The organism is uncultured Maribacter sp. (assembly GCF_963974015.1).
GTDB lineage: Bacteria > Bacteroidota > Bacteroidia > Flavobacteriales > Flavobacteriaceae > Maribacter.
The window spans coordinates 115343-230685 of record NZ_CAXBBZ010000003.1 but is presented as its reverse complement, the minus strand read 5'-3'; the positions used below and the strand labels follow the sequence as shown (position 1 = coordinate 230685).

Annotated in this window: 114 protein-coding genes, 1 pseudogene and 1 riboswitch (2 of these 116 running past the window's edge); of the genes and pseudogenes, 56 read left to right on the top strand and 59 right to left on the bottom strand. The window is 36.8% G+C overall.

All coding sequences use genetic code 11. From position 1 onward, the window contains the following. On the bottom strand, window positions 1-252 hold the 5' end (the start) of the coding sequence (locus tag AACZ41_RS08335) for an aminotransferase class I/II-fold pyridoxal phosphate-dependent enzyme (RefSeq protein ID WP_339627941.1). The gene continues 2151 nt to the left of window position 1, outside the view; the window shows 252 of its 2403 coding nt (coding positions 1-252); the start codon lies at window positions 250-252; its stop codon lies off the left edge, out of view. A gap of 201 nt (window positions 253-453) precedes the next feature. On the opposite strand from AACZ41_RS08335, the gene AACZ41_RS08330 reads away from it, so the two are divergent. The 5 genes from AACZ41_RS08330 to AACZ41_RS08310 all read left to right on the top strand — a co-directional run bounded on the left by AACZ41_RS08330 (window position 454) and on the right by AACZ41_RS08310 (window position 3776). Further along, the gene (locus AACZ41_RS08330) at window positions 454-870 is read left to right on the top strand and encodes a hypothetical protein (RefSeq protein WP_339627940.1); all 417 of its coding nucleotides are present in this window, start codon (window positions 454-456) and stop codon (window positions 868-870) included. A gap of 10 nt (window positions 871-880) precedes the next feature. After that, window positions 881-1807: a helix-turn-helix domain-containing protein gene (locus AACZ41_RS08325; protein WP_339627938.1), complete on the top strand. Its 927-nt coding sequence runs from the start codon at window positions 881-883 to the stop codon at window positions 1805-1807. 90 nt (window positions 1808-1897) lie between these two features. Beyond that, window positions 1898-2344, top strand: coding sequence for a MauE/DoxX family redox-associated membrane protein (locus AACZ41_RS08320; protein WP_339627937.1), 447 nt, complete (start codon window positions 1898-1900; stop codon window positions 2342-2344). Next, on the top strand, window positions 2341-3399 hold the full coding sequence (locus tag AACZ41_RS08315; RefSeq protein ID WP_339627936.1) for a hypothetical protein: 1059 nt from the start codon (window positions 2341-2343) through the stop codon (window positions 3397-3399). The genes AACZ41_RS08320 and AACZ41_RS08315 overlap by 4 nt, the downstream gene beginning before the upstream one ends. A 113-nt stretch (window positions 3400-3512) precedes the next feature. Further along, a complete protein-coding gene (locus tag AACZ41_RS08310) occupies window positions 3513-3776 on the top strand; it encodes a DUF6520 family protein (protein ID WP_339627935.1) in 264 nt (87 codons plus the stop codon). Window positions 3777-3831: 55 nt separating this feature from the next. On the opposite strand, the gene AACZ41_RS08305 is transcribed toward AACZ41_RS08310, so the two are convergent. From AACZ41_RS08305 to AACZ41_RS08295, 3 genes are all read right to left on the bottom strand, one after another. After that, entirely contained in the window at window positions 3832-6144 is a 2313-nt protein-coding gene (locus tag AACZ41_RS08305; protein ID WP_339627934.1) for a zinc-dependent metalloprotease, read from the bottom strand. Beyond that, window positions 6131-7459 carry a RagB/SusD family nutrient uptake outer membrane protein gene (locus tag AACZ41_RS08300; protein ID WP_339627977.1) on the bottom strand — a complete coding sequence of 443 codons (1329 nt, stop codon included), beginning with the start codon at window positions 7457-7459 and terminating at the stop codon, window positions 6131-6133. Before AACZ41_RS08300 ends, AACZ41_RS08305 begins: the two co-directional genes overlap by 14 nt. Window positions 7460-7549: 90 nt before the next feature. Continuing rightward, window positions 7550-10603 (bottom strand): SusC/RagA family TonB-linked outer membrane protein, encoded by a 3054-nt coding sequence (locus AACZ41_RS08295; protein WP_339627933.1) that lies wholly within the window; start codon window positions 10601-10603, stop codon window positions 7550-7552. A gap of 770 nt (window positions 10604-11373) precedes the next feature. On the opposite strand from AACZ41_RS08295, the gene AACZ41_RS08290 reads away from it, so the two are divergent. The 6 genes from AACZ41_RS08290 to AACZ41_RS08265 all read left to right on the top strand — a co-directional run bounded on the left by AACZ41_RS08290 (window position 11374) and on the right by AACZ41_RS08265 (window position 15750). Then, window positions 11374-11679 carry a helix-turn-helix domain-containing protein gene (locus AACZ41_RS08290; RefSeq protein WP_339627932.1) on the top strand — a complete coding sequence of 102 codons (306 nt, stop codon included), beginning with the start codon at window positions 11374-11376 and terminating at the stop codon, window positions 11677-11679. Window positions 11680-11994: 315 nt separating this feature from the next. Further along, the gene (locus AACZ41_RS08285; protein WP_339627931.1) at window positions 11995-12717 is read left to right on the top strand and encodes a GNAT family N-acetyltransferase; all 723 of its coding nucleotides are present in this window, start codon (window positions 11995-11997) and stop codon (window positions 12715-12717) included. Window positions 12718-13085: 368 nt separating this feature from the next. Beyond that, window positions 13086-13394 (top strand): hypothetical protein, encoded by a 309-nt coding sequence (locus tag AACZ41_RS08280; RefSeq protein ID WP_339627930.1) that lies wholly within the window; start codon window positions 13086-13088, stop codon window positions 13392-13394. 996 nt (window positions 13395-14390) lie between these two features. Further along, window positions 14391-14786: a hypothetical protein gene (locus AACZ41_RS08275; RefSeq protein ID WP_339627928.1), complete on the top strand. Its 396-nt coding sequence runs from the start codon at window positions 14391-14393 to the stop codon at window positions 14784-14786. A gap of 22 nt (window positions 14787-14808) precedes the next feature. Further along, a riboswitch (SAM-I-IV-variant riboswitch) is annotated at window positions 14809-14902 on the top strand. Between the two features lie 95 nt (window positions 14903-14997). Then, window positions 14998-15393 carry a hypothetical protein gene (locus AACZ41_RS08270; protein ID WP_339627927.1) on the top strand — a complete coding sequence of 132 codons (396 nt, stop codon included), beginning with the start codon at window positions 14998-15000 and terminating at the stop codon, window positions 15391-15393. Between the two features lie 114 nt (window positions 15394-15507). Continuing rightward, on the top strand, window positions 15508-15750 hold the full coding sequence (locus AACZ41_RS08265) for a hypothetical protein (RefSeq protein ID WP_339627926.1): 243 nt from the start codon (window positions 15508-15510) through the stop codon (window positions 15748-15750). 607 nt (window positions 15751-16357) lie between these two features. Here AACZ41_RS08265 and AACZ41_RS08260 read toward each other — a convergent pair. Beyond that, window positions 16358-18382: a thiol-activated cytolysin family protein gene (locus tag AACZ41_RS08260; RefSeq protein ID WP_339627925.1), complete on the bottom strand. Its 2025-nt coding sequence runs from the start codon at window positions 18380-18382 to the stop codon at window positions 16358-16360. Window positions 18383-18712: 330 nt separating this feature from the next. Here AACZ41_RS08260 and AACZ41_RS08255 point away from each other — a divergent pair, with 330 nt between their 5' ends. After that, window positions 18713-20584, top strand: coding sequence for a LuxR C-terminal-related transcriptional regulator (locus tag AACZ41_RS08255; RefSeq protein ID WP_339627924.1), 1872 nt, complete (start codon window positions 18713-18715; stop codon window positions 20582-20584). A gap of 1373 nt (window positions 20585-21957) precedes the next feature. On the opposite strand, the gene AACZ41_RS08250 is transcribed toward AACZ41_RS08255, so the two are convergent. The 3 genes from AACZ41_RS08250 to AACZ41_RS08240 all read right to left on the bottom strand — a co-directional run bounded on the left by AACZ41_RS08250 (window position 21958) and on the right by AACZ41_RS08240 (window position 24754). Then, window positions 21958-23268: an erythromycin esterase family protein gene (locus AACZ41_RS08250; protein ID WP_339627923.1), complete on the bottom strand. Its 1311-nt coding sequence runs from the start codon at window positions 23266-23268 to the stop codon at window positions 21958-21960. A 289-nt stretch (window positions 23269-23557) separates the two neighbouring features. Further along, window positions 23558-23731 carry a hypothetical protein gene (locus AACZ41_RS08245; protein WP_339627922.1) on the bottom strand — a complete coding sequence of 58 codons (174 nt, stop codon included), beginning with the start codon at window positions 23729-23731 and terminating at the stop codon, window positions 23558-23560. 354 nt (window positions 23732-24085) lie between these two features. Next, a complete protein-coding gene (locus AACZ41_RS08240) occupies window positions 24086-24754 on the bottom strand; it encodes a BON domain-containing protein (RefSeq protein ID WP_339627921.1) in 669 nt (222 codons plus the stop codon). Window positions 24755-25489: 735 nt separating this feature from the next. Here AACZ41_RS08240 and AACZ41_RS08235 point away from each other — a divergent pair. The 4 genes from AACZ41_RS08235 to AACZ41_RS08220 all read left to right on the top strand — a co-directional run bounded on the left by AACZ41_RS08235 (window position 25490) and on the right by AACZ41_RS08220 (window position 29624). Continuing rightward, entirely contained in the window at window positions 25490-25939 is a 450-nt protein-coding gene (locus AACZ41_RS08235; RefSeq protein ID WP_339627920.1) for a pyridoxamine 5'-phosphate oxidase family protein, read from the top strand. 626 nt (window positions 25940-26565) lie between these two features. Then, complete coding sequence (locus AACZ41_RS08230; RefSeq protein WP_339627918.1) at window positions 26566-27048, top strand: hypothetical protein; 483 nt, start codon at window positions 26566-26568, stop codon at window positions 27046-27048. A 244-nt stretch (window positions 27049-27292) separates the two neighbouring features. Beyond that, window positions 27293-28798, top strand: a complete 1506-nt coding sequence (locus AACZ41_RS08225; RefSeq protein WP_339627917.1) for a Do family serine endopeptidase — start codon at window positions 27293-27295, stop codon at window positions 28796-28798. Between the two features lie 343 nt (window positions 28799-29141). Continuing rightward, on the top strand, window positions 29142-29624 hold the full coding sequence (locus AACZ41_RS08220) for a DinB family protein (protein ID WP_339627916.1): 483 nt from the start codon (window positions 29142-29144) through the stop codon (window positions 29622-29624). A 487-nt stretch (window positions 29625-30111) separates the two neighbouring features. Here AACZ41_RS08220 and AACZ41_RS08215 read toward each other — a convergent pair whose 3' ends face one another. The 8 genes from AACZ41_RS08215 to AACZ41_RS08180 all read right to left on the bottom strand — a co-directional run bounded on the left by AACZ41_RS08215 (window position 30112) and on the right by AACZ41_RS08180 (window position 36629). Continuing rightward, complete coding sequence (locus tag AACZ41_RS08215; RefSeq protein ID WP_339627915.1) at window positions 30112-30321, bottom strand: hypothetical protein; 210 nt, start codon at window positions 30319-30321, stop codon at window positions 30112-30114. 40 nt (window positions 30322-30361) lie between these two features. Beyond that, a complete protein-coding gene (locus AACZ41_RS08210) occupies window positions 30362-31579 on the bottom strand; it encodes an ABC transporter permease (RefSeq protein WP_339627914.1) in 1218 nt (405 codons plus the stop codon). A 12-nt stretch (window positions 31580-31591) separates the two neighbouring features. Further along, window positions 31592-32341, bottom strand: a complete 750-nt coding sequence (locus AACZ41_RS08205) for an ABC transporter ATP-binding protein (RefSeq protein ID WP_339627913.1) — start codon at window positions 32339-32341, stop codon at window positions 31592-31594. A gap of 2 nt (window positions 32342-32343) precedes the next feature. Next, window positions 32344-33564 (bottom strand): efflux RND transporter periplasmic adaptor subunit, encoded by a 1221-nt coding sequence (locus AACZ41_RS08200; RefSeq protein ID WP_339627912.1) that lies wholly within the window; start codon window positions 33562-33564, stop codon window positions 32344-32346. 289 nt (window positions 33565-33853) lie between these two features. After that, window positions 33854-34306, bottom strand: coding sequence for a hypothetical protein (locus tag AACZ41_RS08195; RefSeq protein WP_339627911.1), 453 nt, complete (start codon window positions 34304-34306; stop codon window positions 33854-33856). 13 nt (window positions 34307-34319) lie between these two features. Then, window positions 34320-34565 (bottom strand): biotin/lipoyl-containing protein, encoded by a 246-nt coding sequence (locus tag AACZ41_RS08190; protein WP_339627910.1) that lies wholly within the window; start codon window positions 34563-34565, stop codon window positions 34320-34322. 4 nt (window positions 34566-34569) lie between these two features. Beyond that, window positions 34570-35637: an alpha-ketoacid dehydrogenase subunit beta gene (locus AACZ41_RS08185; RefSeq protein WP_339627909.1), complete on the bottom strand. Its 1068-nt coding sequence runs from the start codon at window positions 35635-35637 to the stop codon at window positions 34570-34572. 47 nt (window positions 35638-35684) lie between these two features. Then, window positions 35685-36629: a thiamine pyrophosphate-dependent dehydrogenase E1 component subunit alpha gene (locus tag AACZ41_RS08180; RefSeq protein WP_339627908.1), complete on the bottom strand. Its 945-nt coding sequence runs from the start codon at window positions 36627-36629 to the stop codon at window positions 35685-35687. Between the two features lie 165 nt (window positions 36630-36794). On the opposite strand from AACZ41_RS08180, the gene AACZ41_RS08175 reads away from it, so the two are divergent. After that, on the top strand, window positions 36795-37670 hold the full coding sequence (locus tag AACZ41_RS08175; protein WP_339627907.1) for a universal stress protein: 876 nt from the start codon (window positions 36795-36797) through the stop codon (window positions 37668-37670). Window positions 37671-38055: 385 nt separating this feature from the next. After that, a complete protein-coding gene (locus tag AACZ41_RS08170) occupies window positions 38056-38280 on the top strand; it encodes a hypothetical protein (protein WP_339627906.1) in 225 nt (74 codons plus the stop codon). A gap of 300 nt (window positions 38281-38580) precedes the next feature. Here AACZ41_RS08170 and AACZ41_RS08165 read toward each other — a convergent pair whose 3' ends face one another. Next, window positions 38581-39216 carry a hypothetical protein gene (locus tag AACZ41_RS08165; RefSeq protein WP_339627905.1) on the bottom strand — a complete coding sequence of 212 codons (636 nt, stop codon included), beginning with the start codon at window positions 39214-39216 and terminating at the stop codon, window positions 38581-38583. A gap of 1573 nt (window positions 39217-40789) precedes the next feature. Between AACZ41_RS08165 and AACZ41_RS08160 the strand changes: the two genes are divergently transcribed. From AACZ41_RS08160 to AACZ41_RS08145, 4 genes are all read left to right on the top strand, one after another. Next, window positions 40790-41044, top strand: a complete 255-nt coding sequence (locus AACZ41_RS08160) for a hypothetical protein (RefSeq protein WP_339627904.1) — start codon at window positions 40790-40792, stop codon at window positions 41042-41044. Window positions 41045-41165: 121 nt separating this feature from the next. After that, complete coding sequence (locus tag AACZ41_RS08155; protein WP_339627902.1) at window positions 41166-41675, top strand: nicotinate-nucleotide adenylyltransferase; 510 nt, start codon at window positions 41166-41168, stop codon at window positions 41673-41675. After that, window positions 41675-42088 (top strand): archease, encoded by a 414-nt coding sequence (locus tag AACZ41_RS08150; protein ID WP_339627901.1) that lies wholly within the window; start codon window positions 41675-41677, stop codon window positions 42086-42088. The genes AACZ41_RS08155 and AACZ41_RS08150 overlap by 1 nt, the downstream gene beginning before the upstream one ends. A gap of 7 nt (window positions 42089-42095) precedes the next feature. After that, window positions 42096-43544 carry an RtcB family protein gene (locus AACZ41_RS08145; protein WP_339627900.1) on the top strand — a complete coding sequence of 483 codons (1449 nt, stop codon included), beginning with the start codon at window positions 42096-42098 and terminating at the stop codon, window positions 43542-43544. On the opposite strand, the gene AACZ41_RS08140 is transcribed toward AACZ41_RS08145, so the two are convergent. After that, the gene (locus AACZ41_RS08140; RefSeq protein ID WP_339627899.1) at window positions 43541-44176 is read right to left on the bottom strand and encodes a phosphoribosyltransferase family protein; all 636 of its coding nucleotides are present in this window, start codon (window positions 44174-44176) and stop codon (window positions 43541-43543) included. The two genes, AACZ41_RS08145 and AACZ41_RS08140, sit on opposite strands and share 4 nt — an antisense overlap. Further along, window positions 44163-44837 (bottom strand): alpha/beta hydrolase, encoded by a 675-nt coding sequence (locus AACZ41_RS08135; protein WP_339627898.1) that lies wholly within the window; start codon window positions 44835-44837, stop codon window positions 44163-44165. Before AACZ41_RS08135 ends, AACZ41_RS08140 begins: the two co-directional genes overlap by 14 nt. A gap of 258 nt (window positions 44838-45095) precedes the next feature. On the opposite strand from AACZ41_RS08135, the gene AACZ41_RS08130 reads away from it, so the two are divergent. Then, window positions 45096-46121 carry a zinc-dependent alcohol dehydrogenase family protein gene (locus tag AACZ41_RS08130; RefSeq protein WP_339627897.1) on the top strand — a complete coding sequence of 342 codons (1026 nt, stop codon included), beginning with the start codon at window positions 45096-45098 and terminating at the stop codon, window positions 46119-46121. A gap of 273 nt (window positions 46122-46394) precedes the next feature. Here AACZ41_RS08130 and AACZ41_RS08125 read toward each other — a convergent pair whose 3' ends face one another. Beyond that, window positions 46395-46871, bottom strand: coding sequence for a c-type cytochrome (locus tag AACZ41_RS08125; RefSeq protein ID WP_339627896.1), 477 nt, complete (start codon window positions 46869-46871; stop codon window positions 46395-46397). A 642-nt stretch (window positions 46872-47513) separates the two neighbouring features. Between AACZ41_RS08125 and bglX the strand changes: the two genes are divergently transcribed. Next, on the top strand, window positions 47514-49787 hold the full coding sequence (bglX, locus tag AACZ41_RS08120; protein ID WP_339627895.1) for a beta-glucosidase BglX: 2274 nt from the start codon (window positions 47514-47516) through the stop codon (window positions 49785-49787). A gap of 188 nt (window positions 49788-49975) precedes the next feature. Here the strand turns inward: bglX and AACZ41_RS08115 are convergent, their stop codons facing one another. Beyond that, complete coding sequence (locus tag AACZ41_RS08115) at window positions 49976-50377, bottom strand: hypothetical protein (RefSeq protein ID WP_339627893.1); 402 nt, start codon at window positions 50375-50377, stop codon at window positions 49976-49978. Window positions 50378-50590: 213 nt separating this feature from the next. On the opposite strand from AACZ41_RS08115, the gene AACZ41_RS08110 reads away from it, so the two are divergent. The 3 genes from AACZ41_RS08110 (at window position 50591) to AACZ41_RS08100 (ending at window position 51588) form a co-directional block, all read left to right on the top strand. Beyond that, the gene (locus tag AACZ41_RS08110; protein ID WP_339627892.1) at window positions 50591-51040 is read left to right on the top strand and encodes a hypothetical protein; all 450 of its coding nucleotides are present in this window, start codon (window positions 50591-50593) and stop codon (window positions 51038-51040) included. An 11-nt stretch (window positions 51041-51051) separates the two neighbouring features. Next, window positions 51052-51198 carry a hypothetical protein gene (locus tag AACZ41_RS08105; protein ID WP_339627891.1) on the top strand — a complete coding sequence of 49 codons (147 nt, stop codon included), beginning with the start codon at window positions 51052-51054 and terminating at the stop codon, window positions 51196-51198. A gap of 186 nt (window positions 51199-51384) precedes the next feature. Further along, complete coding sequence (locus AACZ41_RS08100) at window positions 51385-51588, top strand: hypothetical protein (protein ID WP_339627889.1); 204 nt, start codon at window positions 51385-51387, stop codon at window positions 51586-51588. A gap of 26 nt (window positions 51589-51614) precedes the next feature. Here the strand turns inward: AACZ41_RS08100 and AACZ41_RS08095 are convergent, their stop codons facing one another. From AACZ41_RS08095 to ppsA, 13 genes are all read right to left on the bottom strand, one after another. Then, window positions 51615-52034, bottom strand: coding sequence for a hypothetical protein (locus tag AACZ41_RS08095; RefSeq protein WP_339627887.1), 420 nt, complete (start codon window positions 52032-52034; stop codon window positions 51615-51617). A gap of 140 nt (window positions 52035-52174) precedes the next feature. Then, a complete protein-coding gene (locus AACZ41_RS08090; RefSeq protein ID WP_339627886.1) occupies window positions 52175-53074 on the bottom strand; it encodes a mechanosensitive ion channel domain-containing protein in 900 nt (299 codons plus the stop codon). Window positions 53075-53087: 13 nt separating this feature from the next. Further along, on the bottom strand, window positions 53088-53351 hold the full coding sequence (locus AACZ41_RS08085) for a hypothetical protein (RefSeq protein WP_339627884.1): 264 nt from the start codon (window positions 53349-53351) through the stop codon (window positions 53088-53090). Between the two features lie 307 nt (window positions 53352-53658). After that, window positions 53659-53835 (bottom strand): hypothetical protein, encoded by a 177-nt coding sequence (locus tag AACZ41_RS08080; RefSeq protein WP_339627882.1) that lies wholly within the window; start codon window positions 53833-53835, stop codon window positions 53659-53661. A 254-nt stretch (window positions 53836-54089) separates the two neighbouring features. Continuing rightward, window positions 54090-55136 carry a class I fructose-bisphosphate aldolase gene (locus AACZ41_RS08075; protein ID WP_339627881.1) on the bottom strand — a complete coding sequence of 349 codons (1047 nt, stop codon included), beginning with the start codon at window positions 55134-55136 and terminating at the stop codon, window positions 54090-54092. Between the two features lie 152 nt (window positions 55137-55288). Then, a complete protein-coding gene (locus AACZ41_RS08070; RefSeq protein ID WP_339627880.1) occupies window positions 55289-55471 on the bottom strand; it encodes a hypothetical protein in 183 nt (60 codons plus the stop codon). 20 nt (window positions 55472-55491) lie between these two features. Next, window positions 55492-56181: a 2,3-bisphosphoglycerate-dependent phosphoglycerate mutase gene (locus AACZ41_RS08065; protein ID WP_339627879.1), complete on the bottom strand. Its 690-nt coding sequence runs from the start codon at window positions 56179-56181 to the stop codon at window positions 55492-55494. Between the two features lie 60 nt (window positions 56182-56241). Continuing rightward, window positions 56242-56628, bottom strand: a complete 387-nt coding sequence (locus AACZ41_RS08060; RefSeq protein ID WP_339627878.1) for an STAS/SEC14 domain-containing protein — start codon at window positions 56626-56628, stop codon at window positions 56242-56244. A gap of 43 nt (window positions 56629-56671) precedes the next feature. Then, a complete protein-coding gene (locus AACZ41_RS08055) occupies window positions 56672-57661 on the bottom strand; it encodes a 2-hydroxyacid dehydrogenase (protein WP_339627877.1) in 990 nt (329 codons plus the stop codon). Between the two features lie 548 nt (window positions 57662-58209). Next, complete coding sequence (locus AACZ41_RS08050; protein WP_339627876.1) at window positions 58210-58629, bottom strand: c-type cytochrome; 420 nt, start codon at window positions 58627-58629, stop codon at window positions 58210-58212. Between the two features lie 782 nt (window positions 58630-59411). Beyond that, on the bottom strand, window positions 59412-59537 hold the full coding sequence (locus AACZ41_RS08045; RefSeq protein WP_339627875.1) for a hypothetical protein: 126 nt from the start codon (window positions 59535-59537) through the stop codon (window positions 59412-59414). A 482-nt stretch (window positions 59538-60019) separates the two neighbouring features. Beyond that, the gene (locus tag AACZ41_RS08040) at window positions 60020-60487 is read right to left on the bottom strand and encodes an NUDIX domain-containing protein (protein ID WP_339627874.1); all 468 of its coding nucleotides are present in this window, start codon (window positions 60485-60487) and stop codon (window positions 60020-60022) included. Window positions 60488-60522: 35 nt separating this feature from the next. Then, window positions 60523-62931, bottom strand: a complete 2409-nt coding sequence (ppsA, locus tag AACZ41_RS08035; RefSeq protein ID WP_339627873.1) for a phosphoenolpyruvate synthase — start codon at window positions 62929-62931, stop codon at window positions 60523-60525. A 142-nt stretch (window positions 62932-63073) separates the two neighbouring features. Here ppsA and atpD point away from each other — a divergent pair, with 142 nt between their 5' ends. From atpD to AACZ41_RS07990, 9 genes are read left to right on the top strand one after another with little or no spacing between them, the layout of a single operon-like run. Next, window positions 63074-64546 carry a F0F1 ATP synthase subunit beta gene (gene atpD, locus AACZ41_RS08030; protein WP_339627872.1) on the top strand — a complete coding sequence of 491 codons (1473 nt, stop codon included), beginning with the start codon at window positions 63074-63076 and terminating at the stop codon, window positions 64544-64546. 6 nt (window positions 64547-64552) lie between these two features. Continuing rightward, window positions 64553-64945, top strand: coding sequence for a F0F1 ATP synthase subunit epsilon (locus tag AACZ41_RS08025; protein WP_339627870.1), 393 nt, complete (start codon window positions 64553-64555; stop codon window positions 64943-64945). A gap of 7 nt (window positions 64946-64952) precedes the next feature. Then, on the top strand, window positions 64953-65270 hold the full coding sequence (locus AACZ41_RS08020) for an AtpZ/AtpI family protein (RefSeq protein WP_339627869.1): 318 nt from the start codon (window positions 64953-64955) through the stop codon (window positions 65268-65270). Next, complete coding sequence (locus AACZ41_RS08015) at window positions 65263-65565, top strand: ATP synthase subunit I (RefSeq protein ID WP_339627868.1); 303 nt, start codon at window positions 65263-65265, stop codon at window positions 65563-65565. The genes AACZ41_RS08020 and AACZ41_RS08015 overlap by 8 nt, the downstream gene beginning before the upstream one ends. 1 nt (window position 65566) lies before the next feature. Then, window positions 65567-66268, top strand: coding sequence for a F0F1 ATP synthase subunit A (locus AACZ41_RS08010; protein WP_339627867.1), 702 nt, complete (start codon window positions 65567-65569; stop codon window positions 66266-66268). A gap of 12 nt (window positions 66269-66280) precedes the next feature. Then, window positions 66281-66550 (top strand): F0F1 ATP synthase subunit C, encoded by a 270-nt coding sequence (locus tag AACZ41_RS08005; RefSeq protein WP_339627866.1) that lies wholly within the window; start codon window positions 66281-66283, stop codon window positions 66548-66550. Window positions 66551-66558: 8 nt separating this feature from the next. Continuing rightward, complete coding sequence (locus AACZ41_RS08000; protein ID WP_339627864.1) at window positions 66559-67341, top strand: hypothetical protein; 783 nt, start codon at window positions 66559-66561, stop codon at window positions 67339-67341. A 1-nt stretch (window position 67342) separates the two neighbouring features. Further along, complete coding sequence (locus AACZ41_RS07995; RefSeq protein WP_339627863.1) at window positions 67343-68893, top strand: alternate F1F0 ATPase, F1 subunit alpha; 1551 nt, start codon at window positions 67343-67345, stop codon at window positions 68891-68893. Beyond that, a complete protein-coding gene (locus AACZ41_RS07990) occupies window positions 68893-69804 on the top strand; it encodes a F0F1 ATP synthase subunit gamma (protein WP_339627862.1) in 912 nt (303 codons plus the stop codon). The genes AACZ41_RS07995 and AACZ41_RS07990 overlap by 1 nt, the downstream gene beginning before the upstream one ends. A 37-nt stretch (window positions 69805-69841) precedes the next feature. Here the strand turns inward: AACZ41_RS07990 and AACZ41_RS07985 are convergent, their stop codons facing one another. From AACZ41_RS07985 to AACZ41_RS07960, 6 genes are all read right to left on the bottom strand, one after another. Then, window positions 69842-70294 carry a pyridoxamine 5'-phosphate oxidase family protein gene (locus AACZ41_RS07985; RefSeq protein WP_339627861.1) on the bottom strand — a complete coding sequence of 151 codons (453 nt, stop codon included), beginning with the start codon at window positions 70292-70294 and terminating at the stop codon, window positions 69842-69844. Window positions 70295-70432: 138 nt separating this feature from the next. Further along, window positions 70433-70885, bottom strand: coding sequence for a pyridoxamine 5'-phosphate oxidase family protein (locus AACZ41_RS07980; protein ID WP_339627860.1), 453 nt, complete (start codon window positions 70883-70885; stop codon window positions 70433-70435). A gap of 224 nt (window positions 70886-71109) precedes the next feature. Next, window positions 71110-73647: an alpha-glucan family phosphorylase gene (gene glgP / locus AACZ41_RS07975; protein ID WP_339627859.1), complete on the bottom strand. Its 2538-nt coding sequence runs from the start codon at window positions 73645-73647 to the stop codon at window positions 71110-71112. After that, window positions 73631-74875, bottom strand: a complete 1245-nt coding sequence (locus tag AACZ41_RS07970; RefSeq protein ID WP_339627858.1) for a glycoside hydrolase family 57 protein — start codon at window positions 74873-74875, stop codon at window positions 73631-73633. The genes glgP and AACZ41_RS07970 overlap by 17 nt, the downstream gene beginning before the upstream one ends. 12 nt (window positions 74876-74887) lie before the next feature. Next, window positions 74888-76093 carry a glycosyltransferase family 4 protein gene (locus tag AACZ41_RS07965; protein ID WP_339627857.1) on the bottom strand — a complete coding sequence of 402 codons (1206 nt, stop codon included), beginning with the start codon at window positions 76091-76093 and terminating at the stop codon, window positions 74888-74890. A gap of 439 nt (window positions 76094-76532) precedes the next feature. After that, window positions 76533-76832, bottom strand: coding sequence for a hypothetical protein (locus AACZ41_RS07960; RefSeq protein ID WP_339627856.1), 300 nt, complete (start codon window positions 76830-76832; stop codon window positions 76533-76535). A 129-nt stretch (window positions 76833-76961) separates the two neighbouring features. On the opposite strand from AACZ41_RS07960, the gene AACZ41_RS07955 reads away from it, so the two are divergent. Next, on the top strand, window positions 76962-77141 hold the full coding sequence (locus AACZ41_RS07955; protein ID WP_339627855.1) for a hypothetical protein: 180 nt from the start codon (window positions 76962-76964) through the stop codon (window positions 77139-77141). After that, window positions 77138-77380 carry an Hsp20/alpha crystallin family protein gene (locus AACZ41_RS07950; protein ID WP_339627854.1) on the top strand — a complete coding sequence of 81 codons (243 nt, stop codon included), beginning with the start codon at window positions 77138-77140 and terminating at the stop codon, window positions 77378-77380. The genes AACZ41_RS07955 and AACZ41_RS07950 overlap by 4 nt, the downstream gene beginning before the upstream one ends. Window positions 77381-77528: 148 nt before the next feature. Here AACZ41_RS07950 and AACZ41_RS07945 read toward each other — a convergent pair whose 3' ends face one another. From AACZ41_RS07945 to AACZ41_RS07920, 6 genes are all read right to left on the bottom strand, one after another. Further along, window positions 77529-77690, bottom strand: a complete 162-nt coding sequence (locus tag AACZ41_RS07945) for a hypothetical protein (protein ID WP_339627853.1) — start codon at window positions 77688-77690, stop codon at window positions 77529-77531. A gap of 136 nt (window positions 77691-77826) precedes the next feature. Next, window positions 77827-78546 (bottom strand): peroxiredoxin, encoded by a 720-nt coding sequence (locus AACZ41_RS07940; protein ID WP_339627852.1) that lies wholly within the window; start codon window positions 78544-78546, stop codon window positions 77827-77829. Between the two features lie 82 nt (window positions 78547-78628). After that, a complete protein-coding gene (locus AACZ41_RS07935; RefSeq protein WP_339627851.1) occupies window positions 78629-79462 on the bottom strand; it encodes a patatin-like phospholipase family protein in 834 nt (277 codons plus the stop codon). Window positions 79463-80126: 664 nt separating this feature from the next. Next, window positions 80127-81428, bottom strand: a complete 1302-nt coding sequence (locus AACZ41_RS07930) for an erythromycin esterase family protein (RefSeq protein ID WP_339627850.1) — start codon at window positions 81426-81428, stop codon at window positions 80127-80129. Window positions 81429-81449: 21 nt separating this feature from the next. Further along, a complete protein-coding gene (gene ligD / locus AACZ41_RS07925) occupies window positions 81450-82418 on the bottom strand; it encodes a non-homologous end-joining DNA ligase (RefSeq protein ID WP_339627849.1) in 969 nt (322 codons plus the stop codon). Next, window positions 82388-82678 carry a hypothetical protein gene (locus tag AACZ41_RS07920; protein WP_339627848.1) on the bottom strand — a complete coding sequence of 97 codons (291 nt, stop codon included), beginning with the start codon at window positions 82676-82678 and terminating at the stop codon, window positions 82388-82390. The genes ligD and AACZ41_RS07920 overlap by 31 nt, the downstream gene beginning before the upstream one ends. Before the next feature lie 513 nt (window positions 82679-83191). On the opposite strand from AACZ41_RS07920, the gene AACZ41_RS07915 reads away from it, so the two are divergent. From AACZ41_RS07915 to AACZ41_RS07900, 4 genes are read left to right on the top strand one after another with little or no spacing between them, the layout of a single operon-like run. Continuing rightward, window positions 83192-83497: a hypothetical protein gene (locus AACZ41_RS07915; protein ID WP_339627847.1), complete on the top strand. Its 306-nt coding sequence runs from the start codon at window positions 83192-83194 to the stop codon at window positions 83495-83497. A 29-nt stretch (window positions 83498-83526) separates the two neighbouring features. Continuing rightward, the gene (locus AACZ41_RS07910) at window positions 83527-83682 is read left to right on the top strand and encodes a hypothetical protein (RefSeq protein WP_339627846.1); all 156 of its coding nucleotides are present in this window, start codon (window positions 83527-83529) and stop codon (window positions 83680-83682) included. A 24-nt stretch (window positions 83683-83706) separates the two neighbouring features. Then, entirely contained in the window at window positions 83707-83871 is a 165-nt protein-coding gene (locus AACZ41_RS07905) for a hypothetical protein (RefSeq protein ID WP_339627845.1), read from the top strand. A gap of 5 nt (window positions 83872-83876) precedes the next feature. Then, on the top strand, window positions 83877-84242 hold the full coding sequence (locus tag AACZ41_RS07900) for an ArsC/Spx/MgsR family protein (RefSeq protein ID WP_339627844.1): 366 nt from the start codon (window positions 83877-83879) through the stop codon (window positions 84240-84242). A gap of 260 nt (window positions 84243-84502) precedes the next feature. Here the strand turns inward: AACZ41_RS07900 and AACZ41_RS07895 are convergent, their stop codons facing one another. The 3 genes from AACZ41_RS07895 to AACZ41_RS07885 all read right to left on the bottom strand — a co-directional run bounded on the left by AACZ41_RS07895 (window position 84503) and on the right by AACZ41_RS07885 (window position 86300). Beyond that, window positions 84503-84997 (bottom strand): hypothetical protein, encoded by a 495-nt coding sequence (locus tag AACZ41_RS07895; RefSeq protein WP_339627843.1) that lies wholly within the window; start codon window positions 84995-84997, stop codon window positions 84503-84505. Window positions 84998-85046: 49 nt separating this feature from the next. Then, the gene (locus AACZ41_RS07890) at window positions 85047-85556 is read right to left on the bottom strand and encodes a ferritin-like domain-containing protein (protein WP_339627842.1); all 510 of its coding nucleotides are present in this window, start codon (window positions 85554-85556) and stop codon (window positions 85047-85049) included. Window positions 85557-85766: 210 nt separating this feature from the next. Then, window positions 85767-86300 (bottom strand): hypothetical protein, encoded by a 534-nt coding sequence (locus AACZ41_RS07885; RefSeq protein ID WP_339627841.1) that lies wholly within the window; start codon window positions 86298-86300, stop codon window positions 85767-85769. A gap of 1166 nt (window positions 86301-87466) precedes the next feature. Between AACZ41_RS07885 and AACZ41_RS07880 the strand changes: the two genes are divergently transcribed. The 3 genes from AACZ41_RS07880 to AACZ41_RS07870 all read left to right on the top strand — a co-directional run bounded on the left by AACZ41_RS07880 (window position 87467) and on the right by AACZ41_RS07870 (window position 89967). Further along, window positions 87467-87664, top strand: coding sequence for a hypothetical protein (locus AACZ41_RS07880; RefSeq protein ID WP_339627840.1), 198 nt, complete (start codon window positions 87467-87469; stop codon window positions 87662-87664). Between the two features lie 45 nt (window positions 87665-87709). Then, on the top strand, window positions 87710-87874 hold the full coding sequence (locus tag AACZ41_RS07875) for a hypothetical protein (RefSeq protein WP_339627839.1): 165 nt from the start codon (window positions 87710-87712) through the stop codon (window positions 87872-87874). A gap of 158 nt (window positions 87875-88032) precedes the next feature. Further along, complete coding sequence (locus AACZ41_RS07870; RefSeq protein WP_339627837.1) at window positions 88033-89967, top strand: amylo-alpha-1,6-glucosidase; 1935 nt, start codon at window positions 88033-88035, stop codon at window positions 89965-89967. 180 nt (window positions 89968-90147) lie between these two features. Here AACZ41_RS07870 and AACZ41_RS07865 read toward each other — a convergent pair whose 3' ends face one another. Beyond that, window positions 90148-90546 carry a phosphoribosyltransferase family protein gene (locus tag AACZ41_RS07865; protein WP_339627836.1) on the bottom strand — a complete coding sequence of 133 codons (399 nt, stop codon included), beginning with the start codon at window positions 90544-90546 and terminating at the stop codon, window positions 90148-90150. A gap of 274 nt (window positions 90547-90820) precedes the next feature. Between AACZ41_RS07865 and AACZ41_RS07860 the strand changes: the two are divergent. The 5 genes and pseudogenes from AACZ41_RS07860 to AACZ41_RS07840 form a co-directional block, all read left to right on the top strand. After that, window positions 90821-90943 (top strand): annotated as a pseudogene (locus AACZ41_RS07860) (ATP-binding protein); the annotation flags it as partial. A gap of 977 nt (window positions 90944-91920) precedes the next feature. After that, the gene (locus AACZ41_RS07855; RefSeq protein WP_339627835.1) at window positions 91921-93000 is read left to right on the top strand and encodes an efflux RND transporter periplasmic adaptor subunit; all 1080 of its coding nucleotides are present in this window, start codon (window positions 91921-91923) and stop codon (window positions 92998-93000) included. Then, window positions 93000-96080, top strand: coding sequence for an efflux RND transporter permease subunit (locus AACZ41_RS07850; RefSeq protein ID WP_339627834.1), 3081 nt, complete (start codon window positions 93000-93002; stop codon window positions 96078-96080). Before AACZ41_RS07855 ends, AACZ41_RS07850 begins: the two co-directional genes overlap by 1 nt. Window position 96081: 1 nt before the next feature. Continuing rightward, complete coding sequence (locus AACZ41_RS07845; RefSeq protein ID WP_339627833.1) at window positions 96082-97386, top strand: TolC family protein; 1305 nt, start codon at window positions 96082-96084, stop codon at window positions 97384-97386. Window positions 97387-97666: 280 nt separating this feature from the next. Further along, window positions 97667-98812 carry a site-2 protease family protein gene (locus AACZ41_RS07840; protein ID WP_339627832.1) on the top strand — a complete coding sequence of 382 codons (1146 nt, stop codon included), beginning with the start codon at window positions 97667-97669 and terminating at the stop codon, window positions 98810-98812. Window positions 98813-98884: 72 nt separating this feature from the next. On the opposite strand, the gene AACZ41_RS07835 is transcribed toward AACZ41_RS07840, so the two are convergent. From AACZ41_RS07835 to AACZ41_RS07795, 9 genes are all read right to left on the bottom strand, one after another. Continuing rightward, on the bottom strand, window positions 98885-99703 hold the full coding sequence (locus AACZ41_RS07835; RefSeq protein WP_339627831.1) for a patatin-like phospholipase family protein: 819 nt from the start codon (window positions 99701-99703) through the stop codon (window positions 98885-98887). Between the two features lie 135 nt (window positions 99704-99838). Beyond that, complete coding sequence (locus AACZ41_RS07830) at window positions 99839-100096, bottom strand: DUF6327 family protein (protein WP_339627830.1); 258 nt, start codon at window positions 100094-100096, stop codon at window positions 99839-99841. 2 nt (window positions 100097-100098) lie between these two features. Then, window positions 100099-100443: a phage holin family protein gene (locus tag AACZ41_RS07825; protein ID WP_339627829.1), complete on the bottom strand. Its 345-nt coding sequence runs from the start codon at window positions 100441-100443 to the stop codon at window positions 100099-100101. 5 nt (window positions 100444-100448) lie between these two features. Further along, window positions 100449-100790: a YtxH domain-containing protein gene (locus tag AACZ41_RS07820; RefSeq protein WP_339627828.1), complete on the bottom strand. Its 342-nt coding sequence runs from the start codon at window positions 100788-100790 to the stop codon at window positions 100449-100451. A 197-nt stretch (window positions 100791-100987) separates the two neighbouring features. Continuing rightward, entirely contained in the window at window positions 100988-102172 is a 1185-nt protein-coding gene (locus tag AACZ41_RS07815) for an acetate kinase (RefSeq protein WP_339627827.1), read from the bottom strand. Between the two features lie 10 nt (window positions 102173-102182). Continuing rightward, a complete protein-coding gene (pta, locus tag AACZ41_RS07810) occupies window positions 102183-104276 on the bottom strand; it encodes a phosphate acetyltransferase (RefSeq protein ID WP_339627826.1) in 2094 nt (697 codons plus the stop codon). 208 nt (window positions 104277-104484) lie between these two features. Further along, window positions 104485-105462 carry an MlaD family protein gene (locus AACZ41_RS07805; protein ID WP_339627825.1) on the bottom strand — a complete coding sequence of 326 codons (978 nt, stop codon included), beginning with the start codon at window positions 105460-105462 and terminating at the stop codon, window positions 104485-104487. A gap of 4 nt (window positions 105463-105466) precedes the next feature. Then, the gene (locus tag AACZ41_RS07800; protein WP_339627824.1) at window positions 105467-106252 is read right to left on the bottom strand and encodes an ATP-binding cassette domain-containing protein; all 786 of its coding nucleotides are present in this window, start codon (window positions 106250-106252) and stop codon (window positions 105467-105469) included. 12 nt (window positions 106253-106264) lie between these two features. Beyond that, window positions 106265-107068: an ABC transporter permease gene (locus AACZ41_RS07795; RefSeq protein WP_339627823.1), complete on the bottom strand. Its 804-nt coding sequence runs from the start codon at window positions 107066-107068 to the stop codon at window positions 106265-106267. A gap of 122 nt (window positions 107069-107190) precedes the next feature. Between AACZ41_RS07795 and AACZ41_RS07790 the strand changes: the two genes are divergently transcribed. The 6 genes from AACZ41_RS07790 to AACZ41_RS07765 form a co-directional block, all read left to right on the top strand. Then, window positions 107191-107955: a TIGR00730 family Rossman fold protein gene (locus AACZ41_RS07790; RefSeq protein ID WP_339627822.1), complete on the top strand. Its 765-nt coding sequence runs from the start codon at window positions 107191-107193 to the stop codon at window positions 107953-107955. A gap of 171 nt (window positions 107956-108126) precedes the next feature. Continuing rightward, window positions 108127-109071: a L,D-transpeptidase gene (locus tag AACZ41_RS07785; protein ID WP_339627821.1), complete on the top strand. Its 945-nt coding sequence runs from the start codon at window positions 108127-108129 to the stop codon at window positions 109069-109071. A gap of 95 nt (window positions 109072-109166) precedes the next feature. Next, complete coding sequence (locus tag AACZ41_RS07780) at window positions 109167-109565, top strand: hypothetical protein (protein ID WP_339627820.1); 399 nt, start codon at window positions 109167-109169, stop codon at window positions 109563-109565. A gap of 77 nt (window positions 109566-109642) precedes the next feature. Beyond that, the gene (locus AACZ41_RS07775) at window positions 109643-113980 is read left to right on the top strand and encodes a CusA/CzcA family heavy metal efflux RND transporter (protein ID WP_339627819.1); all 4338 of its coding nucleotides are present in this window, start codon (window positions 109643-109645) and stop codon (window positions 113978-113980) included. A 10-nt stretch (window positions 113981-113990) separates the two neighbouring features. After that, window positions 113991-115133 (top strand): efflux RND transporter periplasmic adaptor subunit, encoded by a 1143-nt coding sequence (locus AACZ41_RS07770; RefSeq protein WP_339627818.1) that lies wholly within the window; start codon window positions 113991-113993, stop codon window positions 115131-115133. Window positions 115134-115219: 86 nt separating this feature from the next. After that, window positions 115220-115343 carry the 5' portion of a thioredoxin family protein gene (locus tag AACZ41_RS07765; protein WP_339627816.1) on the top strand. Its footprint extends 317 nt past the window's final position, so the window shows 124 of its 441 coding nt (coding positions 1-124); the start codon lies at window positions 115220-115222; its stop codon lies off the right edge, out of view.

Genomic DNA, 115343 nt, shown 5'->3' with positions numbered 1-115343 from the left:
GGATTTCGATAAAGGGAACTGTGTTCCGTAATTTTCAATGGCCTGAATTGCGGCTTTTTTCAGCCGTGGATCTTGTTCGAGTCCAAGATAGCCAGTCGTCCCAAAATGAAATAGGTCCCGATTCTTTACCCTTATTTTTCTTCCGGAAAAAGATTTACCTTCTGCATAGAGGTGCAGTACTCCTTCTTGTTTTGCGTCCGTGAATACCTCGTGTACGGTGTTCAAAAAATTGTGGTGTTTAATCTTTGCCATAATACTTACATTTTATATGATGTAAAATGTAGTAGTATTTGTAAGATTATCTATTAAATGATAATAGAGTACTCCGTTTCAGATAAATAATATTCCGTTGGAGATAATAAAATACTCGATTATTAGGGGCATAAATGAATGCGACTCCATAAACGGATATATTATTTTTGTAATTTCAAGACCGATACCAGTTTTCTGAACATGAAAAAATACCATAAAAATAAATTTGCGGTCTATTTGTTGACCGAGAATCTGATGCATATCGTTTATACAGTAAGAAGCATAAACCTCAATGCGGCTCAGATTATAGTCAGGGACCGGATGATGGTACAAGAGGGGCTGGCAATGCCTGTACTTTGTGATATTCGAGAATTGAGGATGGTCAATAAACAAGCAAGGGATTTCTTTGCCTTGGAAGGGTCATTATTAATAAAGTCCTTGGCTTTTTTGATAGCGCCACCGATCACTGATGTACTGAGCGAATTTTACTTGAACACCCAACGAAGCGATATACCCTCAAAATCCTTTACCCTAAAATCGGAAGCCTTGCATTTCATAAAAGGTGCAATCCCCATTTTAATTTTTTTGGAGTGGGCGCTACCTATATTTAACTATTAAATTTGACACTATGGTCAATAAGGATGATTTCCGCTTGAAGCGTATTAACCAAATGCTTATTGAGATGGCAAAAGGGAATTTTTTCTATAGCCTAGAACCTTCCGATAAAAACGATAACATTGCTTCCTTAATTGTAATGATAAATATGGTCAACGAGGAGATTCAATCATCGTTCATTCATCAAGGATTCGTAAGTACGAGGCAGACACCACAATTTTTTATCGAAATGTCGCTGATTGTTGACAAAGACGGAATTGTTGAAATGGCCAATCATAAGGCAATTATCATATTATCCAGATTGAAGGACGATATCTTGGGAAGACCGTTTACAGAACTTCTGATAGAAAGTTCGCAAAAAAAATGGATTAAAGGAATGAAGAACTTTTTGAATAAGGAGTATTTGGATACCTCCATTCAACTGGACTTTAGAACTAGGGATGGCTTAGTGATTTCAAAAAGCTGCATGGTGAGTAATTTCAGAACTATCAAGGGAAATTCAAATAAGATAATAGTGAGCACAGTCCTTTTTTCGAATAGGGAACCTTTTGGAAAAGGGCTATGGAAAAATGCAATCAAACCAAGAAGGGATTCAAAAGGGCCAAAGATAAAGTTGAGCCATGAGGATATCCAAAAAATTAGACAAGTACATGATTTGATCCTTAATAATTTAGAGACCGACCCACCGCACTTAAAAGAACTTGCTCTTCAGATGGGTACAAATGAGTTCAAATTGAAGTATGGTTTCAAAGAACTGTATGGCACAACCGTTTTCAGATTTCTAATACAGGAACGCTTGCGTAGGGCAAAAACCATGATTCAATATACGAGCAAGTCACTGAAGACCATTGCACATATGGTGGGCTTCAAAAGCATCCCTCATTTTTCAAGAGCGTTTAAGGAAAAATATGGACGGACTCCTAGTTCCTTGAGAAGTTGAAATACTTAGTATTAAAATCCTTGTCGGATAATCAATCCTCCTACAGAAGTAAATAGGACACTCTAAATTTACCATGTCAATACAAACGATATGGTCACCTTGGAAAAACTTAGAAAAAATATACCCTACATCACAAGCATGCTGTTTGTCGTTTTGTTCGTATATGCTGCTTCAAGTAAGTTGTTCGACTACCAACAATTTCAGATACAATTGGGCCAGTCTACTATTCTAACGGCGTATGCGGATACCGTTGCTTGGATAGTCCCGACCTTGGAACTGGTCCTGTCTTTTTTCCTTCTATTTGAACGATACCGACTTTTTGCCCTATATGCGTGTTTGAGCCTTATGACCATGTTCACCGTTTATATTATTCTGATTTTGTACTTCAGTGATTTTGTTCCCTGTTCCTGTGGTGGGGTTCTTGAAAATTTGAGTTGGAAGGAGCATGTGGTTTTCAATGTTCTGTTTATTATGTTCGCCTTGTTCTCAATTCTGGAACTAGAAAAACGTAGAAATTCTAAATGTGAAATGATATGAAAAGAATTGCGGGATATAAAAAAATAATCGGTGTTGTATGTTTGGCAATAGGGTCGGTAGTTCTTTTGTTCCTATTGTCCGAGAAGGAGGTTCATCGTAACAACGCGTTTACGAGAAGATTTACCCCACATCCAATTTTCAAAAAAAGAGACTTTGAACTTGGTCATAATTCGTATTATATCGCTGGCCTTGATAGGGATATACTCTATTTAGGAAACCCTACTACGCCCCTTTATTTACTGAAAATAAACTTCTCATCCAAGGACACCGCTCAAATCAAAATTGATATTAAAGAAAGTAATCTTCCTTTTCGAAACATAAAGTTTAGGCTATATCCACCATACTTTTTTATGCTGGATGGTACCGTACCGTGTATTTTTCGAGGGAGGATCAACGAATGGATTGCTAGGCCCTGGTCGCTGGATTCCGTTTTTTTTGATGTGGCGATACCGGTGGATAGCCAACGTCTTATTATAAGGTCGTTTGATGGAAATTCCCACAGCACAATATTGGGAATCATGGATAAGGACACGTCGACCTCCGTATCATTAAAGCATGGAATTCTAGAAAAACAAATAGATGGGGTATTCGATGTAGATGGTATATTGACCTATTCTACTGAACCTAATCTTTTAAGTTATGTCTATTATTATCGTAACGAGTATATCATCATGGATAGTGATTTAACGGTATTGAAGCGTCAACAAACCTTGGATACCGTACATAAAGCACACCTCCAAGTCGCCCCTAGCAAGCAAGGTGCAGTCACGGAAATGCTAGCGCCTCCATTAATCGTAAACAATAATTCCTCTTTGGACGGAGAGTTAATCTATACCAACTCCAACCGATTAGGAAAATACGAGGATAATAACATGCTTGACCAAGCATCCATTATTGATGTCTATAATTGGAAAAATGACATTTATGGATATAGTTTTTATCTATATAAGGAAAGAAGCGAACATGTCAATGAAATCAAGGTAAGCAATAATACCCTGTATGTATTGGTCGGAAACCGCCTATCCACCTATGAAATTCGGAATAGTGATAACTGAATAATTCAGTTTGCTAAATAATACTGGGAAACCATTTATAAAACTACCGGCCGGTAGCGGGGCAAGATCGAAAACCCGTTAATAGAGTAGATCATCATTTAAATTTTTATATCATGAAAAAGCAAAAGTTCAAATTTCTGATTCCGGCGCTCGCCATTGTATTCGCAATAACCGCAAGTGCCTTTACCGTTAAGGATAATAAACTTCTTGACGAGAATAATGCGATTGCAGGGGAATATTACCTGAATGCTTCCAATCCATGTGAGCCAATTTCAGTATCTGGATGTGATATCTCAGGACGAAAGGTCTGCCAATATAATGGACAGACTGTTTTTCAAGCAGGCACCAATTGCCTGATACAATTGAAAAGACCATAAAGGTCCAATCAAAAAAGGGAGTCAATTGACTCCCTTTTTATTTTTGTACAATCCGCTATAAATCAGGATCGATTTTCATTAGACATATTTTTAAATGTTCCTTGTTATTACCACCTTCAATTTTCTTTAGCGCAGATTGAATTTGTTTCGCAAGGTCCCGCAAATTTTCGGCGTAAGCACTTTTAAGGGACTGGCTTGTGCTACGTCCTAATTGTAGCACTTTAATATTATCATAATTTGTCTCCGATTTCAAGTGATTTATCAATAACGTGATATATTCCAACTGCAACTCTTGTCGACGTTTTGATATTTGGGTTTCCTTTTCATGTAATTCATGGAAAAGGCCAGCTTGAAGTTCCGCTAGGAGTGGTGCTATAAAATTTCGATATTCCGGGCGCTTTTCCATAAATTCCAGCCTGCGCATTCTTTGCACGTTCAACACATCCGATAATAAATTGATCTGATGGATCATGAGTATGTCCGAACCTGTGGAATAGGAAAGTCTATTCACAAAACTTGGGCTACTCAACCAATCCGGTACTATAAAAGCATTTTCAATCAAAAATTTCAACGCTCTTTTTTGTTCATCGATGGGCGTAGGTTCAAAAACATCTCCCTTTTGAAATCCAGCCTTATTATAAATGGTAACCCCCCCGATTAAGGATGTGACGTGCTTCATTTCATCGAACCATAGTTCCAAAGTCTTGTCATATAGCCTATCCAATAGGTCATCATCACGTTTGTCCCTATTCAATGCAGGTAATAGCTCCAAGACCTTTTTGATATTTTTAAGTCCCAATTCGGTACTCCTGACCGGATCGTTATTATCAACAACTTCATTCGTATTTCCTGGACCGATTTTTCCATAGTTGTCCGAATTAAAGCGGAACCAGGCAATGCTATCTTTCTCCCTTATCATGGCATCCAAGTAGGGGAGTTCATCATAAAGATGTTTTGCGCTGAGTAACATGGTATAGCCCCATTTTATATGGTGAATATCCATAGGTCCAACTTTCTGGACAAGAAGCGAAGGCGGAACATGATCTTCCGGCTGTGCAATATAATTATGACGTGCATAGGTCATTACGCTTGGGGTATGCCCCATTTCCCTGAGCCAATCGACATCCCCCATTTTATCGACCGGATACCCATATTCTCCAAAATTTGCATCCATAATACCAAAGGCATGGCCTGCCTCATGTGCGGTAACGGACTGAATGAGGTCTCCCACAAGGTCATCTGAAAATGGATAGTTCAAGGTTCTAAGGTCCAAGGGTGCACAGCGCACCAAATATTCGTCGCTAAGACTTTGCAAAGAGCTACTTATCAATATATCAGCCTTAAGAATTTCCCCGGACCGATGATCGGTAACAAGGCGAACTGAAGAGCCGGATTCCATCTCCGCGCTCCTGATTCCCGAATAATTGGCCCACCGAATCAGGGAATAGTTGACACTGTTCTCACTCGATATGGAATCAGGTAGTTCTTTAACTTCAATGGCATTTTTGAACCCGGCGGCTTCAAATGCTGGTGACCATTCCATTATCCCTGCCCTAAGGTACCTTTTCCACTTGTCCGGTATGGCGGGGTCGAAATAAAATATAATCGGCTTAATTGCTTCGCTTAGTTTTTGCTCGGGGTATTTTTTTTCTAGCCTCCACCTTGCAATAGTCGCTTTATAATTTCCATTTCTTCGGTTACTCCAGTTAACGTCCAACATGTATCCCATTCTATGGTCGAACAATCTTCCTCGCATAGGTTCTGGCAACGTATAAAAGCTATAATCGACTGAAATGGACCTTGGGCTATCCTCGGTAAGGGTCTGACTTGTCCTAATAATGGTCTCCCCGTCCATAAATTCGACACTTTTGACAAATGAAAGGTCTCGCAGTATGGTTTCTTGGGAATAAAATCGGAACCATCTGATTTCCAAATTCAGTAATAGGTCCGTAGCATCTATCACCAGTTGATTACCCTTACTTTTTTCAGTGATTAAAGGAAATTTTCCGAGAACACGTTCTTCTATGGTATAATCGCCATCTATAGGAATCAGCTCACCCATGACCGATGTTACCATTTGTTGTGAGAGTACTACTTGGTTTCCGATTTGGGACCATTTAACATGTAACTGATTCATATGGTGCCGTACGAATAATATGGGTTTGCCAATGATACTTTTATCAAGTTCCAAATAGATCTTATCATTTTCCAGATATGCTCCTATACCATTGTTGGTCTGCCCATTCAGCGGGCAGACCGTTAAGAAAAGAATGGTGAGACATAGGAGGGGAACTAATCTCGAACAATGTCTACCAGACTTTTCTCGAACAATGGAGCTAACCCAAAAAAATAAATTAATATCCTTCATTCTGAGGTCCGAGATTAGGATTCAACAATAGCTCTGATTGTGGAATTGGAAGAACCAGTGAACTACTTTTCCAATCCGGTTTGATAGGTGATAAAATAGGCGTGGCCCTTCCAGTTCGTTTTAAATCAAAGAAGCGATGTCCCTGTTCCGTAAAAAATTCAGCTTTTCGCTCCTGAAGAATGGCTTCCAATAAATCATTCGGATTGCTTGTTGAGATTGAAGGCAACGCGGCTCTGTTCCTTATTGCATTAATATAGTCCAAGGACATTTCTATATTTCCTAGATGGGCATGTGCCTCTGCTGCAATCAAATACAGTTCCGGTAAACGTATTAAAATGGAATATTCTTCCGTATCTGCCGTAGGTGTATTACGTTGATATTTATTTGGGAAGTACCACGTGTTGTCCCCGTCCGAAACTGTTCCGACCCAAGCCATAAACCGTGCATCGTCAGCCTCGAATCCATTACTTAATTGGGTTGATAAGGTTGAATTGGGGGGTGGCCCACTTGTGAATACAAAGGTGGATGCCTCCTCAGTATTGTTTCCCGGAACGTCTGAATCCAATTGCCATAAGGTTTCGGGACTGTTTTTTTTAAATACGATGTCAAGATTGTCAGTTAAGGAGTAGGGGCCACCGTCCAGCACCTCCGCAGCTTCATTCATAGCTTTGGACCACTGCTCTTGATATACGTAAACCCGTGCCAAGAATGCGCTATTAACGGAATGGTTGGGGCGGTAAGAGCCAATTCTCCCCTCAGAATTTGAAAGTAAGGTTTTGGCCTGGAGCAAGTCGCTCTCGATCAATGGGAACACCACCGAGTTTTCCGATCGAGCTGTTTCGCTATTGATTCTGTAGTCCGTTGTCGTAATATATGGGATATTCCCAAATAAATTAGACAAGTTAAAGTGCATATATGCCCTTAGAAAATAAGCTTCCCCAAGAAATTGATCCTTATCTTGATCCGATAGTATGTTAGACCCTTCGACCCCTTCAATAATACTGTTCGTGGCATAGATCAATTCAAACGCCGTATTCCATAAAAGTGCGACCGAACTGTCCGAGGCCGGAACGCGACTATTGGTAAATCCTTGAACACTGGGTAGATCATTGCTGAACAGTTCAAGTTCATCCGCGTAATGCGCCATTAGGTATGATGTTCCTGAAATACTTCCCGTCGAAAAAGCTTGATCACGTAATTGCCCATAAATATGTGCAAATGCCGCATCGACCGTTGCGGGATCCTCAAACACCAATTGCCCTGTCAACTGATTGGTGGGGGGGTCGATATCCACAAAATCCTCACAGGCGATCATACACATGAGTACAATTAGGCTCAAAAAGAATATTCGTTTAGGTAATCTCAAATTGTTAGCATTTAAAGTTTTATTTTTCATGTTATCTTTTTAAAAGGTTAATCGCGTTCCCAAGCTGATGATACGCAGTGGAGGCACGGTAGCACTGTTTCTTGTTTCCGGATCCAGCCCTAGGTAATGGGTAAAGGTCAATAGGTTTTGACCTTGTAAATAAAGTTGGCAGTCATAGCCGTGGGTATCTTTCTGCATAAGGGCATAGGTCATCGAAAGTGTTTTTAAACGTAAAAATGAGGCATCCGAAATCGAAGTGTCACTTTGTGTAAACTGTTGAAAAGCTTGATTTTCATCGAATGACTGTCCGGTCGTAAATCGCTGTATGTAGCGCTGATCACCTTGTGCGGACCATCTTTGAAGGACCTCGGTCGGTTGATTTGATAGCCCTCCCGGTATTGTTCCTCCCGTAGACCAGTAGTTACGTCCTAACTGTTTGCTAAATTGAAAGAGCACATCCATTTCAAATTTTCCTAACGTGAACCTATTATTGAAACCTCCAAAATATTCAGGATCCAGACTCTTGACTACCTGCTGATCATCTTCAGGGGATATAATACCATCATTGTTGAAGTCCTCGAATTCATATAATCCGGATATGGGATCTACCCTGTTCAATTGGTACACTTTGGCGATGTTCACTGGTTCACCGACCACCAACGAATTCGAATAGGTAGAACCTTCGAGATTGGGAAAAGAAACCAGTCGGTTCTTGGGAATAGTGAAATTAATAGAAGTTTCCCAGGCGAAATTTTGAGTCCTTATATTTAGGGTGTTCAGCCCAATTTCCCAACCTTTGTTCTCGACGGTAGCCTCTAGGTTTGCGTTAACGGAATTGAAACCTGTAGTACTCGGTATGGGTATGCCCACCAATTGGTTGGAGGATCGGTTTTGATAATAATTACCGTTGATACGCACGCGGTCCATGAAAAGTCCAAGTTCCAATGCCAGTTCCAATTTTTTATTCGATTCCCAACTAAAATCCGGATTGAACAATCGCGTCGGAAATATCCCAACTACATTTTGATAGTGTACTCCTCCAAAAGAATAAGTGTCCAGATATTGATAGTCGCCTATTTGGTCGTTGCCCGAGGTACCATAACTTCCCCTTAGTTTTCCATAATTCAACCAAGTATTTGAATTTTTAATGAAATCTTCCTCCGAAAAATTCCATGCAGCTCCAATGGCTCCGAAATTAGAGAATCGCCTATGCGGCCCAAATCGGCTGGATCCATCCCTTCTTCCTGTTACATTTAAGATATATTTACCCCGATGATTGATATTGACGCGTCCAAAAACGGCTTGATAACGATACTGATTGTCACTATCCGTTAAGGCAAAGGTATTCGAGGCAGCAGAGACGCTTTCTATGAAATTGTTATTGACAAAACCAAATCCTAATTGTGAGAATCGACCAGTGTTCTGATTTTGGTAGGAAAGTCCTGCCAATGTTTCTATGCTGGTTTTTCCAAATTCGATGCTATAATTTAATTGAGGTTCCAATATCCAAGAGGTCCTAGATCCTGTGTTATAGATGGCAGCGGAAGATGCACTGCCAATTCCAAAGGCGGGATTGTAAATCGTTGAGGGAATAGTCTTGATTTCCCTTAAATGGCTCTCCGTATAACCAAGGTTAAGTTTTAATTGTAGATGTTGAAGTAAAGTATAGTCAAAAACCCCGTTAGTGATTAGTGTTGAAGCATTTGTACGATATATCCCCTGTAATCTGTACAATGGATTCCGCCACGTCGAGTTTTCCCAGTTGAGGGTTCCGTCTTCATTGTACAATCTCGGTGCATTGGGCGCCAAGCTGAGTGCCGAAAATGTAATATCGTCGGATGGAAGGTCATTCTCGTTCCACGTAAAATTAGTAGAAAACTGCACGGTCAATTTTTTATCTTGGGAGGTATGCCCAATATTGGCCAGTCCCGATATTTTTTTGTTGTTGAAATCCCCTGGGAAAACACTCGTCTGCCTATGAAAATTACCGCTTACCAAAAACCGGGTCAGACCATTACCTCCAGAAAGCGATCCTTGGAAATTATTCAAATAAGAGGTTTTACCGAAAAGTACTTTTTGCCAATTTGTTTGTCGGTCAAGATCCCAGGTACCATTTACATCGTAGGCATTGAAGGGTAGGGGTTCGGTTCCATCATTGGAAAAGGCTTCCCTTCTCATGGTCAAGTATTCCGCTGTACTGAGCAAATCCATAGTTCTGGATACCGTACCCAAACCTGATTGCACGTTAAGATTGAATTCTGTCCCCTCCATGTTCCCTCTTTTTGTTGTGATCAAAACAACACCGTTAGCACCTCTTGAACCATATATTGCCGTGGCATCGGCATCCTTTAAGATTTCTATACGCTCAATATCCATTGGGTTTATGGTATTCAATGGACTAAAACCGAGCCCAGGCAAGATTCCGGATGCAGCTTCCTCCCCCAAACTGGAAGAGGCATAGGGAACTCCATCTATCACATAAAGCGGATCGTTTCCCTGTGTCCGTATACTGTTCCGACCTCTGATTTTGATATCGAAGCCCGCTCCCGAGATTCCAGAGGTCTGGGTGATTTCTACCCCCGACAAACGTCCTTGCAATGCTGCCAATGGGTTTGAAACCGGCTGCTTTTCCAGTGCCTCGGCACCTACTTTGCCAATACTCCCCGTACGTTCTTTCTCGGTCACGGTATAATACCCTGCATTGAGGACTACTTCATCCAATTGGGTAACATCTTCCTCCATGACAACATTTATTTCCTGTCGACCATTTATGGAAACAAACTCGGTCTTAAAGCCCATGGCCGAGAAGTTTAGAAGGCCATCAAGGTTTACTTGGATACTGTAGGATCCATCAAATTCAGTTATTGTTCCAGCATTCGTTCCTCCAATTTGGATGGTTACTCCTGCGATGGGTAGTCCGTTGGTATCAGTAACGGTTCCTGAAATGGTGGACTGGAAATAATAGGTCTCGTTATAGGCTTCCTTTTCGGTAAGGGTTTTCGCCTTCATTTTTAAGCTAAGAAAAGGGGATAAGAGCAAGTATACGGTAAGGAAGGTTAAGAAGCCATTCTTTATAATTGGTATTTTTTTCATAATTTAGATAGTTGAGTTATACAATCGATTTAAGTTCCGTCAACAGCCTTTAATGAGATATTGAAGGGTTGATTTTTCCAAGGAAACCTACCATTGAATTACGTCTAAGCCTGATGCGTTGATGTAAAGCAAGGATTGTCCTGTCCAAGTTCCATATAGGTTTGGATACTGGATTTTTTTAAAGTGGATGGCTAGAATTGCGATGTATGGCCGGATGCCATAATATTTTTTTGATCAGCTTTGGGAAAAGGGTTTCGTTAACCGGAAAAGATGAATCGTAAGCCCAAAACTATAGCCAAGTAAAAATTAGACTGGGTTTTTTGGCTTTTTTTGGAACAAGCGATCAAACGAACTATACTTGGTTCCATAGGTTGGAATCTGTAGTAGCTTTCGCGCTTCTTTTAAATTTCCAAATAATTGATTTGCCATGATTCCCCAGATGGTTTGGCGACACATTCATGAAAAACTAAAGAAGAAACGCTAAGAAAAAGTTGGGCGTGAAACTCAACTTATTGATCTGAGGTACTGGTATACCGTGCAACAATAAGAGAGCTCACGCCCGGGTCGTGAGCAATCTGCTTATTCTCTCGTTGCACAAAAATTACCAGTTTTCAGATCGAGATTCAAAGCGAATGCTTCTAATACTTTCTTATAGAAGAATCGCAAATTTATTACTAAGATACTAATATATGAAAAATATCTTAATCGTTCGCTATAGCGAACAGTTATTTGTTAACAATTGATTTGATTTAAATATTATTATATAATTGATGGCTAATAAAATAGATAAAGATAATACTAATAAGGCTAATGCTTTGGTCAATAAGTATTTGTGTGTTTTTATCCATCATAAATTTTTAATAAAACCAAAAAATCAACAAGGTGTGGAAGTGAGCCAAAACCAATATGCAAAATTATGTGGATTATCCTCATCTACCATTACAAAGATTAAGGAGACTGAAGGGTATGATATACCTATGTCTACCATTTATAATATATGTCGACATGAGAAATTCTCTTTGAAAGAATTTTTTAAACAATTTGAAGGTAAGTATGGAGTAAATATACCTCAGTAATTAGAAAAATTTCATTGGTTAAACTACTTCTAAATCTTTCCTAAATCTAATAAATTCAAGGTTCTATAACAATGATTCTATTACCTCTTGTGTCGTAAAATACCTCTAAAAATTACAATGTTAATTATATCACTATTTGAAATAAATTCAAATTTAAAATAAATTAGACTTCTCCCTTGAAAATATAACTATGGTTAAATAGTAATATATGTTTCATTAATATAATGATTACTAATAAAGGAAATTTGGTTTAACCTTTTAATAATTAATATAGACACGACCCGCTCATTGAGCAATTCCCAAAGGGACTTTAAAATGAGAACAAAATTTCAAATAAATATCTTACCGACTCAGTTGAATCTTAAAAAAATTGAGGAATGGCTTATCGAAGAGGAAAAAAATTATAATGAAGGCTTTTATTGTAACTGGACAATTATTGCAAAAGCGTTTAAAAATGGAGCCTTAATAACATTTGATTTTGACGAGATGCCAATCGGATTTCTCGTTTGGAGCAGAGGTGAAATCCATGCAGAAATTGACGTTCTAGAAATTAAACCTGATTTTCGTAATAAAGGGATTGGGGAGTTTTTCTTTAAGCAATTTTCTGATTATCTCAAAAAAAATAAATTTCTAGTGATTAAATTGTTTTGTGCACCAAAAGAGTCTAAAAAATTCTGGAAAAAAATGGGTTTTATTAAGTTTCCGCATAGAGGATTTTCAGAAGCCAAGTTGACATATTTTAAACCATTAATTAACATTCAACGTAAATCAAAAAATAGACAGCCTGGTCATTTAATAGAAATATGGAACGTCGAACCGCATCTGAAAAATAATTATTCACCAAAATGGACTTGGAATATAAAACTTAATAATGATGTATTAATTTTACCAATTATTCACCCTTGCAATAGTAATTGGAATATGAGGTGGTCAAAAAATGGAGAAACCATAAAGGAAGACAAAGTTAAATATTTTGATATAGAGGAGAATAGAGTGGATTACAGTCCTTTTATATATATTGAAAAATTGATTGAATAAAGTACATACTTTAAGTGCTTGACTCTGGCATGACGATTTCAAGGTTTTATTTACTCGCTAAGAATCTAGATTCACTTTGAATGAAAAGTATTTTTTTGCATATTGTTGGTGTTTACTAATATAATTTAATAGCAAAGCCGATTAACATTTTTGTAACTTTTAAGAAATAGCGAAATGTTTGGAAAAACAAATTTACATGTTAAGAATAGCTGAAATTTTTAGAAAAGACCCAAAAGTTATCTGCACCTTTTAGTGAACTTTATTAACCATTTCAACAGCCTTCTGATTTCCGAGTAGCACATTTCATAAGCAAACTTTACTTCCTAATCGGTATTGATGACTCTACTATTAGGCCTCGTCCGTACTATATGTTGCAAAGTAAACCGCAGCTTACGATCTTTCCCATTTGCAAAGGCTACGAACTCTCCGGGTCTAAATCGAAAGAATATATCCGCCCTACGATTGGAAACCTCTTTTTTCCCTTTGGTAATTCTGCTTTCCAAGCCCAGGCCACTGCTTTTGCTGATGCTGTGGGTCGGTTTTTTAATGATTTCGAAAAAAAATTCGTAATATTTGGTGGTGTTCATGTAGTAGACCCAATAGTCCTTCGATATATCGGTTTTGCACCATTTCCTATAGTGGTAACAGGCCAATTATCAGGTCAGGTATACCTCTAAAAAAAATGCCTTTACCGGCAACTAATGACATCGAACCCCGCTTTGAGATTATAGAGAATGGAAATGACAATTTTGCACAACGGAATCGTTGGCGCAAAACCCCTTTTTGTTTTCGGAATGAATGGCACAATTTCCATGTCTTTAATTACCTTTTTTCAATTACCCTAGCGTTAATTTAAGTTGTAGTCATTTTGAGTATGACTATTTGAATTATAAAATATCGCATGGCTTTATTTTATAGCTGGAAATGGACAATTTTAATTAAATAGTTCTAATAATTAAAATATCCATTTCTATTTATCTACGAGGAGATTTATGTTTTATAAATAAATTCTTTGTCCTATAATTCACTTTTATAATATGCAAGACCAATAAACTGAATCTTATCGGTTGAGGAATAAATAATATAGATTGTTATGTTTTGTATCCATTTATTAAAGTACCTTTAGTTATACGAATGATTTCGAGGCAAAAGTTACCTATTCGGTTACCTGATATTTTAAAAAACCTGTAATTGTTTGATAATAAAGGTATTGAGGTGTGGAGGGTTAGTTCTGCCACCCCGACTGAATATTTTTAAACCCTGACAATCAATTGATTGTCAGGGTTTTCTGTTTTTATGAACACTGTCAAAACCAGCCAAATTGGAATAAATTTCAAAACGAAGGTGTCCTATTGGGTTTCCTATTTCTACTGAATATTTCATGAAGGTCGGTAAACAAAGAGTTTTAGCATATAGGTTCGTCGAGGAAACAGGATTCGAACCAGTGACAATAATACATTATCTTCCAACTATTTGTCAATCAATAAACCCGATGGGTATCTGATTTTAAGCTTTATTCTATTCTCGATGGCAAATACAATTTGCAGAATTGTCCAAAAGCATATTAATTAGCATGGTAGCCTAATGATTCAAATCATTTACTTTCCTGCCTGTTGTACCTATATTCATACTTCATAGATTGTCTATTGACGTACTGAATAAAATCTACATTTATGAAAGCGCCCAAGAAATGGCTCAAAATTATTTCACTGTTCTTTACGGTGTTAATCCTTTTTCAAAGTTGTGCTACGTTTAAAACCCATGTAACCCTTGAACAAGCAGTTCAAGATGAGAAATCAGTCAAGATTATTACAGTAACCGATGATTCGTATAAATACAAATATATTGTCTATGAGGACGGTCTGTTCTATGGTGTAAAGGATAACCCAGGAGAAGATGTGAAATTCCCCATTAATGCCGACGAGGTGGCTGAAGTATTAAAAAAAGAAGGATTATCAACTTGGGCTATGATTGCCATTATAGCAATACCGGTTATTATAATAGCATATATTTTAATTAAAGATGCTATTTACAAAAATATGTCTTTCGATATTTTTCCAGAAGAATGAAGTTCGGATCGATATCAACTTGAAGTAGTATCAGGAACGCAATTTTGCGTACCAACCGAGCACAAAAGCTATGGTGGTTCAGAATACGGACTTTTCAGTCAAAAAAAATGATTCAAAATTGTTTATGGCAATCATGATACATATCATTTGTTAAAGAATTTCCCCAAGGTACATTTAGATTTATTTTAAAACGTAGATATAAATACACCAAATGAAAAACTTAAGAAGAAAAGGGTTGGTAATTTCTTGTCTTTTCGCTGCATTGATCCTTTTAGAGGGATGTGTCGTTTATCAAAATAAGCCTGTTACGTTAGAGCGGGCATTTCAGGAGGGTCTAAAAACCAAAGTCGTAACAGATAATGACAACACCTATAAATTTAAGCGTATTGGATTTGAAGATGGACAATTTTATGGGGTAAGGAAAAGCAACGGAGAAATAACAAAAGTTCCATTACTGGAAAATGAACTCACCAAAATAGTGCTAAAAAATGAACCCATGTCGACTCTTCTAACTATTGGTGCGTCAATAGTTTCAGTATTTGGGGTTTTGATAATATTGTTTATAATAGATACTGGGGGTGGAGATTTGTACGGGGGGCTAGATTAACATGCTACCAAAATTAGATCTTTACATCTTAAGGAGTCCCCTATATCCTGGGTGTTCTCAGCAATTATAGCATATACAAACTATTTACCAACTTAATGGACGACTGAAGCTACCATGAAAAGTGTAAAATTGCATAAAAAATCATTTATCATTTCCATTATTGCCGCAATGTTATTCTTCGCTAGATGCGGAAAAGATTCTTATGACATTGTCGTATGCGACTCTTGTCCTTCTTCAAAACCATGGTCACTCTGGAGTATAGATTTAAGGCATCCGTGTTTTGAAACTAAAAGTGAATGTCAAACGTGGGCAGAAGGACTTTATTTTGATCCTGAATGTCAAAAATGTGACAAATAAAATGTTTCTTATAAGAAGGTTATTGAAAAATATTCATATCAGTCTATTGAAATCCTTTTTATCTCCTCACTTACCCTTTTCTGGACAACTTTTAGTGTACTTTGATAGGTAATCGCCCACTATGCCATACTGGTCATACCTACTGCCTTTATAATTGTCCAAATAATAAAGGGTTATATAAAATTTGAACTCCGTTAAATCTATTTAATATTCCTTTTCTGTATTTACTGGACGAAAGCACCAAAACGCCTCGATACAACAGAAGAATGCACTCTACTTTGGGGTATGAAACTATAGAGGAATTTGTAACAGAAATGCACCATCAAAAAATAGCAGCATGACTCTTATCTAATTATTCACTTTTTGTTGCAAGTCCAATCCCATAAAAGGTTAATTAAAAAAACTACTAAAAATGAACAAAAATGAAACACCCTGGGATATGGTCGGGCAAGTTTAAAATAAGACCCATAAAACGGCTGTTTTAAAAACTCTGAATATTACATTTCTTGTAGGAAAATGAGGTTTTATAGAAAGGAACAGCAATAAAACAACAGCCGACACCAAGTTGTTGAATCACAACTTAAGGTGCCGACTGTCTTTGTACTAACTAGTCGATTACATAAGGTCCGTCTGCCGCTCCGTACAAATCATTTCGAACAAAAAATGTTTTGCCGTCTGTTCCGAAATAGAGTAATTTTAGATCTCCATTACCCAAAGTCACTTTGCAACCGGCACCAACAGCATCTAAAGCCCATGTACTTTTATCATAATCCCTAAAATCCCTTTTCTCTGTCCATTCACGGGTTATAACCGTGCCCGTAGTTTGAGCACCTAATAAAGGAATTCTAGTCCAACGATCTACGATATAATCCTCATAGGCATAAATGTTACCTGCCCCTCTTTCTATATAGATATGGCGGTATTTGTAAATATTATGTACAATAATACCTCCAAAATAGTTTTCTTGTTCCGTGGTTTTGGTATACCCCAAATAGGCAGAGGCCCCAAAACCTACACTGGCAAATGGGAAGCTTTCCCCAGTAGCTAGATCGGCATTATGCACCTCATTGGTATTAAATGGACCGGAATAACTAGTACCAATATAGGAGTTGGGAATAGTATTGCTATTTCCTGCATAAGGTCCTGGGTCGAATTTAAATTTCACAAACTCCAAACTTTCTTTATCGTATAGCCAAATTTCACCAGGTACGTAAAGCACACCAGCACCTACAGCATCGTAACGTACCGTCCCCAAAGGAGCATTTGAATCTTTTATTGAAAATTTTTGTGATACAGCTCCAGTATTCCCATTAAACCACACATATTCTGTACCTGCTCCGTTGAAGAGTATTGAGTTGGAACCGGCCACTGCCGTAGCCGCACCTATTCCATCTTCAAATAAGCCAACCAAGGCCTGATATCCTAAAGGAGGTCGTACACCTCTAAGCGTACAATTCACGGCATCATATTCTGTAGCTAATTTGGTGCCAACCGTTTTACTAGGTTCAAGTACACTTTTGACTACATAGGATAAGGGTAGCGCTTCTGCTATATTGGTGCTTTCTGCCAATGTTTCACCGATGGTGTTGATATCCACTACGCCTGTTAGGGAAAATGCACTTTCCGCACTACCGCCATAAGCAATAATCTTAGTTTTAACCTCTTTTAAAGAATTGTACTGATTGTATTCCACTTCTCCTTCCAATTTACCTCTGAATCCATTGTAGGTGCCTTCAATTCGGGCCTTAAGCTCAGTTATTGAACTTGTGGATTCTACCATCATATAAAATATACGGCCATAAGTTACAGAGGAGATAAATGTTGCCGGATTATCGGCTTGTATATATGGAGCAAGGTCTTCTCCTGTAACATCAGGTGCAAAAATATCGTCCAAACCATTGATTTGATCCATAGACATAGTGTAATACTCCTGTGTTAATTTTACCAGTACCCTGTTGTATTCCTTATCATTTGAAAAAGAAAGATCGGCAGAAGCGTTGATGTTATAAGACTCATAACTCACACCTAATTCCAATGCCATCTGTTCTTCGCTATAAATCTCCTCCACATCCAATTGAAAATTAGCAGGAACGATATCTGGATCATTAGCGATTATTTCATTCATGGCTATTTGAATACTGGACTTTTTAACTTGATCTACTGAACTTGCCGAAACAGGATTGCCATTGATCAAATTATAAGAAACCGTACCACCAGCACGGTCAACATTAATACTTGAAGGGCTATTACTATTTAGTGTTTTTCCCTGCAAAAGGTTCCCGGGCCAAATGTTTTCCGCATTAGGATTAAAAAGCGCGAATTTTCCACTGCCATCCAAAACACTTACTTTTTTAGTGGTACACAAATAAGTATTCGTAATATCTCCACCAGAAGCAGTTTCAATATAATCTTCATAATAGGGCTCAGAAACTTCAAGGGTATCTGCCACACGTGATGCTGGATAATCTTCTATAACACCTTGGGATAAAACAGAGGCTATAGAAGAATTATTGGGTTCATCTCCAGGGCCATCGCCAACATCGTCTTTACTACAGCTTTGAAATACTACTAAGGCAATACTGCATAGACTTACAAAAAGTCTCCATTTAAATTCTGATTCTTTTGTTTTCATAATTGTTTTTTAAGGATTCAACACTCCAAAACTAGAAGCCCAGCTCGGCAAAACCTAAAAACAACACTAGACAAAACATGGACAAAATTCCATCTTAGCACTTAAAACAGCCTAGACAATTGAAAAATTGAAATGCACAATAAGCCAATAAACATTTGAGTATCAATATTTTAAAAAATATTTTACTGCTCAATCTTATTACAGGTGTCTATACAAATCCTAGACAGCTGCTTTTTGGGATAAAATCCTCTATTTAGTTGTATTATCTTTATAAAAGAGGCATTTTTAACAGAATTACCTAGGTGTTTTAACTTAAAAAGTAAATTTAATATGAAGAAATGGACACTATTATTGCTAATAATTGTTCCGCTATTATCCATTGGTCAAGATCAAAAAAAAATAGACAGCCTTCTCATTCTTTTGAAAAATGCAAAAACTGACTCTACAAAAAACGACCTTTTAATAAACGTTTGGGATCATTATGTTGACACAGACGGTAAAAATGCAATAAAATTTGCTCAAAGATTGGTTGATTTAGGTAAATCTTCAAAAAAAGAATCAATTTTGGCGGGTGGCTACATGCGTCTAGCCATATCACATGGCTATATTTCAATTGATAGCTCATTGAAATACAACAAGCTTGCCTTGCATTCATATCAGAATAGAAGAGACACGCTAAGAACTGCAGTAATTCAAATGAATCTAGGTGTCGATTATACAGATCTAGGGGAATATGACAAAGCACTAAAAGCTATTGATGAGGCTTTTATTGGATTTAGCGTTATGAAAGATACTTTGGGTATGGGCCAATCACTTGAAAATCGTTGCAGGCTTCATTTTGTTAAGGGCTTTTACAAATTAGCTTTAATTGATGCAACGGAAGCTATTCGCCATGTACAAAAGACCAATAACCAAGATTATCTGGAGCGGATGAATAGCAGGTTAGCCGAAATTTATAATGTTCTTGGGGATACAATTGCCGCTAATAAAATATATAACAATATCATCAATCAGATAGATAAAGACGTTAACTTACGAAAATTGCTACAATATAGAGTATCACAGGCTGAAATGTTTATTCTGCATAATTATAATTTGAATATTGCAGAAAGGATTCTCAAAGAGAGCAAACCAAAAATTCAAGAGTTAGGCGACTATTTAACGTTGATAAATGTGAACAATGCATTTGCAAATATTAAAATTCGAAAAAAAGAATTCCAAGAATCATTAAAATATTTAGATCAAAATAAGCATCTATTCAAAGATTTTGGTAGTGACAAACTAAAATCACAAACCTTTAATATGCTCGGTTCAGTACAACTCGAATTAAAAAACAATGTTAAAGCAAAAGAATTTGCTTTGAATGCCTTATCGCTCTCTGAAAAAATTGGAATATTGGAAGAACAAGTACAGGCTTATGGAATTCTGACTGAAATCGCAAGTCAAAACAGAAATTATCAAGAAGCACTCGAATATCAAGAATTAAAATCTTCAATATATGATAGTCTATACAACATCAAAAAAGTGAATCAAATTCAGGAGTTAAATATTATTCATAAAACCGAAAAAAAAGAAGCCGAAATCACCCTACAAAAAGAAGAAATCAACACACTAAATGAAAAAGCTAAAGTAGACAAACTAACGAAAGGCCTTTATGCAGGGGGCATGTTCTCTGCTTTCGCCTTGTCAGGACTTTTATTTTTTGGTTTTCGCCAACGTGTTAAAAAAAACCGTATTGCTAGGGAAAAGCAAGAGGAAATATACAAACAGGAAATTGAACACAAGAAAAAAGAATTGGCCAGCCAGACCCTTCATTTGGTTCAGAAAAGCAAGTTCATTTCTGAATTAAAGGACAACCTGGAAAAAGTAAAGAACTCTCCCGAATTGTTTAAGATAGAGTTCAAGCGTATCGTTATGCTCTTAAAAAAACAAAGTGCAGCAGATAAGGATTGGGAAGTTTTCAAATCCTATTTCTCTGAAGTGCACCAAGATTTTGATGAAAAACTTCAAAGTCTCAATTCTAAAATCACCGATAAGGAACTACGTTTGGCCTCCTATGTAAAAATGGGACTGAACAATACTGAAATTGCAGATATCCTTAATGTATTGCCATCTAGTATACATACCTCTAAATACCGTTTAAAGCAAAAATTAAATATTGATAAGGAATTGGATTTTGATGGTTTTATCAAGAGCCTTTGAAAATGAGTACAGCATCAGGATTTATATCGGCAAATTAGAATATTTACGGTTTTCTTATGTATAAAAGTATACTATTAAAATATTTTTAGATTTTTTAATCAGTTATCTAATTCTTTTCGTGGATTTGACAGGTTTCGGTGAACCAACAATTTATGGGGCAGCCCTCGAAATCTGTATATTTCATTAGTTCCTTGGCTTTTTAGACTTATATATTGACGTTTAAACTACATAAAAGTCCACTAATAACACATGAGTCATATAATAAGCTTAAAATCGATTTACAACCATTGGATATTTCTTTCCTATTTATATTGCGAAAGCACCAAAACGCCGCGATACATGTCCTAATAGGTGTCTTATCTTGAAAAAAAAATTGTTATAAAATTTTGATTTACAATAAATTGTGATATGAAGTTTGAATCCTGCCACCCCAATGGAAATAGTATTTTTTAAGACCATTTTGAGCGAGATCTATTCGGTTACTTATTACTTTAGCTTCCGATTAATTTTCTTGCAAATTCGCAATTTGCTTTTCGCAGCGATTTGACTTTCGTTTAACTGATTCAATAATCTTTAAAAATGAAAGTTATGAAGACAACACGAATTCTTAGTCTCCATTTTTGACTTAAGGGAAAGGTTGAAAGAAAAGATCGAAGTTCAACGATTTAAATACATATTATGGTTAATGGTCAACGTGCCGAGCTCAATATACAGGAATATCTTCGACCAGATTATTAGTGCACTGATACAGGAAGGGTTGATCCTAAGATTTCGGGTGCCCAAAGAATTAATGACAATCTTTCACAAGTTCATTCTGAACTTATAGAATGTAAGAAGGGTCTTAAGCGATAAAGAATATGTATCACTGTTCAAACAATTAAAGCTAGATATCTTGGAGATGATAAGTAGCTATAGAACTTATAAATTACCACAAAGAGCGTTAATTAAAAAAGCTTGAAACTACCTCCTCCGTTTTATCAAAATGAAGTGTAAAACAAAGTATATAAACTTTGGTCAGTCAAATTAAGCCTTTGTCCTTTTGTTTAAAAATTATCTTGCGCAAATGCAATCCTTTGATGAAATTCCAACCTTTAAACTTGAGCTTAGAATTAACCAAAAAAGAAGAAGCCAAGAAAAGACCTCCCAAAGTGGTTGAAATCTTATATATATTCAAGCCGTGCTCTCTTTCATGCCCTGTAAGTGTCCATGAAACAGTTTTGGTTCTGGGCATTACTTATTTCAATTAAAGATTCTTACTTCAATATTTTTCATTTAAAATTATCAAGAAAAACTAGAGATCGGGGTACAATGAACATAGGTTGAATATCAAAGAGGGCATTCATTTATAGAAAACCTAAAAAAGTACATTTACCCTAAAACGCCCATGGATAGGTTTCCGGAAGTTGGGATTTATCCACATAAACATCCAAGGGGTGCACCCCCTCTGAAGAATCGATATGGATGAAGACATTATATCTATCGGGCATGACCGAGGGTACATAATTCCCTATTTTTTCATATTTTGGGTGATACACCACCCCAATGGCACGGTGCCCTATTGAACTTTTAAATAGTTCGTTATCTTTTATTTCATCCATGAAAACGATTTGATTGCCCTTACCGGTTTGATGCAATAGATATTCCCAGGAACCTTTTACCGCTTCAGGAACGTTCATATTCCGCATAGGTGCTCCCCATTCAGATCCTGCTACTACAGAACCTTGGTTTGATCCAAATCCAACAATTTTCGGATTATAGCTTGGAAGTTGTTCGCGTACCAATTGACCAATATTGATGGTATTGTCAAGTGCCATATCCGTAGCACGGGCATCGCCGACATGGGTATTGTGCTCCCAAATTATGGCTTTGGCATTGGGGCCGTGAAAGTGCAACAATCGGACTAAAGTATCCATCATATGGTGGTCACGCAAGTTCCAGGAACTTTGATTTGCCGAGACCATAGAACGGTAATATTTTTCTGCATTTTTAGCGATATGGGCATTTTGTTCCATATTTAGGGCCGCTTCGATATCGGTATTAAAAGTTGGTACGCGTTTCTTTATATCACTTAATAATGAAACAACCTCATTTTCACAGGTCTTGGGTAAAAAACGCTGTAAAGACCGTGCGTAGGCCATGCCCATTTCATCTCCAAAAGGCTCGAAACAGCCCATGGCCCTTTTAGCTGAAGGCAAGAGTGTTCTATCGTGTATTTTTAGATAGTCGACTATAGCCTCAATTGATTCCCAAAGGCTATAGACGTCTAGACCATACATTCCTACCCTTTTATGGGCGGACAAATCAGCATTATGCTTGTATAGCCAATTTACCAAGGTTTCAATTTCCCAATTCGCCCACATCCAAGTTGGCCATCGATTAAATTCCTTAAGCACATTGACTGAACTATTATGGCTGTTTTGATAGTGCTTTACATAACGGTTTACGCGATAGAAATCGGGCCAATCGCCTTCTACGGCAATAAAATTGAATCCGTGTTCTTGAATCAGTCGTTTACTAATGGCTGTACGCCATGTATAGTATTCATGAGTGCCGTGTGATGCCTCGCCCAAAAGCACAAGTTTAGAATGCGAGAGTTCCTCGATTAGGGGATCGAGGTCTAAGACATTCTCAAGTTTTTTACTCACTTCGCTAAGTTTCTTTATTCGCTGTTGTTCAATATTCATAACCTGTTATTTATAAGGTGCTATCTACTACTTGTACCCATATACCCTTGGCCTCAAGATTTAAGAAATGATCAATAGAATTTTTCATCTTTCTTTATATTAATAGGTTCAATTTTGGGAGGTAATCCTAAAATTCTTAATGCCCCTTTGCTTAAAATAGATTTTTAACGGTACGTTTTGCTGCACCCAAGGTAAATTAGTGGTAGGGTCTCTATAACCGTTATCAACTTTCACCTTTACACCCGTTTTTACAACCTGTATATCAATTTTTTATAATCATTCCCAAATTTTAAGACAATGACCTCGGTTTCGGCCTTGACACCCGTAACACTTGCATTCGCTTTTTCGACGACATTTTTTTAGGATAGGCATCTACGATACCGGTGAAGGTCAACTCGCCACCCTTATAGATGAGCCCTATCTGTGTCTTATCGACATCGGATAGGAATACCGGTACATCCAAAAAAACTGTTTGATTTCTGCAACCGTTTTCATAATCACATTATTTTAATTTCATTTACATAAACCTGATTTTATGTAGATTAGGGAGAAATCTTATATTATAGAATTAAAAGTAAAAGCATTTTATATCGCTCAAAATGATACACATCATGTTGGGATTGAATTTTTGTCGATTCAAAAAAATCTTTTTTAATAATAGCTCGAATTCCATTGACCTTACACGATATATTTTAATTTTTCAGGCATTATCTATTCTTATAATAGGTCAAATTGAAAAAAAACAGCCCTGATTTTTTATAGTAAATCAGGGCTGTCACCAACAAATAAAGTCAATAACCTATTGAAATGTGAATAGTTATGCATATTCCGTGTAATACTGAATATTCAGTTCGTTATTTACGTAATATACTCCTGGTGCACGATAAGCTGCGGTTTCGGCATCTTCCTTTTCTTTTAAAGAATGTACCTTGCCCCTAAGGGTTACAGTATGCCCATCGGTTAAAACGGTAATATTTTTTGCATCTAATTCGGCAGAGCGTTCAAATGCTTTTTTGATATTATCCTTAACCTCAAAAGGTTTTACATCCTGTTTTATGGTAATGTTATTGATGACGCTACGTACCCCTAATAGGTTTTCGACGGCACTTTTTGCCGCATTTTTTTGATAGCCCCATTTAACTTCCCCTGAAAGATATACCCAACCGTCCTCAACTTTGACCGTCAAGTTCTTTTCAGGTACCGATGAGTTCCATTCGAGGGCATCTACAACGGCCTTTGCAATCTCTTTATCCGTTTTCTTAAAATCGTTGCCATATTTTACTTCAATATCGCCTGCAAGAGCTTTAACTCCTTCAACCCTCTTTACCGCCTTTTCTGCGGCAACTTTCTTGGAATAGTTGTTAAGCACACCACTTAGTGTTACGATCCCATTTTCAACGATGACCCCAATCTCAGTTTCGTCTACATTGGGTTCCCATGCCAATTCATCCAATACATCCTCTTTAATTTCTACATCTGTTTTCATGATATTTTAATTTTATGTTAAACAATTAATTAAGGTCATAAAGATATTCTTGAGCTATAGGATATAAAATGATGTAAATCATTAGGGTTGCCTTTTAACAAGAAGTGTTCTAAAAAAAAAGATTTTCAGAACACTTCTGGTGGTAGTCTCAGACTTAATTCGGTTAATTGGGACTTTACGTATATACTCTATACGTCAGCAGCAAAATATGCCGTTCATTGCAGAACTTTTTTATACAATGGCTTTTATTGTGGTCTTGGCAATTTCCATATCGTTAGGATTCTTGGAATCTGCGATTTCACACTTCAATATTTTCCACAACTACCTTAGAGGCATTTACCGCTACTATATGATTGTAATACGGGCTTTGTGCAAATCGTTAAATTCTTTATTGCTAACCGGTATTTGGGCGAAAGACTTTTTTATTCGTTGTTGAGATTATTAAAAAAAAATAATAATCTCGTATTATCAAGGCAGCGGTTAAATGATTCAACTTGTTTGCCCGAAGCCATTTTATATGTTATTGTTACAAAATGATTTAAGTCATTCCAAATAAAATAGGTTTGCCATTAATTTAAATAATAGTGGTTTTGCATTAGGAATTTCAGCGGTAATGCTTCTATCTTTTGTATCAATTTTGACAAAGAATGGTAAGGTATTAAAGCGAAAAAACCTACCTATAGGGTCATGCCCAAATAGAAAAGCTACAAATTCTGATCATTTATTTTTTAAGCCATGTTGGGAGAATTAACCGCCAATCAGATAGAGGTAGTTTTGTACCGCGAAGTAGTAGGAAGAATCGGTTGCCATGCCGATGATATTACTTATATAGTACCAATCACTTATGCTTATGATGGGGAATATGTTTACGGACACACAAAGGAAGGAATGAAAATCGATATTATGCGGAAGAACCCGAACGTTTGTTTTGAAGTTGATGCCATAGAGAACATGAGTAATTGGCGCAGCATAATCGCCTGGGGAACGTTTGAAGAACTTAAGACCAAGGAAGAACGAGGTTCGGGCATGCAGCAACTAATTGATCGTGTTTTTCCTTTACTGACAGGCGAAACGACTATTAGCCATTCAATGACCGATGGACATGGAAAGTATGTTGAGGCAATGAAAGGTGTTGTTTATAGAATCAAATTGACAAAAAAAACGGGGCGATATGAAAAACGGTAATTCTTTGAAATTTTTGCGATTTGGTATTTATTAATTTTTATGATCAATTAAAAACATTACTTCTTTCCATTTTTTTTTAAGATTTTAAAACCAGAATGATACAGGTCATTTCGAAGATGGTGGGTTTCCCATTATTTTGTTTATGAATTGACAATATGATGGATATTAAAATAAAGGAACTATTCAGGTCAGCACTGCTATTTCTCATAACTCTAATCTTAATGTTATTGGCAAGCTGTGGCCCAATGGTCATGACCGCAGGGGTCATCGAGCCACCACCATCTTGGTTCTACCCGAACAGGTTGGAAGTTGTGCGCTATGTGTATTTTCCGAAATATCATTTTTATTATGACCTATCGGCCCATACCTATCTTTATTTGGACGGGAGCATTTGGGTGCGCCGAAAGGTCTTGCCACCGCGCTACCGAAATCTAGATATGAGGCGTTCAAAATACGAGCGAGTAAAAGGATATCGAGGCGATAATATACGCCAGTATCACGAAGAAAATAATGTAGATAGAGGAAGAAGTAATAGGACAACGACGAGAAACAACCGTAACACTACACGGAGAAACAATTAAAAGGATTTTTTAAAATCAAATACGAATATCTTAAAATTTGACTCTATGAAAAATATAATGACAATCTTATTGGTCTTGTTGTTTATAGGATGCAAAGGCCAGGAAAAAGAGAAACTACAGGAAAAAGGGAAAGAAAAAAAAGAGTTGTCTGAAAAACCCAAGCAAGAATGGAAAGTTCACAGAGAATATGATGAGCAAGGCAATCTAATACGCTACGATTCGATTTATAGGTATGCCTTCCCAAATGTTGAGGGAGACTCGGTTCGAGTAAATCTAGATAGTATAATGAATTCTTTTAGGGGCTATTTTGATTATCATGCTCCCTATAAATGGAACGATGGTTTCTCCTATTTCCCCAAAACGGACTCCCTTTTCATGAAGGACTTTTTTAAGAAGGACTATTTCTTTGATCATTGGAAAAGAAAACCGTTGGACATGAAAGAATTGATGCGAAAAATGGATTCCACGAGAAATTCGTTTCTGAGAAAATACCATCCGGGACTGTTGGAATCACAGGAAATTGATTGAGGGCTAATTTTCACTTTAGTTCCCCTTCCAATACGCTACTGTGAATTATAGGAATAATATAGATTATGGGTCTAAAAATAATTCAAGTGCACCATTGTATTTTTCGAACAAACGATAGAGATTTTTATTTAAAGAGACGTTTCCATATCGCTTTGTAGAATTAGGTATATAATATGTTTTGGAGGCAAAGCATTAAGAAAAGGTATAAAATTCAAGTACAATAATAGTATTTAACACAAAAATCATGAAAAACATAAAATTCAGTTTAAGCGCACTTTTGATAATTTTGATGTCTATGTCGACAACATCTTGTAAGGAGGTAAGTGACCTTGAGGCAAACACAGAAAATGAACAGGTTCAGTTTTATGCGGAGAACAGGGATGCTGAGGAATATACGGAAAAGGACAATAAAGATTTTAAAGGTGGGCCAGTTGATTTTACAGATACCGCCAAAAAGGTCTTGGATGCCGTTGTACATATTCGATCTACACAGAGTCCGCGTGGCGGAAATCAGGATGTGCAGCCACAACAATTACCTGATTTTTTCCGGGAATTTTTCGGTGACCGATTTCAAATGCCAGAAAATATACCACAGCAACCAATGTACGGATCAGGCTCAGGAGTTATTATCGATGAGAAAGGCCATATTGTGACCAACAACCATGTTATAAACAACGCCTCAGAATTGGATGTTACGCTGCACAACAACGAAACGTATAAGGCAGTAGTAATTGGTGCTGACCCCGCTACAGATCTGGCATTGTTACAGATAAAGGGCGACAACCTAAAGGCTTTGTCGTTTGTCAATTCCGATGATGTGGAAATCGGGGAATGGGTATTGGCCGTAGGTAACCCTTATAGCCTTTATTCTACGGTTACTGCAGGTATAGTAAGTGCCAAAGCACGTAATATCAACATGAATCCTGAGAAATTGGCGGTTGAAAGTTTTATACAGACCGATGCGGCCATAAACCCCGGTAATAGTGGCGGTGCCCTAGTAGACCTTGATGGAAGAATTGTGGGAATCAACTCGGCCATTGCCACCCGAACGGGAAGCTATACAGGATATGGTTTTGCCATACCGAGTAACATTGTTACCAAAGTGGTTAGCGACCTTTTAAAATATGGTAGTGTACAGCGTGGGATGCTCGGTGTTACCATAACTACTATGAATGGTAGTTTGGCAAAAGAAAAGAAAATTGATTTCGTAAAGGGAGTTTGGGTCGAAACTGTCGGAGAAGAAAGTGCAGCTGAAAAGGCGGGCATCGAGGAAGGAGATATTATCGTGAAAGTCGATGGTATAGATATTACCACCTCGCCAAGGTTACAGGAAATTATTGCGCAGCATAGACCAGGCGACAAGGTGTCTGTTGTTGTAAACCGAAAAGGAAAAGAGAAAGAGTTACAAGTTACCCTTGAAAACGTAAAGGGCACCACCAATATCACGAAAAAGGAAAATGTAGAAATGCTCAATTATCTGGGTGCAGATTTTGAAACCCTGAACAAGGAAACAGCTAAAAAGTTGAATTTGGAAGGTGGAGTGCAAGTTGTTAATTTATATCCTGGGGTATTACGTCAGAAAACACAAATGCGCGCCGGTTTTATCATTACCCATGTAGATGGTAAAAAGGTGACCGATATAAAAGAACTGGTTTCCGCTCTCGAAAACAAAAAAGGGGGCGTGATGCTCGAAGGAGTTTATGAAGATATGCCCGGAAAACAGTATTATGCTTTCGGACTTGATTCTTAATTTTAATATGTACCAACTTAGTCATATAGAATCTAACGTTCTAAGCTGGCCACAGCCACTTTTTAACGTACTGTTCTTCACATTCAGGGTCATGTTCGGTTTTAGATAGTCGTTTCGAATAATACATTTCTTAGGCCCTTGCGTGACAATTTTTGGTTCGGTTAGGAAGATTTTAGGAAGCCCTGATTTACATACTATTAGTATTGAAAAGACCAAAAAGGGAATTAATAATAGATATTTTTTTATTCCATGATTATTATCAGAGTAAATTGATTGAAGTCATTGTGCTTTTAGGCTCACCATAATAAATTTAAAAAAGGAAATTTAAAGAAGGGTAGCATTTATGGACACTAATGAAAGTATACGAAGATTGGCAAAATTTTCTTCTGAAATACGTAAAATCACCCTTAAAAAGCTTCAAGAAGTTCCTGATGGTTTTTTCAATTGGAGATTGAATAACACAGCGATGAGTTTTGGACATATCGTAAAGCACCTCAATGATGTAGATGAGCTTTTTTTCAGTCTAGGAACATCCAAACAAAACCAATTTCAATGGGAATTAGGATCAGAACAACCAAATTTAGACTTTACAGAACATACCTTTGAGGCAATGATTCTAAAATTAAAAAAAAATCAGAAAAAACGATATACTACTATCTATATACTTGATGATTTAGGAATGGATAAGGAAGTTTCCGATAAAAATGGAAAGAAAATGAGTTTCTGGTGGTTTATTATGAGGAATGTTTTAGAACACGAAATTTATCACACGGGCCAGATAGCAGCTTATTTAAAAGTTTTGAAAGGGGAATCATCAGAAATTTAATTAACTATTTACATAAATTGGATTTTATAGGGAATATGTCAAAGTAGAAACTCACCTAGGGTTATGAAAACTTGTCTGAATCAAATGAAGTGTTCAATTTAATTCAGATACATATTTTAATTATATCCGTAGGAGTTTCGACTAATATGGTCATATCACCACGAAGCACAATGGGTTGCTTCAGTATTTCTGGATTGAACCGTATTATCTTTGTCCGATCGTTTTCTGAAAAATCAAGACATCCGAAATGTGTTTTATAGGAAAGATGTATTTGATTTACCAATTCTTTGATATTAAGTCGCAAACGGTCTGTTAGTTCTGCTATTTGGGGACCTGCTATTTTTGTTTTTAAATATCAATTTCTTGTATTGGTGATCCTTCCGCCTTAACGTAAGCTAATGTTTGTCTTGCCATTCTAGATTTAGAACTGTAAAACAATCTTATTTGTCGGTCTGATGTGGCTTTTTTTCAATGATTTCGATTTAGATCAGTTCCTATCTGTATCTAAATGATGGCCTAACAATTCTTTTAAACTTTCCAGATATTCCTGCATTAACTCCTTGTCGATATGCGGATGGGCAGTTGATGGTATTGTCATTGGGTTTTCATCCAAAGAACGATAGAGCTCGGGATAATTGGTTTCGATAGTTGTTGTGAGTTGTGTAATTGCTTTAAGTAATTTATGTATATCTTTCATCTTGTATTGTTTTAGAAAAAACTAGTAGTACTTTTTTTCTTCACTCATACCGCAATGCGTCAATCGGATTCAGTTTTGCCGCTTTTCGTGCAGGAAAATACCCAAATGCAACCCCGATCAGGGCCGAAAACCCAAATCCGATTAGAATGGAATAAATTGCCGTAGGGATAAAAAAATCGGTTGCCCTATATATTATTTGATTACCAATAACACCCAGAACAATACCCAAAATACCACCTACCAAACTCAATACAATGGCCTCAATCAAAAACTGGGTCAAAATATCGCTTTCCCTAGCACCTATAGCCAGCCGTGTTCCTATTTCACGGGTTCGTTCCGTAACCGAAACCAACATAATGTTCATGATGCCTATACCCCCGACAATCAATGAAATACTAGCAATGGCACCCAATAAGATAGTAAGAATACCGGTTATGTTACCCGTAATTTCCTGAAGTTCGATTTGTGTCATAATCTCAAAATCATCTTCTTCGCCATCCTTGATCTTATGCGATTCTCGCAACAGTTCTGTAGCCTCTACTTTTGCATCGGCGATATGATCCTCGCTCAATGCACTTGCCACGATTAGATTATACCCACGGCGGTGTCCGAACAATCTGTTTTGAATGGTTGTGTAAGGAGCGACGACAATATCGTCCATATCCTGACCCATGCCACCCGAGCCTTCTTCCCTCAATAGACCTACAACGCTAAAGGGCACTTTATCAATTCGTATTTGCTTACCGATGGGGTCTTGTCCGGGAAAGAGTTCTTCCCGTATGGTTTCACCGATAACGCAGTATTTTTTAGCAGTTTTTACATCTTCTTCAGTAAAAAAACTACCTAATTTTATTTCTCTGCTCGTAATGTAGAAATAATCATAGGAAACCCCGTATACTGTTGTGGATTTATAGCCATTAGGTCCAATGGCCTGGGCACCAATGGCCACTAAAGGCGATATTTGCGGCATCCAAACGGAGTTCTTTTGCAACATATCAAAGTCTTTTTTGTCTATGGGTCTGCCCATTCTCACGTTGATTCCTGCTTTATGTTCAGATTTTGTCTGTATCATCAAGAGATTGGTTCCCAAACCCGAAATTTGATTTTCCACTTGCATGGTGGCACCTTCCCCAGCAGAAATAGTCATAATTACAGCTGCTACCCCTATTATAATACCCAACATGGTCAATAGGCTACGTGTCCTGTTTTTATTGATTGACTCGAAGGCTACCTTGAATATTCTAAAAAAACGTTTCATTACTTCGTAGATTTAATATTTTACGGGCATTTCCAGTTCCTTTAGTGCAATTTCTTTAGTACTTCTATCTTCTATAATCTTATCGGAAATGATTCGTCCATCTCTTAAGTAGATCATGCGCTTTGCGAATTGGGCAATTTCTGGCTCATGGGTAATCATGACTATAGTCTTTCCCTCATTGTTCAATCGTACAAAAAGATCTGCGATATCTATACTTGTCTTGCTATCCAAATTCCCTGTTGGTTCATCGGCCAAGATAAGAGCGGGATTATTGACCAAAGCCCGGGCAATGGCTACTCGCTGTTGCTGTCCGCCGGAAAGCTCATTGGTCCTATGGTAAATACGGTCGGCTAAATCTACCTGTTCCAATGCCTTTTTGGCGAGTTCCTTGGAATTTGAGAATCGACCCGTTCTATCATATATGAGAGGTAGCTCTACATTTTCCAAAGCCGTGGTTCGTGACAATAGGTTGTAACTTTGAAATATGAAGCCAATCTTTTGATTTCTTATGTCCGCTAACTGGTTTTTTTCGAGTTCATTCACCCGTACATCATCCAAGCTATATTCCCCTGAGGTTGGCTTGTCCAAGCAACCAATAATATGTAGCAAGGTAGATTTACCAGAACCTGACGCTCCCATAATGGCAACAAACTCTCCCTGTTCGATAACCATATCAACATCGGTAAGTGCATGCACCTCGATTTCACCATTTTTGAATATGCGGCTCAATTTTTTGGTTTCTATGACTTTTTTTAGGGACATTGTTACTTTTTTTTCGTTTTAATGCCGTTAATCACCTTACTTCCTTCTATTAGGTCGGAACCATCTAAAAACCGTTTGATTTCAGACCGTAAACCTGTTTTAATTCCTATTTCAATGAACTTGAAATCCAATTTACCTTGCTCATTATTACAAAAGAAACCATCAATGTGAGAAGGAAGGTTTTTCTTGAAATTTGTTGGGGTATATTGTTCCTCGTTATTAATAGCTCGAAAAAATTTTACCTGCAGTGAATCAGGCAGCATTTCTTTAGCTTTCATTTCTAAAATAGGTTTGACTACTTCCAACATATCTTCGTTAGGTCTAAAGCGCAATGCCGAATTGTTTACCATCAGTACATTTTTTGCTGTGGCGGTAATAAATTCAAGATTTGTGGTCATACCGGGTAATAGTAATCCTTCTTCATTGTTAACATCTACCACTACTTGGTAGTTGACCACATTGTTGATCTCGATCGGTTGCAATCGTATTTGGCTCACCATTCCATAAAAATTTTTTTCTGGATAGGTTTGTACCGTAAAGCGGACCTGCATACTGTCTTTGATATAACCGATATCGCTTTCATCCATATCTGCTAAAATCTGCATTTTTGTTAGGTCTTCGGCAATGATGAACATGGTTGGGGTCGCAAAGGAAGCAGCTACCGTTTGGCCTTCTTCTACACTGCGTTCGATCACGGTTCCGTCGATGGGAGAGGTGATATGGGCATAGCCCATACTGACTTCTATATTTTTTACCGCTGCAGCAGCAGCTTTTTTAGCACTAACCGCTTGATTATAGGCGTATTTGGAATCAGTGTATTCCTTATTTGAAATTACGTTTTTTTTATATAGTGTTTGGTTGCGTTCATATTCGTCCTTGGCCCTTGATAGCTGTACCTCACTAACGGCCAAATTGGCCTGGGCACTATTTAAATTAGTATTCAGCAATTTTAGATCCATATCGGCCAAAACCTGCCCCGCTGTAACTTTATCATTATAGTCCACATAGATCTTTTCAATGGTTCCCGAGATTTGTGTACCGATTTGCACCGTATTAATAGCTTCTACCGTACCGGTGCTTGATACATCGGCTTCAATATTTCCTCTAATCAGAGAGGTGTAGGTGAAATCTAGCTTCTTAGTCTTTAATTTTTGCTTTACCATTAAGTAACCACCCATACCAATACCAATAATTGCCAGTAGAATCCATGTTGATTTTTTCATATTAATGAATTTCACAAAATTCGGTTGTACTTGCTTCCAAAGAAGTAATTTTAATTAAATTTAAGAGGTCAAAATTAGAGCCATTTTTCTATTCTAGGCATGACCTAAATTGGTTGAAGGTGGATAAAATCGAAATAGGAAAACACATAGATTAAAAAAATCATATCGATTTTTGGAGGTCTTATTTTTGTTCTTTCTGGAAAACAGTTTGATTCGAAAATCTACTCTATGGACATCTAGGAATTCATCCTTAATAATCTAGAACAGCGACACACCTCTGTTTATCGAGTTATTCATTCATTACCTTTTGTGCAAATTTCTCAGTATCAACTACATATTTCGTTATGGTAAAAACTTCTTTTCGATTCTTTCTAAAATCTTTGACAAAGCTAGTTAGATCATCTTCTAGCTGTTCATGCTCTGCACGAAATTTATGGGAATCATAGGCAAAAGGATTATCGATCAACTCGGCCAAATGGTGTAAATGTTTATTTGCCCGATCCAGTAAAGACCCACATTGATTGTCCATGTTATTTAATCCGACTTCGATTTCCCGAACCATATCGATATTCTCTTTTTTTGAGATCAAAATAAAATATTTGTCAATAAGATGGTGCATAAACTTTAAGTCATCACTATAAAATGAAAGGTCTGATATCCAATGCTCTGTGAGCACATAAAGTTCTTGCCAGTCGGCATCGCTTATGTAATTGGCTTTGGGCCTACTTCTAAAATTTTTCATGTTGTATGTTTTATTATAATTTTTCGGCCATTGCGATAACCGCACCTGTTTTGGCAGTTTCACCGCGTTTTACCTTGATTTCTATTAAGGTTCCGGAAAAAGGTGCAGGTACCTCAAAGGCTACCTTATCGGTCTGCACTTCTACCAAAGTTTCTCCTTCTTCAAAAGATTCGCCAAGTTCCTTATACCAGAGTACTATGGAACTCTCCGCATCTTCTCCCAATGCTTCAGGGAGGACTATTTCCTTTAATTCCACCATACAATTAGACCGTTACCATATTTTCAACAGCATTAACAATATCGTTCGCATCGGGAATCACATATTTCTCCATTACGCGACTATATGGAATCGGCACATCGGGAATCGCTAAACGGGCAATAGGAGCTTTAAGATATTTGAAACCTTCAGAGGCTGCAATAGCACTCACTTCAGCTGTAATACCATAAGAATAATAATCTTCATCCACAACCACCAAACAGCCTGTCTTGGCAACAGATTTCAAGATAGTTTCCTTATCGATAGGTTTAATGGAACGTAGGTCAATGACTTCGGCGTCGATGCCCCTTTCGGCCAATTTTTCTGCTGCCTTTAGAGCTTCAACGGTCATCATTTGTACACCGACTATGGTTACATCCTTACCTTCGCGAACCACTTTGGCCTTGTCTAACGGGGTGGTATAGGCATCTTCAGGAACTGGGCCTAACGAGGCATCCAACTGATCCATCCATCCCAATCCTTGAAGAGTTTTATGGAACATAAACACCACAGGATTGTCATCGCGTATGGCCGAAATCAACATCCCTTTGATATCATTTGGAAATGTGGGTGCAACCACCTTCATACCAGGTAAGTGCCCGAAACTTGCATATAGTGTTTGTGAATGCTGGGCAGCATCGCTATAGCCACCGCCAACTGCTGTTAGGAGTACTATAGGAAGTTTCACGTTACCACCGCTCATATAGGGGATTTTGGCCATTTGGTTGTAGATTTGGTCCATGACTACACCGTGAAAGTCCACGAACATCAACTCAACGATGGGTCGTAACCCTTCCGCCGCAGCACCTATGGCGGCTCCGATGAATCCAGTTTCCGAAATAGGGGTATCCATAATCCGTTCTTCGCCAAATTTTTCATACAGTCCAGTAGTAGAACCAAAAATTCCTCCATATTTACCCACATCTTCGCCCATGACAAAGATATTCTTGTCGCGGTCCATTTCTTGCTCCAAAGCTTGGGCCATGGCCTTACTACCAGTAAGTTTTCTTATTTTTTCTTTTGTTGCTTCCATAATTAAGTCTTTTATTGTCATTCCTGTGCGGTCATTGGGCATAGCCATTGTGTAGATGGCATTCTTTAATGGATTTCTAAGAATAGTCTTTAAACAAATACATCTTCTAAGGCTTCCTCAGGTTCAGGATATGCGCTTTTGATAGCAAATTCATAGGCGCTATCTACTTCCTTTATAATTTCTTGATCGAGTACCATTAAATTTTCTTCCGAGGCCAATGCCTCTTCCAAAAGGTATTTTTTTAATCGTTCGATTGGATCTTTGACTCTTAATTTTGATACTTCGTCCTTAGGGCGGTACAACTCGGGGTCGCCCTGAAAATGGCCTAAATAACGATAGGTCTCGATTTCTATAATTGATGGCCCTTCTCCTTTTCTGGCGCGCTTCACAGCTTCCTTGCTTACTTCGAACATTTTCAAGGGATCATTATCACGAACCTCATAGCCTTTTATACCATAAGCCGCGGCCCTGACATCATTAGTAGGTACGCAAGTAGAATTCTTTTTGGACACTGAAATACCCCACGAATTATCCTCGACAACGACCACCAATGGTAGCTTCCAGAGCGCGGCCAGGTTCATCGATTCGTGAAAGGCCCCAGAATTCACTGCCCCCTCGCCAATAAATGCTACGGCCACCCGATCCGTGCCCTTCTTCTTGTTGGCCAAAGCGGCACCCACGGCATGTGGAATACCGGCCCCAACAATACCGCCACAAGAGAATTTTACATTAGGGTCGAACAAGTGCATGTGTCCGCCCTTGCCTTTGCCCAATCCGGTTTTTTTGCCGAAAATTTCAGCGGTCATTTTTTTTAAGTCGACTCCTTTGGCTATTGCCTGATGATGCGGACGGTGGGTAGCGGTTACGGTATCATCCTTTGTAAGGTTCACGATCATTGATGCAGCTGCAGGCTCTTGTCCGTTTGATAGATGCATTTCTCCTGGAACCGGCCCCGAACCGATGTTGAATACGGGCTGTTTACCTTCGAGATAGGCTTTCTCCATTCGTTCTTCAAAATATCGGGAAGTCTTCATCTTGCGGTAGATCCATAGAAGGTCTTGTTTACTGTTCTTCTTCATGATGATAGAATTTTATGATATAAATGTATCGACCCTTGGATACATTTTAAATGATCTAGGTCATTTCACGTCTTTGTATCGGTCATTAATTTTAGTTATATATCTACAAAGACATTCATCGTGAAAACAATTCTATATGCCACCGACTATTCCAAAAACTCCGTGGCCGCATTAAAATATGCACATAAACTAGCCCAACAGATGGGAACCCGTTTAATAATAACCCATGTCTTCGATTATCCCTCTGTTTTGGGAGCGGAAATGCTCTCGGAACCATTTCCACAATTAGAGAAAGATGCTTTTAAAACACACCGTGCCAAATTGGTTCAATTCTGTGAAGAACACCTAAGCGGCAATTGGGAGAATTCCAATTTACAGCTAGAGGTCGTAGAAAACAAATCCGTAATCAATGGGATTATTTCGGTGGCTAAGGAATCGCACGCCTATTTAATTGTTATCGGTATGAAAGGTGGTAGCGGACTACGCGAAATGATTATGGGAAGCACTACAAAGCATCTTATTAAAAAAGGACCTTGCCCCATTTTGTCGATTCCTTTAGATACTAGCTATATGCCTTTTAAAACCATTGTTTATGCAACCGATTTTGAGGAAGAGGATGTCTATGCGATTCGAAAACTGGCCGAAATGGCAGAACAGTTCGATGCTGAAATAAAAGTCGTCCATATTTCCACTAAAAAAGAATATAAGGGAGAACTACAAATGGAATTGTTCAAAGGGATGCTGCACGAGAAAGTTACCTATGGGAAAATGGATTTTGAACTATTATTTTCTGAGGATGTTTTTAACTCTCTCCGAATATATCTTGGAGATACCAACGCAGATTTGATGGTCATGTTAGAAAGGGAAAAAGGCGGGTTCTTAACAAAATGGTTCCATCGGGATCTTGTCAAAAAAATGGAATCTTATGGTAGGATACCCTTGTTAAGCTTTAGGGAGGGCAATCATCAACTCTTTTATACAAGTGCAGTACTTTAAATTTAATTTCTAGATTCTATATCTTTATTATAAGAATTTAAAACAAGCTATAATCAAAAAAAATTGGTGGTTTTTTAGTTTGTAAACGGAAGTTTAATTAATAGATTTTTTTAAGATCCTTATATATAATTGAGAATACATTAAAATGGTAAGAAGAATATATACTATCATATTTGCATAAACTTTTGGGCTGGGATATTAACTTTCTATTATTTGCGCTATAAACTTTAATAGTTCCGTACTTTTCATATCTGCAGTTTTTTCAGTAACCAGATTATCGATAAATAACCAAATTTTCTATTAATGACACACGTCATTTTTCTGCCGACCATCGTAAATTATCTTTAGGAAATAATCCCAAAACATCCTCAATTAAATGAAAGCTTTGGCGCAAATAAAAAATCTGATCGGTAATGAAGAGAAAAATACCGTACTACGAAATCTTAGTCGAATAATGGATATCAAAATTATTGATATCGATATCGATAACGGGGTGTTAATTTTTCTCTATCCAAGTCCACTGGTTTTTCAAAAAGTAAGACAAGAACTTTTACGTATAGGCCACCCTATGCAATCTTATAGGTGCACTTTATCAAGTTCACCCGAATGAATGCATTTGATGATTTTGCGTCTAAATTCAAAGGTTTTTAACTTCATATAGTTTATTCCCTGTTACCCTCACCCTTAGGTATAATGAAACATCCAAAAGGTTACATAAATGATATTGCCAAAAAGCTAAAATCATCTTGATTTGAAAAAAACCATGATACTTCTGGACAATTCATAAAGGCCAAAAAAATATAATAGTAAGAATAATTCTATTTCAATTAAGGGTATCAAATATATATTTGATTTTTTGAGCATAAAATGAATTAATAATATGTTTTACGTACATCTATCTTTTGGACTTTTATAATTTTTCAATCAGATTTTCCCGCTCCAATTGACCAATAATTCGGTCTACATAATCATTAACGGTCGAGGTAATATTTACAGGGTCGACGATATTAAATGTACCGACCCAGACCAAAGATTTATCTTCATCTCCACTAATATTATAGATGGAAGTCTCAATATGAAAAACTTTATAGTTCTCATAATAGTCCGGGGTATAATAAATATCCTGAAATCTATAAAAATACGGCCCAAAACGATACCACCAATTGTACCCAAAAGTGTAATGCCCAGATCTTTGTATTGTTTTGTCGTCGATTCCCACAATTGCAGTGATTACGACAGCATCAAAACCTTGTTGCAAAAGCTCTTCCTTCATCATCTCTATTTCTTCTTCGCTTCTTTTTGAGGCTGTGAAAGATTGGCCAATGACCATACTACTTTCATAAGCATTGATACCTCGGTTTATGAACTGTTCTTTAAGTTTTTCCTCAAAGATTTTCCGAGCCGTAAGGTTTTCGGTCATGCCGATTACCAAAAGTTTTTGTGGGCTAAATACTTCTATTCCTTTGTTTTTCCAGCTATCCACAAATCTTGTAGAAGAACAAGCCGTCAAAATCAGTATTCCGAGAATAAAAACTATTTTCTTCATGATGTAGTACATATTTGAGGGATAAAAGTATAGATTGGAGTCTTAGACAACAATGACCTAGATCATTCTGGTGAGTTGGCAATTTTAGGGGTAAAATAACTTTTCGGATCGTTGTATTTCGAGTAATGGACTTTAAGATTCTTAAATATTGAATATTTGATTCAAGTACAAACAGAAACAGGAGACCTCAGGTCTCCTGTTTCCTTTTAAGCGTTCGTTTTATTCTAAACGAATAGATTTATCCTTGAGTCATCTTATCGCTAAAATGATATAGGGGCAATCTCTGCGAAAAATAACCCGAACCCTATCAAGCCTTTATCGCCTTTCGACAATATTGGTCTTTATGTAATATCTTAAAAAGGACCAAGATACCGGAATATCCCAGTTCTTTTTTCTGGTACCACTTTACATTAATTTTTGAATGCAGATCAAGTAGGAATGCGCTAGCTTCGCGTATACTTGAATTCCAAGATTAAAGTAGTCCATTTTATCGCCTCTAAGGGATTACCGCTTTGAAGGCTTTTAAATTAATGTCAAAGAGAAAAAAACAGGAAGCTAAAACTTCCTGTTTTCCCATAAAGAAATAGAATACATCAATACTTTTCATCAATCTTTTAAACTATTTTATTGCTAAAACAACCTAACTGACCGATAAGAGTACAAACAGCATCCGTCTTCTTTACTATGACCTTTACTGGTCTTGCGATAGCAAAGATCAATACTATATAGAAACAGTAAAAATTACCGTTGAGCTCCTTGCGTGACTTTGAGAATAACCTATCACTAGGCCATAACTAAAAGCACACAGCATATGGCATTTTCTACAATTTCTTATACTAGAACCCTTATTATTAGTGGAGAAATAGTAAGTACTTCATGATTTTTTATGTTTAGAAGCTATCAAAGCTTCGTTTTCAAAGAATAATTGCTTTCAATTATTAAGGCCAGTGGTGATTTCTTTAATTCAAATGACCTACATCAGTTTACCTTTTTTTTTAGAAAAAGAAACCGGAACACCGAGATGTTCCGGTTTCCTAGAAGACGTTGTTCGACCCTATGACCGCTTATACTGGTACTTACTTGAACCTATCGCTAAATCCGTTCGGCACTCAAAAGGTATAAAGGGTCTTCGCAACCTCTTCTTTTTATTTGGGCATTGTTTTCCCAATTCGCAGCCCAACCTACTTATGTTTTTTTCAAAGAACTTTATCGTTAATTATGATGCCAATATATAGCATGTTGTAGAGTATTGGAATGACCTATATCAGTTTCATGACTTTTCTTAAATTTTGGAAATCTTTGCCGATAATTTCATAATCTTTCCTTTTCTTAAAATCATAGATTATATGGAATCGCCTGATTTTATATTTTGTGACAATGACCAAGATTTTGTATGGTTTTCTTCGCTGGCTAACGGTATCTCACGGCAACATCTTTAAAAAAAATGGTCTTTTGGATTGGGTTTCATCTTTTAATTCATGTAACTCGACTACACTTTATGATTACATAATTAAAGTTCAGGTATCGGTGGATAATAGTTCGAATTTTCTGCTCGATTTTTTGACCATAGGTAATGGCATTTACATATAAACACTTTACTGTTTTTTCTGTCATATACGCCGAAGAAATTGCAGAAAAGAAACTTGTCATACAAATTTTCGATACTTGGTTCAAGAGCTTCGATATAGAAATAAAACCTTTTACCATCAAAGGAAACAAGGACTTCTCTTTCACAAGTACTATTATCTTTGAATTGTACTATTATAAAAAACTGATTACCAATCGATCAAAGGAAAAAATAGCATTTTTCATGCAGATTAATGCATAATATTTGACACTTCTATGACTGACACAGGTCATTGTGAAGGACAGAGCGACAACTTAGCTTTAAGGCGATGAACTAAAAAGTCATCAAATACTCACTTACAATTTAACTTAAATTTAAAATCATGTACAAGATTCTTTTATGTCTATTCATTTTAGGGTTGACCACCCAATCGTTTGCCCAAATTATAAAGCCAGTAGAACTGTCTGAAGTAGTGGTATACGCGACTAACTATAAGTATCTACATAGCTTAGCTTCAGAAGAGCCGGCTCCTGTGCCAGTTCAAATGCTAGAACGTAAAGTAGCGGCCTTTAACCTTAAGGATTCTGAATATTATCAAGACGATTATGACCTATACCACGTTAATTTTTATATTCCGGAGGGTACAATTCTTGCTGCCTACGACAAGGATGGTAAAATCATTAGGACTGCAGAACGTTTTAAGGATGTTTCTCTTCCAAAATCTGTGAGGAATGCAGTTGTAAATCGATTTCCTGGATGGACCATAACCAAAGATATTTATTTGGTATACTACCATGAGGATAAAGGTGTAAACAAAAAGTATAAAATTAAACTGGAGAATGGAGATAAAGTCATTCGTGTAAAAGTGGATGAAAAAGGGCAATTTCTTTAATGAAAATCGAATACCTCTCCCATACAGCGGATATCCGAATGAAAATTGAAGGTTCCCATTTAGAGGAATTGTTTCGGGCAGGCGTAATAGGAATGAGCAACATTCTAAAGGATGGGTTTTGTAATCAGAAGGTCAAGTTCGATTACCAGTGTATAGTTGAAATAACGGCATTGGACAGTACCTGTTTGCTTATTGATTTTTTATCTGAGGTTCTATCGGTTTCCTATACTCAAAAAGCGATTTTTTGCGAAGTCGTTTTTTTAGATTTTACTCCGCATCATACGATAGCTGAAATCCGTGGAAAGAAAACTCAGGGTTTTGATGAGGAAATAAAGGCGGTAACCTACCATGAGGCCGATGTACGCAAAAATAAAAGAGATCAGTGGGCAACCTTGATCATTTTTGATATCTAAGAGACAGATGAAAATAAGAAAAGAAGACATCCACAAAATCGAAGACTACTTGTGGGAAATTCCCAAAACATTCCTACCTAAAATGCGGGTACCCGCTAGGGTATTGGCATCAGAACCCTTGCTAAATGCGATTATGGAAGATCGGTCTTTGGTACAATTGGTTAATGTTGCTTCATTACCCGGTATTCAAGGAGCTTCATTAGTTATGCCAGATGTTCACGAAGGTTATGGCTTTCCCATTGGTGGCGTAGCAGCCACTTTGTATCCACATGGGGCTATTTCCCCTGGGGGCATCGGCTATGATATCAATTGCGGAGTGCGTTTGTTGACTTCCGATCAAAAAATAGCGGAAATAAAAGAAAAATTGGATCCCTTATCCAAAGAATTGTACGCCCAGATTCCTTCAGGAATGGGAAAAGGCGGACAAATCAAACTCTCCAGACAAGAAATGGATAAAGTACTATTAATGGGTGCTGAGTGGGCGGTGGAAAAAGGATATGGTGTCAAGGAAGATTTGGCTTTTATGGAAAGTAAAGGTAGGTTGGAAAATGCAGATGCTACCCTAGTCTCAGATATGGCAAAAAAAAGGGGTGCCGATCAGTTGGGCACCATAGGTTCGGGTAACCATTTTGTAGAGGTAGATTATATTGAGGAAATTTATGATGAGAGCATTGCAGAAGCCTATGGTCTTTACAAAGGTCAGTTGGTAGTGTTGATCCATACAGGATCTCGAGGGTTAGGGCATCAAGTCGCTACTGATTATATTAGACAGATTATGAACGCAATGCCTTATTATAACATTGAAGTACCAGATAGAGAATTGGCCTGTGTTCCGTTCAATTCTAAAGAAGGACAAAGTTATTTTAAGGCTATGTGCGCTGCGGCCAATTATGCTTGGTGTAACAGGGAAATAATTTCTTGGGAAGTGAGAACGGCTTGGACGAATATCTTTGGGTCGACCGTTCAACCTTTGAAACTCATGTACGATGTGGCGCACAATATTGCGAAAGTCGAAACACATTTGATTGACGGAGTACAAACTGACGTTATCGTACATCGCAAGGGAGCTACTAGGGCTTTTGGTCCAGGTTTTGAGGAATTGCCAGCAAGTTACAAAGTTGCTGGGCAACCTGTAATTATCCCTGGAAGCATGGGTACCTGTTCCTATGTATTGTCAGGTACCGCTAGAAGCAAAGAACTAACCTTTGGTTCTTGTTGCCACGGGGCAGGAAGACGCTTATCTCGGACAGCAGCAAAAAAGCAAGTGAATGCTCCTGTACTCAAAGAGAAGCTCAAGGAAAAAGGCATTTTTGTAGAAGCCGGTTCTTTTAAAGGAATAGCCGAAGAAGCGCCTATAGCCTATAAAGATGTCAATATGGTGGTCGAGACCGTAAGCGATTCGGGTATTGCCAAGAAAATCGCAAAATTGAGACCTGTGGTAGTTATTAAAGGTTAGTTTTTGTTGCCCGTATAGGCATCTTCCAATAACTTTATGGCTTCCACGTCGGGCACTTGTTCAAAGTTTTCGTAGAACTGGCCTACGGCACGAAAATTATTAGGGGTATCTAAACAAATTACTTCATCTACATTATCACTATCCTTTAATTTTTGAATGGCTGAATGGGGCGCTACGGGAACGGCAACCACTATTTTGTTGGGTTTTTGTTTCTTTATTAAATCTGCGGTGGCCAAAATTGTGTTGCCGGTAGCTATACCATCGTCTACTACAATGACCGTTTTCTTCTCGAGGTTCATTGGAGCTCTATTTTTATAATATTCATCTTGTCGTTTCTTCAATTTCTGTCGTATTCTAGAAGTTTCCTCCTCTATGTAATCTTTAGATACCTCAATCTCGTCCATCAGAATTATTCCTTCAAGGCTTACTGCCCCAATAGCATATTCCTTATTGAAAGGATGGCCTATTTTTTTTGTAAGGGAAACATCTAAAGGTACTTTTAAAGCTTTTGCAATGATTTCCCCTAATGGTAGACCACCTCTAGGTATGGCCAATACCACAACATTCTCACCCTTGAATTTCATCAATTTTTCCGCTAACTGACGACCCGCGTCTATTCTATTCTTGAACATTATTTTTCGTTTTATCTGGCTGTATATATTTAGCAAACCAATTGGCCGATATTCGAGCTACCTCTTCCAATTTTCCTGGCTCTTCGAATAAATGGCTGGCATTAGGAATAATTTCCAATGCACGTTCACCTTGTAATTTTTGATAGGCCATTTCATTAAGTTTAATGACCACATCGTCTAAACCACCTACAATTAAAAGGGTGGGAGCGGTAACCTTGTGTAAATCATTCGAGGCCATATCTGGTCTTCCTCCTCTTGAAACGACAGCCTTGATATCTTTGCCATAAAATGCGGCGGCACGTAATGCCGAAGCCGCACCTGTACTAGCGCCAAAATACCCGATCGGCAGACCTTTCGTCTCCTTTTGTCGTTGTGCCCATTGGGTTACATCAATTAGGCGCTTGGTCAGCAAATCGATGTTAAACCGATTTTCATAGACACGGTCTTCCACTGCTGTCAATAAATCGAAGAGGAGGGTGGCCAAGCCTTTTTCTTGTAGAACTTCGGCTACATAATTATTTCTAGGACTTAGGCGACTGCTTCCGCTTCCGTGGGAAAAAAGTACCAAACCGACCGCTTTATGAGGTACTACCAAATTACCTTTTAAAGTAAGGCTATCCAACTTGATATCTACTGATATATATTTTAGAGTGGTCTTCATTTCTTTAGTTATAGTTACACTTCATATACTTTTTAAAAGTAATAGAATGGCATCGAGGGTAAAATGACTAAGGTCATTAAAGACATAATATGTTGAATGACCTATATCATTTAGAACCCGTTATGGTTCAATTATATTTATAAAAATTAACCTTTTAAGAAATTCCAAAATGATAGGTTGTACTAGAAAGTGTAGCTTTAAATTTTTCTCATTTGATTCACAAATTTTAGCGATAATGGGAAGAAGATATAGAGATATATGAGAGCGATGGTTCTTAATCGGATTTCTATAGTCAACGAGAATAATTTGGCGCTAGAATTGGTCGATATCCCTTTACCGATTCCAAAGAGAGGTGAGGTACGCATCAAAGTTTCGGTCTGCGGAGTCTGTCATACCGAACTCGACGAAATCGAAGGTAGATTGGCACCTTTAAAACTTCCGATAGTACTAGGGCATCAGGTTGTTGGTCATATAGAAAAATTGGGTGTAGGGGCAACCAAATTCAATGTCGTTGATCGGGTAGGTGTCGCTTGGATATTTTCCGCTTGTGGTAAATGCAAGTTTTGTAGGGAAGGCAACGAGAACCTCTACGATGATTATAAGGCTACAGGAAAGGACATGAATGGCGGCTACGCCGAATTTATGACCATACCACAAAAATATGCGTATAGCATTCCAGCTTTTTTTACCGATACCGAGGCGGCACCCCTTTTGTGTGCGGGGGCAATCGGTTACAGGGCTATTCAACATGCCAAAATAGGTAATGGTAATCGGTTAGGACTTACCGGTTTTGGAGCTTCGGCACATTTGGTGCTGAAAATGGTCAAGTATAGCTATCCTAACACCAAAGTATTTGTATTTGCACGAAATGTGGAGGAACGTCTATTTGCGAAGGAACTTGGAGCCTTTTGGACCGGCGATACCACAGATGTACCCCCAGAAAAAATGGACGCCATCATCGACACTACGCCCGCTTGGAAACCTGTTGTCGAAGCCTTGGGCAATCTAGAAAAAGGAGGCAGATTGGTCATCAATGCCATCCGAAAAGAGGACCATGACAAAGATTACCTTAAAAATTTTTCTTACCAAGACGATTTGTGGATGGAGAAGGAAATCAAGTCTGTCGCCAATATTACAGGTAAGGATGTTTCTGAATTTTTGGAATTGGCGGCAAAAGCGAAAATTAGACCTACTTTTCAAGTATATTCCTTGGAAAAAGCGAACAAAGCCTTGTTAGAGCTAAAAGAAAACCATATTAGAGGGGCGAAAGTTTTGACTATGTAGCTGTACATTAACCAATAAAACCAACAAAACCCCGACAATGATTAATTAATTATGCAAGTAAAAATCGAGCATATATAAAACGGTACATACGAGTATCGGCAAGTACCTCTTTTTATTGTCTAAGGGTTTATTTTGATTGAAAATAAGGGCCTGGGAAAAAAGTTTAAAATATAAAAAAAATTAAAACCTATGGCAACGACGTTCTTACTTCACGAAATGCCATAGAAGGCCTTTTGAGATTAATGAAAATAAATGTTTAATCCCCCAAAATACTTAGTAATAAGGGTAATAATATGTTTTCGGTATGACTATGTTATATTCAGATCGAAGAAAGGTAACTAAATCAATGAGTTCTTGAACGGTCATGGCTTCATTGTAATTCTTCATCTTAGAATAGCCTGTTTCGGTAGTGTCGGTAGTGCTTTTTTGTTTAAAGCGTTGTGCAATTTTGTGTGAAGGATTGATAACCGATGTGACAAGCTCTCCATAGGATTTTTTATTGATTACTTCACCACCAAGTTGTATGTTAAGACTATCACTTCCTCCCTTCCATTTAATATCGGAAATGCTATGACATTCATTGCAGGCCAATCTCTTGTAGTTTGCTTTTCCTTCTTCAACATTACCATCAGGTAACGCAAATCCGCGCGCTTGCTCATTACAACTTATTACAAGTAGAACCCCTAATATTAAAATGGATATGCGTAGATAATTTGCCTGCTTGCAAGACGTTATATCTTTATCGGTCATAATTTGTTCTTTTAAATTAATGCTTAGATTCTTCACTTTACTATTTGATTAAAACAAAAATAGTATAGAAGAAAAACAAGGGAAATGACTTGCGTCAGCGAATTTATATGATAGATATTATATACGTAATTTGTACCTATTGATACGGTCTATAGAATAAGTAATAAAAAGGAGCCGTTTTATAGGACACTTTGCCAACACTTCCGAACATTTCAGGGTTTGGAAGCGGAAACGGAGTTTATAAATTCTACTTTTTCGTCCGCATAAAATGAAAGTGCTAAGCTTTTGGCATGGTTGAATTCTTTCTGTTTGTCTCCATATTTTAAAGTTGGATTTACATAGTTTTTTTATTTTTTGGTATTATTGAGTAGAACTACCTTTTTTATATAAAAAGGACGTTATTTAGAGAACACCTTCAAATTTTCATTTTATAAAAAACAAAAAAGTGTTTAACATTGATTGGACTGGATTAAAGCGGAATTAATTATGTTTGAAATTGGAGTGGCAGTACAATTAATTCTTCCCTGTACCAAGAAATAACGATATAGTTAAATAGGGGTTTATCAATAATTTACAGTAAATTTAAACGAACTTCAGTGATTATTTTTTCCATCATTGGAACTTTTTATGGAATAGAACGATATGAAAAAAATTTTAGTTATTGGATTTGGTTTATTGGCATACTGCCAAAGTAATTATGCACAGGTAAACCTTGATAATCGTATTGAAGAGAAAATAGATTCCCTAATGGCCAAAATGACCTTAGAAGAAAAGGTTGGGCAAATGAATCAATATAACGGTTTTTGGAATGTTACCGGGCCAATACCGGAAGATGGTGATGCCTCAAATAAATACGAGCACCTTAAAAATGGTTGGGTAGGATCAATGTTAAATGTTACGGGAGCAGACGAAGTTCGTAAAGTACAAAAGATAGTGGTTGAAGAATCACGTTTAGGTATTCCATTAATAATAGGTTTTGATGTCATTCATGGTTTTAAAACTCAAAGTCCTATACCCTTGGCTGAATCTGCTAGTTGGGATATGGAAGCCATAAAATCTTCGGCCGCGATGGCAGCTGAAGAAGCTGCTGCGAGTGGTATCAACTGGACCTTTGCTCCAATGGTAGATATATCAAGGGACCCTCGTTGGGGAAGGGTTATGGAAGGTGCTGGTGAAGACCCTTATTTAGGAAGTCAAATAGCTAAGGCACGTATTACAGGGTTTCAAGGTGAAGATCTTTCTGCAGTAAATACTATTGCAGCAACAGCTAAACATTTTGCAGGTTATGGTTTTTCTGAAGCCGGTAGAGATTATAATACAGTAGATGTTGGTACATCAACACTTTATAATATCATTTTTCCACCGTTCATGGCTGCGATAGAAGCAGATGTAAAGACCTTTATGAATTCGTTCAACGTACTAAATGGCATACCCGCTACTGGAAATGTTTATTTACAACGAGATATTTTAAAAGGGGAGTGGAACTACCAAGGATTCGTGGTTTCAGATTGGGGGTCTATGGCTGAAATGATAGCACATGGGTATTCTAAAGATGGAAAAGCAGCTGCTGAAAGTGCTGCAAATGCGGGTAGTGATATGGATATGGAATCATATTTATATGTAAAGCATTTGAAAAGTTTAGTGGATGAAGGAAAAGTGCCCGTAGATAAAGTAGATGATGCCGTTCGAAGAATTTTAAGGGTAAAATATGAATTAGGTCTTTTTGATGACCCTTATAAATATTGCAATGAAGAACGAGAGAAAACTGTGATAGGAAGTAATAAAAATATGGAAATCGCTCTTGATATGGCCGAAAAATCTATAGTGCTTTTGAAAAACGAAAATCAATTATTGCCTTTAAAAAAAGAAGGAATGAAAATAGCGGTAATTGGTCCGTTAGCAGATGATAAGAACAGTCCGTTAGGAGGTTGGAGACTTGCTGCCGAAGATAATTCTGCAGTATCCGTAATGGAAGGGTTAAAGAAATATAAAGGGAATATTTTATATCATGAAAAAGGAGTGGAATTGGTAAAGGGAACAGAAGCTTTTGTCTTTGAACTTGATATTAATACCACCGATAGAACCGGTATTTCTGAAGCTGTAGAAGTTGCTAAGAATAAGGATGTGGTAATCATGGTTCTAGGCGAGCATGGTTTTCAATCTGGGGAAGGTAGAAGTAGGGCGAGTTTAGATTTGCCTGGGCTACAACAAGAATTACTGGAAGCCGTACATGCCGTAAATAAAAATATAGTTTTAGTTTTAATGAACGGAAGACCCTTAACTATTAATTGGGCCGATGAGAATATACCAACTATCGTAGAAGCTTGGCAGTTAGGTTCTAAGAGCGGTGATGCCATCGCTAAAGTACTTTATGGAGATTACAACCCAAGTGGAAAATTACCCATGACATTCCCTAGAAATGTTGGTCAAGTGCCATTATATTATAATTATTTAAGTACGGGAAGACCTAAGTATCCAGGTGATGATCTTGTATTTTGGACACATTATACCGATGAGGTCAATACACCTTTGTATGAATTTGGTTATGGTTTGAGCTATACTGAATTTAAATACGATAATTTAAAGTTGAGTGCAAATTCACTCAACAAAACAGGGGAGTTAAATGTAAGTATAGATTTAACGAATTCAGGCAAATATGAAGGTAAAGAAGTAGTGCAATTATACATTCAAGATCTGTTTGCAAGCAGGGCCAGACCAGTAAAAGAGTTAAAAGATTTTCAAATGGTTTCTTTGAACCCTGGGGAAACCAAAGAAGTAAGTTTTACTATTGATTCTAAAACATTGGAGTTTTACTCGGCAAACAATACCTGGGAATCTGAAGTTGGTGATTTCAAAGTCTTCATTGGCGGAAGTTCTAACACCATTTTAGAATCAAAATTTACACTAAAAGACTAATTAAATTATGGACAAATTCTAAATATCAATTATGCATATTTAGAATTTGTCATATATAATTTCTATTATTACTATTGGCACCTAGTATTGAAAAGGATATTATAAAATGTTGAAATTACAGATTTAAGATAACGATACAGATACATAGAGGTCTAAGATGGATTTTTTTAGTTTTATGATGAAGCACATTAACGCAAAATACCACCGGTATAGTTAAAAATCTTGGTTTTATAATCGTTAAATTCGGTATAGAATTTCTCAAAACGATTCTTCAAAGTCCTATGGTTCTCCAAATAGAACGTATCACAAGAAATATCCTGACATTCCAAAATACCCTTTAGCTCAACCCCATATTCATTGATTTCTTTTTTGAAATTCTTTAACTCCCTCGTTTTCGTTTTCATTTCGTGTAAATAGTTTTGTAAACGTTCAAAAAGATTGGGTACCTTATCCTTAAAAGCTTTCGAATTTAGTAATCTATTTATGAACTGTAAATCATTTTCCATATAGCCAAGCATTGATATCCAAAGCAGTGTATCATTATGGAGTTCTGTCAAAATCTCTTGATCACTATTTTTTAAATTCGCCATTTCATCTAAATTTTAATATCCTACCTGAAAGCTAGTTTAGCGAGAGGGACTTACAAATGATTTTAATCAGTATTGCCATTCATCTCTACAGTTTGGTTTGCTCTTTTCACTAATAATTGTATTCATTATTTTAAGTATTTACCATGATGTAAATCATTTTATTCTTTGCCAAGCATACCTACTTTTAGATTTCAAATTTAAATTACGGTACAAATGGGAGACTTTAGATACAGGCCAAAAGGTAAATATATACACGACGCAGATTGGCAGGGACTTTACATATTAACAGAACATTGGAAGAACGATCTTGAATTTTATAGAGACGATTTAAGATTCTTACAACATCTTATTGACAAATATTTTATTTGGATGACCCGAAAGGAAAATTTGGATGAAGTAAGGGACATTGAAACAGATTTGATAGAGATCGATCGCAAATGTTACCAGTTACTGAAAAAAACCAACAAACACCTTACTGATCTTGCCGATCTAATTGAAGACCCATTTAAATACAATTCACATGTATTTAGGACGGAGCATGAAGATTTGGAGGATAGTATTGCCGATTTCGTAAAATCATTCAGATCTAACCGCAAACAGGTGTTTGCAATTACCGAACATGTAATGGACAGTGAAAAGTTGAACCGTCTGTTAAAAGCCTAAAAGAAAAAATTATGCCACAGATTATGGATAAACTTCCGAAGATATTTACGGAAATTACAGAATTGACCAATAAAATTGAAAAAGAAATACCCGTAAATTTATTAGTTTTTGTAAGAAGATCCTATGACCATTCCCAATATGGCCCATCCAAATACTGATGAAAAAGTGATGCATACCTACCTAGATGATTTAAAGCAGTTGGTAAGGCAGTATATAAAAACCTATAAGAGTAAGTGATTTTTCTATCATGAATGCTTTGACCTTAATTATAGATTTATGTTGAAAAAGGAACCACCTTTTCACTGAATAAAATAATAAAGCATATAATCTTTAAAAATAATTTTATGATACTAAAAAAATTCACCTCAAATGAAAACACAAAAGAGGCTATTGAAGATTCCAATAAGGAGATTCAAGAAATGAAGAAAGATCGGTATGGGGTCAAGCAAAAAACCCAATCAGAACCTTCATACTTTTATACAATTCAAGAATCTAAGGAATTTCATTTTACGTTAACAATTCTCTTCGAAAAAGAGTATGTACTGTAGATATAAAAAAGAAAAAGAGATGTTTTTCAAATTTCGTCAGGTTTTTTATGCTTTCTCATAACTGTTATGGCATAATAAAGAATTTCAGACTTCAACTTTCTATAATCTTCTGAAGTCTTTTGAACCGATAATTTTAAATTATCATGCTCTATATAAAAACTAGGGTCTCCGGAATGGTCGATAGATTCCATTATGCCCCCTATAGTTGCTTCATGCCCATCAATTTGAACTTTAAGATTATTTTTTACCATTTTTATTTTGTCCAACTGCTCAATGCAGTTTTGAAAACACTCATAAAGTTCTGCGGTATCCGGCTCAAAAAGATAAGAGTGTAAAAGATGTTCAAAAAAAATAATTTCCTCTTCCATGAATAGCACACTAGATTTCCATTCAAGACATTGTCCATGAATTCTATCCAACATCATTTGACGATTTGGTTTTTTCATAATAATGTTATTAGCACTCTTAAAATATGGCAATTTTGGAATTTTGGAAATGATTTACATCATAATATCATTTGGCTGTTCCCGAGAAACTGTTGGCTTATGAAATTTAGAAATGTGTTATACTTGATCAATCGAAAATTTCAGCTTTTCATCCTAACATCCATCAAAGGAAACTTAAGCAATTGAAGGGTTGAAGAAGCGATGCTTACCTTTCCTTTGGTATCCAAAATCGATTTCTCGATATTTTCGAAAAGTTCATGTTTTGTAACCCTCCTCCGTTTATAATCCGTGATGTATCGTAAGTTGAGTTCGATCCAATTGTCGGTTAGTTTTATTGCTATAGTTGAATCCAAAGTCGCATCTTCGATATAGTAGCGTTTTACCATTTCTTTCCACGTTTCTTTGGAATTTTCAATGTAGTCTGATAAATGATCTATCGCAACTTGGAGAATTATTTTTTTTGCCAGTTCAACATCCGATCCATAAGTTATTGGTATGTTTAGTTCGTCCCAAACAAAAGGAAAATCCATTGAATAGTTTTTGATGGGGCCCTTGAAGACGAAAGCATTACTAATTTTGACGATTCTGCCGGAATAATTATCGCTGCTTACCCATTCACCCATTTCCATAATCGTGGTGTACATACTGTTTATGTCGATCACATCTCCTTTGATACCATTAATTTCGATTCGATCTCCAGGCTTGTAAACCCTCAAAGCAAAAATATAGAAGGATCCTGCGACACTTAAGATAAGCTCTTGCAATGTAAACGCGATACCAGCGGTAAAAAGCCCGATGATGACCGTGTAGTCTTTCAAATTGTCTAGCGTAAATGATAAAAGAACAATAAGGACAATCAAAAAAATGCCGACCATTTCTATCATCTTTTGAACCTTGTATCGATAGGCTATGTCAGCTATTCTCCGTTTTACCAGTTTTCGAAGGAACATGATTAAAATTCCAATGATGACAATCCAAAGGGTTGTCCTCATGATTTTGATTATCGTTGGATCTTTTAATAAATCTGTTAGTGTTTGCATATTAAGTTGTTTATTAAGAAATCGAAATTTCCAGAACAGGAATAATTGAATGTGTATCTAATTCCCTAACAAAAGGCTTTGACAATCTACAGCCAAAAAATTGCGTTCTCCTGTTCATGAATATGACCATATCGCTTCCTCTTCTTTCAATGACAAGAAATAGTTTTATTGGTGTGTTTTGGTGATAAAGCTCCAAAGTGTCTTTCAATCTATCAAGGGTTCCTTCGGAGATTGTTTTGGTATTTTTATATTCCATTGTATCCAACTCCTCGATCATTATAAAATCACTTTCGGAATATCCATCTACTTGATAAGCATTAAAAAAATAAAAATCACACTTTTTGTCATTATACAACTTAAGGGCTTACTCTGTAACTTTCCGTGCATCTTTAGAAAAATCGGTGGGTATTAGAATTCTCTTTTCCATAATTCTGATTGTTTCATTTTGTGAATTTAGAGCCCTTGGGCCACTTGCGCCATGACAATTATCAGTCATTTTCGAATTTATGTTTCATCTAAATGAAATGAACATAGTTTGGCCCAGATAAATCTTTCTGACATTCTTATTTTGAAACCTACTTTTTTTAGTGGTTAATTATCAATACCGGAATCATTAAATGGGACCCGATTTCCTTAACCAAAGGTTTTGGCAGTTCATGGCCTAAATAATTTGACTTCTCCTCTACGAAAACAACTAAGTCACATGTTTCACTTTCGATAAAGGAATGTAAACGTTCTGTCCGTACCGAATCTACTTTCAAACTGCTCGTTTTTATGTCTACTTCTCTGCTCTAGCCCAAAAAGTTAAGAAAATAGTGTAACCAGCAGAAAATTTAAGAAGTCTCGCGGTATATTACTCAGTATATCTTCAAACATGCTACAGACCACCTATATCACCAGCTAAAACGACCCCTTTTTCATGGGACTTGGTGGTGTTCAAAAAAGCCAACGGAATTTAACCTTCATGAATAACAGGTAATGCAAGGCTTTCTGTCTTTTTCATAATACTTTGCTTTTAGGCGATGGTTATATTCTTGTCCAAATATATATCTTGAATCATATGCAACAGTTCAATCCCTTCTTTCATAGGTCTTTGAAAGGCTTTTCGACCAGAAATCAACCCCATTCCCCCGGCCCTTTTATTAATGACCGCCGTTCGGGCCGCAGCCGCAAAATCATCTTCTCCAGAAGCCCCACCGGAATTGATCAATCCCGCTCGGCCCATATAGCAATTCGCTACTTGATACCGTGTCAAGTCTATAGGGTTCTCAGTCGTTAGTTTACTGTAAACCAAATCGCTGGTCTTTCCAAAATTGTCTAAGGCGAGATATCCCCCATTGTTGGTAGGTTGTTTTTGTTTGATGATATCGGCCTCAAGAGTAACTCCTAAGTGATTTGCCTGTCCTGTAAGGTCAGCACTTACACTATAATCCTTATCAATTTTAAAGGCATCGTTTCTAAGGTAACACCAAAGAACTGTGGCCATGCCCAATTCATGGGCACGTTTAAAAACCTTGCTCGTTTCCTGTATTTGCCGATCAGATTGTGGAGAGCCAAAATAAATTGTAGCACCAACCGCTATCGCTCCCATATTCCATGCTTGTTCTACCTGGGCAAAATAGACCTGATCAAAAGTGTTGGGGTACGATAGTAGTTCATTGTGGTTCAATTTTACCAGAAAAGGAATTTTATGGCCATACTTCCGAGATACCGAACCCAATACCCCAAGGGTAGAGGCCACGGCATTACAGCCTCCTTCCATAGCGAGTTTTACAATATTTTCAGGATCAAAATAATCGGGATTCGGCGCAAAACTTGCTCCCGCGGAATGTTCGACCCCTTGATCCACCGGAAGTATAGACACATAACCCGAACCTCCGAGTCGACCGTGATTAAAAATATGTTGAAGGTTTCCCAAGACCCTTGGCGAACGGTCTGAAAGAGCAAATATTCGATCTACAAAATCGCTTCCGGGCAAATGCAATTTTTCTTTGGGGAAAGTGGTACATTTATGTTCTAGAAGGAAACCGGCCTCCTCTTTTAATAATTTTTCTATATCCATCTGCCTCTATTTTATTTTGATTGTTTAGAAGATTTTTTATCTTTTTATCCATTAATAAAATTTGTCAACATTGTCTTTGTTACACAATTTCTAGCCTCGTATATGGGGCTTTAGCACTGCAGGAAACATCAAATTTTACTATCTCGCCAAAGCTATTGCGCAACAGAAAGCTCGTTATCATTCTCGCCAGCGTATCGTCGTCGGCACCAATCGTACTTATTTTGAAGTCTTCTGATTGCCGTGCGGCGTAGTTTTGTATTAGTACTAATACCTGCCGGATCATTGCTCTTGTCAATTTCAGGATTTACCGTGAGTGTGATTATTCTCTTGTGCATTTGAAAAGTTTTTAGGCTCCCTATTTTAATTTATAATGTTCGGTTAAGTTGAGGTTTTCATCAAATTCATAAAGGTTGGGTTTCCCTGTCGGCACTTCTAAATGGGCAATATCTTCTGGCGGAATATTTTTGATATAGCCGATCAAGGCACGTAAAGAATTGCCATGTGCTGAAACCAGTACTGTCTTTCCCTTTACCAACTGTGGTACAATAGCTTCAAAATAATAGTTGACAACCCTTTTTGATGTATTTTCGAGCGACTCTGAAAGAGGAAGTAATGCAGGATCTATATTTTTGTAATTGGCATCGAATTTTGGTTGTTGTCTGTCTTTACTATTTAATTTGGGTGGGGATAAATAATATCCTCTCCGTACGCCCCAATAAGTTTCGTCGCCAACTTTTTTCAATATCTGATCTTTATTGTGACCTTGCCATGCCCCGTAATGCCTTTCGTTCAGTTTCCAGTGGTATTTAGTGTTCACGTGCATTTGATTGGCGGTATCTAAAGTGATCCATGCCGTCCGGATAGCTCTTTTTAGATATGAGGAGAAACAAACATCGATACGGATATCATTACTTTTTAGAAGTTCCCCAGCTTTTTTAGCTTCGGTAATGCCTTCAGTGGCAAGATCTATATCCGTCCATCCCGTGAAAATATTTTGTACGTTCCACAGGCTTTTCCCATGTCTTACGAGTATTAGTTTTCCCATTTTTTTTTTTTTAAATCGAAGGTATTAGCTATAGCTTATTTAATTTCGTGGACCGTCTCATTATTTGTTGGACTCCACGAATGCCATGGCCTCGCCCATCTGCGAAATATCAAAATAGCGTTCTTGCCTTCCTTTACTGGCCCTTTCGAAGAAAAGATTATCGATTGGAACCAAAGCCTTTAAAACATTTGAATGAGCGACAATGGCAAGATGACCTAATTTCTTATAGTTTCTTAGTGCCCATAAAGTATCTTCAAAAAAGGCTTTGGTACTGCTGTGTGAAATTTTCAGTTCATCCAACTTCACCAGCACATTTAAATAATCGTAACCTTCTTCTAGTTTTGCATTAAAGAACTTTTGACATAGTGCTTCATCTGTTTTAGTAAAACCATCAATTACCTCAATGGCCAAGGTGTTGCCCTTGAATTTTTTTAATTTTTCTAACATGATGTTTATTTTATTTGTTTCTAATATTCGGAAACGGTTTTAATCATTTGATTTCATTTTTACAAGCTTCCCCTTTTTCCAAACAATCCAGATTTTCTATAGTAGTCTTTGCAATATTTTTTAAAGCGGTATCCGTTAAAAATGCCTGATGGCTGCTAATAAACACATTATTGAAGGCCATCAAACGAGCTATTTGGTCATCCTCAAGAATATCCTCGGAATGGTCTTCGAAAAAGAGGCCTTTTTCTTCCTCGTATACATCCATTCCGAAGTAACCGATGTGTTTAGATTTTAGTCCATCGATAACATCTTTGGTGTTTACTAGTGCCCCACGGCTGGCATTTATCAGCATTACGCCGTTCTTCATTCGCACAATGCGTCTTTCATTAATCATATGGTGGGTCTGTTCTGTTAAGGGAGCATGCAGTGTGATAATATCTGATTGATGGCACAGGGTATCCAAATCTGTATATATCAGGCCATATTGTTGAATCAAATCTGGATCTTCCACAACATCATAGGCCAATAATCGGCAACCAAAGCCATGTAAAATCTTTGCAACGACCCGCCCGATTTTTCCGGTACCGACAATACCAACCGTCTTCCCGTGCATATCAAAACCCACAAGCCCATCTAACGAATAGTTCATTTCCATAATCCTGTAATGAGTACGTGTCAACTTTCGGTTCAACGATAGCATGACCGCAACTGTAAATTCGGCCACTGCATAGGGCGAGTATTCGGGGACCCTTGCCACTCGAATACCCAATTTTTTTGAATACGCAATATTTACATTGTTATAACCTGCAGAACGAAGCACAATAAATTTTATACCTAATTTTTTTAATTTGTCCAATACTTTTTCAGATGCATCGTCTTCTGTAAATATGGATATGGCGTCACAGTCATTGGCTAATTCTACTGTATCAACCGTTAGATAAGTATCGAGAAGTTTCAGTTCGTTTTTTTTACCGTTCGCTTCTAAGAGGTACTCTTTTTCAAATTTATGTATGTCGAATACTGCAACTTTCATTTGTTTTGTTCTTGAGTACAGGATAGTACCCTGATTATGAACACAAAGGAAGTGAGTATAAACAAAACGAAGAATGATTTAAATCATCGCTTTCTTAATTTTTCTGATTTCAAGTTGCTTGTCGCGGAACAGGAACTACTGTCAATCAACAAAAGTTGTATAAGGATACTATCATTAGATTTACAGCCAGTTTGGTTTAAGGGAGCTGTTTAATTTGGTATCAGTAACAGGTAGTTTAAAAAATACAATACCCAAGAATTAGAATTTAATTTTATTTTTTGATTTTTAACTTTTAAGCACTTTTTGAGTGATATTTTAAATTGTACAAAAGTTCAGTACCGAAAAACGTTCGTTTTACGAATAATACTGGATTTGTATAACTAGCCGTTTTATAGTACATCGTTATTGTGAGCCGACTTGATTTGAAAGCCCGATAATTAGCCAGTGTTCATCTTTTGCGGATATGTACTTTTAGCCGTGGTAACCCTATTTGGAGAAAGGCAATATCTCAATACAAGCCCTGGAATATCTAAGTACTCCTAATCAGCTTAATAATAAGGATAGTAATTCGTTGGTGGTGATTTTATTTTATATTCCGATTGAAGAAAAGTGACTAAATCAACGAGTTCCTGAACGGTCATAACTTCATTGTAATTCTTCATCTTTGAAAGGCCCTCTTCGGTAACGCCTTGTTTTTTGTAGTCCCGTGCAATTTTGTGGGAAGGATTAATAACTGAAGTGACCAATTCTCCATAGGTTTTTTGAATAGATACTTCACCGCCGAGCGGTATTTCGGAACTATCGTTTCCTCCCTTCCATTCAATATCTGAAATACTATGACATGAATTACAGGCCAATCTCCCGAAGGTCGCTTTTCCTTCTTCAATGTCACCTCCCGGTAGGGAAAATCCACGCGCTTGCTCATTGCAACTACTCGAAAGCATGCCCCCACATAATAAGATGAACATCAGTAAATAATTCGACGGGTTACACAATTTTTTATTTTTACCAGGCATAAGTTGTTATTTTAAATTAAGTATTTGATGCACCACCATAATAATGGATGTAAACAAACATAGTGACTAAAAAAAGCAATGAAAATGATTTACATCATGCGTATGATTAATAGTCATATAAGTATTGCAGGTACTTTAAGAATGAGTGATTAATTGATTCGGCCGAAAGAAGAAGTCCCATAAAACGGCCATTTTATGAGCCATTCTAGCAGAAATTAAAACAATTCGCTAGGAGCGTCCCAAATGTGGTCCGTTTTAGTATTTTCGTAAATTAATGTTTTGTAGGACACTATTTGTCATAGAATCATACGCTTTACATTACACCCCAAACCGTTAAATAAATATGCTGTGGTAAGTAAAGAAAACAGGATTACAAACAAACAGACTCTTTACAAAAAACTGTTATCGTAAAGAGTTAAAAATTTGACTGTATTTTTTAAAGAACCAAAATGTACTTTTAAATTGTCACTTACATTTCTTTATAACCGTTCGATCCAATTAGCAATGGTATCACGTGCCAATTTCACAGTTGATTTTCCGTGTGAACCGTCCGATATGATTGTATATTGTTTATTTTGGGACTTCCATGTATCAAAAAGTAAATCACCCTCCTTTTTGTCAATGAGATTATCTTACTCCCCATAAAGCAGTAACAATGGATAATTTGCGGCTTTGGAATAATAAAGCAGAGTATTCATTAGTTTTTTGAATTCGGTCATCATATACATGCTGAATTATCGCGCCAATAATGGGTCATTACTTCCAATTTCCAATTCTTTTCTGTCTTCCAAATTTTCAATCTTTTCAGGATTACCTGCCATATTTACGATGGGTTTATGTTTATTAAAAGATAAAGCCAAACATATTTCAAATACTCTATAAAGCTTGGCGACATACCTTTTGTCTTCTTAAGTAGTTCATGGTGGTTTTACCATAACGGCCTTATCGATATGCTCATTTTTTTTGTAACGGCCAATAATATGGCCGTTGACAGACTATGTCCAAAAAGTATGAATTTGTGCTTTTTTGAATCGTAGTCTACATCGTTCGTAATCACATCAACATAGTCATTGATGAAATCCTAAAAATTTGTTAAGTCCCCCGCTGTCATTCTGAATACCCTGTGCCACGTGGATGTGGTACAACAACCCAATTTTCATTATTGATAGGTAGTTCAACGATATCATGTTCGCTATTATGATTGATTCCCGAAATAATGACTATAACTTTATGGTAATTGTCGTTGGGACGAAGGTTATATACAAATACTTTTATGCAATCCTTAGTGGTAAAAAATGACCCTCAGGTCCATCCGAAATTGTGGCTTTATCTAAGTTTTTCATTACCGCCACCGATTTACCAGGTTTTCCAATTCCGTAATGAAGGGTATTTGCCCAGGAACAATTCTTAATTTTGCTTCCTTTAAGGGAAACCAGGCCGCTTTATCAATTTCAGGAAATACATTATTCTTACCTGATTTTGGTGGCCATATCATTTCAAAGGAATTGCTCTTCAGATCTAAGGGATCAAAGTTGCCCTGTAATGCCCAAGCATGTATAATCTTTCCACTCTTTTGTTTTAGGGGAGACAATGCAATGAATTTTCCTTTTGACTTTATTCCGGTTTCTTCTTTGGTTTCGCGAATGGCCGCTTCCAACAAATCCTCTTCAGGTTCGATTTCTCCCTTGGGTATGGACCAACTGCCCATATTTTTTTTTACCCAAAATGGACCGCCGGGATGTACCAATAAAACTTCTGTGTCACTATTGTTCAAACGATACAATATGATTCCTGCGCTTATTTTTGGCATGGTTCAAAAAAATCTCTTTTTGATTACGAGCATAATCAATTACTACTCTCTGCCATACCAAATACTACCTTGTGCTCCTCTGCAGTATTGATATTCTTGATTCCTGAAATCAACGCATCTGGGTTAAAAGAAATAGAGTTAATCCCATTTTCTACCAGAAACTGAGCAAACTCAGGATAATCACTTGGCGCCTGTCCGCACAAACCGATTTTTGTTTGGGTCTTATGTGCGGAAGCAATGACCATAGCAATCATTTTTTTGACCCCTGGATCGTTGATGTCGAAAATATCGCTGAGCAACTCGGAATCTCTATCTACGCCTAAAGTCAGCTGTGTAAGATCGTTAGAGCCGATAGAGAAGCCATCGAAATATTGAGCAAATTCTTCTGCCAGAATTACGTTGTTGGGTATTTCGGTCATCATATAAAGCTGTAATCCGTTTTCTCCCCTTTTCAATCCGTTTTCGGCCATCAAGCTCACTACTTTTTCGGCTTCTTTAAGGGTACGACAAAAGGGAATCATAATCTTAACATTGTCGAAGCCCATGTCTTCCCTGACCATTTTCATCGCTTTACACTCTAGCTCAAAAGCTTGTTGGTATCTTGGATGATAGTAACGAGACGCGCCGCGAAAACCAATCATAGGGTTACTTTCCACAGGTTCAAATTCGGTGCCGCCAATCAAATTAGCGTATTCGTTGGATTTAAAATCACTGGTACGTACGATTACATCTTTAGGATAGAAAGCCGCTGCAATAGTTGCAACTCCTTCGGCTAGCTTGTGCACAAAATAATCGGCCTTGTCGGGGTAATGGTGGGTCAGTTTTTCGATTTCTTTTTTAGCCGAAGCATCTTTTAAGGTTTCAAAATGCCTTAAGGCCATAGGATGTATCTGTATGGAATTATTAATCACAAATTCCAATCGCATTAACCCGACACCTTCGGCAGGATAAAACGATAGTCTGAATGCTTGATCCGGGTCGGCCAAAATAAGCATGGGTTGTGTTTCAGGTTTTTTAAGAGATTTGGTATCCACTTCCGTTTCATACCATTTTAGTATTCCGTCATATACAATGCCTGTATCGCCATCGGCACAGGAAATCGTAATCTCTTGTCCGTCTTTGATAGTTTTGGTCGCATTTACAGACCCCACAATGGCCGCTACACCAACTTCACGGGCCACAATGGCCGCATGACTGGTACGGCCACCTTGATCCGTAATAATTCCTGCAGCTTTTTTAAGGATGGGATCCCAATCAGGGTCTGTCTTTTCAGTAACCAAAATTTCTCCTGGTTGCAGTTTATCGGACTCCTTCGGGCTATGTAGTATTCTTGCTTTTCCAGCAGAAATTTTATTGCCCAGGCCCATACCTCGTGTAATTTCCTTGCCTTTTTTCAATAATTTATAGGTCGTGATTTTCAATTTGTCCTTTATGGCACTTTGCACGGTCTCCGGTCTTGCCTGCACAATGAACAGTTCGTTGAGTACCCCATCTTTCGCCCATTCAATATCCATGGGGCGACCATAATGCTCTTCAATAATCATTGACCATTCGGCCAATTTTAGCACTTCGGCATCGGTCAGCACAAATTGATCTTGTTTCTGTTTTTTGGTGTCCAGGTTTACGGTACCGCTTCCCGAAGGATCATAGATCATCGTTTTTTCCTTACTACCCAGTTTCCTTGAAATGATTGGTTGCCGAATTCCATTTTTCAAACTGGGTTTGAAAACAAAGTATTCATCAGGATTGATACTGCCCTGAACGATATTCTCTCCCAAGCCCCATATGCTAGAAACCAGAACCACTTTATCAAAACCGGTATCGGGATCCAAAGTAAAGTTTACGCCCGAGGCGGCAAGATCGGAACGCACCATCAATTGTATGCCAATAGAAAGTGCCACTTTGGTTTGGTCGAAATGATTGTCTTCCCGATATTTGATGGCTCTATCGGTAAAGAGCGAGGCATAGCATTTATGGCAAGCCGCAATCAATTCATCAAATCCCTTTACGTTGAGATAAGTCTCTTGTTGTCCTGCAAAACTAGCGTTCGGCAGGTCTTCAGCAGTGGCACTACTACGGACCGCCAAGGAAATTTCCTTTCCGTACTTTTTTACTAAAGCATCATAACCTTTTTCTACGGACATTTTAATGGCTTGGGGGAATGATGCTTGTGCAATGGTATTCCTTATCGAAGTCCCAATTTGCCGTAAATTGGAAAAATCTTTTTTGTCCAGGTTTTCTAGTTCATTGAAGATTTTATCCTTGAGTTTTGCCTCCTCCAAAAAAAGCCAGTAAGCGTCAGAAGTGGTAGCGAAACCATCGGGAACCTGAACGCCTTTTGAGGTCAGTTTTTGGAACATTTCGCCCAAAGAAGCGTTTTTGCCACCTACTTCGGGAACATCGTGTATATCTATTTCATTAAAGTGTTTGATGTAATTTTTCATAACAGAATGTTTATGGTTACTATTAGCAATAATAGTACAGCTACAAATATCTATTCGCTCCACGCTTTTTGAAATGATTTAAATCATTTTAAGTCTTTTACCATACCTCTAGTTTTACTAAGAATAAAAAATAAGTAATTCCATGAAGGCTGTCTTGAGAAAGCAAAAAGATTCCTTATTGTTTGGAAAGGTCGTTTCGATCCGTGGCAGTGTGGTCGACATATGGTTTGAAAACAATGTGCCTTCCATTAACACTGTGATTCATGCAGGCGTAAAAAAAGAGGTAGTTATCGAAGTACTGGCACAGCTTGATAATCATCATGTGCGAGGCATCGCATTGACACCTACACAAGGGCTAGCACGGGGCATGATTGCCGAGACCCTAGGGCAACAACTTTCTGTGCCAGTTGGAGCTGAAATAATGGGCCGTATGTTCGATGTCTTCGGGAAAACCATAGATCACGGTCCATCTTTACCAAAAATGAAATGGCACAATGTGCATCAATTGCCACCGCCCTTAGGAGAACGATCTACAAAATCCGAGATTTTTGAGACTGGCATCAAGGCGATCGATGTATTGGTCCCCTTGGAACATGGTGGCAATGCGGGTCTATTTGGTGGCGCTGGCGTTGGTAAAACGGTATTATTGACAGAAATGATACATAATATGGTGGGTTACCACCAAGGTGTAAGTATGTTTTGTGGTATTGGGGAGCGCTGCCGTGAAGGACATGAGTTGTATCACGATATGAAAAAAGCCGATGTGCTTAAAAATATGGTTATGATGTTCGGTCAGATGAACGAACCCCCTGGAGCACGTTTTCGTGTGGGCCATGCCGCCTTGACCATGGCCGAATATTTTCGTGATGAGGAACATAGGGATGTCCTTTTACTAATAGATAATGTTTTCCGATTTATTCAAGCAGGGATGGAGGTATCGGGGTTAATGGGGCAAATGCCATCAAGGTTGGGCTATCAACCGACTTTGGGGACGGAACTCTCTAAATTGGAAGAAAGGATTGCCAATACCGATACAGGGGCCATCACTTCCATTCAGGCCGTATATGTGCCTGCGGACGATTTAACAGATCCCTCGGCGGTGCATACGTTTTCCCATCTTTCTGCATCCATAGTTCTATCAAGGAAAAGGGCAAGTGAAGGGTTATATCCGGCAATTGATATTTTGCAGTCCAGTTCAAAAATGGCCACACCGGGAATCATTGGCGAACGTCATTATATCATCTTGAACCAAATTAGGGAAACACTGGCTCAGTATGAAGAATTGAAGGATATCATTGCCATGCTCGGTTTGGGGCAATTATCGGTTACCGACCGTAACATCGTGAACAGGGCACGGAGATTGGAACGGTTTTTCACCCAACCCTTTTTCACTACGGAACAGTTCAGTGGCATGAAAGGAAAAGGGGTACCACTAGAAGATGCGCTTATTGGTTGTGAGCGTATACTTTCTGATGAATTCAAGGATCTGCCCGAAAGTGCTTTCTATATGGTTGGCAATATAGAAGAAGCTATAGAAAAGGGAAAGAATGAAATAAGTAAGGAAAGTAATAAAAGTGCAGATGTGAAACAGGTTGAAATCAATCCAGTAACATAGATACCGATGGATTTAAAAATTCTTCTTCCATACAAAGTTTTTATGAACAGCATCCGTGTAAATCGTGTAACGGTAGATACCAATGCGGGTTCTTATGGGTTTTTACGAAAGCGTCTTGATTGTGTTGCGGCACTAGTACCGGGAATCTTGACCTATGAAACCGAATCGGGAGTGGTACATTATGTAGCCATTGATGAGGGCGTACTGATAAAGACCGAAAACGAAATACAGGTTTCCGTTCGCAATGCAATTGGTGGTGCAGATCTCGGAAAACTAAGGGAAACCATCGACAAAGAATTTAAAAATCTGGATGAAAATGAACGTATTGCACGCTCGGCGGTAGCCAAACTTGAAAGTGAATTTATCCAGAGTATAAAAAAGTTGCGTCAGGAACAATAATAAATCGATGGAGATAAAAAATGAGGATAAGTTCAAGCAGGAAGTAGGCGAAAAGGAAAAACAGAAGCTTAAGGCACTTCATGAGAGCAAGCGGAGTGTTTGGGCAGGATTGGGGACGTTCGGGATGGTAGGTTGGTCGGTTGCAGTGCCAACGGTTCTTGGAACGGTCTTGGGTATGTGGTTGGATAAGAATTATCCAGAAACTATTTCTTGGACCCTGACCTTTTTGGTAGCAGGGCTATGTATTGGCTGCATGATTGCATGGCAATGGGTAGCAAAGGAAAATAAAATGATGCATCAAGATAAAGAGGAAAAAAATGAATGATTATCTGTTTAGTGTTTTGGTGTTCATAGTGGGTTTAGTGTTAGGAACCCTATTTTTTGGCGGACTATGGCTTACCGTGAGAAAAGCGTTGACCTCTAAAAAACCAACTCTATGGTTGTTGGGAAGCCTGTTTCTAAGGGTAGGAATTACTATGTTGGGTTTTTACTACGTCGCAATAGGTAATTGGATCAACATGCTTATTTGTCTTCTAGGTTTTGTAATTGCCCGTTTTATGGTACTAAATTTTACCAAAACAAAAGATGAAAAAGAAGTAGAACTAAAAAAGGAAAGCTGATATGGAACTTAGTCCTGATGAAACTGTTTTTTGGGAACATGGTTTTATAACCATCAATCTTACCCTTGTTACAACATGGGTGTTGATGCTTTTCCTGGTTGTTGCCTCGGTATTGATTACAAGACGGCTCAAAACCGATATTCAGATTTCCCGCTGGCAATGTGTACTTGAGATGCTGGTAACGGGCATGAACAAGCAGATCAAGGAAATAGGTTTAGAAAAGCCGGAAAAATTTATCGGGTTTATTGGCACCATGTTCATATTCATAGCATTCGCGAATCTGTGTATCATTTTCCCAGGATATGTACCGCCTACCAGTTCATTATCCACGACAGCGGCACTAGCCATAAGCGTATTTCTGGCCGTACCCTTGTTTGGGATTGCGGAAAGTGGAATTTTGGGATATCTAAAAACATATGTGCAACCCACCTTCATCATGCTGCCTTTTAACATTATCAGCGAGTTTTCACGTACACTTGCCTTGGCCGTGCGATTATTCGGTAATATTATGAGCGGTGGGTTGATATTAACTATACTTCTTAGCATTGCACCTTTACTGTTTCCAGTACTAATGACCGTACTTGGCCTGATTACGGGCATCATTCAGGCCTATATTTTTAGCATTTTGGCGACAGTATACATCGCAGCTGCCACCCAAGAATCCGAATCAAAAAAGAGTAAAACGAAAAAAGTAAAACAATAAAAATAAATTATTATGGATAATTCAACTTTAATCGCAATGGTCTCAATCATTACCGCTGGCGTAACCACTGGTATCGGGTGTATGATACCCGCATTGGGCCAAGGAAAATCTATTTCTACTGCCTTGAGTTCAATGGCACAACAGCCCGATGCCGGGCAGACCATTACCCGTACACTATTTGTAGGATTGGCGATGTTGGAGTCGCTTGCAATATACTGTTTCGTGATTTCGATGATCCTCATTTTTGCCAACCCATTCTGGAACCATTTCATCGCCAAATAATAGTTATAATGAAAATAAATTGGTTCACTTTAATAGCACAGATTATCAACTTCCTCGTTTTAATGTGGTTGCTAAAGCGCTATCTATATAACCCCATTTTAAATGCCATAGACCAACGGGAGAATAAAATTGTAGCCCAACTCAAGGATGCCGAAGCAAAAAAAGCCGAAGCGGAAAAAGAACGTGACGAATTCAATAAAAAGAATGAAACCTTTGAAAGGCAAAAGGGCGAACTTATGCAAAAGGCAATTGTGGAAAGTAATGAGGAAGGCCGGAAACTCAAAGAAGAAGCTAGAAATGAAGCCAATGTATTAAAGGCTAAATTGGAAAAAAATATACAGGACAGCCAAGAAAATAGGAATCTTGAGATAGCCCAAAAGATTCAGCAAGAGGTGGTGGCAATTGCCAAAAAAACACTTACTGACCTTTCTTCTGCTAGTTTGGAAGAACAATCTGTGCTGACCTTTATTAAGAGAATCAATGAACTAAAAGAGGATGAAAAGCAAAAAATGATTTCGACCTTAACGTCAAGAAAAAATCCTATTTTGGTAAAAAGCGCCTTCAAGTTATCGACTAAACTGCAAACCGAAATCCAGCAATCGATAAATGCCGTATTGGACGAGGAAAGCCAATTTCAGTTTAAAATAGCACCCGAACTTATTAGCGGAATCGAATTATCGGCTAATGGCTATAAACTGTCGTGGAGTATCTCGGAATATATCAATTCTCTTGAGAAAAGCATGAATGACAGCGCACAGGTAAATATTCAAACCACATTAGAAAAAGGATGATATGGCCCTAAAAAAAGATAAGGATTTCATTGAGCGAACATTCGACCAACTAGTTAAAGGACGTGAAAAGCACCACTTTCCCCTTTTGCCTCGAGAGGTGGGAATAGTTAGTAGTGTTTCTTCCGGGGTGGTCAAGGTTTCTGGCCTGTCTAGTGCAGGATTTGAAGAATTATTGAAGTTTCCTGGAGATTTGTACGGAATTGCCTTTAACATTGACGAACATGAGATAGGCGCGGTATTACTTGGAGAAGATTCATTAATAAATACTGGCGATGAAGTGGAACGGACAGGTCGTGTAATGGATATTCCCGTTGGTAATGCGTTGATAGGGAGGGTTATAAATCCATTAGGGGAGCCTATGGATGGGAAAAAGGCCATAGCATCTGATCAACGCTTACCTATTGAACGTATTGCCACTGCGATAATGGATCGTTCTGCGGTTACCGTTCCCTTGCAGACCGGACTAAAAGTGGTAGATGCGCTTATACCCATTGGTCGAGGGCAAAGGGAGCTGATTTTAGGGGATCGCCAAACAGGTAAAACGGCCATTGCAGTAGACACCATCATCAACCAAAAAGATAAAAACGTACTCTGTATCTATTGTGCCATCGGGCAACGTGCCTCATCTGTGGCCAAAGTCATTGCTAATCTTAAGGAAAAGGGAGCCATGGAATATACCACTGTCATGGTTACCGAAGGAAATAATTCTCCTGGATTACAGTACATAGCACCTTATGCAGCCACAAGTATTTCGGAATATTTTATGCATCAGGGCAGAGATGTGTTGATTGTATATGATGATCTGACGAACCATGCGCGGGCTTATCGCGAACTATCATTGCTTTTGAGAAGACCCCCAGGGAGGGAGGCCTTTCCAGGGGATATTTTTTACATCCATTCCAGGTTACTGGAACGTTCTACACATCTAAATGATGCACTTGGAGGCGGATCACTGACTGCTTTGCCTATTGTTGAGACCGAGGCACAAAATATATCTGCGTACATCCCTACCAATTTAATTTCTATAACCGACGGGCAGATTTATCTCTCTCCAAAATTATTTGAACTGGGAATTTTACCTGCTGTTGATGTCGGGAAATCCGTTTCTAGGGTAGGGGGTAAAGCACAGTTGCCCGCATATCATTCCATAACCGGAAATCTAAAGCTCGCCTATTCCCAATTTGAGGAATTAGAGACCTTTGCGCGATTTGGTTCGCATTTGGATGAAAACACAAGAAAAATCATTGAACATGGTAAACGAATCAGGGCCTGCTTGAAACAAAAGGAACTCCAGCCAATGTCCACTCCTGAGCAAATAATAGTATTATTGGCCCTAGTGGATGGCCTTTTTGATGGGGTACCATTGGAGAAAATGCAACTTGCAGAGACTGAATTGCTTAAAATTGTCGGGGAACTCCCTACCGATATGGTCAAACGACTCAATTCAGCTACGGCATTGGAAACTTCCGATCGAGAATCCATTTTTGGCCGGGCGAAAAATATACTAACCTCTTTTGAGGCCAAACTTAAACAAATACCTGAAAAGAACTAATGCGCACTTTAGAAAGTTTAAAAAGACAAATTTTAGGTGCGGGAGAGCTAAAGTCCATTGTACGTACCATGAAGGCCATGGCTGCAGCAAATATCGGTCAATATGAGTCGGCAGTCGGTTCTTTAGTCGATTATTATACTTCGATTTCCTTGGGTATTGTTGCCTATTTTAATGATAAGAATATCGGCCCTATTCTTGAAATTGAAAAACTTAAAGATAATAGTGAAAATTCAATTTGTGCAATAGTGTTTGGTTCGGATCAAGGATTTGTGGGGCAATTCAATGACACTCTTACCGAATTTGTGTCCAAATCGCTTTTGGACCTTCCCGGCAGGAAAGAAGTGTGGACAGTAGGCACAAGAATTCCGCTGCTTTTGACGGATATAGGCTTGAACGTTACCAAGAATTTTCCATTACCGAATTCTATAGACGTGGTTACCTCGCTAATTGGGTCCATTTTGATAAATGTAGAAGAAAGTCATTCGAAAGGTACCCTTCATGAATTTTATATTTTTCACAACCATGCGATACCAAAGGCTATGTATGGCCCAAAAAGTCAGAGACTGCTACCCTTGGACGAACAATGGCGGCAAGAACTGACTGCAATTCAATGGCCTTCCAAGAAGATACCTCAGGTCATAGGAAAAAATAAAAACACCTTAAAAGCCCTCCTTAGCGAATATCTATTCGTGACCTTGTTCAAAGCCTGCTCAGAATCCCTGGCCAGTGAAAATTATAGTCGTTTGGCGGCTATGCAACGGGCGGAAAAAAACATAGAAGAGCTACTGGATGATGTTAATCATACCTACCATCGCTTGCGACAAAGTACTATCGACGAAGAACTTTTTGATGTGGTCTCAGGGTTCGAGGCTCTGAAAAATATGGGCTTACATAAGATTGCGAAACCCTAGGCCTAACAATTTAAGCAATCGTCTTTGCACTTACTATTTAGGTCTCTTTACGTTTTCCTGTAATCTCTAGTATATTTATTCTATATACAATAGAGTGCTCACCTGAGTACCGCTTACTAGAAAACTCATTGATAAATTCAACTTCTTTTCGTTCTTTGCTATGGATAATACTTTTTACACCATCAGCAAATAGATGTAATTTCTTTTTGGCATCATCACCGTTTAGCTCTTCAAATGTGCCATGCACAAGAACCGATTCCCAATTGTGTACTGATTGAACTTCATCGACCTGTAAAGAAACAAAATGGTTTTTACGCATTGCTTCTATTTTATGACCGTTCCCTGAATAACTGATAATACTATTATCTTTCGAATCAAAATAATAGGTTATTGGGACAGTGAAAGGCTTATTTTGAGCTATAAAAGCCAAATGACCTATATAATTGTTCCTGAGAATACGCAAACCTTCGTTTGTTTTTAGATCTGTCATTATTACTACATTTTTAAACTTTTTACTCCTAGCTTAAACTTGTTTTATTCGATCTTGCCCATAGGCCATAAAACCGATATCTACTGCTTGTTAATATTGAGAAGTAGACGGTATTATTATTATTATTATTATTATTATTTATTCCCTTTTTCTCCCAGTAACTTCGCCAATATTCAATCGATAAACTACAGGGACTCCACCTCCATGTAATTTAGTTGAAAATTCACCAATAGATGAAGGCTTATAGTTTTCCTTTTTCTCAATAATACTTTTTATGCCTTTTGCGAATTCGTGTAGTTCATACTTGGCATCTATTTGAAATAACTCTTCAAACGAGGCGTGTACCAATACAGATTTCCATTCATGGATTGAATCAATTTCTTCTACCTGTAAGGATACGGTCCGTCTATTTCGCATTGCTTTAATCTTATATCCCTCTGAAGAATAAGATACTAAACAATTGTTCTCTTGGTCATAGTAATATGTAATGGGCACAACATAAGGTATACCATTACATATATAGCCTAAATGGCCCAAATAATTGTTTTTAAGAATATTTAGGCAATCTTTTGTTTTTAATTCTTTGATCATAACTATTTTTTTTAATTTTTAGTCTAAATCTATTTTATGAACCTCTGCTGAATAATTGATTATAGCAATACTTGCTAGGTCATAGAAATAAGTATTGGGTATGGTAAAAGGACTGCCTTGAGCAATTTATGATAAGTGTCCTATAATTGTCTTTAAGAAACGCAATACTTTCCCTTTTCGATAAGTTTTCCATCAATATTTGTATTTAAAATTAATCGATAAATTTAATGTTGCCATCGTATCAGGTTATCTTCTAAAGGCACTGAAATTCCTTCGTAGTCGGAAATTATCCGTACCGTATAATCACTGGCAGGTCTTGATGTGGTAATATGGGCATGATATCTATGTGCTTCTTCTTTTGGTTCAGAATCTCTTTCCATTTTAAGTATTTCAGGTATCCCTCCGTTCAGACCGTCTGCAAAGAGCTGAATCAAAATGGTATCGGGATTTATATTTTTCAGAGATACGGATATATTATACTGAAAACCACCCTCTACATAGTCAATCGAAACTTCTCCAAATCGTATTCCATCCCATTTGTTTCTTAAATCATGCTTGGCGTTAACAATTCTCTTTCCCATACTACCTTGTTTGGCCGCCCTTTTCAGGTAATTATTGGCGGCGGGTAGATAATAATCCTCGGTATATTCCCTTACGGCGCGATTTGCTGAAAATTTTGGGGTCAATGTCGCCATACTGTTGCGCATCTTCTCTATCCACAGCTCTGGGATTCCGTTATTATTACGATCGTAAAATGCAGGAACAACCTCTTGTTCAAGTATTTGATATAAGGCATCTGCTTCTACTGCGTCCCAATTGGGGTCATTGCCGTGTTCCTGTGTATCGCCCAATGCCCAACCTACTTCAGGAGTGTAGGCTTCGGCCCACCATCCATCCAATTCGGATAAATTGATGCCCCCGTTGACCAATACTTTCATGCCACTTGTTCCACAGGCTTCCCAAGGGCGTCTTGGCGTGTTGACCCAAACATCGGCACCCTGCACCAACTGTTCTGCCATTAACATATCATAGTCACTCAAAAAGATTACATGATGGTATAAATTATGATGTTGAATGAACTTTATCCATTGCCGTATTAATGCTTTGCCAGATTCGTCAAACGGTGGCGATTTGCCAGCAAGAACTAGCTGTACCGGACGTTCGGGATTAGTTAGTATTCGAATAAACCGCTCAGGGTCGTGTAATAATAGGTTTGGCCTTTTATATGGGACAAAACGTCTTGCAAAACCGAGAGTTAACGTATTTGGATTAAAGATTTCGGGTAGCATATCTTCAATTTCAGGTCTTACCGCGATAGCCCTCATTTGTTTTGCAAAACGTTCACGTGTATAATTGACTAATTTTGCTCGGGAAGTGTTTCGAAGTTGCCAGAGTTCTGTATCGGTTACTACCGAAATATCACCTTCGAGTGTTTCGAGATTTCCCCGCCAACGTTCTTTTCCACAAGACTCTGTCCAGATTTTATCCGCAAATTCAGAATCCCAATTTGGCGTATGAACACCGTTTGTTACTGATTCTATTGGTACCTCTTCTTCTGGCCATCTCGGAAACAAATTCCCAAAAAGTCGGCGGCTAACTTCTGCGTGCAAACGACTTACCCCATTAACTGCTCCACTTCCTCGAATGGCCAAAAAAGCCATATTGAAATTCTCTAATGGATTATTTGGATTCTCCTTACCTAAGGCCAACAAGTCATTAAAGTCAATACCTAAATCATTCTTTGCGTACCCTCCAAAAAACTGCCACATCAACGAAGGATGGAAATGATCAAAACCGGCAGCAACAGCAGTATGTGTCGTAAATACATTACCGGCGCGGGTTATGGTCAAAGCTTCTTCAAAGGAGGTTCCCGTTTCCTTCATGAAATTACTTGCACGTTCCAATACTAAAAATGCAGCATGGCCTTCGTTCATATGGTAAACATCTGGGTTTATTTTCAACTCTTTAAGTAATTTACATCCACCAATTCCCAATATAATTTCCTGTTGTATACGTAGGTCAGTCCCTCCTCCATATACTTCACTGGTAATTGCCCTGTGCATTGGGCTATTGGCCGGGTCATTACTATCCATAAGATATAGTTTTACCTTACCCACTTGAACTTGCCAGGTACGTAGCCAAACCGTATGCTCCGCTAAATTTATCGCTAACCTTAACCACTCCCCATTGGGCAGACGTAGTGGGCTTATGGGCAGTTGCCCAGGATCGTTATAGGGAAAAAGGGCCTGTTGTGTTCCGAATTGGTCTATGACCTGTCTAAAATAACCTTGTTGGTATAGCAATCCGATGGCCACGAATGGTACCCCTAGATCACTTGCCGACTTCAATTGATCACCCGCAACATTACCTAGTCCGCCCACGTAAATAGGCAATGCCTCACTAAGCATGAACTCCATACTAAAATAGGCAATGCATTTAAGTGGAGAATTTGGATAGTTTTTTTGAAACCAAGCGGGATCTGAAATTGATTTTTCTTTCAATTCGATCATCTCATCCACCTTTTTTCTGAATTCTTGATCGTTCATTAGCTTTTTAAGCTGGTCTCTGGATACATTCTGTAAAACTACCCACGGGTTATGGGTTTCCATCCAAAGATCTGGATCAAGATGGTACCAGATTTCATCTATCGCATGGTTCCATGACCATCGTAGGTCTAAGGCAAGTTCGGCAAGCGTATCTACCCCTTCGATATCCGTGGGTAAAAAACCATATACCTGATTATTGCTAATTAATTGTTTCATCTATTTGTTTTTTACTGAAAGACCGACTATTCTTTCTTTTTGCACTTTTCTTTGTTTTATCCTCGACTTTCAGCTGAAAGTCTGAAAGTACGTTCATGTATTTAAGAAAAGCGGCATAGGGGTTTTCATAGGGATTGAACAAATTGTTAAGGTCTTCATCAAAATTGTTCATATATAAAAAATGATCCGCAGACTTTAGTCGCTCCCAATCTTGATGTAAGAACTTGTCCTTTGTTTTTTTAATCAAATTCTCCATCACATATAAGGTATCGAAAGCTTCTTGTTGCATCTCATTTTTCAACCATACAGAACCGTTCTTGTCCGTACCAGTCCAAGAAATAGGTGTTGAAATTTTGAGTTTGGCTTTGGCCGAAACGGATTTTAAAACTTCTTCGGGCGTACTTAATTTAAGGTCTTTGGATTCAGCTATATGGCGGAATAGGAATTCTAAGAATTCAAAAATGCCAGACTCCTTTTTATGGTGTTCTCCAAAAGTACCGTAATCCATTACCAGATTCACCAATTCATCCGATGCCGGAAGCGCACTTAACCAACCTAAATACTTTTCGGAAGTCAAAGGCCATTCATTCCAGTTTCGTTGAGAAAACCGGAGTGCTATATCATCACTCAGAGATGTATTTCTTAAAAACAAGCTTAAGGGTGGCCTTGATGCGCTTTTATATAGATTATTAGGACTTTTTCCGTTCAAAATAACAGATGAACCTTCAGTAATTACGCCTTTAAAACCCAAATCGGAAATCATTTTTCCTATTTCATCTGAATAGAGAAGTCCAGTGTTTAAAAATACTTTGGGCCTTTTTCTAAAAAGCTTATTGATAAGTCTTTTATGTTCTAAAACTTCCTCGTGAAAAGCACTTTCGCTTTTCAAAGAAGATAATGAGGTCGCATAATTCTGACCTAAAAACTCGATATTTCCTGTTGCTGCCAATTCTTTAAAACTTTCCAATACCTCAGGGACATATTGCTCCATTTGATTTAGTGCAGTACCGGAAATTGCAAAACTTACTTTTATTTTGTTTCCAAAAGTGTTGATTAGATTCAAAAGCAATTTATTGGTAGGTAGATAGCTTTCTTCCACAATTTGACGCATTATCTTTGCATTGGTTTCTTCGTCAAAGTAATTATAGTGACTACCTATCTCAAAAAAATGAAAATTGCGCAGACGATAAGGCTGGTGAACTTGAAAGGTAAAGCAGATATTTTTCATTATGGATCAACGTTAGGCTACCGATTGATAGGTTGATGATACTGTTTCCGCTGCATGGCCCCAAGTCAAATTTTGCAAGGTTACCCTATTAAGACCTTTAACCATTTTTGCAAATGATTTGTGGTTGATTAGCCCGTAAATGGCCTCGGAAAGGCTATCCGTGTCCCAATAGTCCACGATAAAAGCGTGAGGCAGCACTTCGGCAACTCCTGATTGTCTAGAAATAATTACTGGAATATTGGCTTGGATGGCCTCTAACGGTGCTATTCCAAATGGTTCCGATATGGAAGGCATAACAAAAACATCGGTCATGGCAAGCATGCGATCCACTTCATGGCCTTTTAAGAATCCAGTGAAATGAAAATGGGAAGACAATCTTTTGACTGCTACTATTTTTATCATCTCTGCCATCAAATCTCCCTTGCCAGCCATTACAAACCTTACATTTCTGTCTCTTTTTAAGACTTTTTCAGCAGCCTCTATAAAATATTCAGGCCCTTTTTGGTAGGTTATTCTACCTAGAAAAGTGACTATTTTTTCTTTGAATCTAGAAGTATCAAGATTTTGTGATATATCCTTTTGCTTTACACCATTATAGGTTGTAATTACCTTTTTTGCATCGATGTGGTATTTATCGATTATGATTTTTTTGGTAAGGTTGCTTACCGCCATAACCTTGTCAGCAACTAACATGCCCTGCCGCTCAATTTCATAAATTTCGCGATTGATCTTGGCCGAACGATCAAATGCTGTGGCATGTACATGTACTAATAAAGGTTTGCGACTTATTTCTTTAGCAATGATCCCCGCAGGAAAGGTAAGCCAATCGTGGGCATGTATAATATCGAACTCAAGCTCTTTCGCCAGTTTTGAGACCACTACCCCCAACCAGTAGACTTCTTCAATTAAATTCGGTCCGTAGGCTCCAGAAAAATTATATTTGTCCCCACTTAAGTTGTGAATTTGTGTAGGATCAACATTGGGTATTAACTTTCTTAGTTGGGGGTAAGTAATTGAATCTTGTTTTTTGGGAAGTTCAACGTTGCTAGCACTTATCAACCGAAATCGCTCCGATTGCATTTCTTTTACCGCTTTGGGCAATAGAAACAACACTTCATGGCCTTTCTTTAATAAACTTTCTACCAATCCTTGACAAGCGGTGGCCAACCCTCCTGAGATATGGGGCGGATATTCCCAGCCTAACATTAATATTTTCATTTTCATTGTTTTAAGTTCATGGGATGCTAAATGTAGAAAGGAGAAAAGGCTTTATGAATGATATAGATCATTAGTTGAAAATATTCTTAAGAATTTTGAAAATTTTGGGTCTATGTAAATTGATTTTTGATAACCCATATAGCTGTAGTTAAGCCCTTGTCATATTATGGTTAACTCATTATTTATTAAGCCCTTTTTTAATTCTCTGTGACTTGCTAATGCTAGAAATGGATGGCTTTGAAGTATTGAGGACTTTGGGTGACCATCCAGATTTCAATACTAAACCCTTTCTATTTTTTAGTACAAAAACGGAAAAAAAAGACATACGATGATGAATTGATGCAGAGGCAATAGATTATATCGTTTAACCATTTGATTTAGATAACATGGGACTAAAAATTGAACAGTGTCTAAAAAAATCGCAAGCATCCGATGAACTCTAAAGATTCGGAGTAGGTAAAAGCCTATTATTGGGTTTACTTTCAATAAAAATCAAGAAATACAAAATCACCAAGATAGTTGCCAACCCTGTGATAATAAAAGCCGTATTTGCATCAAATGCATACCAAATAAGTCCTGCCAATATGCTTGCGATCATAGTACAAACACTCTGAAACCCGGCGTACATTCCAATAGATTTCAAATAGATAGGCATTATTGGGTATAGCATTTCACTAGCCATGTCAGTGAACAAGCTAATTAGAGATAAGGTCCAAACGGTCCGTGAAATGTATTTCACAACATTTAAATTTATGGGATTTAAAAATATTCTTAAAAAATCAAGATTATACTGACTTAAATCATTTTTAACGTATGCGACGCAATGTACTTACGGGTTATAGATTTATATAACCTAAAAGATTATATTATGTCATTAGTAAAGTTTAGAAACAGAAGGCCACTACGAAACATTATGACCTCGGATTTTTTTAATGACCGTTTGTGGCCAAGCGAGATTGAAGAGCCTGCTATGAACATCAAGGAAACCGATGCTAATTTTGAAATTGAACTAGCCGCTCCCGTGTATTCCAAGAAGATTTTAATGTGACGATTGAAAATGGATGTCTTAATATTTTAGCAGAAAACACCAGCTCTGTAGAGGAAAAAGAAAAGGATTATCGCCGTAAAGAGTTTAGCTATAGTTCTTTTAAAAAATCACTTCGTCTGCCTGAAAATGTAAAGGATGAAGAAGTAAAAGCTACTTATAAGGACGGAGTACTGAAATTTAATCTCAAAAAGAAGGAGCATACCAAAAAACACGCACCTAAGAAGATTGCGGTTTCTTAAAAAATATTTTTTGCATTGCCCTCAAAGAACAAAACATCTCTCTCCTTAAAATATGTCTTGTTTGGGATCTTTTTTTTGGGATGCGTTATTTATTATTAGAGAGAAGATGAAATTTTTTGCAATGGAAATTTGCAACATCGACATCGGGTCAAAGTTTTGAAACACCATCTACTCCTTTATGAGGATCATAGCACTCTTTGTTCAGTGAATACAAGACATAATCTCCATTCCATTTCAACAAATCTAGATGGATGGTCAAGAATAAAATGTCGTTTTTAAGGGAATAGGTGTACTCAACATCGTTGGTCATATTGCCCTTTCTTAGTTCTAAAGCGACTATTAGTAGTTTTTTGATAGAACCCGCACCCGCCTAATTTTGTCCCTATGGTTGTAGCGCTCCTTCCTTGTGGTATATAGACCGAGTGTTTTCACTTGAATATCATTTATTAATCATTAAGAATGGTATCCAAGACTTCTTTTTTATCCAATTTCTTGGTACAGAAAAACCAGTCCTTGCAATCAAGTTCCCCATTGTTTGTATCCATACGTTCAGCGGCGACTCCACATGATCCAGCTGGAGAAATAATCACATCATCCCCTGGGTTCCAATCGGCGGGAGTTGCTACTGAAAATGCGTCTGCTGTTTGCATCGCTATTAAGGCCCGATAGATTTCGTCAAAATTTCTTCCCAAGCTTAAAGGATAATAGATTAAAGCCCTGATAAGACCTTTGGGGTCAATAAAGAAAACGGCACGTACTGCTTGTGTTTTACTTTCCCCAGGTTGGATCATCCCATATTTTTTAGCCACTTCCATGGTAATATCCTCAATCAAGGGAAATTTTACTTCAATATTTTTCATGCCGTTGAATTCGATTTTGTCCTTTATGGTACGTAACCAGGCAATATGACTGTATAATCCATCTATGGACAGCCCCACCAACTTACAATTGGCCTTGCCGAACTTTTCCTCGAGGCTCGCAAAAGTTATGAATTCAGAGGTACATACAGGTGTGAAATCTGCCGGATGGCTAAAGAGGATGACCCATTTTCCTTTGTAATCGGCCGGAAAATTGATATCTCCTTGCGTTGTTACCGCTTTAAATGCCGGTGCTTTATCACCAATTCTAGGTATGGGGATTATCTGTTCTTCTATTAATGTGTCCATCTTAGATATATTTTAATTAAGCTTTTTGAATATTCTGACGAAATTAAAGTGTGAATTTATTCGTCAAAATGATCTAAATCATCTACTTTTCATTTTTTGTAACATCTACTGAGAAATCGCTCATTGCCTCAACCTGTGTGGCTAAGTCCGATGTCTTTTGCGCGATATCAAAATCCTTCAATGCTTCTATGGCTGCCTCATAACCTAAGTTAAATATGATATTAGAATTTTTCATTGAGAAAAGATTATAATCATTCATATTCTTGGGATGGATGAAAACATCACAGTCTTTAATTTTAGACTTAGATTCATATGCTGTCTTTATTTGGTAAGCTCGTTCAACTATGGAATAGGAATGGTTCAGGTTTTGAATTTTTTCTTTTCCCAATGGGTTCACATACACACCTATTATTTGATCGCAAAACATTTTTATAAGTTCCACTGGAAAATTATTCAGCGTTCCCCCGTCGATATAATAATCATTATCGATCTTTACCGGTGTAAACATACCGGGCATCGCTGCAGAGGCCAAAAGAGGCCAAATAAGTTCTCCTTTATGAAAGACCTTCAAAGTACCATCCAAGAGGTCAGTTGCGGTTATATAAAGTGATTTTTTAAGGCTTTCAAAGCTATCATCAGGTAAATGTTGTTTTAGCTCATCATAGAATTTGGTGGAATCCATTATCCCTGGTTTGTTTCTTGCGTACTTTGCTAGACTGAAGAACTCCAAATTTTTAAAATAATCTAACATTTCTTCCCAACCAATTCCGTTCGCATACAATGCCCCGACAATGGCACCGGCGCTTGTGCCGGCAATGTGGGTTGGATAAATACCATGTTCTTCCAGTGCTTTAATGGCACCAATATGGGCAATTCCCCGAATTCCTCCACCAGAAAGCACTAAACCTATATTCATTGAAAATTGATTTTAGATTCAAATGTACTGGAGTCTTAATGGAAAAATAATGACTTAAATCATACCTATTTTTTTACCGTACTAACTTTGCTCAAAAAGAATGTTACTGACCAATGGCATTTTTTCTTGAAGGATTGATGACTCGAATAAAAGACTGGATACGGAACAAAATATTTTTTTACAAAAATATATGAGAATTTACAGTTAAGGGAACAGACCATAAAGCTCATTAAAGAAAGCATGCGAAATTTTGAGGTTTTCATTCTCGGTAAATTGGAATATACACATTGGAACGGCCGAGGGCCTTTCGTAAACAATGAGAAAACGCTAAAACAGTATTGGAAAAAGCTATTGGGGTCATCAGAATGTTTTGGAATTCTTTCCAATCCTTAAATTGGCCACATTTTTATTATAGGATCTTTGACCTCTGTTTTTTTTTATATAATTGGCGAAAAAATACTTTGAGCAATGACTGTAGGCCCGTATGGTATTTTAAGGGGTTTGGGAATTAAAGAAAAAAAGGCCCTTACCCATCTCAATAATTGGGATAAGGGCAACTATTTTTGCTTAGTCAAGGATTATGTTAATGAACTAAAAATTTTTGAAAATGAATTAAAAAAGATAATCAAAACAGGTTAGTATTAGAATTCAAGAGGAGTATGTATTAAAACGCCCATGGATAGGTTTCGGGCAGTTGGGTTTTATCCACAAATAGACCCATCGCATGCAACCCTTGCGACCTATCAATATGAAGAAATGCATCATATCTTTCAGGCATAACGGAAGGTACGTAATTACCTATTCGCTCATAATGTGGATGATAGACCACACCTATTGCCCGTTGTAAAATGGGGTTATTGAATTGTGGGTCCTTCTTTAAGTCGTCCATGAGCAGCAATTGATCTCCTTTTCCTGTTTGGTGCATGAGATGTTCCCAAGAGCCTTCCATTGCAGGGGGTACAATCATATTCCGCATAGGAGCGCCCCATTCCGATCCTGCGACTACGGTACCTTGATACGATCCGAAACCGACAATTTTTGGATTATAGTCGGAAAGCTGTTCCCTTACCAGTTGGCCAACATTTATGGACCCCTCATGAGCCATGTTCGTTGCGCGGGCATCGCCCACATGGGTATTGTGTTCCCATATAATTACCTTGGCTTCTTTACCATGAAAATCCAATAACCTTTTCAAGGTGTCCATCATATGATGATCTCGAATATTCCATGAACTTTGGTTGGCTCCTATCATAGAGCGATAGTATTTTTCGGCATTTTTGGCTATATGGGCATTTTGTTCCATATTGAGTGAGGCCTCTATATCGGTATTGAAAGATTGAACACGTTGCTTGATGTCCCGTAACAAATTGACCACTTCATCTTCACAGGTCTTGGGTGTAAAGCGATGTAATGACCTTGCATAGGCCATACCCATTTCATCTCCATAAGGTTCAAAACAACCCAATGCCCTTTTGGCGGAGGTTGTAAGAGATGGATCGTGTGTTTTTAGATAGTCCATAATGGCTTGCATGGATTCCCAAAGACTGTACACATCCAAACCATAGATGCCAACCCTTTTTTTAGCGTGCAAATTATCATTGTGTTTATGCAACCAATTGATCAAGGCCTCTATTTCCCAGTTACCCCACATCCAAGTTGGCCATCTATTAAATTTTTTTAATACTTCTACTGCGCTACCATGACTGTTCGTATAGTGCTTTACATATCGATTAACACGATAAAAATCAGGCCAGTCTCCCTCTACGGCAATACAGTTGAAACCGTGTTCTTCTATAAGGCTTTTACTGATGGCGGTTCGCCAAGTATAGTATTCATGTGTTCCGTGGGATGCCTCGCCCAGTAAAACAACACGAGAATCGGATAATTTTGATATTAACGGATCAAGGTCGAGAACCGTTGACAATTTCCTACTTGCGTTTTTAAGTACCGCTATTTTTTTATCCATTGCATCCATGATTTTATTTTTTTAGTTATCGTGTGAAGAGGTAGACTTTTGTGCATTTATCAATGCTTCCAATTTGCTTTTTGGATCGTTAATACTCTTGGTATGGGTATTAAAACCCTTCCATGGATGGTCTTTTTGTTCCAATCTTTTAAAAACAGAATGAATGTTAAAGGCTTTTGAAGTACTTATTTTTCCTTCTTTTAATTCTTGCCAACTTATCGGAGTGGCAACTGGAGCTCCTTCCAAAGCCCTTACAGAAAACGGGGCGACAACCAGTTGGGCATAAGAGTTTCTTAGATAATCAATAAACAATCTGCCCTTTCTTTGGTCTTTTTTTATGGTTACGGTAAATTCCGATGGATGTTTAATTACTATATAATTGGCAACCTTCTTAGCGAAATCATGTACTTCGTCATAGTCTTGATTGGGAATAAGAGGAGCAATGATGTGTAATCCTTTTGAGCCAGTTGTCATGACATAGGTCTTGAACCCTAAATCGTTTTCTAGAACCCTTTTCAGCACTTGAGCTCCTTTTATAACCTTATCAAAATCTTCTTCTGTTGGATCTAGGTCAAAAACCAATTTGTCTGGAAACCTTAATTTATCTGTTGTGCTGAGCCAAAGATGAAATGTAATTACACCTTGGTTTACAAGATATATAAGTGTTTCCTTGTCATTGCATAGCACATGGTCGACCCAACCACCTTCTTTCTTTACTCTAAAAGTCTTTATCCAATCGGGGTAATAATCGGACGCGTTCTTTTGATAGAATCCCTCTTTTTGTATTCCTTCTGGAAAACGCTGTAACGCCAGAGGGCGGTTCTTCATGTAAGATAGCATGTATGGGGAAATCTTGCTGTAATACTGTATCAGATCCCACTTTGTTATCATGGTTACAGGAAATATAATTTTATCGGCTTTGGATACATTAATTATGCGGCCGTCAATTTTCATTTTGTTCATTCTTTTCTGCATCTCGTTTTTTTCCACACATCTTCTTTATGCGTTGCTATCATCCATTTATAACCAAATGGGTCCATAACCTGATCAGTGGGGTCGGTATAAAACTCATTTTTTAGGTGCATTATAACGGTCGCGTCAGCAGAGATTCCCTTTTTAAACGATTTATAGGCATCAGTGACATACAAACCAAATGTTATTGGGTTACCTCTTAAAGTTTTGGAGCTTTTTGTCTGCCAATTCGGATTTTCCCCGACCATCATTAATAATGAACCCTCTTTTATGGTCAAATATGGACTAAGGGTATGCGCTCCTGGATAAATATTTGATATTTTAATACTTTTATTTATAGATCATTTCGGTATAAAATAGACATTTATGAATCCTGATATTATACTGCAATTTACCTTAGATGGGAGCTAAAATTAATGATGTAGATCAGTGTCATGATTATTTAACAAGAATGCTTTGATAATTGTAACAGATTTAGATGGCCGACTCTAAACTTATAAAAGAATCATTTCCAATAATGATTTATATCATTTTATCTGCGGATTCTAGTTTGCACTTTTACTTCTTAAGATAAAGTAAGTACAATATTATGATAGATTTAATAATCCAGAAGTGGAACAACTACTTGATTAAACAATAAAATATCTTAAAACAAGCCTATGTATTAGGTTTTGGTGAAATGATTTACAATACCTAAAATAAATACTATGAAAACAACAACTTGAAATGTTAAAACAGAATTTCTACTCGGCGCAGGTCTGGATGTGCTTCATTTTGAAAGCAAACAATGGTTGAATACCGTAGCTTTCTGGAAAGACGAAACCAAATTTTTTGCCGATTTGCTTAAGAAAAAAGAGTCTGCAAATGAGAATAAGCAGGAATATGGAAGTATGTTGAAAGAACTGGACAAAATACATGCAGATCTTTATGAAGATTTGGCAGATGATATCACTAATCATGAAAAATTTTTGGCAAGATTGGAAAAGGGGGAAAAAGGTTTGTCAGATAGCGATTATCGAGATAAACACCGTCAAATTAAATTTCAAATGGAAAGATTTGAGGCGGATTTTCAAAGGTTCAAGAGGGTGATTTTCTAACATATGAAGAATCTCTAATATATATGGGAATGACCATTTTTAGAAGAGATTACCACACAGCTGATAGTATTGTCCATTTTATGGATTTCTATAATAGTGTACAAATTAAATATCTTGCAAGTGATTTGCTGAACAAAGGATTATGGCCCAACAATATCTCAGATGCCGTTACTAGAGCGATATAAGTCGCAAAATCTTCAGGAATCGATGTGCGTAAACATTTTAGACCTGTTTTTAGTGGAATAGGCAACGAAATCATCAGCGATTGCAAACTGTCTCGCTTAGGGTATGGCTTAGTGCTGTTGAATGCCGATGCTGAAATTTCGGTTGTTGCGTTATGGCAGGTAGACATTTTAAACAAATTTTTTGAATAAATACCATGGGAGAAATAGCAACATCAAACTGGGAGGTGATTTTATTTTATAATCCGAATTCCACTATTGCCAAGAAAGCATTGGCCTATGCAAAGGCGGAAGGTTTTCCTGTAAGGGATGTTGATATATTAAAAACCCCTTTTACGGGCACCCAATTGGAAGAATTGGCCGATCGGCTTCATGTTTCGTTAGAGGAATTGGTTAACAAAGAACACCCAGACTTCCGTAAACATTTTGGCGAGCCGGATTTATCGGAAGATGATTGGATTAAAATACTAAGAAAAAACCCAGAACTACTCAAAGAACCCATTGTTATACGAGGCGATAAAACCATATTGGTTAAAAGCCCAAGTGATATCATTAAGATATAAGAGGCAAAAAACCGATAAAGTTAATTTGTTAATACTGGTAGAGGGTAATACCTCAAGTTCTACTTTAACACATAAGCATAACAATCCTAATAAAAGATTGACAATACTAATTAAAATATTCGATAGGACGTAGGTTTCCAGAGGGGGGGCACAATATTTCAATATCTTAAAAAATATTGAGTATTCAGAGCATTAATGTAATTTACCAGCTCTAGATTCTGCTTATTTTCGAATCAAATCCTCTTGTTCCCATTATTTTTTTACTCATCTAATATGCTATCATCTGGTGTGATAATTTTCTTTAATGCCTTTTTAATTTCTTCTATATCATGCTTGACTTCCTGTTCAAACTTTTGTTCTTTTTCCTTTGTCGAAGTATTGAATACAATCAAATCTTCTTTGAACTCTTGAGCGCGTTGGGCAAGCCTTTCTTTTAGTCTCGTGTTTTTCTGTTCCAAACTATCCAAAGTTTTATGTAGTCTTCCCTGATCTTTTTTATCGAATTTTGAAATCTTCTCGCGAAGCTCCGTTAAGCGATTTTCTGTATTTTTAATGACTAACTCCGATTCATTTTTGAACTTTTCCCAGTCCTTTTTCACGTTAGTATTTATATCATCTTTTGTCTCCTTTACGACCACTTCTAGGTTTTCTTCGGTACCTTCAATGTGCTTTTTTTCTGGTTTTTCCCTACAATTACTAAAGAGGGCCAAAACCATAAACCCTGTTACCATTGTAAATATTATCGTTTTTTTCATGAGTTCTATTTTTATTCTGTTCTTTCCAATTTTATGATATATTGAAGTTTCATTCAGCTAAATCTTCCATTTCTTCGTCGAGTTCCCTCAGCATATCAGTTTTTTCGCCGAATGCCTCGAACCTATCCAATAGATTTTGAAACTTTTCCAATTCCTCGGCCTGTTCTTTGCAATACCATAGCCCGAGTTCCGCCACCATATAATTTTCCACTTTGTAGGCTGCTTTGGTAAGTGCATAACACTGTTTGGTAATTTCGGTTTCATGATTAAATGCCTTTTTTATGGCATTGGGCAAATTTTGAAATTCCTGTTCTGGCTTCTTCAGGGCTGGTGTTGTGGGTTGAATACCGTTCGCCAAAAGCATTGCCCTGGCTTTGTCGGCATGAGCCATTTCTTCTTCACTATATTTATTGAACAGTTTGCCTGCCCCCAAGTATCCTTTATCGGTTGCCCAAAGTGACATAGAAAGGTAAGTTCTCGAAGAAAATTCTTCTTGCTCTATACGATAATTGAGAAGTTCTACTATTTCCTCGCTCAAAAATTCTGATTTTGTTTTCATGCATTTTTCTTTTTAAATATTTATTTGGTAAGATTATTCGCTGATAAGAATGATGCCAACAAAAAATCATGGGTTTAACAAAGCTAATTCTCTATTTTAGAGACTAAAATGATCTATGTCAGTCAGAAATAAAACCAGCTTATATTCGATGCCGATTTTTATAACTTTGTAATCATTATATGAAGGCTTTTATAAAAGTTTGGCGAGCAATTAAGAAACTTTCCTTTTAATAATCTTGCTGATTATAAGAAAGATGAACCAAGGTAAAAAGGTAAACTGTAGAACCGGAGTAACCCCGGCACCAGTAAGAGGCAATAATGGCATTGTGCTATTATATGTCCAATGACCATTTTCTAAATGAATCATTTCGGAAAAATTCGCCCCCAACCCTCCGACTAGCAATAGGATTATTACTTTTTTAGCATTCATGTTTCTGATCCAGAACACATCGTTGAAAAGTAGACCAAATGCAAAAAATAAAAGTAGTACCATCAGTACATCGGCCAAAGTGGCCAAAGCACAGAAATATATATGTTTTTCATCATATTGGAAGCCTTTGTACAAAGGACCATGGGCCAATTCCCAAACAAAGTTGAGAACATAGGCCACAATTAGCGTGGCGTAAAGTACATGGCTGTAGGCATGCTTTTCCTTTACTTTTTTTTTAAAAAAGAAGTATAGGGCCAATATGACGACAAAGACTATACTTGGTGTTATGAACATACTCGGACTAAATTTTACCATTCAAATACAGTTTAACATCATAATAGTTATTTTAACTTATCGTTTCTTTTCGCTCTTCTTTGTTGGGTAGTACAGTTTAAAATGGCGGTTAAACCGTACAGGTCTTAAAAGGACTTTATTGAATATATCAGCTATATTGGTAGCCACCAATAGAATCACGCCTGTGTTGGTCCAGAATACATCCAATTCGAGCAACAATTGATTCAAGGGGCTTTCGTGTTCATCGCAAGTCTAAAAAGCTTTTACCTTATCAATGGAACTCCCATGGCACCTTTTACTTTGCCTTTTTAGAGAAATAGCGAACACAGGAAGCGCCAATGCCAACTATTATTTAAATGAACTCAGATCCCGACAAAATAAAAAGGGATCATAGGATTCTCCATATATCGCCTTGGCTATCGGGGTTTTTCCTATCCCGAGAGGGCCTACCGACAAAATCCCACTTCTGTATCTTCTCTTATAAGTGATGCCATGTTCATGGAATAATGGGGATCCATTTTGAAGCTGAAAATTCCTTGTGTTACTTTCTTGTGTTTTGAATTATAGAGCTTGTCGGGATTAGTATATATTTCAACAAACTCTTTGTTAACCACAACGATTTTTGTTACATCACATTGACTCAATGTGGTACGTTGAAATTCCAACTAGCTAAATTTCTTTACAATGCCTCACAGCCGTACATAAGAACTGGTCCTCCTCCCATCATCACTGCCATTCCTATGGTTTCCAGAATTTCCTCGGAAGTCGCCTTTGATTTTAGGGCATCGTGAACATGGAAAGCTATGCAACCGTCGCACCGTACCGTTATGGCAATCCCCAAGGAAATAAGCTCTTTGGTTTTGGAAGTAAGGACACCATCTGCAGTACTTGCCATATGTAGCGTATAAACCCCTCCATTGTAGGAGGAATTTTTTTCCCAATTGTCCCATTAAGGTGATAATGTCTTTTATAGTGTTTTGGAAAATCTTTGACCATAGCCATAAATTTTAGATTTAACGTTTAGTTTGCAAAACTATCATAAAAGGAATCCATTAGAAATGATTTAAATCATTCTGGCTGTTATGAATACTTATTTACTTTGATATGCTTTCCAGCAGAATAACTATAAATCATTCTACATTGTTAGAGGATTAAAGTATTGGACAAATTGTAAGTGTATTGCACAGTTGGATTATAGAGCGAGTAGGTTGTCACCCAATAATAAAACTTATGTTGTTCTGGTCACGTATGCCAATGATGGTCAGTATGCGTATGGACATACCCAAGAAGGAATGAATTTTAATTTGATGCGTAAAAATCCAATGGTCTGTTTTGAAGTTGATGTAATAGAAAATATGGGTAATTGGAGAAGTGTGATTACCTGAGGGAAATTCGAGGAATTAAAATAGCCCGAGTAGTGTCGAATCGGCATGCAAAAACTAATGGATCGTGTAACGCCACTAATGACTGGCGAAACAAAAGTACATGATGCAATAACCGATGCGCACGGAAAATTTATAGAAGCTTTGCAAGGCGTTGTTTATAAAATTAAACTAACCGAAATAACGGGAAGGTTTGAAAAAAGATATATTTAATTAGAAGAGTCTTTTGATAATAGGATTTCCCAGAGTGTTACTTTTTAGAAATAATCACTATAGAATCACAGTTTCTTTTTTGTATTGGTTTTAGATATGGCGGCATTAAAAGGATATTCTATTGGTCAATCAATTAATTTAGGGGATAATGTAATAGTATGAAGTATTTATTTGAACAGGAATGGCTGGTAACCAACGGACTTGGTGGTTATGCATCTGGAGCGGTTTGTGGGGCGAATACCAGGCGTTATCATGGGCTACTAGTAGCAGCATTGAATCCACCAACTGATAGACGGGTAGTGGTCGCCAAAATTGAGGAACGTGTTTTTATCAATGGAACGTACCATGACCTTTCTACAAATCAATACTCAGGTGTCGTTTATCCTAACGGGTCAAAGTATTTAAATAATTTCGATAACCTTCCCTTTCCAACTTGGCAGTATGCAATGGACAATTGGAAACTGAAAAAAAATATTTTTATGGCGCAGGACTCCAATACCGTTTTGGTAAGCTATAAGAACGCCGGGGAAACGTCCTTTTTTTTAGAACTCCAGCCGCTTTATGATGATAGCGATTACCATGCTACCTTCCATGAAAATCAGTTTACTGATTTTTATACGGAAATCTCCCCGACTCAGCTAAAAACATATTCTCATTATGGTAGTAAACCCGTTTTTACAAGATGGAGTACAGGAGAATTTACCGAGGCACGCTCATGGTACAAGAATATTGAATTGCCTAAAGAGCATGACCAAGGTTATGATTTTGTGTGTGATTATTATAGGATAGGCTATGTAAAATATGAGTTGAAGCCAAACGAACAATTGACGCTAGTGTTTAGCTTAGAAGAAGATGTGATTACAAGTGATATCGAAAAATTATATTCGAAGGAAAAGAGTAATTTGGAGGGAGGAAAAATAAAGAAAGAGCAAGGTTTTTATGGGAATCTACTACGTTCAGGAAATCAATTTTTGGTCAAAAGGAATTCAACCGATAGCATGTCGATTATTGCAGGCTACCATTGGTTCGGAGATTGGGGTAGAGACACTATGATTTCGATGCGCGGATTGACCATAGCTACCGGTAACAAAGCAGTCTCCAAATCAATTCTTTCGACTTTTTATAGAAGTATCGATCAAGGTTTGATACCCAATAAATTTCCGGACCAAAGTCAAGATTATATTGATTACAATACGATAGACGCAACATTATGGCTTTTTATAGCATCTTACGAGTATGTGCTTAAATTTAATGATCTTCCCTTCGTAAAAAAGCATATAAATATCTTAAAAGGGCTATTGGATTGTCATATATCCGGTACACGGTACAACATACATGTAACTGAAGAAGGTTTTTTATTCGGTGGGCAAGAAAGCGAACAACTCACGTGGATGGATGCCATTGTAGCTGGGAAAGTAATTACACCGCGAATCGGTTGCCCCGTTGAGGTCAATGCCTTGTGGTACAATGCCTTGAAGATTTATGAAGTATTCTGTAATGACCTCAAAATCGAATTTGGGGCTGAATACGCAGATATTTGTAATCGATTCGAGACTAATTTTTCTAAGATGTTCACTAATCCCGAAGGAACTCTTTTTGATGTTATTGTTCCGAATGTAACTTATGACAATTGTTTTAGACCCAACCAATTGTTTTGTCTGAGTTTGCCATTTTCGTTACTGGAAAAAGCACAGCAGATTAAAATTTTCGAAGCCGTACGCGAAAAGCTTTATACTCCATATGGACTGAGGACTCTTGACAAAGAGGACACTAATTATCATGGCAAATATGAAGGTAACCGATTGCAGCGTGACCAGGCCTATCATCAAGGTACAGTATGGCCTTATTTATTGTTTGATTACTATCATGTATTTTTTAAATTATACGGAGCCACCATTGAAAACAAAAAAAAGGTAGTAAGAGAGTTGGCCTTATTGAAAGACCATTTCTATAACCAACAAGGAATACAATGCATCTCCGAAGTTTTTGACGGAGATGATCCCAAGGAGGGGAAAGGGTGTATACACCAGGCTTGGTCCGTGGCTGCACTGATTCGCTTATATACGGATTATGAACTTTTTAATGTTGGGTAAAACTAACTGACTTGACATACTACAAATGTTAGAATTCGTAAATAAATATTTTTGTTACAGAACAAATAAAATAAAAAACTCAATTTTTTTTGGAAACGACATTGATTTGCTATTTAAATATGTCTTTTAAAAAACTTCTTAAGGCATATGAAAATTCAGTTAGCAAGCAATTTGATATTTTTAATATAAGTTAGAAATCAAATTTTTAATTTCCTTGGCCATAATATCGGTTAAGTCAATTACATTGGAGGCATGCGGTATCGTATTGCAAGTAACAATTTCAGCAACATCAGCATCCTTTGATTCTTGATATGCATTCCCAGAAAAAGCAGCAAGTATACCAATGCAAATGGGAGGTTTCATGCCTTCATTTTTATGATGACCGATGGTTTCCAACATGGTATGCGCCGTTGAAATAATATCATCCAACAATACAGGAGTCGCATCCTTAAATTTTTCAAAGTAGGGTATGGAAACTTCTACATCATTGTCACCTTGTCTAATTTTAGTCAATATCGTAAAAGGAGCGTCCGTATATTTTGCAACAACAGACACCCAGGGTATGATAAATTTTAGCAAATAAATTTAATATAGACATTGAAAATCCCTTGGTTTTCAATTCAAGTTCAGAGTTATTGTTTACGGTGTTTAAAAATATCATAAAGAACGTGATAAGTAATTCATTGTGTTCAACTGAGATACATAAGCCTTATGTATCTATTAATATTTCATCAACAGTAGATGAAATAATATTGTTAATAGTCAACAAATGGCGAGGAATAGCTAAAAATGAAATTGATAAGATATTTGAATTATACTACTGAACTGAACTGAAGTTGAGCATAATCAAGAGTCTAATGGTCTAGGGTTGTATGTAGTTAAAAATATAATCGAAAGTTTACACGGAAAAATTAGAGTTGAAAGCAAAATTACTGAAGGTGCTTGTTTTATAATTAGTTTACCAAAATTCGGATAAAAATAGGTTATGAAAATAAATATTATGTTGATTGATGATAGAGAAATTGATTTATTAATCAAAAAATCATAGAGAAGTTAGCTATAAATGCAAGCTTTAAAACGTATACCATTGCAAAAGAAGCCATTGATTATTCAAGTTCATTAAATAATCCTTCGAATTCTGAATCAACATTCTTTCCCGATATATTTTTTTTAGATATCAATATGCCAATAATGAATGGGATTCAATTCTTGAATGAATTTAGAGCGATAAACAAAAGGAAATTAAATTCAATAAAAATTTACTTGTTGTCTTCTACAATTAGTATGAATGAAATAATTAAAGCTGAAGAACATAGTGCTTGTAGTGGTTTTATTTCTAAACTGTTAACGGTTCATAAACTCGAAAAATCAGTAAAAGTATTGGCTTCATAAATTGTTTTAGTGCTCATTTTAAGTAAAATCCCTCATAAAAAGGCCCAGTATTGGCAAGACGCTAATCTGAGCTTTCTTTATTATTTCCCTATTGATGAAAAATTGGTTAATATTTAATATTTGAATATAATTGATAATGAGATTTTATTTTTTCATCTCGTTTTCTAATCTAGGTTTTTAAATATTTAATAGTTTAGGGGGCAGAAACCTGAAAATTATCAGACTTATCTTTTGCTAACGGTCTTTAGTGTGCCACGGCTATTATCTATTTCACATATTCTATTATTTTCGTCATTTACGTTTTCTAATTTAAAAGTTACCTGCCTCCAAATTTGAAACTGGAATTAATGTTAAAATTTATTTATGATTAAACCTTCTTAAAAGTATGCAGTCATATATTATCAGAGTTTATTTTAATTTGAAGATTGAAACAATATTATCCAATAATTGCATGCTAAATCCATGTTAAATATTGTATAAGATTTACTTAAAATAGGCTATTAGAATTAGATTTGTCAGTGTTCTAAATAACACGTTATATAATTTCTTTCCAAAGGGCTTATGAAAATAAAATACGTAGTCTATAGCTTATTAATTGTAGGGATTATAGCATTGATTGTCTATCGAGTAAATTCTAATAGTGAGATAGGTGAACCTAAAACTGCAGAAGGTTCGGCCCAAGCAACTAGGGTAAAAGGTATGGTGTTATATGCTCAGGAATTTAATGATAACATTTCACTGTCTGGTACAATAGAGGCTAATGAACAAATTGAAATTAGAAGTGAGGTTTCTGGGGTAGTAGAGAGCATTAATTTTAGAGAGGGCAGTAAAGTATCGCAAGGTCAGGTATTATTTAAAGTTAACGATATTGAACTGCAAGCACAACTATCAAAAGTGCAAACAGCGCAAAAATTAGCTTCTGAAAATGAGCGTAGGGCTAAGCTATTATTAGAAAAGCAAGCAATTAGTCAAGAAGAATATGAAATTGTTAGCGCAGATTTTCAGTCTGCAAGTGCAGAATCCCAACTTATTCAAGCTCAACTTTCAAAAACAATTGTTCGAGCCCCATTTTCAGGTACTATAGGTTTACGTTCTATATCTAAAGGAACGTATGTAACACCAGTGACTCCTATAGCCAAATTGGTGAATACAAGTAAAATAAAAATTACATTTTCAATTCCAGAAAAGTATACTTCTCAAGTATCTATCGGCTCTGAGTTAACGTTTACAACGTCAGATTCTAAGCAAGAGCATGAAGCAAAGGTTTATGCTATTGAACCAGAAGTTGAGATTGCAACACGTACACTTAAAATGAGAGCCATAGCGGAGAATAAAGAGGGTAAGTTATATCCAGGAACTTATGCAAATGTAATATTGCCGTTAGAAAGTATTGATAATGCATTGATGGTGCCTTCTGAATCTTTGATTCCTGTTCAAAATGGAAAAAGAATTTTTATCTCTGAAGGAGGTAAAGCAAAAGAAATAGACGTTGAAATCGGTGCACGTACCGGTAATGAAGTACGGGTTATATCTGGTTTAAAAGTAGGAGATACTATTTTGACTTATGGCGTAATGGCATTAAAAAATGGGACGCCTGTTACTATTGATTTTGGAAAAACTGATATTATTTCTGCAGAGTAATGAATTTATCTACACTAAGTATTAAGCGACCGGTTCTAACAATTGTAATGAACCTTACCATAGTTTTATTTGGTATCATCGGATATACATATTTAGGCGTTCGTGAATTTCCTTCGATTGATCCGGCACAAGTTTCTGTGCGTACTAATTATTCAGGTGCTAATGCAGATATTATTGAGTCCCAGATCACTGAGCCTTTAGAAAAAGCAATTAATTCAATTGATGGTATTCGTAACATAACCTCTTCAAGTGTACAAGGTTCAAGTTCTATAAGTATTGAGTTTAACTTGGATAAAAATCTGGAGGATGCCGCCAATGATGTTAGGGATAAGGTTTCTCAAGCTGTAAGAAGTTTACCGGATGATTTGGATGCACCACCTGTAGTTTCAAAGTCAGATGCAGATGCTCAACGTATTCTTTCCATGACCGTACAAAGTGATGGCAAAAATATTCTAGAGCTTTCTGATTATGCTGAAAATGTTATTGCTCAGCGTATAGAGACCATACCTGGGGTAAGTAGTGTTCAAATTTGGGGCCAACGAAGATATGCGATGCGCCTTTGGATTGACCCTTTGAAATTAGCATCCTACGGATTAACTGTTGCAGATGTACGAACAGCTCTATTAGCTCAGAATGTTGAATTACCATCTGGTAAGTTAACAGGTGCCAATACCGAACTAACAGTTAAAACCATTGGGAATTTAAATACCGAAGAGCAGTTCAACAATATAATTATAATGGCTGATGGCGGAAAATTAGTCCGTTTAAGTGATATTGGAAAGGCAACTTTAGAAGGTGAGAATATGGAAACCAAGATGAGTGATTCTGGTCAGCCAATGGTCGCGACAGCTGTAGTTCCTCAACCTGGTACGAATTATTTAGAAATTGCAGATGCTTTTTATGAGGAATATGAAAAACTCAAGAAAGACTTGCCTGAAGGGTTTAAGCTGAATGTAGTTATTGATGACACAGTTTTTGTACGGCGCGCAGTTACCGAGGTGGCAGAAACATTACTCATATCTATAATATTGGTAATTCTTGTGATATTCGTTTTCTTTAGAAACTGGTCAATGGCACTTCGACCTTTAATAGATATTCCCGTTTCTTTAATTGCTACATTTTTTATCATGTGGTTGTTCGGGTATTCAATAAATGTATTGACCTTATTGGCGATAGTTTTGGCAACAGGCCTTGTTGTAGATGATGGTATTGTAGTTACCGAAAACATTTATAAGAAAGTAGAAGAGGGCATGAGTCCGATCGAAGCCGCTATTAAGGGTTCTAACGAGATATTCTTTGCGGTAATATCTATATCTATAACTTTGGCTGCTGTATTTCTTCCAGTAATTTTCTTGGAAGGATTCGTTGGTAGGCTCTTTCGTGAGTTTGGCGTTGTACTTGGTGCTGCAGTATTAGTATCGGCTTTTGTATCATTATCATTGACACCAATGCTTAATGCATACCTTATTAAGCCAGGTAAACAAAAACAGTCTAAATTTTATCATTTTACTGAGAAGTATTTCTTAAAAATGAATTATTCGTATGCCGAATCGTTACGGGTTTTTATGAAACGGAAATGGTTGAGTTTTCCTATTCTTATTGGGTGTTTAGGTCTAATAGCTTTGTTCTATATTTTACTTCCAAAAGAAACGGCACCATATGATGATCGTAGTTTTGTTCGCTTAAACGTAAATGCTCCAGAGGGATCATCTTATGAATATATGGATCGTTTAATGACTGATATTACTGAATTAATAAACGATTCGGTACCCGAAAAAAAAGTGAGTCTTGTACTTACTTCCCCAGGGTTCGGTTCTTCTTCGGTAAATAGTGGTAGAGCTAATATTGCATTGGTTGACCCTAGTGAGCGAGAACGATCACAGAATGAAATTGCGAACGATCTTGGTAGATGGGCAAAGGCATACGTGGGTGGAAAATCAAATGTATCTGAACGACCTACAATTTCGGTAAATAGAAGAGGTGGTCCTCCAATTCAGTTTATCATACAAGCACAGAACTTTAAAAAGTTAGAAGAGAATATTCCCGCATTTATGGCTGAAGCGGAGAAAGATGAAACATTCTCTTTCGTAGATGTAAATTTAAAATTTGATAAGCCTGAAATCTATGTAACAATAGACCGTGAAAAAGCAGAAAGTTTAGGTGTCTCGGTAATTGATGTTGCTCAAACACTGCAATTATCTTTAAGCGGTCAGCGTTTTGGTTATTTTCTAATGAATGGAAAACAGTACCAAGTAATTGGACAATTTGATAAAGAGGATAGAAATGCACCTATGGATTTAACTTCCATATTCGTAAAAAATAAAGATGGCTTATTAATTCAGTTAGATAACCTTGTTCAAACATCAGAACATAGTAGTCCGCCTCAACTTTACCATAATAACCGATATATGTCGGCCACCGTCTCAGCGAATTTAGCACCCGGTAAAACTATTAATGATGGTATAGAGGCGATGGAGCGGATAAAAGATAAAGTTTTAGACGATTCGTTCACTACCGATTTAGGGGGTGAATCTCGTGATTTTGTTGAAAGTAGTTCTAATACCCTTTTCGCATTTGGTTTAGCATTGTTACTTATATTTTTAATACTTGCTGCTCAGTTCGAAAGCTTTATTGATCCTTTTATTATCATATTGACTGTACCTATGGCGGTTGCCGGTGCCATGTTTTCACTTTGGCTATTCGGACAATCGTGGAACATTTTTAGCCAAATAGGTACGATTATGTTAATTGGTCTAGTGACCAAAAATGGTATTTTGATAGTAGAATTTGCCAATCAGTTACGTGAACAAGGTTTGGGAAAAAGGGAATCGATTTTGCAAGCTTCAGAATCTAGATTACGACCTATTTTAATGACGAGCTTGACGATTGCATTAGGTGCTTTGCCTATTGCTTTATCATTGGGAGCTGCTTCTACAAGTCGAATTGGCATGGGGGTAGTAATTATTGGTGGTACCCTGTTTTCTTTAATGTTAACTTTATTTGTTATTCCTGCACTTTACATGTTATGGTCAAGAGAAAAGGTAGAGAGACCAGAATTTAAAGCGCTTGAAACCTATTAAAATGAATTATTCTAAGCTTACATTGATTTTTATATTTCTATCGGTTCTAAGTACTTCCGGGCAAGAGGTGCTTACCATACAAGATGCGGTAAAAACTGCGGTTGAAAATAATTATCAAATTATCACTGCAGGCAACAGTTTAAAGATAGACTCACTATCTGTTAGTCCAGGTTTTGCGGGTATGCTTCCTTCAGTTGAAGCTAGTATTATAGATAACAATAGTGTTCAGAATCTCTCGCAAACGCGTTCAGACGGCACCTTGGTCGAACGTGATAACGCAAAAAATAATAGTCTTAATTATGGTGTAGCCATGGATTGGACATTATTTGATGGACTTCGAATGTTTGCTAATTATGAACAGTTGAAGGAAAATCAAAACTTGGGTGAAGTAGAATTAAAACAAGTTATTCTTACCAAAGTAGGTGAGGTAATGATAACATACTACGATTTAGTGCAACAACAGCAGCAACTTTCAGCTTTAGATAGTACGATATATATTTCTAAGCAAAGAGTTGAGCTGGCTCAAAATAGATTTAAAATTGGCAAGGCATCAAAATTGGAAGTGCTGAATGCGCAAGTTGATTTGAATACAGATCAAACTTTAATGCAGCGTCAGAAAGAATTATATGCAAATACCAAGATCCAATTAAATGAACAGTTGGCACGTGATTTAAAAATCGATTTTAAAGTAGTTCCTGAGATTTTTGTGGATGAAAGTTTATCGCTTCCAAAGCTAGAAACGATGGTAGTTACCAATAATCCACAATTAAATGCGGAACGAATTGGTAAACGAATCAGTCAATTAGAGTTAAAACAAATACGAGCAGCAAGATACCCTACTCTTTATGCTACCACTGGTTATAATTTTGGTCGTTCAGAATCAAGTCTGGGGTTTACGACAAGTTCAAATTCACAGGGGTTTAATTATGGTTTCGGTGCTTCTTTAAATCTCTTTAATGGTTTCAACCAAAATAGAAATGAGAAAATAGGAAAGATAGAATTGCAGAATGCAGAAGTTGCTATTGAAGAACAGGAACAGCAATTATTATCGATGTTAGTAACCACCTATCAAACCTATTTAACCAATATAAGTCTAATAGAGTTAGAAGGTAATAATGAATCTATAGCTAAAGAGAATCTAGATATTACTGTCGATAAATTTAGAATAGGTATTATTCCGACCATAGAGTTTAGAACGGCGCAATTGAATTATATCAATGCCAAAGTTCGCTTTAGCAATGCCAAGTTTCAAGCAAAATTATCAGAAATTATTCTTAGGCAACTTTCAGGTAATCTAGAAATATAGCATAAAGGCAATAAAATTTTGGAGAATACATTTTACAAGTATGAATTCTCTAATATCTATTTATTAAGCTCTTCTACATCTTTCTTTTTACACAATTGTATAGCTTCTTTCATAGTCATATCCGTACAACAAGCAACGCTATATGCAGCCATTATACTATTGCCTGCACCGATAGTTCTTTAATCGACAGCTAGGTTTACAGTACGTGTTATAATATTGTTTTTGGTGATATCTAATTCATGATATATTTTAAATATAATTTGATGTCTTCTATTTTGCTATGACCAATGTCATTGGTGTAGACCGTGTTCATAAATACCTTAGTTTAAAATTAATCGATATGAAAGGTGCATTGAGAATAGGAAGCGTTTCAGGGATAAAAATTGAAGTTCACTGGACATTTACATTACTACTCATTTGGGTTGCATTTTTAGAAATACAGAAGGGTAGTGAACTTAATCGAATTCTTCTTAATGAGGCACTAATATTTGTCTTGTTCATTTGTGTGGTACTTCATGAATTAGGGCATGCGCTAACTGCAAAAAAGTTTGGTGTCAAGACGAAGAATATTTTGTTACTGCCGATCGGTGGAGTTGCTACTTTAGAAAAAATGCCAGAAAAGCCGGCACAAGAATTATTGATTGCATTAGCAGGTCCGGCAGTGAACGTTGTTATTGCTGTTCTTCTGCTTCTTGTTGTGCCTGTACGAAGTTATTTTAATTTCGATTCTATTGTTTTGGAGGAAATGCTTTATGAGGCAACGCTTCAAAACTTTTTGTTTTATCTTTTTATTGCTAATGTGATGTTAGTGGTTTTCAATTTGATTCCTGCTTTTCCAATGGATGGTGGCCGTGTACTTCGTGCACTTTTATCTTTTAAACTTGATCGTGTCACGGCTACAGATATTGCAGCAAGTATAGGTCAAGGTTTGGCCTTTTTATTTTTTGTACTTGGACTCTTTTTTAATCCTTTTTTAATACTAATTGCTCTTTTTATATTTCTTGGGGCCTATGGTGAGAATCAAATGGTGAAACAAGGAGATTTATTAAAAGGTCATTTAGTGAAAGAGGCTACACTTACAAATATTACAAGATTGCAGCCAGGCAATAATCTTCAAGAGGTTATTGATATTTTACTTGCAGGAACGGAGAAAGACTTTGTTGTTGTCGAAAATCAGAAAATCATCGGTATTTTAACGCAAAAAGATATCATAAAAAATGTAAAGACACCATTGGTTTTGGTTAGTGACATCATGCAGAAAAAATTTAAGACCGTTGATGTGTCAATGGAAATAATAAAAGTATTACAGATAAAAGGAAAAGCGAATAATGATTTTTATCCAGTAGTTGAAAACGGGAAACTTGTTGGTGCTATTGATACAACAAACATTAGCGAGTTTATTCTTTTAAAAACTTTTAGCCGATAATTCTTCAATCGTAGTGTAATCAAAACCTTTGTTTAAACAAGGAAATTGATGAATTTGAAATGGATTTGTATCTTAAATGGAATCTACGGAAAAACCGTTCATCAACTCAAATTCTGCAGGAGACAAAGATTTGTTTAAGGAATGGTTCGTTTCTAATTCTTCGATTGTAGAATCATAGCCTAATTGAAATATTGCATCTATGTTTTTTACTGAAAACATACCAAAATTCTCCAATCCTTTAGGATTTATTAACAGATTACAATCATTAAATTTGGATAGCGATTCATTAGCAATTTTAATATGATACGCTCGCTCAAGAATATTATATGAATGTTTAAGTTCTTCTATTTCAACTTTTTTGAAAGGGTTTACATAAATGCCAACAATTTGATCACAATACATTTTAATTAAATCTACGGGGAAAGTGTTTAATGTGCCACCATCTATATAATATCCATCCTTAATTTGAACAGGCGCAAAAAATCCAGGAACTGCTGCAGAAGCCAATACTGGTTTAATCAGTTGTCCTTCATGAAATATTTCTAGGGTACCATCCAGTAAGTTAGTTGCTGTTATATAGAGGGGTGTGTTAAGAGCTGAAAAATTATCTTCTGGCAAATACTCTTTCAGAAGGTCATAAAATTTAGATGTATCAATAATACCTGGTTTATTTAAAGCATATTTATTTACAGAAAACAAGTCTACCGTTTTGAAGAAGTCTAGCATCCTTTGCCATGTGCATCCTCCTGCATATAAAGCACCCACTACCGCACCCGCGCTAGTTCCTGCTATATACGATGGGTAAATTTGATATTCTTCAAGGGCTTTGATAGCGCCAATATGAGCCACACCACGCATTCCGCCACCAGAAAGTACTAATCCTGTTTTCATTTAAATCATTTTAAGTCTTAATTTCAATGTGGATAAAATTTTTTACGCCAAAATTTACTTGAGTAAAATGCGAGTGTGATTTTACTTTAGTAGTAATACTTTTTTATGAGTGAAGAAACTAAAATTAAATTACTGCTAATCTCGATTTCTCGACCTACGTTTTTTACGAATGAAATTCAATGCTTTGCTTGAAATGAAAGTAATGAATAAGCTTTTTAAGGTATCGTTTTGAGTAAATTTTGTTCCTAGGCTATCACGAAATAAGCGCGGAACCAAATCTACCCGTGCGTTTTGAACATTAAGTTTTAGGCTTTCTTGATCGATTTCGCGTTGAAGTTCTAGTATCTTCAAGCGTGTATCTATTTCTTCAAAAGATGAATAACCTTTTACCATAATCAAACGAAATAATATTTAGATAATTTTTTAAGTACCGGTGCATTCAATTGTGCTCTAAAAAGGTAGAGTAAAATTGCAACCAAAATATAAAAACTGGCTACAACAATAAAACCGATAAAATAGCTGTCAAACACTTCAGATAAACCTAGGCAGGCTGCAAATGATAAGAATAGCAATGCAAAAATAGAGCTTGTACCTATCACTATAAACTTTAAAATGCCTGAAGCATGTTTCGATAAAATTTTAAAGATTTTTAGCCTATAGTATTCGTCGCTGTGTTCTATGTATGACCTCATTTCGGTTTTCAGCCCCATGAGGTCATTTTTTAATTCTTCAAAAGCCATAATGACTATTTTTGTAGTTGAGCATTTTTCGCTTTAAGGTCCTCTAGTTTTCGCTCTAATTTATCAATGATATCATCTGCCTTGTAGCTCATGGTAGAAATTGCCTCATCTAATTTTCTGTCAAATTCATCTTTCTTTTCGTTTGCAGTTTTGGTAAGCTCATCTTTAGCATGAGAAACACGTTCTGCTAAATCGTGACTAGTATCTTCAACTTTCCTTTTGATTTTATGGCGGGTTTCAATGCCTTTGTCCGGTGCATAAAGTATACCTATTCCAGCTCCTATTCCAGCTCCTATTGCAGCTCCTGTTAAAAGCGCTAATAATACATTTCCGCTATCGTTTTGCATAATAATGATTTTTAAGTTATTGTAAAATTTATATTTGAACCTAAATTTAAGTGCTTAAAAAGATTTTGGAAATGACTTTCATCATAAACTATAAATTATGTTATGTGTAAATTCTTTTTTTTAAGTAAAACTTGTTATAAATGCAAGTCAAGAATTATGCGATTTGCACAGAAGCAATAAGATTATGTAAACTATAATTAGTTTAATAAGTTGAACACTTGTTTTGCAATTTCTAATTCTTCATTCGTAGGTATTACCAATATTTTGACCTGAGAATCTATAGAGTTCACTTCTCGAATAGTAGATAATATTAAATCATTTTTAGAATCATCCAAATGAATATTAAAATAGTCCATCTTATTGCAAACTAGTTGGCGCATAAGACTTGAGTTTTCTCCAATACCTGCTGTGAAAATGATTGCATCTAATCCGTTCATAGCCGCGATATATGCACCAATATATTTTTTAATTCGATAGGCGTTCATTTCTAAAGCTAAAATACAGTTGGTATTTCCTTTACCAGCTTCGCTTTCAATATCACGTAAATCATTAAAACCGGTTAGACCAAGCATACCACTCTTTTTATTCAAGAGTTCATTTACCTCATCTAAACTATAGCCTAAAGTATTCACCATATAAAAAATAATAGCGTGGTCAATATCGCCACTTCGTGTACCCATTACAAGTCCATTTGATGGAGCAAAACCCATACTATGATCTATACTTTTTCCATCTTTAATTGCTGTAATGCTACAACCATTACCCAAATGAATAGAAATCAGTTTGGCATTTTTCTTTTGCAAATATTCCGTCGCTTTTTCAGAAACATATTTATGACTTGTACCATGAAACCCATACCCCTGAATTCCTTTTTCGTTATAAAATTCGTTAGGTATGGCATATTTTTTTGCTTTTACCGGTACCGTGCCATGAAAGGCAGTATCGAAAACAGCTATTTGCTTTGCATAATTAAATATTTCTTCTGCCATTTCAATTCCTAACAGATTTGCAGGATTGTGTAAAGGTGCTAAAGGTGAGAATAGTTTAATTTTATTCTTAACCTCATTGTCAATTAAAGTAGTTTCAGTGAATTCGCTGCCACCATGTACCACTCGATGCCCAATAGCATCAACTTCTTCAGTACATTCAAGAACCCCCTTTTCAGAATCAAGTAGTAGTGCTGTTATTCTTTCTATTCCTTCTTTGTGATCTGTTATTTCGGAGATATTCTCGATTTTATAATCTTGAGATTTAAATGTTGAAATAGATTCGGTACTACCTATTCGTTCTATCATTCCAGTACAAATAACTTTGGCAGAAGGCATTTCTAAAAGTTGATATTTTATGGAAGAACTACCAGAATTTATAATCAATATGTTCATGAGAATAGTTTTAAAATCCTTGAGCTTGAATTGCGGTTATAATTACGGTATTGAAAATGTCATCTACAGTACAGCCACGACTTAAGTCATTAACGGGTTTGTTTAGGCCTTGTAGCATTGGTCCGATTGCCAAAGCTCCAGTTTCTCTTTGAACAGCCTTGTAGGTGTTATTGCCAGTATTCAAATCTGGAAATATAAAAACACTTGCTTGGCCGGCAACTTCAGAATCTGGTAATTTACTGAGTCCGACTTTGGCATCAACCGCTGCATCATATTGAATTGGCCCCTCTACTTTAAGGTCAGGTCTTTTCTCCTTTATGATTTCGGTAGCCTTTCGTACTCTATCGACATCTTCACCCACACCAGAGGCGCCAGAGGAATAGGAAAGCATAGCGATTTTTGGCTCAATGCCAAAAGCAGCACTTGTTGCTGCTGAGGATATAGCTATTTCGGACAATTGTTCTGCTGTAGGGTTTGGATTGATAGCACAATCTCCAAAAACGGTGACTCTATTGGGTAAACACATAAAGAAAATTGAAGATACAATAGAGACATCAGGTCTCGTTTTAATAAATTGAAGAGCAGGCCGTATTGTATGTTGTGTAGTGTGTACAGCTCCTGAAACCATGCCGTCTGCATGGTCTTTGTATACCATCATGGTGCCATAGTAAGAAACATCTTCCATTAAATCCTGGGCCATTGCTAAATTCACATTTTTATGTTTTCGTAATTCAAACAATGTAGTGGCATATTCCATAAATTGTTCCGATGTGGTCGGGTCAATGATATTGATTTTATTGAGGTCTAAATCAATATCTAATTCTGCAATTTTTGATTTAATCTGTTCTTTATTCCCTAATAAGGTGATGGTGACCGCATCAGCATCTATTAATTTTTTAGTAGCTAAGAGTATTCGATCATCTAACCCTTCAGGTAAAACAATATGTTTTTTGGTAGATTTTGCTTTTTGAAGCAAATTATACTTAAACATTCTAGGTGTGATACCTTTTGCTTTAAATGTGATTAACCTTTCAGCTAATTCTTTTGTTGGAATGTATTTGTCAAATTCCTGAATTGAGATAATTATTTTCTCTTTGTTATCGGCGTAAATTCGTGGTCTTATAGTACCAATTTTATTGGTCACAGAATAAGTGCCCCCAGCTACCGAAAGAATTGGAATAATATCTGAAAGACCTTCTATTAATTTAATAATAGACTCTTCAGGAATAAGTCCACCAGTTAGAACAATACCTGAAAGATTAGGGTAATTGGAAGAAATGTTAGCTTGTAGCGCACCCAGAATTATATCTGCCCGATCCCCTGGAGTAATTACCAAACTATCTTTTTTTAAGTGTGTTAGGTAATTTCGTAATTGCATGGCACCAACACTAAAACCACCCACTTGATTATTAATATAGTCTGAGCCAAATAGAATTTTAGCATCTAACTCTTGGGCAATTTCTTTTACTGCTGGGCTGCCTAATGTGTTGTTAATGGGAATGGCTCCGACCAAAATGTTATCGGGTAGTTTTTCCTTTAGTCCGTTAGTTACTAAATCTAAATTTTCTGGCTGTACTTTATTTGCTATAATCAATAAGACTTCAACGCCCTTTTCCATAAATGAATCATAAGCCATGTAAAGGTTGCCTAAAAGTTCCTCTAAGGTCTTATTTTTTCCGCTTGCCAGAATAATGGCAGGTATGCCTAAGTTTTTAGCAATAAGTACGTTAATATCCCACTCTATAATTGCACCCTCTCCAGAGAAATCGGTGCCTTCTACTAGTACAAAATCGAAACGATTTTCAATAGTTTTGAATTTATGAATGATATGACCAACGATTTCATCGTCTTTATCTTTATTTTTTAATTGCACAACTTGGCTACGTGTATATGCATAGGCTTCATCAGGTTTCATGTCTACATTGAAGTAGCTCAAAATCGTATCGATATGGTTATCTGTTTTTTCTTTTGTAACGTCATCTATAATAGGCCTGAAATAGCCTACTTTGGCGGTTTTGCCTAATAAAAGTTGCATAAGACCTAAGGATACAATTGATTTTCCACTATTGGGCTCGGTAGTTACAATATAAATAGCTTTACTCACGTGTTTAAAGTTATTGGTGTTTGATGAATTTATTAAGATACGTTGGTGTGAAGGATTGATTTAGCCTTATTCAATCACCAAAATTTGAAGTTCGCCAAAATTTTGTAGTAAATGGAATTTAAACATATAAAAATGGGTGATACTATTGTAGGGTTTAGGTGTTGGTAATGAAGTTGAGTTTATTTAATTAGGTGAATATATATTTAACTTAATTCAATTTTTTCTTTTCCTTTTTTTCTAATTTTCTAAAATAACCCCTTGTTAGAAAGTTATGCTTTAAGGCTTCCATGTTTTCATTGAATCGCTCGGTGCCTTGTTCAATATTTTGAATGCTTCGTTCAAGTTGGTTGACAAAAAGAGAGTCTTTGGTAAGGTAATTTATTGCGCCGTGCCCGTCATTTATTCCCTCAATAATCGAATTAAGGTTTTGCGCCATTTTTTCTATTTCAATAGAGGTTGTTTCTAGATTTGCAATAACATTTTTCATTTTCCCCCCAGAAATAGTATCGTTTAGTAAAATACCGGCAGCGCTCTGCTCAAAATTTATTTGCTCTACCATTTTGTTCATTTCGGCCAAGGCGATATTTGTACGATAGCTTGTGTTTTTAAGGTTTAGAATGGTTTTCTTCATGTCACTCGCCATGACGGTGTCATTGAGTAATCTGCCCAATATACCCTTACCTTGATTGAGAGATTGGGTTACCTTTAGTAGGTCTGCCGTTAATAAAGCGGCATTTTCATTGGTCACATTCAATGTACTCAGCATATCTTGTGTACCTATTTTGTTTGAAGATTGTAATTCGTCTCCAGCACTTATTAGTGGGCTTGTTCCTGCTCCAGGAATAATATTGATGATCATACTACCGACCAACCCATTGGTACCAATACTGGCAATTGCATCTTTTTTAATGTGGTTTCGCATTTCATCTTCTATAATCATTTGCACTCTGATCGTGGTATCATTTATCATTTCAATGCCGTTTACTGTTCCCACATTAATTCCGGAAAAACGAACATTATTTCCATTTTGAAGTCCTGTAGTATTTTTAAAAACGGCACTAATCTCAAAGGTTTTACTGAACATATTTTGTCGGTTACCTATAAGGTATGCAGCAAAGAGTAGCAGGGTAATTCCTAATACTACAAAAATACCCAACCTTAAATTTTCCAATTTTGTTTTAGCCATAATATTATTTTTTAAAGAATGCTTCTACTTTTGGGTCTGTTGATGCTGATAATTCGGTATATGTACCTTCGGCATAATTTATGCCGTCGACCAAAAGAATCATGCGCTCAGAAATTACTCGTGCACAGTCCACATCATGTGTAATGATCAAAGAGCTGGTTCCATATTTCCTTTGAATGCTCCGCATCAATTCAATAATCTCTTTTGCCGTAATGGGGTCTAGCCCACTAGTTGGTTCGTCGTATAAGATTATTTTTGGTTTCAAGATGAGTGTTCGCGCCAGAGCGATTCTTCTTTTCATACCACCGGAAAGCTCTTCGGGCATTAAATCTAAAGTATGTGCCAAACCTACATTTTCTAATGCTTCCATCACAAGTGGAGTGGTATCTTGAAAAATACCCAGTTTCTCTTTGTGTCTCCGCATCGGAAATTCTAGATTCTCGCGAACGGTCATTGAATCATATAGTGCACTACCTTGAAAAAGAAAACCAATATCAGAACGTAGCTCATCCAAAGTTTGACGGTTTAAAGTGGATATTTCTTTACCCATCACCTCTATATAACCACTATCAGGGGCCATTAAACCTACCAGGCATTTTATCATCACAGATTTTCCAGAACCCGATTTTCCCATGACCACTAGGTTCTCACCTTCATAAAGTACCATGTTGAATCCGTTCAACACATGGTTGTCCCCAAAACTTTTAGTGACATCTTTAATACGAATGACTGCTTTACGTTCTGTATTATTATTCGATTTTTGAAAACCTTTGGTCATTATGTTGGTCATATCTTTTCCATATTATAGTTCATAGAAAATATCAGAAATGAAGACCGCTATAAAATCTACAATAAATAATAATAGTGATGCCATGACCACAGCAGTATTGGCAGCTATGCCTACACCTGCAGTTCCTTTTTTACTATTAAAGCCTTTAAAACATCCGACTAATCCTATTACAAATCCAAAAAAGAAAGATTTTACCGTAGCGGGTACCAAATCTCCAAAACTTAGCGCATCAAAAACCGTATTGAAATAGAGTTGAAAAGATACTTGACCTTTTATATTTTCAACTAACGCAGAACCAAGTAGTGCTATCAAATCGCCAAAGACTACCAAAATCGGAATCATTAAAGTTGTGGCCAAAATTCGGGTTACAACTAAATATTTAAATGGGTTGGTACCTGAAACCTCCATTGCATCAATTTGTTCGGTAACCTTCATAGAACCTAATTCGGCACCAATGCCAGAGGCAATACGGCCAGCACATATTAAGGCCGTGATAACCGGCCCTATTTCCCTGACAATAGAAATACCAACCATATTCGGCATCATTGATACGGCACCAAATTGAATCATTGTAGGTCTAGATTGCAATGTAAGTACCAAACCGATAATAAAACCTGTCATACAAACAAGTATTAATGACCTGTTACCCATTTGATAGCATTGGCGCAAAAGCTCCTTAAACTCGAAAGGCGCCGTAAAGCTTTCTTTGAAAAAGCGTCCCGCAAAATTAGACAGTTCTCCAATCTGAATGAAGAATTGTTTAACTCGCACCTCTATTTTCGATTTTGTAAATACAGTTTTTATACTATCGGCCATGCTCAAAAGTAATTTGAAACTACCACTATAAAAATGACCAATATCATGACAATATCATGAGAATTATCATTTTTGCAGGATGAGGTTTAATCTACATTTATCGTTGAACAATTGATTATAACATGCAAGAAGAATCAAAAAGGAATTTAAGTTCCTTTTATTTAAGTGAGGAACGTGATTTTTTAGATGGACCCCGAAGCCGATTAAAGGAACTTTGGTTTACTGTTAAAGTACAATACCATTTTATACGAGCCTTTCGAAAACTTCATTTTATTGGTCCGTGTGTAACCGTATTTGGCTCAGCGAGATTTGATGAGGAAAATGTGAATTATAAAAAGGCCGAAGAAGTTGGCAAGGTGCTTTCAAAAATGGGTTTTGCTGTTATGACGGGTGGTGGACCTGGTATTATGGAAGCGGCCAATAAAGGAGCATACCTTAATAACGGGTATTCGGTTGGCTGCAATATCATATTACCATTTGAACAGAAACCCAATCCGTATCTCCATAAATGGATAAATATCCCTTATTTCTTCGTGCGTAAGTTTTTACTTTTGAAATATTCATATGCTTTTGTGGTAATGCCTGGAGGTATAGGTACATTAGACGAGCTTTTTGAGGCATTGACCTTAATACAAACTAAGATGATTCATCACTTTCCGGTAGTGCTTTTTGGTAAGGAATATCATAAAGAGCTGTACGACCATATAAAAATTATGAGCGAAAGTGAAAGTATATCTAAAGATGATACGAATTTGTTGTTCTTGACCGATTCTGTAGACGAAATGGAGGAACATCTTAAAGAACATGCTGTAAAACGATTTGGGCTTATTGAAAAAAAAATGGAAACAAAATGGTGGTTCGGTGAAACTAGACCTAAAAGAACATGACTACGGTCATTCTTTTGTATAGAGCTGCTAATTACATTTATACCATTATAATAATAGTTAAGTGAAAATAATTCTATTTGTAGTTTAATTTGATGTGTAGAAAAGAAGAACATATTTAGCCAAGAAACCAAAATGTATATAGAATGTTTATGTTTAAAAATGGAATAATATATGATTAAAATAATAGCCTTCTATAGCTTATCTATGATCGTTTCATTCTTTCTTTTTATTTCATGCGATTTCAGTAATTCTTCAAGCTTAGAAAAAGAACAGACCACGAGTACTATTGCTATACCACATATTAAAAAGGTGTCAAGCCATAAACAATTAATAGTGGCTAAGAATATTAGGCTTGGAAAGTATTTTGAATTTATGGATTCTGTAGTAAGTAAGTATGATTCACTTGTGCCCTATGAACTATCTGAGCATCTATTGGTTCGAAATAATCCTTGGATTATAGATACATTGGCTAATACTGATTATTACAGAATGATAGCTCGTGATTCATTTGTTTATGATCAAAGGCAAATGATTGTACTTCCAAAAGGAAGCCAATTAAATATTCCAGATTCTCTAAGTGCTTGTAAATTGCTTGACAATTTTTTCAACACTGAATTAGACGTTAATATTCCGGAATATAAATTAAGAATTTTTCAAGATTCGATATTGTTATATACTTTTCCAGTTAGAGTAGGGCAGTTTAGGGAGCGATATTTGAAATTTGGAGATCGAGTAACTGACTTAAGAACCAAAACAGGAATAGGTAGTATTGTGAAACATGTAAAGCATCCAGATTTTTATAATCCTGTGGATGGAAAACGTTTTTATGTAACTAGAAGAGATGATGGTAAAACTACAATGATGCCTCAAATTCCTTGGATAGAAACTGAAATTAATAATGTTAGAAATGGTCAAATGATACACCCTACAACAAATCCCAATACATTAGGAAAGGCCTATTCGAATGGTTGTATTGGGGTAAGGGAAGCTGATGCTTGGATAATTTATTATTATGCACCATTAGGCACAAAGCTTAGAATAAGATATGATTTAGAGACTTATGATGAAGGTAAGGTGATTTTCGTTCTTAGAGATATATATAATTTAATCGATTAGAAATGATTATGATATGTAAATTACTTAGAGATGTTTTTATTTATGATTAAAGTTTTAAATAGGTCGTATTGATAATTTTATTTAATTTTGCCAATGTGAATAAACTGTTTTCCATACTATTATCTTCGCTCATATTGTTGCAAAGCTTTGGTGTGCACTATGATGATATTATTCAACTAGATGACTTAATTGAACATGCAGAATTTCACAAGACTCAATATGGTGATAATATTATCGTTTTTCTTTCCAAGCATTATGGTGACTTAAAAGTAGAGCATCAAAGAGACCACCAAGAGGAAAAGAAGGATCATGAAAAATTACCTTTTAATCATAGCAATTCTATTACTTCGGTCGCTGATATGGTTATAAACCCTTTTAAAACGGAATTAAATCAATTTGAAATAGTGGATTTTAAAGTTCTAAATTTTCACTATCAGGCACCTACTTCTTCTTTACATACAAAAGGTATTTTACAGCCACCCCGCATTTCATAATACAATCGATTTTTTATTTTTTTAGTTCTATTTCATAAAATTGAAGTAGGGCGTTTAACATTGATTTATATGAAAATATGCTATCACATATCATTAATTTTAGTTTAAAGAATAAGCTTATTATTCTATTATTTACCGTATTTATTGTTGGCTACGGTTTGTATTCTCTATCACAGATTCCCATTGGGGCGGTACCAGATGTGACGAATAACCAAGTGCAGGTAATTACGACGTCACGTAATCTTTCTACTCAAGATATGGAACAGTTTATAACCTATCCTGTAGAGTTAGAAATGGCAAACTTGCCAGGGGTCAAGGAAATTCGTTCAGTATCAAAGTTTGGTTTATCGGTAGTGACCATAGTGTTTGACGATGATTTAGGAACGTATTTACCAAGACAACTCATTTCGGAGAAAATTGCATCGGCTTCCGAAAAAATCCCTGCAGGATTTGGAACTCCACAAATGGGACCGATTACCACAGGTTTGGGAGAAATTTATCAATATGTGCTTGAAGTTGAACCTGAGTATAAAGAAAAGTATACTACCACAGATTTAAGAACCATTCAAGATTGGATCGTTAAACGACAATTGTCGGGTATACCCGGTGTGGTTGAAGTCAACACCTGGGGCGGATTTTTAAAGCAATATGAGGTTGCCATAAATACGCAGAAGCTTAATGCCATGAATATTACCGCTAGCGATGTGTTCAAGGCATTGGAAAGTAATAATAGTGTTTCTGGTGGTGGTTATATAGAAAAGGTAAATCAAGCTTTCTTTATTCGTGGAGAAGGATTGGTTTCATCGCTAGAGGATATTCGAAATATCGTTGTTAAAAATGAAGGCGGTGTACCTATTTATATTAAGGATATAGCAACTGTTGATTTCGGCAGTGCCATTCGTTTTGGAGCAATAACCGGTAATGGGGAAGGAGAAAAAGTTTTAGGTCAGGTAATGATGCTAAAAGATGCGAACTCTAAAAAAGTTATAGAAGCGGTTAAAGAACGTGTTGCCGAAATTTCGAAGTCATTGCCGAAAGGTGTTTACATTAATCCGTTTTTAGAACGAAGTGAGCTTATTGCAAAAACGACTTTCACGGTAACCGAGAATTTAGTTTTAGGATGTCTGATTGTCATTTTTGTGGTTGTATTACTGTTGGGTAATTTTAGATCAGGTTTGGTTGTAGCTTCAGTAATTCCCTTGTGTTTACTTTTTGCTTTATCGTTGATGTATATTTTCGGTGTAGACGCCAATTTAATGAGTTTGGGAGCTATAGATTTTGGAATCATCATTGATGGTGCTGTAATTATTGTAGAGTTCATTGCCTTCGAAATAACGAGGAAACAGCAAGCGCTGCAAAGTTTAGGTAAATTAGAAAAGCAAAATCTCAAAGATGAAATCACTTTTAAAGGCGCTTCAAAAATGATGAATTCTGCCATTTTTGGACAGCTTATCATTTTAATAGTATTTATACCCATTCTCTCTTTGAGCGGAGTAGAAGGAAAAATGTTCAAGCCCATGGCATTGACATTTAGTTTTGCTTTGATAGGTGCGATGATATTGTGTTTTACATATGTACCAGTTGCTGCATCAATTTTTTTAAAACCATCAAAAGAATCTGATAAGAACATTTCGGTTCGTTTAATGAAATGGTTGAACAAAAAATACGAACCTATTATACATTGGGCATTAAAAAGTAAAAAGCTGGTTTTGGGCACTGCATCAATTTTACTTTTATGTTCTATTTTCCTTTATACATCGATGGGTGGGGAGTTTGTGCCAACCTTAGATGAGGGTGATTTTGTGATACAGCCGGTTTTAAAAACAGGAACTTCGTTAAGTAAGACCGTAGAAATAACCACTGAAATCGAAAAAATACTTTTGAAGAATTTTCCTGAGGTACAGCAGGTAGTTACTAGAATTGGTGCCGCCGAGGTGCCGACCGATCCTATGTCTATGGAGGAGAGTGATGTAATTATCAAACTTGCCCCAAAAGATCAATGGACAAGTGCTGCTTCCAAAGATGAATTGGCAGATAAGTTTAAAGAGGCATTGGCTGTAATACCCGGTATGGAAGTAGAATTTACCCAGCCCATAGAAATGCGATTCAATGAATTGATAACCGGTGTTCGTGCAGATATCGCCATTAAGATATTTGGTCCTGATTTAGATATTCTTGCTAAAAAAGGCAACGAGATCGGGGCATTGATAAAAGATGTGGAAGGAGCTGCAGATATCAGTGTAGAAAAAATTGCCGGTTTACCTGAAATGAGCGTTAATTATGACCGCGCTAAAATCGCCCGATTCGGCTTGAATATTCAAGAATTGAACGATATGGTATCCATGAGTTTTGCCGGCAAAACCGCAGGTAGTGTTTTTGAAGGGGAAAAGCGATTTGATCTAGTAGTTCGCTTAGATAAAGCAAAACGGCAGGATATCGATGACCTAAAAAATTTATATGTAGACCTTCCAACTGGTGGTAAAGTGCCATTGAGTGAATTGGCAGATATCAGTTATAAAAAAGGTGCTGCAAAAATATCTAGAGATGATACAAAAAGGCGAACAGTAGTGGGTGTAAATGTGCGTAACCGCGATTTACAGTCAGTTGTTGATGATGTACAAAAACTAATTAATGAAAATGTAAAGTTACCAGTAGGATATACCATTACTTATGGTGGGCAATTTGAAAATTTACAGAGTGCTCGTAATCGACTTTTAATAGCGGTGCCTATTGCATTGATTCTCATTTTTATATTGTTATATTTTGCTTTTAAATCTGTAAAAGAGGCGCTTATGATTTATTCTGCTATTCCTTTAGCGGCAGTTGGTGGCGTTTTATTGTTATGGCTAAGAGGTTTGCCGTTCAGTATTTCTGCAGGGGTAGGTTTCATAGCGCTCTTTGGTATTGCCGTATTAAATGGTATTGTTTTAATAGAGCATTTTAAAGAATTGAAAAATCATCAGTTTGACAGTTTGGAAGATTTGATAAAGCAGGGGACAAAGGATCGTTTACGAGCGGTATTATTAACGGCATCTGCAGCGGCACTTGGTTTTTTACCCATGGCCATTTCTACAAATGCAGGGGCGGAAGTACAACGACCGTTGGCAACAGTGGTAATAGGAGGTCTATTTACGGCGACCATATTAACCTTGGTGGTTTTACCTGTATTATATTCCATCTTTGAAAGCCATGATAATCCTGTAAAAGCGTTGTCTAAAACATCAATAAAAAAAGGTATTGCGTTTATAGCGCTTCTTATATCTGTGGGAGTTTCGGCACAAGAATCGAGCAGCCAAAACCTTGACGAATTAATTCCTTTGGCTATTGAAAATAACTTAGGATTAAAAACGGGTAGATTAAAAGTTGAGGAGTCTAAATCGATGATCAATAGTGCCTTCAGTTTCAATAAAACTCATGTGTATTATGAATACGACGAAAATAATCTTGCCATAAATAATGTACCGTTAAAAGTATTTGGTGTTCAGCAAGATTTTCGTTTTCCAACAACTTATTTTTCTGAAAAGAGGGTGAATAAGGTTAAGAATAATTTGGTGCAGAGTGAGTATGATATTCAAAGCAAGGCAATAACGAAAGAAGTTACGGTAGGCTATTATGACTATCAAATTGCACGTGAAAAAGTTAGGGTGTATAAAAGGTTAGATAGTTTGTACGCTGATTTTTCATCTGTAGCTGCAAGAAAATTCGAACTGGGAGAAACCAATTATTTGGAGAAAATTACGGCAGCTTCAAAACAAAGAAAAATCAACTTAGATTATCAGCAAGCCATTCAACATTTATCAATGGCATATGCTAATTTAATGCGAATAATACAGGTAGAAGATAGTTTGGTTCTAGTCGAAGAACTGAATCTTAAAATTGAATTAAAGGATATAAATATCGATACCACTCCTGAGATTGAATATTATGAAAATAACATGCAATTATTGGCTGCAGAAAGTAATTTAGAAAAACAACAATTACTGCCCGATATTAGCTTAGCATATTTTCAAGGTACAAATTCAGAATTGAACGATAATCTCCTAGGATATCAATTAGGTTTGAAAATTCCCCTGCTGTTCAGTGGCCAAGCCTCTAGAATTAAAGCCTCTAAAATTGCTAAAGAAAGAGCTGTTACCGAGTCTATAGCTTTTAAGGTTCAAATAAAGTCGAAACAAGAAATATTGCTACAACAGATTGTACAGATTCAAAATTCATTGAATTATTATGAAAACGAAGGGGCTGAACTATCCGATGAAATTTTGAAAACAGCTCAAATTAGTTTTAAAAATGGTGAAATTGATTTCTATCAATACATACAAAGTTTAGAGAGTGCCTATGACATAAAATTAGGATATCTAAACAAGTTAAAAGAGTACAATGAAACCGCAACGAACATTAATTTCTTAACATTATAAATACTGCATCATGCAAAAAAACATATATAAAACTGTAATCCTTTTCATCTTCGCCATTATTATAAGTTGTGGAGATAAAGAAAAGCAATCAATAGATAACGGAGCGTCCGATTCTACTATAGATGAACATATTCAAGTTACGCAAGAACAATTTGAGCAAAATAACATGAGTTTAGGGCAAATTAAAGAAAGTGAATTCCCTATAATGGTAACTACTTCAGGTATGATAGATGTACCGCCAGAGAATAGGGCGGTAGTTAGTGCCACGATGGGTGGTTATATTAAAACTACTCCTTTGTTAATTGGCGATAAAGTTCGAAAAGGTCAATTATTGGTAACTATAGAAAATCCGGAGTTCGTGACTTTACAGCAAGAATATATGGAGGTAAGTGGACAATTAAGTTATTTGAAAGCGGAGTATGAGCGCCAACAAACCATGGTTACAGAAAATATATCTTCTCAAAAAAGTTTCCTAAAAGCTGAGAGCGATTACAAAACGGGAGTGGCAAAATACAACGGACTCAGAAAACAATTGGGCATGTTAAATATTTCGGTAGATCAAGTTGAAAAAGGAATAATAAATTCTGTTGTATCTATTTATGCACCTATTGATGGCAGCATTACAGAGGTTAATGTAACGCGAGGAACATTTGTTTCACCTTCTTTTTCAATTATGGAGATAATAAACAATGACCATATCCATTTAGAATTATCGGTTTTTGAAAAGGATATCATGAAAGTGAAAAAAGGACAAGTGGTAGAATTTAGAATTCCCGAAGCTTCTACAGAAATTTATAAAGCAGAAGTACATTTAGTAGGTACCTCAATTGATAAAAATAGAACAATTAAGGTACATGCTCATTTAGAAAATGAAGAGGCTAATAATTTTCTGACAGGGATGTTTGTTGAGGCTAATATTATTATAGATTCTTCAACTCAAATATCATTGCCTACCGAAGCTTTTGGTATTGTTGATGATCAACCATACGTGCTCTTATTAGATGAAACAAAGGACAATAACTATTATTTTAAACAGGTGCCCGTAAAAACCCAAGGTAGTTATCAGAATATGACCGCTTTTGATAAAACTATAACTTTTAAGCAGGGAGCACAATTTTTAACAAAAGGTGCGTTTAGCCTTATAGGTGAGTAAGTTGAATTTTATTATTAAAAAATAAAGTAATAACAAAAGAAAGGTATTGGTGTAATAATTGACTTAAGTTTATTTAATAAAATGATATGAAGAGATATGTATTGTTAGTGTTGTTCATTGCGGCTGGTATTGGTTCATCCTTTGCACAAGAATGGCAAACCGATTTTAGTATTGCAAAAGAAATGGCGAAATCAAAAAGCGTACCTATTA

Coding starts and splice junctions, on each gene's coding strand:
- AACZ41_RS08330 (WP_339627940.1), top strand. CDS start 454: ATGAAAAAATACCATAAAAATAAATTTGCGGTCTATTTGTTGACCGAG.
- AACZ41_RS08325 (WP_339627938.1), top strand. CDS start 881: ATGGTCAATAAGGATGATTTCCGCTTGAAGCGTATTAACCAAATGCTT.
- AACZ41_RS08320 (WP_339627937.1), top strand. CDS start 1,898: ATGGTCACCTTGGAAAAACTTAGAAAAAATATACCCTACATCACAAGC.
- AACZ41_RS08315 (WP_339627936.1), top strand. CDS start 2,341: ATGAAAAGAATTGCGGGATATAAAAAAATAATCGGTGTTGTATGTTTG.
- AACZ41_RS08310 (WP_339627935.1), top strand. CDS start 3,513: ATGAAAAAGCAAAAGTTCAAATTTCTGATTCCGGCGCTCGCCATTGTA.
- AACZ41_RS08305 (WP_339627934.1), bottom strand. CDS start 6,144: ATGAAGGATATTAATTTATTTTTTTGGGTTAGCTCCATTGTTCGAGAA.
- AACZ41_RS08300 (WP_339627977.1), bottom strand. CDS start 7,459: ATGATCGCCTGTGAGGATTTTGTGGATATCGACCCCCCCACCAATCAG.
- AACZ41_RS08295 (WP_339627933.1), bottom strand. CDS start 10,603: ATGAAAAAAATACCAATTATAAAGAATGGCTTCTTAACCTTCCTTACC.
- AACZ41_RS08290 (WP_339627932.1), top strand. CDS start 11,374: ATGGCTAATAAAATAGATAAAGATAATACTAATAAGGCTAATGCTTTG.
- AACZ41_RS08285 (WP_339627931.1), top strand. CDS start 11,995: ATGAGAACAAAATTTCAAATAAATATCTTACCGACTCAGTTGAATCTT.
- AACZ41_RS08280 (WP_339627930.1), top strand. CDS start 13,086: ATGTTGCAAAGTAAACCGCAGCTTACGATCTTTCCCATTTGCAAAGGC.
- AACZ41_RS08275 (WP_339627928.1), top strand. CDS start 14,391: ATGAAAGCGCCCAAGAAATGGCTCAAAATTATTTCACTGTTCTTTACG.
- AACZ41_RS08270 (WP_339627927.1), top strand. CDS start 14,998: ATGAAAAACTTAAGAAGAAAAGGGTTGGTAATTTCTTGTCTTTTCGCT.
- AACZ41_RS08265 (WP_339627926.1), top strand. CDS start 15,508: ATGAAAAGTGTAAAATTGCATAAAAAATCATTTATCATTTCCATTATT.
- AACZ41_RS08260 (WP_339627925.1), bottom strand. CDS start 18,382: ATGAAAACAAAAGAATCAGAATTTAAATGGAGACTTTTTGTAAGTCTA.
- AACZ41_RS08255 (WP_339627924.1), top strand. CDS start 18,713: ATGAAGAAATGGACACTATTATTGCTAATAATTGTTCCGCTATTATCC.
- AACZ41_RS08250 (WP_339627923.1), bottom strand. CDS start 23,268: ATGAATATTGAACAACAGCGAATAAAGAAACTTAGCGAAGTGAGTAAA.
- AACZ41_RS08240 (WP_339627921.1), bottom strand. CDS start 24,754: ATGAAAACAGATGTAGAAATTAAAGAGGATGTATTGGATGAATTGGCA.
- AACZ41_RS08235 (WP_339627920.1), top strand. CDS start 25,490: ATGTTGGGAGAATTAACCGCCAATCAGATAGAGGTAGTTTTGTACCGC.
- AACZ41_RS08230 (WP_339627918.1), top strand. CDS start 26,566: ATGAAAAATATAATGACAATCTTATTGGTCTTGTTGTTTATAGGATGC.
- AACZ41_RS08225 (WP_339627917.1), top strand. CDS start 27,293: ATGAAAAACATAAAATTCAGTTTAAGCGCACTTTTGATAATTTTGATG.
- AACZ41_RS08220 (WP_339627916.1), top strand. CDS start 29,142: ATGGACACTAATGAAAGTATACGAAGATTGGCAAAATTTTCTTCTGAA.
- AACZ41_RS08215 (WP_339627915.1), bottom strand. CDS start 30,321: ATGAAAGATATACATAAATTACTTAAAGCAATTACACAACTCACAACA.
- AACZ41_RS08210 (WP_339627914.1), bottom strand. CDS start 31,579: ATGAAACGTTTTTTTAGAATATTCAAGGTAGCCTTCGAGTCAATCAAT.
- AACZ41_RS08205 (WP_339627913.1), bottom strand. CDS start 32,341: ATGTCCCTAAAAAAAGTCATAGAAACCAAAAAATTGAGCCGCATATTC.
- AACZ41_RS08200 (WP_339627912.1), bottom strand. CDS start 33,564: ATGAAAAAATCAACATGGATTCTACTGGCAATTATTGGTATTGGTATG.
- AACZ41_RS08195 (WP_339627911.1), bottom strand. CDS start 34,306: ATGAAAAATTTTAGAAGTAGGCCCAAAGCCAATTACATAAGCGATGCC.
- AACZ41_RS08190 (WP_339627910.1), bottom strand. CDS start 34,565: ATGGTGGAATTAAAGGAAATAGTCCTCCCTGAAGCATTGGGAGAAGAT.
- AACZ41_RS08185 (WP_339627909.1), bottom strand. CDS start 35,637: ATGCCCAATGACCGCACAGGAATGACAATAAAAGACTTAATTATGGAA.
- AACZ41_RS08180 (WP_339627908.1), bottom strand. CDS start 36,629: ATGAAGACTTCCCGATATTTTGAAGAACGAATGGAGAAAGCCTATCTC.
- AACZ41_RS08165 (WP_339627905.1), bottom strand. CDS start 39,216: ATGAAGAAAATAGTTTTTATTCTCGGAATACTGATTTTGACGGCTTGT.
- AACZ41_RS08160 (WP_339627904.1), top strand. CDS start 40,790: ATGGCATTTACATATAAACACTTTACTGTTTTTTCTGTCATATACGCC.
- AACZ41_RS08155 (WP_339627902.1), top strand. CDS start 41,166: ATGTACAAGATTCTTTTATGTCTATTCATTTTAGGGTTGACCACCCAA.
- AACZ41_RS08150 (WP_339627901.1), top strand. CDS start 41,675: ATGAAAATCGAATACCTCTCCCATACAGCGGATATCCGAATGAAAATT.
- AACZ41_RS08145 (WP_339627900.1), top strand. CDS start 42,096: ATGAAAATAAGAAAAGAAGACATCCACAAAATCGAAGACTACTTGTGG.
- AACZ41_RS08140 (WP_339627899.1), bottom strand. CDS start 44,176: ATGTTCAAGAATAGAATAGACGCGGGTCGTCAGTTAGCGGAAAAATTG.
- AACZ41_RS08135 (WP_339627898.1), bottom strand. CDS start 44,837: ATGAAGACCACTCTAAAATATATATCAGTAGATATCAAGTTGGATAGC.
- AACZ41_RS08130 (WP_339627897.1), top strand. CDS start 45,096: ATGAGAGCGATGGTTCTTAATCGGATTTCTATAGTCAACGAGAATAAT.
- AACZ41_RS08125 (WP_339627896.1), bottom strand. CDS start 46,871: ATGACCGATAAAGATATAACGTCTTGCAAGCAGGCAAATTATCTACGC.
- bglX (WP_339627895.1), top strand. CDS start 47,514: ATGAAAAAAATTTTAGTTATTGGATTTGGTTTATTGGCATACTGCCAA.
- AACZ41_RS08115 (WP_339627893.1), bottom strand. CDS start 50,377: ATGGCGAATTTAAAAAATAGTGATCAAGAGATTTTGACAGAACTCCAT.
- AACZ41_RS08110 (WP_339627892.1), top strand. CDS start 50,591: ATGGGAGACTTTAGATACAGGCCAAAAGGTAAATATATACACGACGCA.
- AACZ41_RS08105 (WP_339627891.1), top strand. CDS start 51,052: ATGCCACAGATTATGGATAAACTTCCGAAGATATTTACGGAAATTACA.
- AACZ41_RS08100 (WP_339627889.1), top strand. CDS start 51,385: ATGATACTAAAAAAATTCACCTCAAATGAAAACACAAAAGAGGCTATT.
- AACZ41_RS08095 (WP_339627887.1), bottom strand. CDS start 52,034: ATGAAAAAACCAAATCGTCAAATGATGTTGGATAGAATTCATGGACAA.
- AACZ41_RS08090 (WP_339627886.1), bottom strand. CDS start 53,074: ATGCAAACACTAACAGATTTATTAAAAGATCCAACGATAATCAAAATC.
- AACZ41_RS08085 (WP_339627884.1), bottom strand. CDS start 53,351: ATGATCGAGGAGTTGGATACAATGGAATATAAAAATACCAAAACAATC.
- AACZ41_RS08075 (WP_339627881.1), bottom strand. CDS start 55,136: ATGGATATAGAAAAATTATTAAAAGAGGAGGCCGGTTTCCTTCTAGAA.
- AACZ41_RS08070 (WP_339627880.1), bottom strand. CDS start 55,471: ATGCACAAGAGAATAATCACACTCACGGTAAATCCTGAAATTGACAAG.
- AACZ41_RS08065 (WP_339627879.1), bottom strand. CDS start 56,181: ATGGGAAAACTAATACTCGTAAGACATGGGAAAAGCCTGTGGAACGTA.
- AACZ41_RS08060 (WP_339627878.1), bottom strand. CDS start 56,628: ATGTTAGAAAAATTAAAAAAATTCAAGGGCAACACCTTGGCCATTGAG.
- AACZ41_RS08055 (WP_339627877.1), bottom strand. CDS start 57,661: ATGAAAGTTGCAGTATTCGACATACATAAATTTGAAAAAGAGTACCTC.
- AACZ41_RS08050 (WP_339627876.1), bottom strand. CDS start 58,629: ATGTTCATCTTATTATGTGGGGGCATGCTTTCGAGTAGTTGCAATGAG.
- AACZ41_RS08040 (WP_339627874.1), bottom strand. CDS start 60,487: ATGCCAAAAATAAGCGCAGGAATCATATTGTATCGTTTGAACAATAGT.
- ppsA (WP_339627873.1), bottom strand. CDS start 62,931: ATGAAAAATTACATCAAACACTTTAATGAAATAGATATACACGATGTT.
- atpD (WP_339627872.1), top strand. CDS start 63,074: ATGAAGGCTGTCTTGAGAAAGCAAAAAGATTCCTTATTGTTTGGAAAG.
- AACZ41_RS08025 (WP_339627870.1), top strand. CDS start 64,553: ATGGATTTAAAAATTCTTCTTCCATACAAAGTTTTTATGAACAGCATC.
- AACZ41_RS08020 (WP_339627869.1), top strand. CDS start 64,953: ATGGAGATAAAAAATGAGGATAAGTTCAAGCAGGAAGTAGGCGAAAAG.
- AACZ41_RS08015 (WP_339627868.1), top strand. CDS start 65,263: ATGAATGATTATCTGTTTAGTGTTTTGGTGTTCATAGTGGGTTTAGTG.
- AACZ41_RS08010 (WP_339627867.1), top strand. CDS start 65,567: ATGGAACTTAGTCCTGATGAAACTGTTTTTTGGGAACATGGTTTTATA.
- AACZ41_RS08005 (WP_339627866.1), top strand. CDS start 66,281: ATGGATAATTCAACTTTAATCGCAATGGTCTCAATCATTACCGCTGGC.
- AACZ41_RS08000 (WP_339627864.1), top strand. CDS start 66,559: ATGAAAATAAATTGGTTCACTTTAATAGCACAGATTATCAACTTCCTC.
- AACZ41_RS07995 (WP_339627863.1), top strand. CDS start 67,343: ATGGCCCTAAAAAAAGATAAGGATTTCATTGAGCGAACATTCGACCAA.
- AACZ41_RS07990 (WP_339627862.1), top strand. CDS start 68,893: ATGCGCACTTTAGAAAGTTTAAAAAGACAAATTTTAGGTGCGGGAGAG.
- AACZ41_RS07985 (WP_339627861.1), bottom strand. CDS start 70,294: ATGACAGATCTAAAAACAAACGAAGGTTTGCGTATTCTCAGGAACAAT.
- AACZ41_RS07980 (WP_339627860.1), bottom strand. CDS start 70,885: ATGATCAAAGAATTAAAAACAAAAGATTGCCTAAATATTCTTAAAAAC.
- glgP (WP_339627859.1), bottom strand. CDS start 73,647: ATGAAACAATTAATTAGCAATAATCAGGTATATGGTTTTTTACCCACG.
- AACZ41_RS07970 (WP_339627858.1), bottom strand. CDS start 74,875: ATGAAAAATATCTGCTTTACCTTTCAAGTTCACCAGCCTTATCGTCTG.
- AACZ41_RS07965 (WP_339627857.1), bottom strand. CDS start 76,093: ATGAAAATATTAATGTTAGGCTGGGAATATCCGCCCCATATCTCAGGA.
- AACZ41_RS07955 (WP_339627855.1), top strand. CDS start 76,962: ATGTCATTAGTAAAGTTTAGAAACAGAAGGCCACTACGAAACATTATG.
- AACZ41_RS07945 (WP_339627853.1), bottom strand. CDS start 77,690: ATGACCAACGATGTTGAGTACACCTATTCCCTTAAAAACGACATTTTA.
- AACZ41_RS07940 (WP_339627852.1), bottom strand. CDS start 78,546: ATGGACACATTAATAGAAGAACAGATAATCCCCATACCTAGAATTGGT.
- AACZ41_RS07935 (WP_339627851.1), bottom strand. CDS start 79,462: ATGAATATAGGTTTAGTGCTTTCTGGTGGAGGAATTCGGGGAATTGCC.
- AACZ41_RS07930 (WP_339627850.1), bottom strand. CDS start 81,428: ATGGATAAAAAAATAGCGGTACTTAAAAACGCAAGTAGGAAATTGTCA.
- AACZ41_RS07910 (WP_339627846.1), top strand. CDS start 83,527: ATGACCATTTTTAGAAGAGATTACCACACAGCTGATAGTATTGTCCAT.
- AACZ41_RS07900 (WP_339627844.1), top strand. CDS start 83,877: ATGGGAGAAATAGCAACATCAAACTGGGAGGTGATTTTATTTTATAAT.
- AACZ41_RS07895 (WP_339627843.1), bottom strand. CDS start 84,997: ATGAAAAAAACGATAATATTTACAATGGTAACAGGGTTTATGGTTTTG.
- AACZ41_RS07890 (WP_339627842.1), bottom strand. CDS start 85,556: ATGAAAACAAAATCAGAATTTTTGAGCGAGGAAATAGTAGAACTTCTC.
- AACZ41_RS07885 (WP_339627841.1), bottom strand. CDS start 86,300: ATGGTAAAATTTAGTCCGAGTATGTTCATAACACCAAGTATAGTCTTT.
- AACZ41_RS07875 (WP_339627839.1), top strand. CDS start 87,710: ATGCAAAAACTAATGGATCGTGTAACGCCACTAATGACTGGCGAAACA.
- AACZ41_RS07870 (WP_339627837.1), top strand. CDS start 88,033: ATGAAGTATTTATTTGAACAGGAATGGCTGGTAACCAACGGACTTGGT.
- AACZ41_RS07855 (WP_339627835.1), top strand. CDS start 91,921: ATGAAAATAAAATACGTAGTCTATAGCTTATTAATTGTAGGGATTATA.
- AACZ41_RS07850 (WP_339627834.1), top strand. CDS start 93,000: ATGAATTTATCTACACTAAGTATTAAGCGACCGGTTCTAACAATTGTA.
- AACZ41_RS07845 (WP_339627833.1), top strand. CDS start 96,082: ATGAATTATTCTAAGCTTACATTGATTTTTATATTTCTATCGGTTCTA.
- AACZ41_RS07840 (WP_339627832.1), top strand. CDS start 97,667: ATGACCAATGTCATTGGTGTAGACCGTGTTCATAAATACCTTAGTTTA.
- AACZ41_RS07835 (WP_339627831.1), bottom strand. CDS start 99,703: ATGAAAACAGGATTAGTACTTTCTGGTGGCGGAATGCGTGGTGTGGCT.
- AACZ41_RS07830 (WP_339627830.1), bottom strand. CDS start 100,096: ATGGTAAAAGGTTATTCATCTTTTGAAGAAATAGATACACGCTTGAAG.
- AACZ41_RS07825 (WP_339627829.1), bottom strand. CDS start 100,443: ATGGCTTTTGAAGAATTAAAAAATGACCTCATGGGGCTGAAAACCGAA.
- AACZ41_RS07820 (WP_339627828.1), bottom strand. CDS start 100,790: ATGCAAAACGATAGCGGAAATGTATTATTAGCGCTTTTAACAGGAGCT.
- AACZ41_RS07815 (WP_339627827.1), bottom strand. CDS start 102,172: ATGAACATATTGATTATAAATTCTGGTAGTTCTTCCATAAAATATCAA.
- AACZ41_RS07805 (WP_339627825.1), bottom strand. CDS start 105,462: ATGGCTAAAACAAAATTGGAAAATTTAAGGTTGGGTATTTTTGTAGTA.
- AACZ41_RS07800 (WP_339627824.1), bottom strand. CDS start 106,252: ATGACCAACATAATGACCAAAGGTTTTCAAAAATCGAATAATAATACA.
- AACZ41_RS07795 (WP_339627823.1), bottom strand. CDS start 107,068: ATGGCCGATAGTATAAAAACTGTATTTACAAAATCGAAAATAGAGGTG.
- AACZ41_RS07790 (WP_339627822.1), top strand. CDS start 107,191: ATGCAAGAAGAATCAAAAAGGAATTTAAGTTCCTTTTATTTAAGTGAG.
- AACZ41_RS07785 (WP_339627821.1), top strand. CDS start 108,127: ATGATTAAAATAATAGCCTTCTATAGCTTATCTATGATCGTTTCATTC.
- AACZ41_RS07775 (WP_339627819.1), top strand. CDS start 109,643: ATGCTATCACATATCATTAATTTTAGTTTAAAGAATAAGCTTATTATT.
- AACZ41_RS07770 (WP_339627818.1), top strand. CDS start 113,991: ATGCAAAAAAACATATATAAAACTGTAATCCTTTTCATCTTCGCCATT.